Source organism: Nocardia mangyaensis (genome assembly GCF_001886715.1).
In the GTDB taxonomy this organism is placed as follows: Bacteria; Actinomycetota; Actinomycetes; order Mycobacteriales; family Mycobacteriaceae; genus Nocardia; species Nocardia mangyaensis.
The window spans coordinates 346,029-460,431 of sequence record NZ_CP018082.1 but is presented as its reverse complement, the minus strand read 5'-3'; the positions used below and the strand labels follow the sequence as shown (position 1 = coordinate 460,431).

Sequence of the window (114,403 nt, the reverse complement as noted above, 5' to 3'; positions counted from 1 at the left end):
GCCTGCTCGGCGTAGATCACGCCGACCTTGCGGCCGCTGATCCGCACCGTCTCGCCCGCGCGGACCGCGGTGGTGGCGGGTGCGGTGGTGAACGGCGCGCCGGGTTCGTTCAGCGCGGCGGTGAGCACGATGCCCTTGCCGACCTCGGCCAGCACGCGCTCGGAGAGCGCGTCCGACAGCACCGGCAGCAGTGGCAGCACACCGAACCCGAAGGTCGGCAGCGCGGGCACCGCGACGGCATCGGTGGCCAGCTCCATGAGCAGGGCCGACACCTCGAGCAGACCCATGCCGTCGCCGCCGAAGCGCTCGGGCACAGGGACCGCGAGCAAGCCGGAGTCGATCAGACTGGGCCACAATTCCATGTCGCGCGCCTGCTCTCGTTCGAGCAGGCTCACGACCACCTCGGCTACGGCGTCGGCACTTTCGTCGCGGGTGAAGTCCACGGCGTCCTCCCTCATCGAGCTAACTGTCCGCATCGCGCGGCAGGCCGAGAATCCGTTCGGCGGCCACGGTCAACAGGATCTGCTCGGTACCGCCCGCGATGGAGAGACAGCGTGTGAGCAAGAATTCTTTCAGAGCGTCGCCATCCAGAGAACCTTCCGGACCGGTCAGTTCCAAGGCGTATTCCGCCAGGTCCTGGCGATGCCGGACACCGACGAGCTTGCGGACGCTGGCTTGGGCGCCCGCGTCGACTCCGGCCATCGTCGCCACCGCGATCCGCTGTTCGAGCAACGAACCAGCGATCGAGGAGGTGATCAGGGCGCCGAAACGGTCCTCCCGCAGTTCAGTTCCCCATCCGCCGGGCGGGAAACGGTCCAGCAGCGTTTCGAGCGCGCCACCGATTCCACCGCCGCCCATGGCGACCCGCTCGGCCGACAACGTGGTGCGCGCGATCTTCCACCCGTTGTTCAGCGCGCCGACCAGGCAGTCGTCGGGGACGAACACGTCGTCGAGGAAGACCTCGCTGAATCGGTCCTCGCCGGTGATCTGCACCAGCGGACGCACCTGCACGCCCGCGGTGCGCATGTCGACGAGGAAGTAGCTGATCCCGCGATGCTTGGCCACCGCCGGATCGGTGCGGGCCAGACAGATGCCCCAGTTCGCGGTGGAGCCCAGCGAGGTCCACACCTTCTGACCGCGCAGCACCCAGCCACCGTCCACCTTCTCGGCGGTGGTGCGCAGGGCGGCGAGATCGGAACCGGCGCCGGGTTCGCTGAACAGCTGGCACCAGATCACCTCACCGTGCAGCGTCGGGCGGACGAAACGGTCGATCTGGGCCTGGCTGCCGAACCGCAGCAGCGTCGGCACCGCCCAGCCGGCGATGGCCAGGTCGGGGGTCTCCAGACCGGCACGGCGCAGCTGTTCGGCGATCTGCAGGCAGGTCATCGGGTCGGCCGCGCGGCCGTAGGGCGCGGGCCAGTGCGGCATGACCAGACCCGCCCTGACCAGCGCGGCAGGCTGTTCGCCCGCGGGCAGGGCGGCGATGTCGGCGATCTCGGCGGCCACGTCGGCGTCGGCCGTCGCGTCGCCGAGGACACGCTCGGCGCCGGTGGTGCGACGCTGCCCGGCCCTGGTGAGCTCGGCGACCCTGGCCCGCCAGCGTGCCGATCCGCCGAGCAGCTGCCGCAGGGCGCTGGCCCGGCGCAGGTAGAAGTGCGCGTCGTGCTCCCAGGTGAAGCCGATGCCGCCGAGCACCTGGATGGCGTCCTTGGCGGTGTCGACCGCGGCGTCGAGCGCGGTGGCCGCGGCGACGGCGGCGGCGATGGGCAGTTCGGCCCCGCCGGAGTCGATCGCGGCGGCCGCGTCGGCGGCGACGGCGCGGATCAGCTCGGTGCGGCACAGCATCCACGCGCACAGGTGCTTGATCGACTGGAAACTGCCGATCGGCTTGCCGAACTGCTCACGAACCTTGGCGTAGTCGACCGCGGTGCGCAGGCACCAGCCGGCGATCCCGGCCAGCTCCGACACCGCGAGGGTGACGAACAGGTCGGTGACATCGACGCTGGGCGCGAAGCTCGACGCGGCCGCGGCCCCGGTGGCGCTCACCTGCGCCAGCGGCACTGTGTGGTCCGAGTTGGCCAGCGGCGTAATCGTCACCGCCGCAGGCGGAATCAGCAACCAGCGGGTGCCGTCCTCGGTGGTCGCCGGAACCAGGACCTGGGTCTGCTGGTCGGCGCCGTAGACGAAATCCCACGTGCCGGTGACGGTCCAGCCGTCGGCATCCGAACCCACCGCGGTGGCGGTGAATTCCGCGGTCGGCACGGCGACCGCGCACGGCGTGCCGTCGGACACAGTGCCCTCGGTGATCAATCCGGCCAGCGCGGTGGCCAGGACCGGACCGCCGACCAGGTCGGCGGCGGTCTGTTCCAGCAGCACGGCCAGGTCGGCGACGGTGCCGCCGAGGCCACCGTGCTCCTCGTCGAGGGCGACCCCGAACAGGCCGAACTCCGACAACGCGGGCCAATACTCCTGCCAGCTGCCCGCACCGCGGGCCCGCATTGTTGCAATCGGCGCGACCGAACTCGCCCAGCCCCGCAGCGACTCCGCGGCGGCTTTATGCTCGTCAGTGGTGGCGATGGTCACAAGAAAATCCGCCCTTCCGGCGTGGCTCCCACTCCTAGAACATGTTCTAATATCTGGGCCGGGTGTAAGTCAAGAGACCTACACTGACGGATGCTCCAGGCGCACAGTGGCGTGCGGCACCGCCGACGAAAAGAACGCAGCGAAAGGGTTTCCACGATGGACAGTCCTGCCCCCACGCCCACCGTGACGACACTGTCCGAGGACGAGCTGAGTTCTTCCGCACAGCGCGAACGCCGCAAGCGCATTCTCGACGCCACGCTCGCGTTGGCTTCCAAGGGCGGCTACGACGCCGTGCAGATGCGCGCTGTCGCCGAGCGCGCCGATGTCGCCGTCGGCACGCTGTACCGCTATTTCCCGTCCAAGGTCCACCTGCTGGTCTCGGCGCTGGCCAGGGAATTCGAGCAGTTCGAGGGCAAGCGCAGGCCACTACCCGGCGACGGGCCGTCCGAGCGCATGCACGGCCTGCTCACCCAGATCACCCGGATGATGCAGCGCGACCCGCTGCTCACCGAGGCCATGACCCGCGCGTTCATGTTCGCCGACGCCTCCGCGGCCGCCGAGGTGGACCGGGTCGGCAAGGTGATGGACCGTGTCTTCGCCCGCGCCATGAGCGACGGCGAACCCGACGACCGCCAGCTCGCCATCGCCCGCGTCATCTCCGATGTGTGGCTGTCCAACCTTGTCGCGTGGCTCACCCGCCGCGCCTCCGCGACCGATGTCACCGAACGGCTCGAGCTGACCGTCGATCTGTTGCTGGGCGATCGCGGGTAGCACCGCGACACCGCCGATACCGCGGCAACATCGTCACAAATCGCCCACGCCTGTTGACACACGTCGGCTGTGCGCCTTCCAGTGAGAAGATGCATAGCCGACGTCGCATATGCGTAACAGCGCACCTACCAGCTCCGCGCGCCTCGCCGACCGGTCCGCGAGCGCGGTGAGCTCGGCCGACGCCTGCCCGCGCCATCGGCTGGGAGCCCGGAATTAGCCGCGAGATCGCGAGCGAGCGTCGGCCACGCGAGCGCACAACCCGCCGCGCCGTCCGCGCGGCAAAATTGACGCAGTATTGTTTTTCGCGCCCCCTGATCAACTCCTCCCATCACTAGGTTGGATGCGTGAGCGCACAGGATCTGCCCTTGGAAGTCCGCCGTGCACTGGCGTCGGTTGCGCGCGTGCCACGGCTCTTGGTTGCCTCGGACTACGACGGGACTATTGCCCCGATCGTGTCCGACCCCGCGAAAGCGTTTCCCCAACGGGAATCGGTGAGCGCGTTACGCGCGCTGGCGGGGTTGGCGAACACGACGGCCGCGGTGATTTCCGGTCGGGCACTACGTGATCTGGCCGCGCTGTCGCGCCTGCCGGTCGAGGTGCAGCTGATCGGCAGCCACGGCTCGGAGTTCGACGTCGGCTTCGTGCACGCCATCGACAACGATGCCAAGCAGTTGCTCGCCGAGATCCAGACCGCGTTCGCGCGGATCGCGGCCGAGAACCCCGGCGTGACGGTCGAGACCAAACCGGCCAGCGCCGCCCTGCACGTGCGCAATGCCAGCCCCGAGATCGGCAGGCGCGCACTGAATTCGGTTCGCCAGGGCCCCGCCTGCTGGGTGGGCGTGCAGGTGACCGAGGGCAAGGCGGTGATCGAGCTCGCGGTGATCCCCACCGACAAGGGCACCGCCCTGGACACCATCCGGCACCAGGAAAGCGCCTCGGCCGCCGTGTTCTTCGGCGACGACGTCACCGACGAGAAGGCGTTCCGGGTACTCTCGGGCCCCGACGTCGGGATCAAGGTCGGCGAGGGCGAGAGCCTGGCCAAGCTGCGGGTCGAGTCCACCGAGGACGTGGCTCGGGCGCTGGCCTTCCTGGCCGAGGAGCGCCGGACCTGGCTGGCGGGGGCGAGCGCCCCGCGCATCGAGCGGCTGACCATGCTGGCCAGCCCGCGCTCGGTCGCGCTGCTGACCCCCGACGCGACGGTGACCTGGTTCTGTCATCCCGAACCGGATTCGGCGGCGGTCTTCGCGCATCTGCTCGGCGGCAACGCGGCCGGGCACTTCACCGTGGCACCCGAACGCGCCGGACTGCCGCTGTCGCAGCGGTACGTGGACGGCACGATGACGGTCGAAACCCGCTGGGCCAGTTTGGGTGTGGTGGACTACCTGCCGCACGACGTGGCACCCAACCGCACCGACCTGACCCGGGTGATCACCGGCGACGCGAAGGCCGTCGTGACCTTCGCGCCGCGACCGGAGTTCGGGCAGGTCCAGGTGCGGATCGAGGCCGTGCGCAACGGGCTTCGGGTCAGCGGCACCAACGACCCGATGGTGCTGCGCTCTCCCGGTGTCGAGTGGGAGATCGTCTCCGACGGCACCTATGAGCAGGCGCGCGCGGTGGTCGATCCTTCCGTGGAGCCGGTTGTGCTCGAATTGCGTTGCGGTACCGCCGATCTCGCCCCGTCGATGACGCCGGAACGGCAGCGTCGGCAGATCGCCGAGCAGTACTGGTCGCAGTGGGCGGCCGGGTTGCAGCTGCCCCCGCTCAAGCCGGACCTGATGAAGCGCTCGGCACTGACCCTGCGCGGGCTCGTGCACCGCCCGTCGGGCTCGATCCTGGCGGCCGCGACCACTTCGCTGCCCGAGGACATCGGCGGCGTGCGCAACTGGGACTACCGCTACTGCTGGCTGCGCGACGCCTCGCTGACCGCGCAGGCGCTGGTGACGCTCGGCTCGCTGACCGAGGCCGAGGAATTCCTCGAGTGGGTGCACAAGGTGCTCGCCACGCTGCCCGGTCCCGAGCGGCTGCACCCGCTGTACACGATCTACGGCGAGACGCTGCCGCCCGAGGCCGTCATCGACCTGCTGCCCGGCTATGCCGGTTCGCGGCCGGTGCGGGTGGGCAACGCGGCCAACATGCAGGTGCAGCTCGACGTGTTCGGGCCGATCGTCGACCTGATCACCTCGATGGCCCAGGAGCGCGAGCGCCAGGGCGCGACCGAACCGGGCAAGGCGCTGCCCGACGCCGACTGGGAACTGGTGCACGCCATGGTCTCGGCGGTGCAGCGGCGCTGGACCGAGCCCGACCACGGCATCTGGGAGATCCGCGGCAACCCGCGTCATCACGTGTACTCCAAGGTGATGGGCTGGCTGACGATCGATCGCGCGCTGACCCTGGCCGAGCGCTTCGACCGCCCCGCCGCCCCCGAGTGGGTGACCCTGCGCGACACCATCGCCGACGAGGTGAAGGCCAAGGGCTGGAACGACGAGGTGCAGTCCTACACTGCCGCCTACGAAGGCACCGACCTGGACGCGGCCACCCTGCACATCGGCCTGAGCGGCCTGATCGACCCCGCCGACCCGCGCTTCGCGGCGACCGTGGTGGCGACCGAGGCCGAACTGCGCAGCGGCGCGACCGTCTACCGGTACCACCACGACGACGGCCTCCCCGGCGGCGAGGGCGGGTTCCACCTGTGCGCCGCCTGGCTCGTCGAGGCGTACCTGCTGATCGGCCGTCGCTCCGATGCCGAGGCCCTGTTCGCCCAGCTCGTCGCCGCCGCGGGCCCCACCGGCCTGCTCAGCGAGGAGTACGACCCGGTAGCCGAACGCTCCCTCGGCAACCACCCGCAGGCCTACAGCCACCTCGGGCTCCTGCGCTGCGCCCAGTTGCTCAGCCAGCAGATCCGCCTCCCCGTGACTTCTGGCCAGATCTAGGCGCGGGGAGCCTCCAGCCACCGGCCGACGTTCTCGACAGGGAACGTCGGCCGGTGCCCGGCGAGTTACCCATGTGCTCACGAGACCAGCCGCCTCGTTCGCCTGATCAGCAGAGATCCTGCTAATCTAAAACGGTAACGGTTTCCATTATGATCTAGGGCACACGTGCCCTGGATCAGCACTGCCAGGAGCTCCGCGTGAACACTCGATTCGCCCGCATTTGTGCCGGTCTCACGGCAGGAGTGGTGACCGCGGTCGTCCTCACCGCCTGCGGTAGCGGCTCCGACGATCAGGACGGTCTCTCGATCGTCGCCTCGACCAATGTGTGGGGCTCCATCGCCACCGCGGTCGCGGGCCCGGACATCGAGGTGACCTCGATCATCAGCGACCCCGCCGCCGACCCGCACTCGTTCGAGACCACGGCCTCCGACACCGCCAAGATCAGCGATGCCGACCTGGTCGTGTTCAACGGCGGCCACTACGACGAGTTCATCGAGAAGGCCATCTCGGGCAAGGACAAGCGCACCGTCGAAGCCTTCGAGGAGCGCTCGGACAAGAGCGACGAGAACGAGCACGTCTGGTACGACGTCACCACCGTCGCCGCGGTCGCCGACCGGATCGCCGCCGAACTCGGCGAGATCGACGCCACCAACGCGGGCGGCTACACCGACCGCGCGGTCGCTTTCAAGAATCAGCTGATGGGCATCAGCGCCATCACCGGCACCATCGCCACCCAGCACCCGAACGCGCCCGTCGCCCAGTCCGAGCCGCTGGCGCACTACCTGCTGCTGGCCGCGACCGTGCAGGACAAGACACCGCACGAGTTCCAGGAAGCGATCGAGCAGGAGACCGACCCCTCGCCCGCCGCCGTGGCCGCCACCCGCGACCTGATCACCGGCAACCAGGTGAAGGCCGTGATCTACAACACCCAGACCCAGGACAAGATCACCCAGGACCTGCGGGCCGCCGCGGAGAACGCGGGCATCGCGATCGTCGAGCTGACCGAGACCCTGCCCGAGGGCGTCGACTACGTGCAGTGGCAGACCGCCAATGCCGAAGCGCTCGCCGCAGCACTGAACTGACCATGCCGGGGCCGATGACCGAAGGAGCAGCGCTGTCCGAGACCACCACCACGGTCCGCGCGCAGGCCGACACCGCCGACGCGGCGATCCGCCTGCGCGCGGCCACGCTGTCGTTCGGCGAGCGCGTCCTGTGGCGCGACCTCGACCTCGACGTGACACCGGGCGAGTTCATCGCGGTCCTCGGCCCCAACGGCTCCGGCAAGACCTCGCTGCTGCGGGTGCTGCTCGGCAGGCTCGACCTCAGTTCCGGCACAGCCCAGGTCGCGGGCGAGCAGGCCAGCGTCGGCAATTCCGGCATCGGTTACGTACCGCAGCAGAAGACGATCGATGCCGGCGTGCAGATGCGCGGGGTCGATCTGGTCGGCCTCGGGGTCGACGGGCATCGGTGGGGCCTGGGCTGGCGACGCCGCGGCGAACGCGCGCGCAGGGTCGAGGCGGCCATCGACGCGGTCGGGGCGCGGCGCTTCGCGCACGCGCCGCTGGACACCCTCTCCGGCGGTGAGCAGCAGCGGCTGCGGGTCGCCCAGGCGCTGGTCGGTGATCCGTCGGTGCTGCTGTGCGACGAGCCTCTGCTCAGCCTCGATCTGGCCAATCAGCGCCTCGTCGCCGAACTGGTCGACCGGCGGCGCCGGGAACACGACACCGCGGTGCTGTTCGTGACGCACGAGATCAACCCGATCCTGCCGCTGGTCGACCGGGTCCTCTACTTGGTCGACGGCGAGTTCCGGATCGGCACACCCGACGAGGTGATGACCTCGGAGACGCTCTCGGAGCTCTACAACACCGAGGTCGAGGTGCTGCGGGTGCGCGGGCGCCTGGTGGTGGTCGGCACCGGCGACGACATGGACGCGCTCGGCGGGACGGCCTGATGGACAAGCTCACCAGGGTCTTCGGGCAGATGTTCGACTTCGGCATCACCATCGATCTGCTCGGCTACGACTTCGTCCAGCAGGCGCTGCTGGCCAGCGCCCTGCTCGGCCTGCTGGCCGGGCTGATCGGGCCGCTGATCGTGATGCGGCAGATGTCGTTCGCCGTGCACGGCACCAGCGAGTTGTCGCTGACCGGCGCGTCGGCCGCGCTGCTGCTCGGCGTCGGGATCGGGTTCGGCGCGATCGCCGGCTCGGTGGTCGCCGCCGTACTCTTCGGCTGGCTGGGTTCCCGTGCGCGCGAACGTGATTCGGTGATCGCGGTGGTGCTCTCGTTCGGGCTGGGCCTGTCGGTGCTGTTCCTCTGGCTGGCTCCCGACCGCGCGGGGTCGAAGTTCTCGCTGCTCACCGGGCAGGTCGCCAGCGTCGGCTACGACGGGCTCGCGCTGCTGCTCACCTGCACCGCGCTGGTGCTCGCCGTGCTGTCGGTGGTGTATCGGCCGCTGCTGTTCGCCAGCGCCGATCCCGAGGTCGCGATCGCGCGCGGGGTGCCGGTGCGGGCGCTGTCGGTGGTCTTCGCCGTGCTGCTGGGCATCACCGCCGCCTTCGGCGTGCAGATCGTCGGCGCGCTGCTGGTACTCGCGCTGCTGATCACCCCGGCAGCGGCGGCCGCGCAGGTCACCTCGAGCCCGATGCGGGCGACCGTGCTGTCGGTGATCTTCGCCGAGGTGGCCGCGGTGGGCGGGCTGCTGCTCTCGCTCGCACCGGGCGTTCCGGTGTCGACCTTCGTCACCGCGATCTCGTTCACCATCTACCTGGTGTGCCGGGTCGTCGGCCACCGGCAACGCCAACTCGCGCCCGCGCGCTGACCCGACCCGCCCAAACGGCCACGGGCCGCCGGTGGCGCCGCGCACAATGCAACCCATGATCGATTTCTCCGTGCCCGACGATCTCGCGGCGCTGCGCGATCGGGTCCGCCACTTCGTCACCGAGCAGATCGTGCCGTTCGAGCGCGATCCCCGGCTCACCGCACACGGGCCGACCGACGACCTGCGCGCCGAACTCGTCGAACTGGCCCGCGCCGAGAAGTTGCTGACCGTACAGGCACCCGTGGAATACGGCGGTCTCGGGCTCAGCCATCTCGAGCAGGCGCTGGTCTACGAGGCCGCGGGCTGGTCGACGCTGGGGCCGGTCGCGATGAACTGCGCCGCGCCCGACGAAGGCAACATGTTCCTGCTCGGCAAGATCGCCGACCCGGACCAGGTCGATCAGTACCTGATGCCGGTGATCCGTGGCGAACAGCGCTCGGTGTTCGCCATGACCGAACCCGGTGGGGCGGGTTCGGATCCCGGCCAGCTCAGCACCGAAGCCGTGTTCGACGGTGAGAACTTCGTGCTCAACGGACGCAAGTGGCTGATCACCGGTGCCGACGGCGCCAAGACGTGGATCATCATGGCCCTGCTGGCCGAGAACCCGCACCTGCCCGCCGGGCCGACGCTGTTCCTCACCGAGGGTGACGCGGCGGGCATCGTGATCGAGCGGCTCATGAACACGATGGACCGCAACTACGTCGGCGGGCACGCGGTGGTGCGCTTCGACAACCTCACCCTGCCCGCCTCGGCCGTGCTCGGCCGCACCGGGCAGGCCCTGCGCTACGCCCAGCTGCGGCTGGCACCGGCACGGCTCACGCACTGTATGCGCTGGCTCGGTGCCGCCGAACGGGCGCAGAGCATCGCCATCGACTACGCGCGCACGCGCACCGCCTTCGGCAAGCCGATCGGCGAGCACGAGGGCGTGTCGTTCATGCTCGCCGACAACGAGGTGGCGCTGCACCAGTGCCGGCTGACCATCTGGCACAGCTGCTGGCTGATGGACCAGGGGCACCAGGCCAGGCACGAATCGTCGATGGCCAAGTCGTACGTCTCCGAGGAGCTGTTCAAGGTCACCGATCGCTGCGTGCAGGTCCTCGGCGGGATCGGGATCAGCGACGAGACCGTGGTCGAGATGCTGTTCCGGGACATGCGCGCGTTCCGCCTCTACGACGGGCCGACCGAGGTGCACAAGTACGCCATCGGCCGCCATCTGCTCCGCGAATGACCGCTCCACCTCCGAGGCCGACCGGTCGCCGCTAGTACCATTCGGACCCATGAGTTCGGAACTGCTCGTCGACGTCTCCGCCGGAGTCGCCGTGCTGACACTCAACCGTCCCGCCCAGCAGAACGCCGTCACCCCGACGATGGCCGCCGAACTCAGCGCCGCGCTCCGCCGATGCGACGCCGAGGACGCGATCCGCGCCGTCGTCATCACCGGCACCGCGCCCGCGTTCTGCGCGGGCGCCGACCTGTCCGCACGGGCGGGCGAGGTGAGTGCCACCCTCGACCCGCCGCCGTGGCAGGTGCGCAAACCGGTGATCGCCGCCGTCAACGGCCACGCCGTCGGAATCGGCTTGGCGCTGGCCCTGCAGTGCGATCTGCGGTACTTCGCCCGCGACGCGGTGTACGGGCTCAGTCAGGTGCGCCGCGGCGTGCTGGCCGACGGCTACGCGCACTGGACGGTGCCGCGGCTGGCCGGGCTGGCCAATGCCGCCGACATCATGCTCACCGGCCGCACCTTCGACGGTGACGAGGCCAAGTCGATGGGGCTGGCCAATGCCAGCCTGCCCGCCGCCGAGGTACTGACGACCGCGCTGGCCGTGGCCCAGGACATCGCCGGCGGACCCGCGCCGCTGCCGGTCGCGCTCACCAAGCGACTGCTCTGGGAGGGTCTCGGGATGACCCCGGCCGTCGTCGGGCAGCTCGAGTCCGAGCTCAATGCGCACGTCGCCAAGAGTGTCGACGGCGGCGAGGCGATGGCCGCGTTCCGCGAACGCCGTCAGCCGAGCTGGACCGGCAGCATCAGCGCCGAGTGGCCCGCCTGGGACGCGCCCGGCGAGCCACCACGGCTGGACTGACGCTCAGAAGTTCCCGTTGCACGAACCGAGCAGGTACAGCAGGGCCATCAGCAGCATCAGGATGCTGCCGATGATCCCCGCCACATAGCCGATCAGCACCTGCGGCCGACCGCTGAGCCTGCCGTAGGACCCGTCGATATCGTTGAGCGCCCGCTTGCCGAGCGCCCAGGCGATCGGGCCGAGGATCCCGCAGCAGAACGGGCTGATCAACCCGAGCACGAGGATCATGTTGGCTTGCGGGTGCTCGACCGTCTCGCCGATCGGCTGATTGGGAATGGCCACGGCTTCGAATTCTACTGTGTCGGAGGGCACCTGACGCCGTACCGCGCCTACGCAGTATGGCCCAGCTCCACACCCGCGCCCTTCGAGGCCGCCGCGACCCGAGCACGCCAACACTTCCCATCACACCCAACCCCGCACCCGCGACACCGAGGAGCGGCGGCCGACGAAGTCGGCCGGTCGCGCGCCAGCGCTCCAAAAAACACAGCTCAGAGAATACGCCGCTGGCGCGCGATCTCGGCGAGGACGACACCGGCGGCGACCGAGGCATTGAGGGACTCGACCGGACCGGCCATCGGGATGCCGAGGATCGAGTCGCAGTTCTCCCGCACCAGGCGCGAGAGACCCTTGCCCTCGGAGCCGACCACGACCACCGTCGGGACGCTGGCGTCGAACTCGTCGAGGGTGGTGTCGCCGCCCGCGTCGAGGCCGACGATCTGGAAGCCCTGGGCGGCCCAGTCCTTGAGCGTGCGGGTCAGGTTGGTCGCCCTGGCGACGGGCAGCCGCGCGGCCGCACCGGCGCTGGTGCGCCAGGCCACCGCGGTGACGCTGGCACTGCGACGCTGCGGGATCACCACGCCCTGGCCGCCGAACGCGGCGACCGAGCGGATGACGGCGCCGAGGTTGCGCGGGTCGGAGATGTTGTCGAGGGCGACGACGAGGCCGGGTTCGCCCGAGGTCTTCACCTTGTCCATCAGGTCGTCGGGATGGGCGTAGCGGTACGGCGGCACCTGCAGGGCGACGCCCTGGTGCATCCCGTTGGCGCTCAACCGATCCAGATCGGTACGCGGCACCTCGAGGATGGAGATGCCGAGGTCGGCGGCGCGCTGCACGCTCTCGGAAAGCCGGTCGTCGTTCTCGGTGCCGACCGCGACGTAGAGGGCGGTCGCCGGGACCTCGGCGCGCAGACACTCGAGCACCGGGTTGCGGCCGAGCACCAACTCGGGCCCCTCGTCGGACTTGCGCCCCGCACGCGGCACCCCGGACTTACCGGTCGGACGGCCCTGTGCCGCTTTGGCTTTGGCGGCGGCCGCGGCTCGCTTGGCGGCCGGATGCTTGGTGCGCTCCACGGCGGGCGGGGTCGCGCCCCTGCCCTCCAGCCCCCGGCGGCGCTTGCCACCGGTGCCCACGACGGCACCCTTCTTGGTACCGCCCTTCCGAACCGCTCCGCGTCGCTGTGAATTGCCTGCCATCAGTTCGCCTTTCCGCTAGCCGCGCCCAGCGACCATTCCGGCCCCTGCGGGGTATCGGTGACCTCGATACCCGCGGTGATGAGCCGATCCCGTGCGGCATCGGCTTCTGCCCAGTTCTTCTCCGCTCGCGCGCCCGCCCGGCGGTCCAGCTCGGAGCGGACCAGGACGTCGAGCGCGTCGAGCGCCGCCGAGTTGTCGGCGGCGGTGTACCAGTGTTGGTCGAGCGGGTCGACGCCGAGGATGCCGAGCATCGCGCGCACCTGGCCCGCCAGCTCGACCGCGGTCTCGAGCGCACCGGCCTCCAGCGCGCGGTTGCCCTCGTGCACCACGTGGTGGATCTCGGCCAGCGCCTTCGGGACCGCCAGATCGTCGTCGAGCGCGGCGGCGAAGGCGTCGGTCCATTTCCCGATCGGCACCTCACCCGCGCGATCGAGCACCCGGTGCACGAAGGCCTCGACGCGCTGATACGAGGCGACCGCGTCGTCGAGCGCCTTGTCGGAGTATTCGAGCATCGACCGGTAATGCGCGCTGCCCAGATAGAAACGCAATTCCACCGGGCGGACCCGGGTGAGCACATTCGGTACCGAGAGCACATTGCCGAGCGACTTCGACATTTTCTCCCCGCCCATCGTCACCCAGCCGTTGTGCAACCAGTAACGGGCGAAACCGTCACCGGCCGCCTTGGACTGAGCGATCTCGTTCTCGTGGTGCGGGAAAACCAGATCCATTCCACCGCAATGGATATCGAATTCCGGTCCGAGATAGAACTCGGCCATCGCCGAGCATTCCAGGTGCCAGCCGGGGCGGCCGGGGCCCCACGGTGACGGCCAGCTCGGTTCACCCGGTTTGGCCGCTTTCCACAGCGTGAAATCGCGCGGATCGCGTTTTCCGCGGGTGGGCGCTTCGCCCTGGTGCACGTCGTCGAGCCGGTGGCCGGACAGTTCGCCGTAATTCGGCCAGCTGAGCACGTCGAAATAGACGTCACCATCGCAGGCGTAGGCGTGCCCACGCTCGATCAGCCGTTCCATCAGCCCGACCATCTGGGTGATGTGGCCGGTGGCGCGCGGCTCGGCCGAGGGCGGCAGCACACCGAGCGTCGCGTAGGCGGCGTCGAAGGCGCGCTCGTGCGTCGCCGCCCACTCCCACCAGGGCCTACCCGCCTCGGCGGCCTTGATGAGGATCTTGTCGTCGATGTCGGTGACATTGCGGATGAACAGCACGTCGTAATCGTGCGCGAGCAGCCAGCGACGCAGCACGTCGAAGGCGACGCCACTGCGCACATGACCGATATGGGGCTGGCCCTGCACGGTGGCCCCACACAGATACGCCGAGGCACGGCCGGGGACCAGCGGGGTGAATTCCCGCAGGGTCCGCGTGTCGGTGTCAAAAAGGCGCAAGGTCACGGCATTCGATCCTAGTCGGTGGGATGAGAGTGGGGTTGACCGGCTGGTTCATGACTCGCCGCGACGGCGGCGATGGTGTATGAAGCGGCGTGGGGTGCGATGGCGCGGTGGAACGTCGAAGCCCGTTCGGGCTACGAACACGCTGTGAGCAGACAGGTGGCGATGGCCGCGATGCCCTCGCCGCGACCGGTCAGGCCCAGTCCGTCGGTGGTGGTACCCGATACCGAGACGGGCGCGTCGAGCAGTTCGCCGAGCACTTTCTGCGCCTCGGCACGGCGCGGGCCGATCTTCGGGCGATTGCCGATGACCTGCACCGCGGCGTTGACGACGGTGAAACCCTCCTCGGCCAGCAGCCTGCGGACCTCGGTGAGCATGGCCGAACCGGTGACCCCGGCCCACTCGGGACGGCCGACGCCGAAGACGGCGCCGACATCGCCCAGGCCGGCCGCCGAGAGCAGCGCGTCGCACAGGGCGTGGGCGGCGACATCACCGTCGGAGTGCCCGGCGCAGCCATCGGCATCGGGGAACAGCAGACCGGCCATCCAGCAGGGACGGCCCTGCTCGATGGGGTGCACATCGCTGCCGATGCCGACTCTCATCGGGCGACCGCCTGTTCGGATCGGGCGCTCGGTGCCCGCTGGGCGGCATCGTCGGCGAGCAACGCCTCGGCCAGGCGCAGGTCGAGCGGGGTGGTGATCTTGAAGGCCAGCGGGTCGCCGGGGACTGTGCGCACGGCGACGCCGAGGCGTTCGACCAGGCCCGCGTCGTCGGTGGCGCCGACCTCGGTGGTGTAGGCGCGACGCAGCAGCTCGGCGGCGAAGCCCTGGGGTGTCTGGATGGCGCGCAAGTGGGCGCGATCGGGGGTGCCGGTGACGATGCCCGCGTCGTCGACCGCTTTGACGGTGTCGACGACGGGCAGCGCGGGCACGACGGCGCGACCACCCGCGCGCAGCTCGGCGGCCACCCGTGCGATCAGCTCCGGCGGAGTGAGCGCGCGTGCGGCGTCGTGCACGAGATAGGCCTCGGCGTCGGGCGCGGCGGCGATTCCGGCGCGCACCGAATCGGTGCGCTCGGCACCGCCGACAACGACCTGCACCGGCACAGGGGGCATCGAACCGCCGGGCAGTGATGTGGTGGACAGCAGTGCGGTCGCGGCGTCGAGGAGCTCGGCGGGGACGACCACGACGACGCGGTGCACCGCACCGGACGCGATCAGCCCCTCGACAGCCAGCTTGACCATAGGTATGCCGCCGACCGGGACGAACGCCTTCGGGGTGGGTTCACCCAGGCGCACGCCGCGACCGGCGGCAGGGACCAGTGCTACGACAGGTCGCACTCTAGGAAGCCGCGGCGAGGACCTCGTCGAGCAGCGATTCGGCCTTGCCGTCGTCGGTGCCCTCGGCGAGCGCGAGCTCGCCGACGAGGATCTGACGAGCCTTGGCAAGCATCCGCTTCTCACCGGCGGACAGCCCGCGATCCTGCTCACGACGCCACAGATCACGCACGACCTCGGCCACCTTGTTCACATCGCCGGAGGCGAGTTTCTCGAGGTTGGCCTTGTAACGGCGGGACCAGTTGGTCGGCTCCTCCGTGTGTGGCGCGCGCAGCACCTGGAAGACGCGGTCGAGACCTTCTTGGCCGACGACGTCACGGACGCCGACATATTCGGCGTTCTCCGCGGGAACCCGAACGGTCAGGTCGCCTTGCGCAACCTTCAGGACCAGATACTCTTTCTGCACACCCTTGATGGTGCGGGTCTCGATTGCTTCGATCAGCGCCGCTCCGTGGTGGGGGTAAACGACGGTGTCTCCGACCTTAAAAATCATGTGTCCCGTGCCCCTTTCGATGTTCACAGTTTAACATGCGACTCGATAACGGCGCGATCAACTGTGCAGGTCAGGGCCACAACGAGGCCATCGTAGGGGTTGACAAGAAAGAATCGGTGTGCATTGCGTTGCGCCAGAACGGGTTAACGACCAGCACAGGGACCGGATAGCGGGAGCGTACCGCCCGGCACCGATCGGGCAACTCCGCTCCGGACACCGAACTGTTACTTCCGCGCCCGCGCGTCGCGAGCCCCGCCGCCACGCGCGCGAAGCGAACTACTACGCTGCCTAGTTACTACCCTCCGATCCGCCGTGTGGAACGGAGTGAGCCCGGTCGACATGGAGGACAAACCGTGACTGCCCTGAAAGCTGTGACCGCCCCGTCGGCGCGACGTCGCATGGTGACGGTTGCCGCGCTCGCCGCTGCCGCGGGCCTCGCCTTGACCGGCTGCAGCGCCGGTCAGCACACCCAGACCTCGTCGCAGGCGGCCGCCATCAACGGCAACAACGCCGACATCGGCGACATCGCCCTGCGCAACGTGTTCATCGTGTACCCGGAGGCCACCGCCGAGCACGACAAGGGTGGCAAGGCGGTGCTCGCGCTGTCGATCGTCAACAACAGCGAGACGGTCACCGATGAGCTGACCAGCATCAGCACCGATCTGGGTCAGGTCAGCATCACCGGCCCCACGGGTGACACCACGTTCGTGCTCGCTCCGCAGCAGACCGTGGTCGCGGCTCCGGGCACGACCGAGTCGGGAGCTGACGGCGCCACCTCGGCCGCACCGACCACGACCGCCGCACCGACCACGACGACCGACGGTGACACCCCGTCCATCGACCCGGAGGCCGACCCGGCCACCATCGAGATCACCGGCCTGACCGAGGCCATCTCCCCCGGTCTGACCTACAACGTCACCTTCAACTTCAAGGACGCGGGCACCGTGCAGGTGTCGGTCCCGGTCGACGCCGCCGAGGTCGAGCGCATCGAGAACGAGAAGTCCGGTCCCGCGCCCGAGGGCAGCGGCGGCGGGCACTGAGTCAGCCGAATCGAGCAGCCGTCGCGGTCCACCGCGGCGGCTGCTCCTTTTTGTCGGGACGGGTCCGTAGGGTGCGCGTGTGGCCAAGTCCAAAGCAGTCTTCCGTTGCTCCGCGTGCTCGCACGAGGTGTCCAAATGGGTGGGTAAGTGCCCGGATTGCGGTGCCTGGGGCACGGTGAACGAGGCGGCCGTCTCGGCGGCCGCCGCGGCACCGGGACGGCGCGCCATGCTGCCGACCACCGCGGCGGCGCCGCTGTCGCAGATCGACTCCAAGGTCACCCAGGCCAGGTCGACGGGGGTCAGTGAGCTCGATCGGGTGCTCGGCGGCGGTGTGGTGCCCGGCTCGGTGGTGCTGCTCTCGGGTGAACCCGGCGTCGGCAAGTCGACGCTGTTGCTCGAGGTGGCCTTCCGGTGGGCGGCCCAGCGCGAGGCGACCGCGCTGTATGTGACCGCCGAGGAGTCCGCGGGGCAGGTGCGGCTGCGCGCCGACCGAACCGGGGCGGTGCACGACCGGGTGTATCTGGCGGCCGAATCGGATCTGTCGATCGTGCTCGGACATGTGGAACAGGTGCGCCCGACACTGCTGGTGGTCGACTCGGTGCAGACCATGCTGGCGCCCGAGGTGGACGGGGTGATCGGCGGTGTCACCCAGGTGCGCGCGGTGACGGCGGCGTTGACCTCGCTGGCCAAGGCCACCGGGATCGCGGTGCTGCTGGTCGGCCATGTCACCAAGGACGGCAATGTGGCCGGGCCGCGCACGCTCGAGCACCTGGTGGACGTGGTGCTGCAGTTCGAGGGCGACAAGAACTCCTCGCTGCGGATGGTCCGCGGCATCAAGAACCGGTTCGGCAGCGCCGACGAAGTGGGCTGTTTCGAACTGCACGAGGACGGCATCGCCTGTGTCGACGATCCGTCCGGGCTGTTCCTGCACCACCGCACCGATACCGTGCCCGGCACGGCGGTGACGGTGGCGATGGACGGTAAACGCCCGCTCGTCGCCGAGGTGCAGGGGCTGACCGTCAAGACCGAGATCCCGCAGCCGCGTCGGGCGGTGAGCGGTCTTGACTACAACCGCGTGGCGATGGTGCTGGCGGTGCTGCAGAGCCGGGGACGGGTGTTTCTCGGCAAGCACGACGTGTACGCCGCCACGGTCGGCGGGATGCGTCTGCTCGAACCGACCGCCGATCTGGCCATCGCGCTCGCCATCGCCTCCGCCGAGGCCGACATCGCGCTGCCCGCGGGCTGGGTGATCCTCGGCGAGGTGGGTCTGGCCGGTGAGGTTCGCAAGGTCACCGGGCTCACCAGGCGCCTGGCCGAGGCCGAGAGACTGGGTTTCACCACCGCGCTCGTCCCGCCCGGCTCGGAGAAGACCAAGATCGGCTCGATGCGTATCCACGAGGTGAGCGACCTGCGTTCCGCGCTACGCCTGGCCGAACTCCGCAAATCTCGCGCACCCCGCGAACCGGTCGGCGTGGAATAGCCGCGGCAAACCCCGAATTCCGCGCTGTCACGCCATTTCCGCGCCAATAGCCATTGACACCCGGCCCCATCCTGCGAACTCTGCAAATCCACCGAACCTGAACATGTGACCTACGGCGCACCCGGACAATGCGCGCGCACCCGGTCAGCAACCGTCACGAGGTCGGATACCTCGAGTCCGCCATGACCGCACTCCCAGCGCACCCGGCACCACCTGAGTCCGCCATGACCGCACTCCCAGCCCCGCACCCGCGACCCCGAGGAGCGGCGGCCGACGAAGTCGGCCGGTCGCGGCCGGGCCAGGGGCCGCGACTCGAGCGCGCCAGCGCTCCAACTATTCCGCCAGGTTGAAAGGCTCCGCGGCGCTGCGGATGGCGCCGAGTTGAGCGACCACCATGTAGGCGCCCGCGGGGACCGGGAGTCGGTCGCCGGCGCATTCGGGCTGCGAGGTAGTGCCGAACCAGGTGCCCTTGTACGACAGCTGCTCACCGGCGTCGAGCGTCTTCATCTCCGGCGGACCGGCGGGATTGCAGTCCTCGCTCGCCCACAACCGGCGCTGGCCGTCGAGGGTGTAGACGAGGAACTGCGGGCCCGCGCCGAGATCGCGGGCGCAGGGCGTGGCGGAGATGTTGGTGATGACCGTGCCGAAGCTGGGCTGGTCACCCACCCGATAGGTGGGCTGGCCAATGGTCACCTTCAACGCCAGCGACTGATCGGTACACGGCTCTGCCGGTGGTCCGTCGGGATCGGTGGTCGGTGTGGCCGACTCACTCGGTGTCGCCGAGGCACTGGCCTCGCTCGTACTGCTCGACGCCGACGACGTGGTGGCGGTCGTGGACGACGACGTCGTCGCGGCGGCCTCGGGGTCGCCGGAGGAGTCGCCACCGCGCGCGACCAGCGTGACGAGCCAGATCACCAGTGCGAGCGCGACGACGATGACGCCGATGGCGAGTGCCCGGCGACGCCAGTAGATCTCCGGTGGTAGCGGTCCATTCGGTTCCAGCACGCCTCAACGGTAAGCGCAGCGCGGGGACGTGCGCTCGATGACCTCGGCGTGTCGGCGTTGAACCCGACTGGTTCGTCCGGTTCAGACCACCTCGCCGATATTGCCGACCGTCCGGCGCAGGTGCACCCGCCCGTCCGCGAGCTTGTAGGTGACGCTGGCGATGGCGCACTGGCCGGTGGCCACGCGCTGGGAGATGATCATCGACCGCTGCATGAGCAGACGGCTGGTCTCCTCGACGTGGCGTGCCTCGAATTCGTCGATGGTGGTGAGCCCTTCACGGCGACCGATGAGGATCGACGGGGTGACCCGTTCGACCACGCTGCGGATGAAGCCGCCGGGGACCTCGCCGCCGTCGAGCGCATCGATGGTGGCTTTCACAGCGCCGCAGCTGTCGTGGCCGAGCACGACGATCAGCGGAACGTTGAGCACCTCGACGCCGTATTCGATCGAGCCGAGCACCGAGCTGTCGACCACATGACCCGCGGTGCGGACCACGAACATGTCGCCGAGGCCCTGGTCGAAGATCAGCTCGGCGGCGACTCGGGAGTCACCGCAGCCGAACAGGATCGCGTGGGGGTGCTGACCGCTGACGAGCTTGGCTCGGTCGGCGGCGCCCTGGCTAGGATGCAGCAGGGTGTCGTTGACGAAGCGCTCGTTGCCCTCGCGCAGCGACTTCCAGGCGCTTATCGGATTTGAACCAGGCATACCGACCATTGTGCACAGGCCGATGGTTACCAGCGAGTCCGCCGCGTTACGCGTCGGCAAAGAGAGCCTGGCTGAGGCGGAACGGAAACAGTGAGTATCGACGCGGACGTCCTCGTTGACTGGTTCACCGACACAGGGCGCGACCTGCCGTGGCGCGGCCCCGAAGCCAGCGCGTGGCACATCCTGATGAGCGAGATCATGCTGCAGCAGACTCCGGTGGTCCGGGTCGAGCCGATCTGGCGCGAGTGGGTGGCGCGCTGGCCGGTGCCCTCGGCGATGGCGGCCTCCTCGCAGGCCGAGGTGTTGCGCGCGTGGGGCAAGCTCGGCTATCCGCGACGGGCGCTGCGGTTGCACGAGTGCGCGCGGGTGCTGGCCACCGAACACGGCGACGAGGTCCCCACCGATGTCGACGTGCTGCTGAGCCTGCCCGGCATCGGCGCCTACACTGCCCGTGCGGTGGCCTGCTTCGCCTACGGTCAGCGAGTTCCCGTGGTGGACACCAATGTTCGACGGGTGGTCGCGCGGGCGGTGCACGGACGCGAGCCGGGCAATCCTGCCGCGCGCGATCTCGCCGAGACCGAGACGCTCCTGCCCACCGACGTACCGCACGCCGCGAAGTTCTCGGCGGCGTTGATGGAACTGGGCGCCCTGGTCTGCACGGCCCGCAATCCCCGCTGCGCACAGTGCCCACTGCCGAACTGCGCGTGGGTCGACGCGGGTCGTCCGGCAGCCGCGGTGGCCCGCAAGGTGCAGAAGTACGAGGGCACCGACCGCCAGGCGCGCGGACGGCTCCTCGACGTCCTGCGCGCGGCCAGCGGCCCCGTCGAGCAGATCCGCCTTGACCTGGCGTGGACCCGCGACCCCGGCCAACGCGCCCGCGCCCTCGACTCACTCCTCGTCGACGGCCTCATCGAGCAAACCGACGACGGCCTCTTCGCTCTCGCGGGCGAGGGCGGCGCGGATTGACCGAGGGCCGACGCTACGGGAGGACGCGGTTCAGAAAGCAGGTGACGTGCTCGAGGTATGCCTGGGGCTGTTCGTCGTGCACGAGGTGGCCGGCCCCCGCGATGCGCACGTACTCCGCGTCGGGATGGACCTCGGCCATGGTCCGCATCTGCCCCGGCGGGGTGATGGTGTGCTCGCCCTCGATGAGCAGGGCGGGCACCGTGAGCGACTTCCATTCGGTCCAGAAATCGCGGGTGCCCCACTCCTCGGAGATCGCGCGGAACGTGTCGACCGCGCCGTGGAGCCGGTAGCCGTCGGGGGCGCTGGTGAACGCGCGCAGGAAGTAGCGGCCCGCGACCGGGCCGAAGTAGTCGAGCATCGCCTGCTCGTCGGGGAACGGTTGAGGCCAGGAGTGGATGAGCGCGGCCCAGTGCGCGGCGGTGCGGCCGGTGAAATCGGGGGCGATGTCCTCGACGACGAGGGCACGCACCCGATCGGGGTGGGTGGCGGCGAAGACCCAACCGTGCAGCGCGCCCATCGAGTGCCCGACGATCACCATCGGTTCACCGATCTCGGCGGTGAGCTCGGCCAGATCGGCGACAAACGCCTCGGTCGTGAGCTCGGCGGGCGGGACGCGACCATGCCCGGCGGCATCGACGGTGTAGAGGTGCCCGTGCGCGCGCAGCCACGGCAACTGATCGGTCCAGGTGCGCGCGCTGCCCATCAAGCCGTGCAGGAGCAGGATCGGGGCGCCGGTGCCCCCTTCGTCGTACAACACCCTGCCGATTGTGCCGGAGAACGCGTGCTGTCCGGGTTGCTGATCTGCGTGCTCGACGCCTGTCAGGGCCGCGCGCCCCGCGCTCGAACGCGCGCAGATACTGTCGGGTCATGGCTGTTGTGAAGATCAATGCGATCGAGATTCCCGAAGGTGCCGGCCCGGAGCTGGAGAAGCGATTCGCCGCGCGTGCGCACGCGGTGGAGAACTCCCCCGGTTTCCTCGGTTTCCAGCTGCTGCGCCCGGTCGCCGGTGACAACCGGTATTTCGTGGTGACGCAGTGGGATTCCGAGGATTCCTTCGCCGCGTGGCGCGATGGTCCGGCGCGGGCGGCGCACGCCGGCAACGGTGGCGAGGGCGAGCGGCCCAAGCCGGTGTCGACCGGGGCCTCGCTGCTCGAGTTCGAGGTCGTCCTCGACGTCCCAGCCAAGGGCTGATAGCGGCGTTTCCGCTGGACACGCGCGCGGTCGTATTGACCAGACGCAGGGCGACTGTCACAGTTCGAGTGAACATACGCGAGGGTGCGCGGTAATCCGGTGTGAATCCGGAGCGGTCGCGCCACTGTCATCCACGTACCGGGTCCCCGGTGCCGGAGAGCCAGACACCGGCACCCGCGCACCACACTCGACCATGGGACGCGTATCCCTGAGGAGGACCGAATGGCCATCGCGCATTCACCCAGCCGGGACACCGGCCTCGACAACCTGGCAACCGTGCTCGTCACGGTCGGTGTCGTTCTGCTCGCTCTGCTCACGCTGTACCTGGTCGGTTTCGATCAGGGGGCCGTCTCGCGCAGCGGGATGTTCCTGCACGAGCTGATGCACGACGGACGTCATCTGCTGGGCGTCCCGTGCCACTGACCGATTCACTGAAGACCCTGCTGTTGCGCGGCCTGCTGGCCGGTCTGATCGCCGGCCTGCTGGCCGCCTCGGTGGGCTATTTCGTCGGCGAGCCCAGGATCGACGCCGCGATCGCCATCGAAGAGGCCGCCGCTCCGGCAGAGCACGGTCACGGCGAAGAAGAAGCCACCGGGGGGCACTCCCACGGCGACGAGGCGGAGGTCAGCCGGTCCGGGCAGAAGGCGGGCCAGTTCCTCGCGCTCGGTCTGGCCGGGATGGCATTCGGCGCGCTGTTCGCCCTGGCGATCAATCTCGCCCGGCGGTTCAGCACGCTCTCGGGACCACGATTGGTGTTGACCGGCGCGGTGCTCGCGTGGGCGGCGATCGTCGCGGTGCCCTTCTTCAAGTACCCGGCCAACCCACCCGCGGTGGGCGACCCGGACACCATCAACGATCGCACCTGGCTGTGGGTGGCCGCCGTCGTGCTCGGTCTGCTCGCGGTCACGGCCGGTGTCGCGGCCTACCGTGCGCTGGCGAGTCAGCTGGGCACAGTCCGGTTGATCGCGGGGGTGGCGGCGTTCGTGCTGGTCACCACGGTCGGCTACCTCGTGTTGCCCGGTGTGAACGAGGTGGCCGACGATTTTCCGGCGTCGCTGCTGTGGGAGTTCCGGGTGGCCTCGCTCGCGCAGACCGCCACACTGTGGGCGAGTCTGGGGCTGGCGTTCGCCGCGCTCACCGAATTCGCTTCTCGGCGTAGCACTCCGGTAGCAGAGCAGGTCGCTACCGCAGGGTGATCCTGAGGCGTATACGAGAAAGGCAGTGTCGGTGTCATGACCGACACTGCCTCTTCCGTTTCCGCTCCCGCTGTTCGCGCGATCCGCCCCCGCGCGGTGACCCTCGCGTTCGCCGGACTGGTGACCGCGCTCGGCGCCGGTGTCGCCGAGGGCCTGCTGCGCGCGGTGCGTGGCGGCGGCGAGTTCGGCGCCACCGCGACCGGGCTGTTGCCCCGGCTCGCGATCTATCTGGCCGTCGTCGGGGTGGCGCTGTACATGCTCAACGGCAGTCGCGTCGCGCGCGCGGTGCTGACCGTCGGTATCGGTGTGGTCGGCCTGGTCTCGCTGATCATCGAGCCGCTGGCAGTCGTGTTGTCGACCGACGATTTCGGCACGCTGTTCGCCGGGTACACCCCCGAGTCCACCGTGCTGGCGAGCCTGCGGGCCGTGCACGTCCTGGCCGTGGTGATCGCGATCCCGGCCATGTACACCCCGGCCGCCCATCGCTGGTTCACCCAGCGCTGATCGGGCACGCGCGAGACCGCACGCGTGCCCGGCGCCACATCAGATGATCTCGGCGTCCAGTTCCACCTCGGCGACACCGGCGAGCGCCTTGCTCACCGGGCAGCCGTGCTTGGCGGCGGTGGCCGCGGCGTAGAAGCCCTCGGCGCCGATGCCGGACGCGACGGCCCGCACGGTCAGCTTGATCTTGCTGATCCGGAAGCCGCCCTCGGGGTCAGGGCCCAGCGTCACGTCGGCGGTCACGTCCAGGCTCTCCGGCGTGCCGCCCGCGTTGGCGATCTCGGCCGAGAGCGCCATCGAGTAGCACGACGAGTGCGCGGCGGCGATCAGCTCCTCCGGGCTGGTCCCCTCGGCCGTGTCGGCCACGCGGCGCGGGAAGCTCACGTCGAACTTGCCGACGTTGGAGCTGACCAGTTCGACCTGGCCCGAGCCATCCTGCAGCCCGCCTGCCCACGTGGTTCGTGCACTACGAGTAGGCATTCACAATCCTTTCGCTTCGGGTGCGTGCGATCCGGTTACGAAGCTACTCGCGCACGCGCGGTTCATGGGGCGGCACTGGTGACCTCGTCGAGACGTTCCAGCATCTCGGGCCACACCTGCTGATGGAGGTCGCGTACGGCGGCGGTCGGAAATCCGGAGTGGCGCAACCGCAGCCGGATGCCGCGCGGCTGTTTGCGGAACTCCGCGGCGACCACGGTCTCGACGCCGTCGGTGGCGGCGGTGACCCAGGTGAACTCGATCCGGCGGTCCGGTTCCAGCGTCAGGATGCGGCCGTAGTGCGGATTGCGCTTGTCGGCCGAGCCGGTGTCGAAGTACAGCGGTTCGTTCACCACGGGACGCATCAGCACCGATCCGGGGACGGCCAGCCACAGGTCGAGGCCTTGGGTCCAGGCCGCGTAGAGCAGGCCGGGCGAGGCTTTCATCACGCGCTCGACCGTGAGCTCGTGCGGCCGCGTGGACAGGTCCGGGGGGCGAACTGGCTGGTCCATCAGCCGACTCTACCGGCCGTGACCGGGCGATCACCGCATCGGGTGTGCGACAGCGTCACTCGGGATCGGTGACGCGGGCCGACACGATGCCGCCGAGTTGCGCGCCTGCGTCTCGAGGCGACTTCGGCACTACGCGGCGCGGCGGACGGATCGACCGGCGATCGGTGGGCAAACCGGACGCGGTGCGCGGCGGCGGTCGCCGGGACCGGCGGGGCCGATCGGAATTCCGGGCGCAGGCCGACGCGGACGGCTGGTGCACGCAATAGGGTGAGAGAGGTGGGAGCGTCTGCGAAGTGGGAGCGTGGCTCGGTCGTTCAGGACTGGGGCCTGGCAGTGGTCGTCGCGGTGATCCAGGTCGTCGGTAGCGTCGGCGCGAACGAGCATCAGACCGGGGTGCGTTCGCTCGACGCGTTCGCGTACCTGTTGCTGCTCGCGGGTCCGATCGCGCTCGGATTTCGGCGCCTGCTACCCGAGCCGGTCCTGCTGGTGACCTTGCTCGCCGCGGTGACCTATGTGCTCGGCAACTACGGCTACGGCCCGATCCTGCTGTCCTCGGTGATCGCCTTCTTGACCGCGGCCGGTACCGGATCACGCTGGCGCACTTACCCGGTCGTCGCCTTCGGCTTTCTGATGATGGTGTGGCCGATCCCCGCGCTGCTCGGGCGGGAGACCGGGGTCTGGCCGGTGTTCGGGCTACTGGCGTGGACGGGGGTGCTCCTCGGGATCGCCGAGGGGGTGCGGCAGCGACGCGCGGTGGGGCTCGCGCGCAGGCAGCAGACCGAGGCCGCCCAGCGCGACGAGCAGGCGCAACAGGCGCGGGCGGGCGTCGAGGAGCGTCTCGCCGTTGCCCGTGAGCTGCACGATGTTCTCGCGCACAGTCTTTCGCTGATCAATGTGCAGTCCTCGGTCGCGCTCGAGCTCTTCGACCGCAAGCCGCAGCAGGCGGCGGCCGCGCTGGCGACCATCAAGACGACCTCCAAGGAGGCGCTGGCCGAGGTCCACACACTGCTGCACACGATCCGCAGCGGAACAGCGGTGCTGCCCGATCCGCCTGAACCCGTTGGGGTGCGCGAGGATTCGCCTGCTGCCCCGCCGCCGGTCGACCCGCCGCCGCGCCCGGCGCCGCGGATGCCCACACCCACCCTCGAAGATCTCGACACGCTGCTCTCGCGAACCCGCGCGACCGGGCTCACCGTGGACACCAAGATCATCGGCGCCCCGAAGAAGCTGCCGAGCGTGATCGACGTGGCCGCGGCCAGGATCGTCCAGGAATCGCTGGCCAATGTGGTGCGGCACGCGCCCGGCGCCGACGCCACGATCACCCTGCGCTACACCCCCGAATCGGTGGACATCACCATCGACAACACCCGACCCACCAGCACCGCGGGGCGCACCGGCCCGGGTGGGAACGGCATCATCGGCATGCGGGAGCGGGCCCACGCGCTGGGCGGGGCGTTGACCGCCGGGCCGCGGCCCTCCGGCGGGTTCCGGGTGGCGGCCCGGCTGCCCACTCGCCCGGTGAGCACCACACCTGCCGCTCCGCGGGCTGTCCGGACCGAGGCCTCCTCGCCCGTGGAATCCCAGCGGGCCGAGACAGCCTCGCGGGCGGGCTCCGAGCAGAACGAGAGTGCGACCGGATGAGGGATCCGGGACACGCGGCTTGCGCTCTCGGCTGACCATCGCCGATGTCGATTTCGATCCGCTCCGAGGCGAGTCCGGCCCCGACGATCGGCGGCGGTGGCGCACTTCCAGTGGCGGCCGAAAAGCTGGCGTTTGGGTTGGGCGGCTTGGCGTTTCGGTCGGGCGGTGCCCAGGCTGCGATTGTTGTCCCTGGCATGACTACGACCTTGACCGGTGGCGCCGCGGCGCCCGGAGTGGGCCGCCGGGTGTGGCCCGCGTTGCTCACAATGTTTCTCGGCAGCTTCTCGCTGGTGACCGCGGAGTTCCTGCCGCCCGGTGTGCTGACCGTGATCGCGAACGATCTCGGCGTGGCTGAGGGGGTGGTCGGGCTCTCGGTGAGCGCGACCGCGTTGACGGCACTGGCCGCGGCGCTGGGATTGGGGTCGGTGTTTCCGCGACTCGATCGGCGCACCTTGTTGATCGTGTTGACCATCGCGGCGGCGGTGTCGAACCTGGTGGTGGCGGTGGCGCCGAACATCGCGTTGTTGCTGGTGGCGCGGTTGCTGCTCGGTGTCGCCGTCGGCGGGTACTGGTCGATGGCATTGGCGGTCGCGGCACAGTTGGTGCCCGCGGCCCGGCTCGGCAAGGCGATGATGATCGTGAACGCGGGGACCACGGTCGCGACGGTGGCCGGTGTGCCGCTCGGCGTGCTGCTGAGCGCGTACGCGGGGTGGCGGACGGCGTTCGTCGTCGCGGCGGGGCTGGCGGTCGCGGCGGCGGTCGCGGTGCGGCTGATGCTGCCGCCGATCACACCGAGCCAGGGGGTCGGGTTCGGGGCGCTGGGTGGCGCGCTGCGGTCACCGGGGGTGGCGTTGGGCCTGATCGGCGTGGTCGCGGTCATCGGCGGCCATTTCGCCGGATACACCTACGTACGCCCCGCCCTGGACGAGCTGCTCGGTGCCGGTCCCACGGTGATTCCGGTGCTGCTCGCACTGTTCGGCATCGGCGGCCTGATCGGCAATTTCGTCCTCGGCTCACTGGCCGACCGGCACCTCGGCATTCTGCTGGTGGCGGTTCCTTTCACCATCGGCCTGTCCTTGGTCGCGATCATTGCCTCGGGCCCCGTACCCGCCCTCGGCTACTTCGCCGTGGTCCTCTGGGGCACAGCGTTCGGTGGCATCCTGAATCTCGTCCAGGTGTGGGTAGCGCGCGCGCTGCCCGACCGGATGGAAGCCGGCGGCGGACTGGTGGTGGCCGGTTTTCAGACCGCGATCATCCTGGGCTCCGCGGTCGGCGGACGCGGCGTGGACGGCATCGGCCTCGCCCCCACCTACTGGCTCGCCGCGGCGGCCGCGGTGGCCGGCGGCGTGCTGGTCCGGGTTTCGCTGACCCGGGCGCGGCAGTAGCGGCCCCGCACCGCGCACTCTACGAGTTCACACCGGCCACACGCCGCCACTCCGATGGCGTGTGGCCGGTGTGGCGGCGGAAAGCTCGGCCGAACGCCGTTTCGGAGCTGTAGCCCAGGCGGCGGGCCACGTTCGCCACCGAGGCGTCCTTCTCGGCGAGGAAGCGCTGGGCACGATCGAGCCGAAGCCGAGTCAGATAGCGGCCAGGAGTGTGTCCGGTCGCGGCCTGGAATCGGGCGGCGAACCCGGACCGCGACGCCAACGCGATCCTGGCCAGCGCCGCGACCGTCCAGTCCTGGCCTGGGTCGGCGTGCATGGCGGCCACCGCCCGTGCCACGCCCGGTTCGTTCACCCGCAACAGCCACCGCTTCGGCGCGCAGCCGCGGGTGTGCCACGCCTCGACGGCCATGGCGGCGATCAGCGTCGCGACCCGGTCGCCCTGCACGCCGAACGGATCGGGGCACTGTCGAACCAGGTGGCCGAACATCGTCGCGGCGAGCGGTGAATGCCCGACGAACTCGGTGAGCAGCACCCGCTGCGGCAGGGCGGCCATGGCGCTGCCCACGGTGACCGGCACCAGCCGCACGCACAGCACGACCCCGTCCGACATGGCGTTGATCGCGAACCGGTCGCCCCCGGGAACGAACAGGAAATCCCCACTCGCCAGATCCTCGGCCTCCCCCAGCCCCTCGATCCTGATCAGCCCGTCGAGCACGAAGAGCGCACACGGCTCCCCGGCCAAGTGCTGCCACTGCCCCGTCGACAGCACGAATTCGTCGCGCCCCGCGAACCGCCACTGCAATCCGGCGAGCACATCCTCGAGACCGCGCGCATCCGGATCGACCAGCGTCACAGCACACCCCTCACGGCGAACCCACTTCTGAATTCACGGTACCAACCCCGCGATACGAACAAGCCCGCCCCCGGCGTGGTGCCGGAAGCGGGCTTGTCGGTTCAGCTGGTTACTCGCCGGAGGCGGCCTCGGGGGCCGTGCCTTCGGCAGCACCGGTGAGGACGACCTCGGGCTTGTCGTCGGTCGCGGTGGCCTTGGTCAGCTTCGTCTTGCTGGTGAAGGTGAACTTGGCATCCTCGCCGAGACCCTCGCCGTTCCAGTTGTCGACGTCGACCGTGATGGTCTGGCCGGCGCCGATCTCGCCGAAGAGGATCTTCTCCGAGAGCTGGTCCTCGATCTCGCGCTGAATCGTGCGACGCAGCGGACGGGCGCCGAGAACCGGGTCGAAGCCACGCTTGGCGAGCAGGCTCTTGGCCTGATCGGTCAGCTCCATGGCCATGTCCTTGTTCTTCAGCTGCCTGCCGACGCGGGCGATCATCAGGTCCACCATCATCACGATCTGCTCGCTGGTGAGCTGGTGGAACACGATCACGTCGTCGATGCGGTTGAGGAACTCGGGGCGGAAGTGCTTCTTCAGCTCGTCGTTGACCTTGAGCTTCATCCGCTCGTAGTTCGAGCCCTCGGCGTTGGACTGGGTGAAGCCCAGGCCGACCGCCTTGGAGATGTCGGAGGTGCCCAGGTTCGAGGTGAAGATCAGCACGGTGTTCTTGAAGTCGACCGTACGACCCTGACCGTCGGTGAGACGGCCGTCCTCGAGCACCTGCAGGAGGGTGTTGTAGATCTCCTGGTGCGCCTTCTCGATCTCGTCGAACAGCACCACCGAGAACGGCTTGCGCCGCACCTTCTCGGTGAGCTGGCCGCCCTCTTCGTAGCCCACGTACCCGGGAGGGGCACCGAACAGGCGCGAAGCGGTGAAGCGGTCGTGGAACTCGCCCATGTCGATCTGGATGAGCGCGTCGTCGTCGCCGAACAGGAAGTTCGCCAGCGCCTTGGACAGCTCGGTCTTACCGACACCGGACGGGCCGGCGAAGATGAACGAGCCCGAAGGACGCTTGGGATCCTTCAGACCGGCGCGCGTGCGGCGGATCGCCTTGGAGACGGCCTTGACGGCATCCTCCTGGCCGATGATCCGCTTGTGCAGCTCGTCCTCCATGCGGAGCAGACGGGTGGTCTCCTCCTCGGTGAGCTTGAAGACGGGGATACCGGTCCAGTTGGCCAGCACCTCCGCGATCTGCTCGTCGTCGACCTCGGCCACGACGTCCAGATCACCGGAACGCCACTGCTTCTCCCGCTCGGCACGCTTGGCGACGAGCTGCTTCTCCTTGTCGCGCAAGCGCGCGGCCTTCTCGAAGTCCTGCGCGTCGATCGCGCTTTCCTTCTCGCGACGGGCATCGGCGATCTTGTCGTCGAAGTCGCGCAGGTCCGGCGGAGCGGTCATCCGGCGGATGCGCATGCGCGCGCCCGCCTCGTCGATGAGGTCGATCGCCTTGTCCGGCAGGAAGCGGTCGTTGATGTAGCGGTCCGCCAAAGTGGCCGCCGCGACCAGCGCGCTGTCGGTGATCGAGACGCGGTGATGCGCCTCGTACCGGTCGCGCAGGCCCTTGAGGATGTTGATGGTGTGCTCGACGGTCGGCTCGCCCACCTGCACCGGCTGGAAACGGCGTTCCAGGGCGGCATCCTTCTCGATGTACTTGCGGTACTCGTCGAGGGTGGTGGCGCCGATGGTCTGCAGCTCGCCACGGGCCAGCTTCGGCTTCAGGATCGAGGCCGCGTCGATGGCGCCTTCGGCCGCACCCGCTCCGACGAGCGTGTGCAACTCGTCGATGAACAGGATGATGTCGCCGCGGGTGTTGATTTCCTTGAGCACCTTCTTCAGGCGCTCTTCGAAATCACCGCGGTAGCGGCTGCCGGCGACCAGGGAGCCCAGGTCGAGGGTGTAGAGCTGCTTGTCCTTGAGCGTCTCGGGGACCTCACCGTTGACGATGGCCTGAGCGAGACCCTCGACGACCGCGGTCTTACCGACACCGGGCTCGCCGATCAGCACCGGGTTGTTCTTGGTGCGGCGGCTCAGCACCTGCATGACGCGCTCGATTTCCTTCGAGCGGCCGATGACGGGGTCGAGCTTGCCCTCGAGCGCGGCCTGAGTGAGGTTGCGGCCGAACTGGTCGAGCACCAGCGAAGTGGACGGAGTGCCCGCCTCACCGCGCGAACCGGAGCCTTCGACGGGCTCCTTGCCCTGGTACCCGGACAGCAGCTGGATGACCTGCTGGCGGACACGGTTCAGGTCGGCACCGAGCTTGACCAGAACCTGGGCGGCAACGCCCTCACCCTCGCGGATGAGACCGAGCAGGATGTGCTCGGTACCGATGTAGTTGTGGCCGAGCTGCAGCGCCTCGCGCAGGCTCAGCTCCAGCACCTTCTTGGCACGCGGGGTGAAGGGGATGTGCCCGGACGGCGCCTGCTGGCCCTGCCCGATGATCTCCTCGACCTGGCTGCGCACACCCTCCAGCGAGATTCCGAGGGATTCCAGCGACTTCGCCGCCACACCCTCGCCCTCGTGGATCAACCCAAGCAGGATGTGCTCGGTGCCGATGTAGTTGTGGTTGAGCATCCGGGCCTCTTCTTGGGCCAGGACAACGACACGCCTCGCGCGGTCGGTGAACCTCTCGAACATCGCTCCCTCACTCTCCTGCTCCGACATTCTGGCAACAGACGCCGCAGTGTGCTCGGTACAACCTAGGGCGTCGGACCGACAACTGTCGCTGTCAGCCTGCCATGAAGCCCGGGGGTTGCGGCCCCCGCCATCCACTCTAGTTGGCGGGGGATCGTGATGCCGCCGGTCCACCCTATTGATGACCGGCGACAACATGGTCATTCACTCACAACGCGCACGTCGCGGCATTCGTTTCCTCCCCAGTTTTGCCTACAGCGAAACTTCGGGCGGCGGGTCTAACCGGTGAACGGCGGCACGAACACGCAGGGCACCGGGGCCTGACGGGCCGGATCGAGGGCGTTGAGGACGTGACCGGCCGCCCGCGGGCTGCCCGCGATGGCCAGGTGCTCGGAGAAGTCCTGGGCACAGCCGTCCTGGACCACGATCGAGGTGGTGTTCGGTCCCGGCACCAGACCCGAGGTATGGGGTACGACCAGCTCGTCGATCGCGGAGACGATATTGGTGTAGGTGACCTGTGGGCTGTACACACCGTCGGCGTTGAGCGCGGTCATGAACGGCGAGCCGGTGAACATCTGTCCACAGGCCTGGCACAAGGATGTCGCGACGGCGTCGAAGGCCGGTCCGGCCCCGAGTGCCCGGCTGAAGTGCGCGATATCGGCGGCGCCGAGCGCGTTGGTCCCCAGCCAGGGTGGGGCGATCGCGACCAGTTTGCCGACCTTGTCCGCGCCGCCGACCCGCTTGATGTAGTAGTTGCCGACGATATTGCCCTGCGAATGAGCGACGAAGTCGACCTGCGAGGCGCCGGTGCTCGCCAGCACCCGGTCGACGAAGGCCGCCACCTCGGCCGCGCTCTGCTCGATGGGCCGCATCCCGCCGACCGCCGAGACCGGCCACGGCAGGTCGTAGGCGCCGTAGGTGAGCGAGAACACGCAGTAGCCCTCGTTGGCCAGCAGCGGAGCGTACAAGCCCCAATTCGTCTGCGCCCCACCGCCGGTGCCGTGGAGCAGGACCACCGGATTCGGATGATCCGCCGAGGGGACGCACCCCGGATCGTTCGCACCGGGCAGTGACCCACCGGGCGTGCTGAGCTCCGGCGCGATCCCGGCGAAGAAGTTGTAGTCGACCGGATACTGCGCGGCGGCCGTGCCCGCACTCCCCCATGCCAGCAGCGCGACGGCCAGTACCAGCAACGATCTCGAACTACGTCGCATGAAACGACTCCTCACTAGAACGTGTTCCATGCATCATGGAACACGTTCCAGTGATCGCGCGGCGCTATTGGCAGATCGCCATCAGTGGCGGTACGGCGCCTGGACCTGCCCACCCACCACCGAAGCGGCCGATACCTGCGAAACCGGCTGTCCGGCAACCACACCGGCGGCCTCCGAACTCGACTTGCCCTGCTGCACACCGGCAACGAACACGGCACCACACAGCACCAGGAACGCCGCCGTGTGCAGCACCGCGCGCAGAACGTTCCAGCGCACCCAGTCCGCCTCGTACTCGGCACGCACCGCGGCGGTGTCGGCGATCGCCGCCGGATCACCCGCCGCGTCCAGCGCCTCGTTGAGCGGCACATTCAGCGCGATCGTCACCCCGAAGGCGACCACGTTGAGCGCCAAGGCGATTCCCAGCCAGATCAGCGTCGAGCGATGCCCCGACCCGAGATGCAGCACCGCGGCCAGCGCCGTGAACCCGACCGTGCCGAGAAAGCCGATCATGAACCAGGGATTGATGATCACGGTATTGATCTTCTGCATGACATCGATCAACGTGCGATCACCGGTGCGCGCCAACGCGGGCATCACCGAGATCGCGTACGCGTAGAACACCCCGGCGGTCAGCCCCGTACTGACCAGTGCCACGACAATGGCGGCCAACCGAACTTCGAACATGAGAGGTCTCCTGACTCGTGTCCCGAAGCCTCGTTTGCCCGTGCTCCGGCGCTACGTCGAGTCAACCCCTCAGCGCCCACCGCCGACATGGCTCAGGCGCTCGCCGACCTACGCGATCGACTCACAGATCGTGATCGGAGATCATCCCGCTCTGCATGGCCAGCGCCGCCAACCGCGTGCGCTTCTGATTCTGCGGCAGATTCTCGACGCCGAACTTCGCGAACAGCGCCCGCAGGTGCGTCTTGATCGCATCGATCGACAGGAACAGTTCCTCGGCGATCTGCTGATTCGAGGCAGGCGTGGCGAACCCCGTCCCGTGCTTGTAGGGCCGGCACAGCGCGATCAGCACCGCCCGCTGGGTCTCGGTGAGCGACCGCATCGTCGGAATCGTCGTCCCCGACGCCGTATGCGTCGCGTCGTCGACGACTCCACCGAAATCGAAGAAGTGCACCAGCGTGGTCCCCACCCGGATCCGATCCCCCGGACTCAACCGCCGCCGCCCGACCAGCCGCTCCCCGTTGACGAACGTCCCGTTTCGCGACAACCCGTCGTCGACGATCGTCCAGTGCGCGCCCAGATACTCCACCGCCGCGTGCAGCCGAGACACCTCCGCGTCCCACCCGAGCACCAGATCGGCCTGCACATTGCGCCCGATGGTGAACCGCTGCCGCTCCGGCTCCAGCGACAACTCGTGCTGACGCCCGGTGTCATCGGTGTACCGAAGAAAAGACCCCACGAACGCAGTCACTGTGCCGCCTCCCCGAGACTCTGATCCGCCTCTCCGCGATTCCGATCCGCCTCTCCACGATTCTGGCCGGACTCAGGAGGGTCGGCCGTCACGTTGGCGGCCGCGGGGAGGTGCGGGGTGAGTTGGCCCGTGCCCGGCGAGTTACCCATGTGCGCCCGAAATCGGGTCGGGACACCCGACAGCACTGAGTCGAAACACCGTAAGCACGTCAGTCAGTCTAACGCCCCACCCGTCGACTCCTGGGCCGACCAACACGCGTTGACCCCCGCCCCCACGCCAAGCCCCCCGAGACACCAAGATGCCACCCCGCACCCACAAGCTCCGACCCGAGCTCACGAATCACGCAGTGGCTGACAACATTTCACGATCCCACCCAAACCGGACCCGCCCTCCCCGACCTCGAGGAGGGGACGGCCGCGCAGCGGCCGGTTCGCGGCCGTCCCGACGATCAGGCACCGTTGCGTACGCGACGAAGGAGCAAGCAACGGTGCCTGATCGTCGGGACCGGCGGGGCCGCGAACACCGCGGCGCCCGCGCCGCCGATAACTCAGCCCTTGCCGACCTCTTTGTTGTAAGCCTCGGTGATGTCGGCGGAGATACGGCCGCGGGCCGAGACCTTGTGCCCCTTGCGGCGGGCCCATTCACGAATTGCGGCGCTCTGTTCGCGGTCCATGGAAACGCGGCTCTTGCCCTGCGGCACGGGCGCGCCGGCTGCCTTCACCCGGCGACGGCCACTCACGCGGCGCGCGTTGGCGACCCACTCGTCCAGACCTTCGCGCAGGCGCGCCGCATTTGCCTCCGACAGGTCGATCTCGTACGACACCCCATCGATAGCGAACTCGATGGTCTCGTCCGCGATGGACTCACCGTCGACATCGTCGATCAGGCTAACGGTGACCTTCTTTGCCATGAGATGAACGTCCTCTCGAAATCGTCAAGCCTGCCTCCAGGCCGAATACCCGAGGCAAGAATACCCCGAATTGCGAAATTTCCAACACGGGGCCTTCACCCCGCAAATTCACTGGTCAGCGACTAGTCGGCCGCACAATGGGGAACAGGATCGTTTCCCGGATTCCCAAACCCGTGAGTGCCATCAACAAGCGATCGATTCCCATACCGGTTCCGGTGGTCGGCGGCATACCGTGTTCCATCGCGGCGAGGAAGTCTTCGTCGAGCACCATCGCCTCGTCGTCGCCCGCGGCGGCCAGCCTCGCCTGATCGACGAACCGTTCCCGCTGGATCACCGGGTCGACCAACTCCGAATAGCCCGTGGCCAACTCGAAGCCGCGAACATAGAGGTCCCACTTCTCGGTGACGCCGGACTTGCTGCGATGCTGACGGGTCAGCGGAGAAGTCTCGACCGGGAAGTCGCGGACGAAAGTCGGCGCGTACAGCTTGTCGCCATACGCGTGTTCCCACAGTTCTTCGACCAGTTTGCCGTGACCGTAGCCCTTGCCCACCGGAATTTCCAGACCGACCCGTTCGGCGAGCGCCAGCAATTCCTCGACCGTGGTTTCCGGAGTGACCTCCACGCCGATCGACTCCGACAGCGACGGATACATCTCGACCGTCGTCCACTCGCCACCGAGATCATATTCGGTACCGTCGGCGAGGGTCACACGCAGGGTACCGAATGCCTCTCGAGCAACTTCCTGGATCAATTCCCGAGTCATCGTCGCCGAGTCGTCGTAGGTGCCGTATGCCTCGTAGGTTTCCAGCATGGCGAACTCGGGAGAATGCGTCGAGTCGGCGCCTTCGTTGCGGAAGTTCCGGTTGATCTCGAAGACCTTCTCCAGGCCACCGACCACACAGCGCTTGAGGAACAGTTCCGGTGCGATACGCAGGAACAACTCCATGTCGAGCGCATTGGAGTTGGTCACGAACGGACGCGCGGCGGCGCCGCCGTGGATGGTCTGCAGCATCGGTGTCTCGACCTCGAGGAAACCGCGGCGCTCGAGCGCGTTGCGCAGCGCTCGGACCACGTTCACACGGGTACGGGCCATTTCCCTGGCCTCGGGACGCACGATCAGGTCGACATAGCGCTGCCGGACCCGCGACTCCTCGTTCATCTCCTTGTGCGCCACCGGCAGCGGTCGCAGCGACTTGGCGGCCATCGACCAGGTATCGGCCATGACGCTCAATTCGCCGGTGCGCGAGGAGATGACCTCACCGTGTACGAACACGAAGTCGCCGAGGTCCACATCGGACTTCCAGGCGGCCAGCGCGTCGGCGCCGACACCGTTGAGACTGATCATCGCCTGCAGCTTGGTGCCGTCGCCCTCTTGCAGGGTGGCGAAACACAGCTTGCCGGTATTGCGGATGTAAATGACGCGGCCGGCGACACCGACCTGCAGGCCGGTCTGGGTATCGGGCTCCAGATCCGGGTAGGCGGCCCGAATTTCGGCCAGTGTGTGCGTGCGTGGCACCACCACCGGATAGGCCTCCCCGCCACCGGAGAGCAGCCTTTCCCGCTTCTCGCGGCGAATCCGTACCTGCTCGGGGACATCACTGTCCGCAGCGGAACTGGCGGCGCGACCGGGCTCGGCGGGGTTAGGGGTGCTCACATCCGATAACAGTAGCGTGCGCCCGAATTGGATTTGCGCGCCGCCCGCCCTCGACGACGAGGAAACCGGCGTCGCCGGCGATTAAACCCCGCCGCGATGAAGGCTTCGTCACAGCGCGGTGCGCCCGAACCGGACGCACCTGGGGAAAAGCGTTGGGCGTCGGCGACGTTCAGAGCGAAGCCAGGGAGTCCACTTCGCGCGCGAAGTGAGGGACGCCGATACCGACGGTGAGCAGGCCCGCCGACTTCAACGCCTGGTATCCACCGATCAGGTCGGTGGCGCGGCGCAAACCGAGCTGCTGCAGCGAGGCCGCGGCCAAACTCGAGGTGTATCCCTCCGAGCAGAAGATGATCCATTCCACGTCGTGATCGGCGGCCAGCGACAAACGCGCCGAGGAGGTCGGATCGAGGCGCCATTCCAAGACATTGCGTTCGATGACGAGCGCGCCGGGCAACGATCCTTCGCGCACCCGCTGGGCGGCGGGCCGGATGTCGACCAGAATCGCGCCCCTGGCCAAGGCGGCGGGTACGTCGTAGACGTAGAGCCTGCGAAGCTGGGCGCGGGCGTTGTCGAGCATCTGATCAATCGTCAAACGACTCATCACAGGTCACCTTCGGGCTGGTCGGTGAGGACGGTTGTGGTTCGCCGCAGGGTGCCGTGACCGGTCACCTCGTAATACGACATCGCCGACAGGGGCGGGGAATAGGCGTGCACGCTCAGCGTGGGATCGAGCGGACCGACCGATTCCGCGGCGGGCGTGCGCACGACATCGTGCACCCAGCCGATCGGGAACGCGGCCTGATCACCAGCGGCGAGGGTGCGCCTGCACAACTCCGTGCCATTCCAGCGGAATTCCTCGAGCGCGCCGCTGAGCACGGTGAGCGCACCGAGGGAACCGGCGTGATCGTGTAATTCGGTGGATTCTCCCGGGGTCCAGCTGATCAGCCAGACGTCGACCTCGTCGTCATGTGACAGTCGCGTCGCCCAGCGCTGCTCGGCGGGCCAGAGTCCGTCGACCGGGAGTAGGTGGTCGTAGCGACCGGCGAGCACGTCTTCGGCGCCCTCGTCGGTGAGACGCAGCAGGTCGGCGGGACGCAGCCGGGTCGGCAATGCCGAAGCGACGGCACGGTCGCGCGCGGAGGAAAGGGAAAATACAGAGGAACGCATGAGCGCATCTCCAGGAGGTGAGATCGGTCGAGGGAAACGGCAGCCTCGAACGGTCGAGGCAGGTCAGCCTCGACAACACTCCTGGGCGCTCACACGGAAATACACGAGCGTGAGTGTAGCAGACAGCGCGGTCACTTCTTGTTGCGCTCGTAGACGTGACGGAGGCCGGTCAGGGTCAGATGCGGCTCGAGCTGGTCGATGGTCTCCGATTCCGGGACGATCAGCGGCGCACCCGCACCGGTGGCCACCACGGTGACATCGGTACCGGCGAAGGCGTCGAACTCGTCGCGGATGCGGTCGACCAGGCCGTCGACCAGGCCGGCGAAACCGAACACGGCGCCGGACTGGATGCATTCCATGCTGTTCTTGCCCAGCACCGACCGCGGCCGGGCCAGCTCGACCCGCCGCAGCGCGCTGCGCTCGACCAGTGCCTCGGTGGACACCTCCACGCCGGGCGCGATCACGCCGCCGAGGAACTCGCCCTTGGCCGAGACCAGGTCGACACAGGTCGCGGTGCCGAAGTCGACCACGATCGCCGGACCACCGAAGTGGCGGAACGCCGCCAGACAGTTGACGATGCGGTCGGCGCCGACCTCCTTGGGGTTGTCGACCAGCAGCGGAATGCCGGTCCGCACCCCTGGCTCGACCAGCACGTGCGGGACATGGCCCCAGTACCGCACGAGCATGGTGCGCAGTTCGCGCAGCACCGGCGGCACGGTCGACAGCGCCGAGACGCCGACCACCTGGTCGATGTCGGTGCCCACCAGGCCGCGCACCTGCATGGCGAACTCGTCGGCGGTGACCAGCGGGTTGGTGTGGATCCGCCAGTGCCGCACCAGCTTCGCGTGCTCACCGAGGCCGGAGAACAGGCCGAGCTCGATGCCGGTGTTGCGGACGTCGATCGTCAGCAGCATCTCGTCCCCGCCGCGGTCAGGCGAACGACAGCGAGCGCGGGGAGGTGAGGCCGGAGCCCTCGGGCGCGTGCGCCGGGTCGGCGCCGAGCTCCACCGGACGGTTGCGCTCGTCGACGAAGACCACCCTGGGGGCGTAGTCGGGCAGTTCGGCCTCGTCGAGCTGGCCGTAGGCGATCAGGATCACCAGGTCGCCGGGGTGCACGAGATGGGCCGCGGCGCCGTTGATCCCGATCACGCCCGAGCCGCGCTCGCCCGCGATCACGTAGGTCTCGAGGCGGGCGCCGTTGTCGATGTCGACGATGCAGACCTGCTCACCCTCGAGCAGATCGGCGGCGTCGAGCAGATCCTGGTCGACGGTCACCGAGCCCACGTAGTGCAGGTCGGCATGGGTCACCGTGGCGCGGTGGATCTTCGACTTCATCATGGTGCGCAACATCGTCGTCGCCTTTCTACTGCGCCTGCGAGGCAGGCAGGGAGTTCGCGTCGGGGTGTCCGTCGATCTGGGCGCCGAGCACGAGGGGAGCGTTGTCGATCAGGCGGGTCTGGCCGACCCTGGCCGCGACCAGGAGCCGGGCATTGCCCGCGGTAGGGGCGGGGCCGAGGTTGGCATCGCGCAGTTCGAGATATTCCAGGTCGACGCCGTCGACGGTGCCGAGCACCCCGCGGGCGGCCGCGACGACGGCCTCGGGGCCCAGACCGGCGGCATGCCTGCCCGCGGCCAGCGCCGCCGAGAGGGCGAGCGCCGATTCGCGTTCGGACGCGTCGAGGTAACGGTTGCGCGAGGACAGCGCCAGACCGTCGGGTTCGCGGACCGTGGGGTAGGCGACGATCTTCACGTCGAAGTTCAGGTCACGCACCATCTGCCGGATCAGGGTGAGCTGCTGGTAGTCCTTCTCACCGAAGTAGGCCTCGGAGGCGTGGGTGAGCTGCAGCAGCTTCGCCACGACGGTGAGCATGCCGGCGAAATGCGTCGGACGGGTTCCGCCGTCGAGCTCGGCGCCGAGTGGGCCGGGCAGCACGGTGGTGCGCGGGCCCTCGGGGTACATGTCGGACACGCTCGGGGCGAACACCAGCTCGACCCCCTCGGTGCGCAGCAGGTCGAGATCGGCGTCGAGGGTGCGCGGGTAGGCGTCGAGATCCTCGGTGGGGCCGAACTGCAGCGGGTTGACGAAAATCGAGACGATCACGACCTGATTGGTGCGCTTGGCCTGACGGATCAGCTGCAGATGGCCCTCGTGCAGTGCGCCCATGGTCGGCACGAAGCCGACCGTGCGACCCGCGCCGCGCAGCGCCTTGGTCACCGTCGCGACGACCTCCGGGTCGTGGTGCACGGTGAGCGCGCCGGGCTGATAGGCGCCGCTCACCCTGGCGCCGCCCTGGTGGTGACGGACTTCTACGGGTTCCATCAGTGGCCTTCCTCGGCGAGTAGGTCCAGCAGGGCCGGATTGGTCTGGGCGAGTTCGGCGGTGCGCAGTGACATGGCGCGGTAGGCCGCGGCCAGGCGCTCGTCCACCGCATCGAGTGCGGTCAGGTGCGCGGCCACCGCGTCGACGTCACCGCGAGCGACCGGGCCGGTCAGCGCGGCCTTGCCGCGGCGCAGCGCGTTGTCGAGCGCGGCCGAGACCAGCGGTGCCAACAGGCGTTCGGGCAGGCCGCCCGGCTGGTCGTCGACCACCGGCTGACCGAGCAGGCCCGGTCCGGCCAGCGAGGCGCGCAGGGCGGTCACCGCGTCGACGATCAGGGTGACCAGGTGATTGCTGCCGTGGGCCAGCGCGGCGTGGTAGAGCGTGCGGTGTTCCTCCGAGACCCGCACCGGCTCGCCGCCCATCTCGATCACCAGCGCCTGCGCGATGGCATAGCCGACCTCGTCGGCCGCGGTGACGCCGAAGCAGGCATTGGGAAGGCGGTCGATGTCCTCGTCGTGCCCGGTGAAGGTCATCGCGGGATGGACGGCCAGGCCGAGAGCGCCCTGTTCGGTGAGCGGAGCCAGCACACCGACGCCGTTCGCGCCGGAGGTGTGGACGACGATCGTGCCAGGGCGAACCACCTTCGCACTCGCCAGACCACGAACCAGCCCGGCCAATTCGGCATCGGGGACGGCGAGCAGCAGCAGTTCGCTGCGCTGGGCGATCTGTTCGATCGGCAGGATCTGCGATTCGGGCAGCCGCGACTGCGCCCGGTGCACCGAGGCATCCGAGATCGCGGCGACACCGAAGACCACATGGCCCGCACGCTCGAGCGCGACTCCGAGCGCCGAACCCACCCGTCCCGCCGAGACGATTCCCACCGTCAGCCGTGCGGGCGCAGGGTCGACACCGACGTTCGCGCCATCGGAATTGACACTTCTAGAGGTCAACGTTGTCCTCTCGACTTTCGCGTTCCAGTCCTGCCGAGCAGGTACCAGACGTTACGAGTCGAGAGTAGCGGTCGACACACACGCCACGCCACGGGCCACCAGCGTGATCTACATCGCGATGTTCGCCGAAGCCCCCCGTAAACCCCCCTGTGCAGGCAAACCCCGGATCCGCAGCCCACTCATACTGCAGCTCCCGCACTCCTGATGCGCTCAGGAACGAGACTCCGACTGCAGGTTGGCCATGATGTCCGCCACGGACAGGCGAGGCGAGTCCTCGGATTCGGCACGACGACGGCGGCGCGAGCTGGTCCCGACAGCCGGGGCGGGAGCAGGCTTGGCCGGCACCGGTTTGTCGGCGACAGGCTGCTCCGGCTCGGTGACAGCGTTCGCCGCAGGTGCATCAGCGGCCGGCACCGCGGGTGTGTCCCCGGCGGGTGCGCTGGGAGGGTTCGAGGAGGCAGCGGCCGCGGGGACGTTCGCGGCCGTCTCGACCGGAGTCGACGGCTGGGCGGCAGGCTCGGCCGGAGACTCGGTGGGCGAGCCATTCCCCGACGTGCTGCTGGGGTCGACCGGCAGACCCGTATCGCTCACCTGACGGGTGTGCGGGGCGGACAGGCGCGGCGGCGGAGTCTTCGAGGACTTCGCCGGCGCTGGTTCCGGCGCAGGCTCGGACTCCTGGGTCTCGGCGTATTCGTCGAGCTGAACGGCCGAGGTCTCCGCGGTGACCGGGTCGTCGTAGGGGTCGGCGAAATTGGCCGAAACCGGTTGCATGAAGACGGGTTTGAGTGCGCTGGGCGGTTGCTGCCAGGGGCCGAACCAGGCGGCGGTGGCATCCTCGGGGCTATCGTCGAAATCGCGTTCCGGCTCGTCGAAGGCGTCGAAGCCACCGCTGGGCAGCGCGTCGATGCGGAAGGCGTCGGCCTGCAGCGCGGGCCGCTCGTCGGGCAGCGCGCCGTCGAAGAGGACCTGCAAGTTCTGCCGGAGCAAGGTGAGCTCGGCGCGCAGGGCCGCGATCTCGGTGGCGTCGGCGCCGACCTCGGCGCGCACCCGCGCCTCGACGCCCATCTCGTACTCGCGCCGGGCGTTGATCTCGCGCTCGAGCTGCAACTCGTACACCGTCTGCAGATCGCGCACCTTCGCATTGTCGACCGCGGCGTCCTTGCGGTAGCGGGTGGCCGCGAGCGCGCCGAGCACCGCCGCCCACAGTGCCGCTACCAGGCCGATCCTGACGTAGTGCAGGTTGTCGCTGAAGACGAGGAAAACGCTGGCTGTCAGGCCGAGCGCGATGATGAGGCCGACGAAGAGCTTTCCCGCGTCGTCCCGCCGTCGACGGGGCGTTGTGCTACGGGAGGGTGAAACCATGTGGGCCAGGGTAGCCGGAATCGGCTGGTCGGCCCACCAAAGCCCATGGCGATTCCATCTGCAAGTTGCTATGTGGTAGCCGGTTCGTCCGGCGGATCCTCCGGAGCCCGGCAGCAGTACTCGAGCCACAAAGCCGCAGCAACCAGGGCCGAACCGGCGAGTAGACCCACCACCGCGCCCGGCGAATCGGCCGCGGCGGCCCCCACGGTCCCCCGCTGTGGGAATACCCACAGCAGGAAGCCGAGCCACACGCCGGTGGCCAGCGAACCCACCTGCAGCGAGGCCTTGGCCAGCGCGACCGCGCGCGCCACATTGATCGGATGCATCTCGCGCAGCCCGTCACCGATGCGCTCATCGGCGATCCTGGCCTTGATCACGAAGCCGAGCGCCGCCTCGATCGCGGCGACCGGCAGCAGCGAGGCACCGGCGAGCACCGAGATGGACGGGAAGGTCGAGTAGGCGAAGCGAGTGGCGACCCAGGCCACCGCCGCGGCCACCACCACGTTGAGCGCGAGGTCGAGCAGCCGGGTGGGTTTCAGCACGGATGCGCGCTCTCGTCGCGCAGCGCCAGGTCGGTCCGCACCACCCCGGCCCGTTCGCCCGGATCGAGCCCGGCGACCAGGTCGGCGACGGGCACCTCGACGCCATCCACGAGCAGCCGCGCAGCCGGTTCCACGGCCAGCCAGGGCACGAGCACGAAGGCGCGGCGATACGCCTGCGGGTGCGGCAGGATCAGGGTGGGATCGGTATCGCGCGCGATGGGCGCGCCGGTGTCGTCGGTGCACTGGACCACGTCGACATCGAGAGTGCGCGCGCCCCAACGCACCGCACGCACCCGGTTTGCGGCCTGCTCGAGCTCCTGCCCGAAGCGCAGCCAGGCATAGTCATCGAAGCTCGGATCCTCGGCCACGACAACGGCATTCAGGTAGTCGTCCTGGTCGACACCGCCCCACGGCGCGGTCGTGTAGACCGGCGAGACCGCGAGCGCGCGCTTCCCCAGCCCGTCGAGCACGCTGCGCAGGTTGGCCAGCCGGTCGCCGAGATTCGCGCCGATCGAGAGCACCGCCCGACTCATCGGCGCGCCCCCGGCGCCACCGTGCGATACCGGGTGGCGACCACCCGGACGTCGGCGAAGGTGTGCGGGATCGGGGCCGAGGGCTTGTGCACGACCGCCTCCACCGCCTCGATCCGCGGGTCGGCCATCACGTCGTCGGCGATCTCGGAAACCACTGTCTCGATCAGATCGCGCGGTGGACCGGCCACGATCCGCACCGCGCGTTCGGCGAGCGCGCCGTAGTCGACGGTGTCGGCCAGATCGTCGGAGGCGGCGGCCGCGGTGAAATCCACCCACACCGTCAGGTCGACGACGAACTCCTGGCCGTCGCGCCGCTCGAAGTCGAAGACGCCGTGCCTGCCGAACACCCGCAGTCCACGCAGCTCGATCCGCGAGGAGGCGGGCCGGTCGGCGGGCGGGGGCAGCAGCGGTGAGCTCATCGGATGACTCCTCGGGCGGCAGTGGCTCGACGCCACGCGTCGACGACGGCGATCGCGTCCAGCGAGGCACGCACATCATGCACCCGCACCCCCCACGCGCCATGGGTCGCGGCGAGCGCGGACACGGTGGCGGTGGCGGTCTCCCTGCCGTCCGGCGGACGTGGACCGTCGGCATCGGCCAGCAGTGCGCCGAGGAAGCGTTTGCGGGAGGCGCCGACCAGGATCGGTGCGCCGTCGGCGACCAGTTCGGGCAGGGCGGCGAGCAGTTCCCAGTTGTGCTCGGCGTTCTTGGCGAAGCCGAGGCCTGGATCGAGGATCAGCCGCTCGGGCGCGATGCCGGCGGCCACGGCCAGGTCCACCTGGGCGGCCAGCTCGGCGCGCACTTCGGCCACCACATCGTCGTAGTGGTCGGCGGGACCGGTGTGGCGATAGTCGGCCCCGGCGCGCCAGTGCATGAGAATCCACGGCACCCCGGCGGCGGCGACCACCTTCACCATGTTCGGGTCGGCGCGACCACCGGAGACGTCGTTGACCACCGCGACACCGGCTTCGAGCGCGGCCTCGGCCACCTCGGAGCGCATGGTGTCCACGCTGGTCGGCACACCGGCGGCGACCAGCCCGCGGATCACCGGGACCACGCGCCCGATCTCGGCGGCCGGGTCGACCCGGTCGGCACCCGGCCTGGTCGACTCACCGCCCACGTCGACGATGTCGGCGCCCGCCTCGTACAGCGCGATGCCGTGCGCGATCGCGCGCTCGGGATCGAGATAACGACCACCGTCGGAGAAGGAATCCGCGGTCACGTTGACCACGCCCATGACCACACACGAGCGTCCGCCCCGCACGGCCACGAGAGGCTCGCTCATTTGCGCAGGATCAGGTCCAGCGCCTCGGATCGCGAGGCGGCGTTGGTCTGCAGCAGGCCGCGCACCGCCGAGGTGGTGGTGCTCGCACCGGGCTTGCGGATACCGCGCATCGCCATGCACAGATGCTCGGCCTCGACCACCACGATCGCGCCGCGCGGGTCCAGCCTGCGCATCACGGCGTCGGCGATCTGGCTGGTCAGCCGCTCCTGCACCTGCGGACGCTTGGCGTAGAGGTCGACGACGCGGGCCAGCTTCGACAGCCCGGTCACCCGGCCGTGCGTGCCGGGGATGTAGCCGACGTGCGCGACGCCGTGGAACGAGACCAGATGATGCTCACAGGTGGAGTACATCGGGATGTCGCGGACCAGCACGAGTTCCTGGTGCCCCTCGTCGAAGGTGGTGGCCAGCACCGCGTCGGGCTCGGTGTAGAGCCCGGCGAACATCTCCCGGTACGCGCGCGCCACCCGGGCCGGGGTATCGAGGAGGCCGGGGCGATCGGGGTCCTCACCGACTGCGAGCAGCAGTTCACGGACCGCGTTCTCGGCCCGCGCCTGATCGAACGGACGGCCGGTCGCCAACGCCGTCAACTGCGCCGGGCTGGTCGCGCCGAGTTCACCGGCCGGGTCTGCGCCCGACCCATTGCTGGCTGGCTCAGCGACCTTCTTGTTGGCCGACAACTTCTCCGCACCTCCACATGTCGACGCCGGTACTCGTCCGGCATCCGACGATCGAGCGTAGTTGGCCGCCCGTCATTGGCGGCCGTTCGGCCCGTCCCAGTCGTTGTTCTCCGGTTCCGTGCCGGGCGCAGGCTGCTGCGGCGGCGCGGCGGGCGGTTGGCCCCACGGTTGGAACCCCGGGCGAGGCTGCTGTTGTTCCGGCCGTCCCCAGGGATTGCCCTGGCCCTGCGGCGGCTGTTGCGGCTGCTCCTCGCGCGGCGGCCACCCCGGTGCCGACCAGCCGGCCGGGGCACCGTAATCGGGCCGCGAACCCTGGGTGCCGCCTTGGCGCGGGAACGCCTGGGTCGGCGCGGCGGGCAGCGGATAACCGGCGGCGGGCGGCGGGGGCTGACCGTAGGGCTGCTGCGGCGGGTGGCCGTTGGGCTTCTCCAACGACGGTGCGCCGTTGGGCACCGGCTCCGGCACCGGCGGCGGCCACGGCTCGCCCCGCTCGACAGCGAGCTCACCCGGGGTCTTCACCGGCGGCTTGTCGGAGGGGTGCCGGTCACCGAAATCGTTGAAGGCGGTGATCCGCGGGCGCTTCACCACATCGGCCAGGATCAGCTCGAGGTCCTTGCGGTGCAGGGTCTCGCGCTCGAGCAGAGCGGTCGCCAGCGCGTCGAGCGCGTCGCGGTACTCGCTCAGGATCGACCAGGCCTCGGTGTGCGCGGCCTCGATGAGGTTGCGCACCTCCTCGTCGATCTCGCGGGCCACTTCGTGCGAGTAGTCGGCCTGCACGCCCATCGAACGACCGACGAACGGGTCGCCCTGCTCCTGGCCGTAGCGGACCGCGCCGAGGCGGGCACTCATGCCGTACTCGGTGACCATGCCGCGCGCGATTTTGGTCGCCTGATCGATATCGGAGGACGCGCCGGTGGTCGGCTCGTGGAACACCAGTTCCTCGGCCGCGCGGCCACCCATGGCGAACACCAGCCGGGAGATCATCTCCGAGCGGGTCATCAGGCCCTTGTCGTCCTCGGGCACCGTCATGGCATGACCGCCGGTGCGACCGCGAGCCAGGATGGTCACCTTGTAGACCGGCTCGATATCGGGCATCGCCCACGCGGCGAGCGTGTGACCGCCCTCGTGGTAGGCGGTGATCTTCTTCTCGTGCTCGCTGATGATGCGGCTCTTGCGCCGCGGTCCGCCGATGACGCGGTCGACCGACTCCTCGAGCGCCTCGCCGGTGATCAGCGAACCGTTCTCGCGTGCGGTGAGCAGCGCGGCCTCGTTGATGACGTTGGCCAGATCGGCGCCGGACATCCCGACCGTGCGCTTGGCCAGGCCCTCGAGGTCGGCGTCGGGCGCGATCGGCTTGCCCGCGGAGTGCACCCGCAGGATCGCGCGGCGACCCGCGAGGTCGGGATTGCCGACCGGGATCTGCCGGTCGAACCGGCCGGGGCGCAGCAGCGCGGGGTCGAGGATGTCGGGCCGGTTGGTGGCCGCGATCAGGATGATGTTGGTGCGGTCACCGAAGCCGTCCATCTCGACGAGCAACTGGTTGAGGGTCTGCTCGCGTTCGTCGTGACCGCCGCCCATCCCGGCACCACGCTGACGGCCGACCGCGTCGATCTCGTCGACGAAGATGATGCAGGGGCTGTTCTGCTTGGCCTGCTCGAACAGGTCACGCACCCGCGAGGCGCCGACACCGACGAACATCTCGACGAAGTCCGAACCGGAGATGGTGAAGAACGGCACCCCGGCCTCACCGGCGACGGCGCGCGCGAGCAGCGTCTTACCGGTACCGGGCGGGCCGAACAGCAGCACACCCTTGGGGATCTTCGCGCCAAGGGCCTGGTAGCGGGCCGGGTTCTGCAGGAAGTCCTTGATCTCGTAGAGCTCTTCGACCGCTTCGTCGGCGCCCGCCACGTCCTGGAACGTGGTCTTGGGCATGTCCTTGGTCAGCAGCTTGGCCTTGGACTTGCCGAAGCCCATCATGCCGCCGCGACCACCGCCCTGCATGCGCGACATCACGAAGATGAACAGGCCGACCAGCAGCACCATCGGCACGATGAACAGCAGCAGCTGGGACAGCCAGCTCTCCTGCTTGACCACCGTGTCGTACTCGGCGCCGGAGGCCTGGACCGCGTCCAGGATCTTCGCCGAGTTCTCACCGCCACCGGGGTACTTGGTGACGATCTTGGTGTTGTTGTTGGTCGCCTCGTTGCCATTGTTCAGTTCGATGCGGAGCTGCTGCTCCTTGTCATCGATCTGCACCTGCTTGACGTTGGCTTTGTCCTCGAGCTGGCTGAGCGCCACGGAGGTGTCGACACTCTCCCAGCCGCGCGTGTCATCGCCGAGGAAGCTGAACAGCCAGATCATCAGCATGATGCCCGAGATGATCGCCAAAGTGCGAAACACTGTCTTGCGGTTCATAGAGCGTCGGCCGGACGGCCCAGTCCTTTCCGGTTATTTCTCCGGGTGTGCCTAGCGAAGCGTCGAGATCGGCGGGTTTCGGATGCGGACATGCCACGTTACCGCGTACGGTCTAGTCGATACATCGCGCAGTTCGGCTGCTGGTGCAGTTGCACTGGTAAACGGTCGGAGAACGGGAGAGGTTCCCGAAGGCCCCGACCGGGTTGTTGCAAGTGGCCACAATCATGTCATGCCCGCCTTATCGTGGGCGACGACACAACTACAGCGCAGGGGGTATGGACATCGTCGAGCTACGAACACCCACAGCGATTCTGCGCCACGGCCGTGGACGTCTCACCGTCCTGCGACCGGGTACCGATGGCGAACGGGTACTCGATGTGCCCATCGCCGATCTGCTCAAGGTGCGTCTCAACCGTCGCGCCGACGACGCGGTGGTGATCGAGATCTTCCTGCGTTATCCCACCCCCGTGCTCACCGGCGTCCCCGCCGACCGTACGCCGCTGCCCGTCCTGATCGCCGAGCACGACGTGCCTGCGGCGGTCGGCATCGTCGACCGGATCAACGATCAGATCATGGCGACCCAGCGTATCGATGTCGCCGCGCCCGATCTCACCCCGCCCGCACCCGAGTGGGGCAAGTCCGGTCCGGTTCGCGCCGATGTCGAGCGCGCGGTGCGCCGGATGGCGCCGCGCAAGGAGGCCCGCTCGGCGGTCACCGCGCTGCATCGCTACGTCACCCCGGATGAGTACGTGCTGGAAACGGCCATCGCCGTCGCGGCGGCACCCGCTGGTTCGGGCACCGGCCTGCTCGCGGCGACGACCACCCGGCTGCTGTTCATCTCCATCGGCAACGGCGATCGCTACGCCTACGAATTGGCCGTGCCCGCGATTCTCGGTGCCCGGACCGTCGAAGGCGCGCGGTCCGCACCCGGCGAGGTCGACACCAGACACGGCGGTTCCGGCATGGATGTCAGCGACGGCAATCGCACCCTGCATTTCGCCGGGGTCGACCGCGCCGATATCGAACGGGTCACCTGCGCGGTCAATTTCGCCGTGCGCAGGCAGGCCGCCGACGGCGCCGCCGGACCCGCCGATCCCGGTGTGTCCCAGCTCTACGCGGAATGGGAACTGCTGGTCGAGCGGCATTCGCTCGGCATGGTCGACGACACCCAGTTCCAGCGCTACGGCCGCGGCATACTGCGGAGTCTTTGAGCGCTGGCGCGCTCGAGTTCGCGCCCCCGGCGGTCCCGACGATCAGGCACCGTGGCTTGCTCCTTCGTCGCGTACGCCACGGCGCCTGATCGTCGGGACGGGCGCGAACCGCCGACTGCGTCGGCGATCCCTCCTCGAGGTCGGGATGTGCGGGGCTGGTAGTGCGGTCATGGCGGATTTGGGTGTTGTTCGCGGAGCGCCGGCACGTGCGAGTTCGCGGCCTCGCCGGGCCCGTCGTCGTGGTTGAGTTGGGTGGTCAGTTCGGTTCTGATGCTTCGGTTTCGGTCTTCTGTTCCGGTTCGTTCAGTTCGATTCGGCGCCATGGGCTGGTGGGGCGGGTCCATAGGCGTAGGAGTTCCATTCGCCGGTCCACGCCGCCGTTCTTGAGTTCGGCGAGGTCCTCGGTGGCCTGCCAATAGGTCCAGCCCGCCAGGTAGGCGTCGCCGAACTGGCGCCAGTTGCGGTAGCGGCGCTGGGCGGGCGGGAGCGCGCGCATGACGTACTCCCAGGCCATGTCCGCTTCCAGGTACCCGGCGGTGAACGCCATTCTGGCGACGGCGACGACGCGGGCCAGGTCCCAGGCGTGGATGTCGTTGGGCAGCGGGCGGGACAGGTGTTCGGTGAAACCGATCTTGATGGCCTGGGCCCAGATGTCGTAGTCGCGGACCAGCGCTTCGGGATTGTCCATGCCGCGGAACGAGCCGACCTGACGGAGGAAGGCGCGGTGCCGGTCGGCGCGCTCACCGAAACGGTCGCGCTCGCTGGCGTTGACCGAGGCCATGACCAGTGGGTGCACCAGCGCGTAGAGCGGGGCGTGCATGCCTTCGAGCAACTGTTCCATCGAGGCGCGGGCCTCGGTGCCATCAGTGATGCCCCAGGCACCGGTGAGGGTGTCGATGGCGAGTTCGCGACGGTCACCGAGCGGATGTTCGCGTTCGGGGCCGAGCAGCACGGCGTCGTGGAAGGCGTCCCAGCGGGTCGAGTAGAAGGCACCGAGTGCCAGCGCGCGCAGTTCGTCGTCGCTCACACCGGCGCCGGACCAGTGATCTTCCTCGCGCTCGTCCAGTTCCGGGTAGGGAAAAGTGGTCAGCGCTGGTACTCCCCTGGCAGGCATGCGGCCGAGTCTAGTGCCGTTCGGCAGTTCCCTCTTGTCCTGCCGTGATCTGCCACACAGTCTATTGTTCTGTCATGTGTAGAAATATCACCGTCTTGCGTGGTCTGGAGCCTGCCGCCACCGAGCAGGAGATCTACGCTGCCGCCTTGCAATACGTGCGCAAAGTCGGCGGCATCTCCGGGCTGAGCAGCACCACCAAACCCGCGGTCGACAAGGCCGTCGCCGCCATCGCCGCGGCCACGACGACACTGCTCGCCGAACTGCCCGATCGCCGGGTCCCGCCGCCGTCCGAACCGCCGCTGCGGCGGATCGCGGCTCGTGATGCCGAGGTTCAGGAGACTCCGTAGGCCTCGACACAATCGAGCGCGATCTCCAACGCGAGCGCCCGCTCGGCCACCGGGTGTCCGAGCAGTTCCTCCACGCGGTGGATCCGGTAGCGCACCGTGTTCTTGTGCACGCCCAGCCGGCGCGCCGCGTCCTCCGGGCTGCGCTGCGCGCGCAGGTAGGCGTGCAGCGTGGTCCGCAGGCGGACCGCGGCCGGGTCGGTGCCGGTCAGCCCGCGTAGTTCCCGGGCGATCAGCCCGCGCATGGCGGTCGCGTCGACGCCGGCCAGATAGGCGATCTCGACCTCGCGGTAACTGGTGACGGCCCGGTCGCCGTGCTCGGCGACGCGACGCGCGGCCACCGCTTCCCGATGGCTGGCCGCGAATCCGTCGACCTGCGCGCCGGGCGTGCCGAACGCGACCCGCACCGGCTGCGGCACCTCGCACCCCGCGATCCGTTCGGCGATCTCGTCCTCGGCGCCCACCCAGGCCCACAGTCCGCTGGCGCTGGCGGCGACGGTGAGCAGTCCACTCGCGCCGAGGGTCGACGCGATCTTGGTGGCGGCCCGGTCCAGCAGCAGGGCCGAGTCGTCGCCCGCCTCGCCGGTCCACAGCACGAAGGCGAGGTGCCGCCTGGCCAGCCGGTAGCCGAGGGCGATCGAGGCCTGGTCGACGTCGACTTCGGTTCCGGCGAGCAACGCGTGCACCAGCTCGGTGCGGGTGTTGAGCGCGTCGCGCAGCACCCGTTCGCGTTCGGCCATGAAGGTGCCGGTCAGCGCCTCCACCGACAGGCCCATCCAGGTGGTGGACCGTTCGAACATGCGCATCAGCACCGCTCGCTCGAGTTCGGGCGGCACCTGCCCCTGCGCGACGGTCTCGGTCATCACCGCGAACACTTCGGTCAGACCGGTCCGGTAGACGCGCAGCAGCACGCGCACGTCGAGGCCGCGTCGGGCGATGGTCCTGGCCAGTGTGTGGGCTTCTTCGGGCAGCACCAGCTCGATGGTGTCGCTGGCCAGTCCGCTGAGCACCACCCTGGCGTGCGCGCGGGTGCTGGCGGCCAGGTCGCGGCGCATGTCGGGATCGTCGAGCTCGGGGACGCCGGCCAGCACGGCCGCGTCGAGCCGGGCGACGATGCCCTCCATCGTCTGCGCGCGCAGCAGCTCGAAGACGAACTCCGCGAACCAGCCGCGCAGCTTTTCCCGATTTTGTTCTCCAGGCACTACAACATCCGATTTCGTTGACGTGAACGGCCAAGAATCCGCGCTCTCATTGTGCCAGGCTGATAGATGGTGAACTGATTCACACAACGCAGTGGGGAGCACGAAGTGACCGAACTCGACCAGAGCGCCGCGACCATCGAGGTACGCAATCCGGCGACCGGCGATCGCAGCGGATCCGTCCCGATCACCACGCCCGACGAGGTGGCGGCGGCGGTCCGCGAACTGCGCCTCTACCAGCCAGAGTGGGAGGCGATCGGCCCCGAGGGACGCAAGCAGTGGCTGTTGAAGCTGCAGGACTGGCTGATCGACAACACCGAGCATCTGGCCGACGTGTTGCAGTCCGAGACGGCCAAGCCGCGCGCGGACGCGCTCATCGACCCGGCCTTCGCCGTCGACCTGCTCGGCTACTACGCGCGCAGGGCGGCGAAGTTCCTCGGCGACGAGCATCCCTCCCCGCACACCCCGCTGGGTCGGCTGAAGACCCTGACCGTGGCCTACCGTCCGTACCAGGTGGTCGGGGTCATCACGCCATGGAACTTCCCGCTCGCGATGCCCGCGATCGATGTGTTCCCCGCGCTGGCCGCCGGTGCCGCCGTGATCCTCAAACCCTCGGAGGTGACCCCGCTCTCAGCGGTGGAGCTGGCGCGCGGCTGGGCCGAGATCGGCGCGCCGCCGGTGTTCAAGGTGGTGACCGGTGCGGGTGAGACCGGTGGCGCCGTGGTCGACAACGCCGACTACGTCCAGTTCACCGGCTCCACCGCGACCGGCCGCAAGATCGCGGCCGCCTGCGCGGAGCGGATGGTGCCCTACAGCCTCGAACTCGGCGGCAAGGACCCGGCAATCGTGCTGGCCGACGCCGATATCGACCGGGCCGCGCACGGCATCGCCTTCGGCGGCATGTTCAACGCCGGGCAGGTCTGCATCTCGGTGGAGCGGGTCTATGTCGAGGCGCCGGTGTACGACGAGTTCGTCGCCACACTGACCGCGGCGGTCGCGGCCTTGCGCCAAGGCGCCGACGGGCGCGAGTCGAAGAATGACGTGGGCGCGCTGGCCAACGAGAACCAGGTTCGGATCGTGCAGCGTCATGTCGACGAGGCCGTCGCCGCTGGCGCGCGGGTGACCACCGGCGGCAAGCGCACCGGGGTCGGCACCTTCTTCGAGCCGACCGTGCTCGTCGATGTCGACCATTCGATGTCGTGTGTCGCCGAGGAGACCTTCGGGCCGACCCTGCCGGTGATGAAGGTGGCCGACGAGGCCGAGGCGATCCGGCTCGCCAACGATTCGATCTACGGGCTTTCGGCGTCGGTGTGGACCGGTGACAAGGCGCGTGGCGAGCAGGTCGCCAGGCAGCTGAACGCGGGCGCGGTGAACATCAACGACGTGTTCTCCAACCTGTTCAACTTCGCCATGCCGATGGGCGGCTGGGGACAGTCCGGGGTCGGCGCGCGCTGGGGTGGTGCGGCCGGCATTCGGAAGTACTGCCGCGCGCAGGCGATCACGCGGCCGAGGCTGCCGACGATGGCCAAGGAACTGTTCTGGTATCCGTACGACATGAACAAGCTGCTCGTCATGCTCGGTGCGATGCGGGCTGCGGGCGCACGTGGTCTCCGTCGCGTCGATCTGCCCGCGATACTGCGGCTCAAAGACGGCAGATAGGCCAGTTCCGGGTCGCGGCGACCAGCTCGTGGCGGCCCGAAACCGGGTGCCCCGAAACCCGTTTGTGATCAACTTCACTGCTCGCAGGGCGAGCAGAGGTCAGTGGCCGGTTCCGCACACCCGGTGATGCGCCACACCGCACCGGACCAGGTGTGAATCCGACCGCATTTGCGCTGGTCAACCGCCCAGCTGCGCTACTTCCACAGCGCGGCACCCGCTCTCGGCGAGCAAATGACGCCTCGATGATGCAGCACACCATGCCAGGCCATATGCTGTGCAATACCAACCTGGTGACTGTTTTGATCCACCTACGCGAACTTCCTTGCCCGTTTTGGCTGGATTTTCCCGACCGATTCTGATAGCAAGGTGCTATGGACCCGCATTTGCGCGATCTGCGGTATTTCGTCGCCGTCGCTGAGGAACTGCATTTCACCAACGCCGCCCAGCGGCTGCACATCGCTCAGCCGACGTTGTCACGCCAGATCCGCCAGCTCGAACGCCAGCTCGACGTGGTCCTGTTCGACCGCAACCAGCGCAGTGTCGCCCTCACCGTCGCCGGTAAGGAACTGCTCGAAGGGGCTCGCAAGATCCTCGAACTGTGGGAGGTCACCAACGTCTCCCTGCAGGAAGCGGGTGAGGTGCTGCGCGTCGGCATCCAGTCCGCGCTCGGTCGCGGTCTGCTCAACGACCTGGAGAGCGCCAGCGGACACCGCCTGGCCCTGCACGCCGCCTCCTGGAACGACCCGTCCAGCGGCCTGGCCGGTCGCCAGGCCGACCTGGCGCTGGTGTGGCTGCCGCTGCCCGACCCCAACCGCTACCGCTGGCAGGTGCTGCGCACCGAGCCCCGCTGGGTGCTCCTGCCGGAGAACCACGCGCTGGCCGAGCAGGAGAGCATCGACTTCGCCGATCTCCTCGACGAACCCTTCATCGCCCTGCCCACCGAGGCGGGCGCGGTGCGTGACTTCTGGCTCGGCAACGACGCCCGTGGCGGCCGGGCCGCCAAGATCGGCGCCGAGGCCGCCACCCCCGAGGACAAGCTCGAGGCCGTGAGCCTCGGTCTCGGCGTGTGCCTGCTCGCGGAGAACAACGTCCCGATGTACCGCTGGCCGGGACTCACCGCGCGACCGGTCGCCGGGCTCACCCCGTGTGAGCTGGCGGTGGCCTGGCGTGCCGACGACACCCGTCCGACCATCCTGGAGTTCGCCGGCCGCGCTGTCGACGGCGGCTTCTCCGAGCCGCAGATCCAGCCGCAGCCGGTCGCGGTCTAGTTCGACAGTTCCAATTGGGCGGCGAGGCCGAGCAGGCTGGCCTCGCTTCCCGGTGGTCCGGCCAGTTGCGCGGCCAGCGGGGTGTGCGCCTCCGGGTGCACCCCCATCGGCACCGAGGCGGCGGGCCAGCCGATCAGATTCCACAGGCCGGTGAACGGTGCGTAGCGCACCGAGGAGATGACATTGGCGGCCCAGCCGCGTCTGCTCCACTGCCGGGCCTTGGGCGGCGGTGCCGCGAGCGTGGGGGTGATCACCACATCGAAGTCTTCGAAGAATTCCAGCATTCTGGCCTCGGTCCGGTCGACCTGATCGGGTCGGACCAGCCGCAGGCGCCGGATGAGCCGGCCCAACGCCAAATGACGCCGGGTGCGTGGCTGGAGCAGATCCGGGTTCGGTAGCCGGGCCGCGTCGGCCAGACCGGCGGTCGGCCAGCGCAGCAGCATCGCCAGCGCCGCGTCGCCGTAGGGCAATTCGACCGGTTCCACCTGGTGTCCGGCCGCCGCCGCGCGCGCACCCGCGGTGCGCGCCGCCGCCGTCCAGTGCCGATCCATGCGGACCAGCCGCGACGGCGGAGCCACGGCCAGTCCGATGCGTAGTCGCTGTGGCGCGCGTAGCTCGGCCAGGTCCGAGCGGCCCGCCAGCACCGACAGCGCGAGCGCCGCGTCGGAGACCGTGGTAGCGAGCACCCCGTTCTCGGCCAGGCCCGCCCAGGAATCGGCGCCGATCGCCGAGGGCACCACCTGCCGACCCGGCTTGATCCCGAAGACACCGCACGCCGCGGCGGGCACCCGGATCGAGCCCAGACCGTCGTTGCCGTGCGCGATCGGCACGAGCCCGGCGGCCACCGCGGCTGCCGCACCGCCCGATGACCCACCCGCGCTGCGACCGACATCGCGCGGATTACGAGTGACACGTCCGTCCTCGTCGGTACTGCCCCAGATCCCGAGTTCGGGCATCGCCGTCAACCCGACGACGATCGCGCCCGCGGCCCGCAACCGCGCGACCACCGGGTGATCGACGCTCTCGTCGCTGGTGGAGGTGGCCGCCGAACCCGCGCGGGTCGGCTCCCCCGCGACCGCGATGTTCTGCTTCACCGCGACCGGCACCCCGGCCAGCGGCAGCTCATCGAGGTCGTCACGGGCGGCCAGTTCCCGCGCCTCGGCGCGGGCCCGGTCGGCGCGCACGACGGTGAAGGCGTTGATCTTGCGATTCTCCGAGGAGATCCGGGCCAGTGCCTCGGTCACCACGTCGGCGGGCGTGATCGTGCCAGCGCGTACCCGCGCGGCGAGTGCCGCCGCGGGACCGCCGATGGGGTATTCGCCGGGACCCATGGTCACCTCAGCGTCCGTCACGCCGTCGTCGTCGACGGACTCCCATGCTACCGCTGTGAGGTCATCGTGCATCTGCGGATTCGCCCCCGTCGCATGGTCGTCGAATTCGGGTGATCTGCTCTAGAGGCGCAAGTTATCATTTCGAGTACGGCTCGGGGCATGATGACGTCGGGTGTGGCGGAAGGAATTTCGAACCGATCCGCGCGAACCTTGAGGTCCGATGATGAGCGATAGCACCGGAAGCGGTGAACGACCCGACTCGAGCGCCGGTCGGGCCACGAATGTGCGCGTCGACATGATCGAGGCGTTCGCCGCCGCGTGGACTTCGGCGACCGAGCAACCGCCCGAGATCGCCGAGTTCCTGCCCGACGCGCGCACCCTGCGCAGGCACGCGCTGCACGAGTTGATCCGGGTCGATCTGCGGCACCGGTGGTTGCATCACGCGGGCGAGGCCGTCACGCGCAAGCGGCTGATCCACTACTGCGCGGAGTTCCCCGAACTCGAGGTGGCTACCCTGCCGCCGGGGCTGGTGTTCGAGGAGTTCGTCATCCGCAGGCACAGCGGCGAGCGGGTCGACCCACGCGATTGCCTCCGCGAGTACCCCGATCAGGCCGCGAGTCTGCGTGCACTGCTCAACAGCGACGAGCTCGAGCAGAGCACCCACCGCGCCGACGACCTCGACGCGACGGTGAACCATCCCCCCGACTCGGTTCGTAGTACCGAGATGACCAGCCCGCAGCTCGATCTCACCGCCACCGCGGCGGCCACCGCGGCCGACTCGATGGCCGCTGCGTTCGAGCCACTGGACCGGATCGAGATCGGCCAGCAAATCGGCGACTTCGACCTGCTGACCGGGCTCGGTGCCGGTGCGTTCGCGCGGGTCTTCCTGGCCAGGCAGCGCTCGATGCAGCGGCTGGTCGCGGTGAAGATCTCCGCCGACCGCGGCACCGAACCACAGACCCTGGCCCAGCTCGACCACGACTACATCGTGCGCGTGTTCGACCAGCAGCTCCTCGACACCGGCTCGACGCCCTCCGGGTCACGCCGGTTGCGCCTGCTCTACATGCAATTCCTGCCCGGCGGCACGCTGCTCGGCCTGCTGCGCTGGGTGCGCGCGACCCCGCCCGCGGGCCGCAGCGGCAAGCTGCTGCTCGACGCGGTGGACGCGGCGATGGAGGAGAAGGGCGAGATCCGCCCCACCGACTCCAGCGTGCGCGCCGAACTGGCCGCGCTGAGCTGGCCCGAGACCGTGGCCTGGCTGGGCCGCCGACTGGCCGAGGCATTGGACTACGCGGCCGCCCACGGGGTGCTGCACCGCGACGTGAAGCCGGCGAACGTCCTGCTCACCGCCGAGGGCGTGCCCAAGCTCGCCGACTTCAACATCAGCTTCAGCCGCGAGGTCGCCGGCACCAGCCCCGTCGCCTACTTCGGCGGATCACTGTCCTACATGTCGCCCGAGCAGCTGGAAGCCTGCCATTCCGGCCTGCCCCGCACCGCCGCCGACCTCGACACCCGCGCCGACATCTACTCCCTCGGCGTGGTGCTGTGGGAACTGCTGACCGGCGCGAAGCCCTTCGACGACAGCACCGCCGAGGCCGAGGGCAAGGGCGACGAGACCACGCTCGAGGCGATGCTCGAACGCCGCACCGGCGGGGTCGATCCGGTCGCGATGGGCCGGGTGCCCGACAACTGTCCGTCCGCGCTGCGCCGGGTCCTGCTGACCTGCCTGGAAACGGATCGCGCGCGGCGCTGGAGCGAGGGCGCGGTACTGGCCAAGCAGTTCGACCTGTGCCTGGACGCGAGGGCACGCGATCTGGTCGATCCGCCGCCACGCAGCTGGCGGCTGCAGTTGCGCCGGTGGCCGCTGCTGGTGCTGGTGCTGGCGATCGGTATTCCGAACGCGTTGGCATCGTGGTACAATATCCAGCACAATCAGTCGCTGGTGGTGAGCCGCCTCGGGGAATCGGCACAGAGCACCTTCATCATCATCACCGCCGGCGTGAACCTGGTCTTCTTCCCAGCGGGCGCCGCGCTATTGATCTACCTGTCCAGATTCGTGCTCGGGGTCCCACGCGGTCTACGCCATGGCCGCCGCTACGACCCCGCCACGCTGCGCCGCGCCCGCCACGACACCCTGCGGTTCGGTGACCGGGCGGTTGTCGTCGCGTTCTCGCTGTGGGCGCTCGCCGGGCTGACCTTCCCGATAGCGTTGCAGCTGGCCAGCGGTGACGTTCCTGGCCGCGCGGTCGTCCACTTCCTCGCCTCGCTGCTGGTGTGTGGTGCGGTCGCGGTCGCCTACCCGTTCTTCCTCGTGTCGTTCTATCTGGTCCGCTGTGTCTACCCGGTCTTCCTGCGACACGGCGAGATCAGCGAGGACGACGGTACGTGGTTGCGCGGACTGAGCCGTCGCTCTACCTGGTACCTGGCCGTGGCGGCCTCGGTCCCCTTGCTGGCCGTCGCGGGCCTGACCTTCCTGCCCGCGGGCGACATCCCTTCGGTGATCCTCGCCGTCCGCGTCCTCTGCGTAGGCGGCATCATCGCCTTCGTCGGCTCGTACCTGCTGTTCCGAGCACTGGAAGCCGATCTGCAGGCGCTGGAACGCGTCGTCAGCTGACCAGCCACAGTTCACAGGTCGCGGTGTTGACTCGAAGTCGATCTGCGAACCGCGACGGCCGGGCCCTCCCAACCCCGCACCCGAGACCTCGAGGAGCGGCGGCCGACGCAGTCGGCCGGTTCGCGGCCCCTCGGGGCCGCGAACTCGAGCGCGCCAGCGCTCCAGGATTACGAATAGACCTTCGGGTTGAGCGTGCCGATGTAGGGCAGGTCGCGGTAGCGCTCGGCGTAGTCGAGGCCGTAGCCGACGACGAACTCGTTGGGGATGTCGAAGCCCACGTGGGCGACGTCGACCGGCGTGCGCAGCGCGTCGGGCTTGCGCAGCAGGGTCACCACTTCCAGCGAGGCCGGGTTGCGGGTGGACAAGTTGCGCTTGAGCCACGACAGCGTGAGACCGGAGTCGATGATGTCCTCGACGATCAGCACATTGCGGCCCGCGATGTCCTTGTCCAGGTCCTTCATGATGCGCACGACGCCCGAGGACGACGTGGACGAACCATAGGACGACACGGCCATGAATTCGAGCTGGGTGGGGATGGGCAGCGCTCTGGCGAAGTCGGTCATGAAGAAGATCGCGCCCTTGAGGACACCGATCAGCAGGAGGTCACCCTCGGGGGAATCCGGCGGGTAACGCTTGGCGATGATCTCGGCCAGTTCCTCGGTCTTGGCCTTGATCTCCGCTTCGGTGATCAGTACCGAAGCGATGTCGTCTCCGTACACGGAAGTTGGTGTCCCTTCGTGGTGTCGATCCCGGCCCGGGCCGATCCATCATGTGGCAACTGTGCGCGGCTGTACCCGCACCGTCAGCGTGCCATGCTCGCGCGTCACGACCAACCGGTGGGCCCCACCCCCACCACCCACCGCCACCCCACCTTGCCCGCGCCAGTTGCTCACCAGCTCGTCGATCGCCAGCAAATGTGCGTTCACGAGCCCGGTGATCCCCTGCCCGACCAGCCAGGTCCGCACGGCTCGGCGACGCAATGCGGCGGGCGCAGTGGCCAGGATCTCGATCGAGAGGACCGGCCGATCGGTGTCACCGTCGCCACTGCCGAGCACAGCGAGCTCCGCGTCGGCCCCCGCCTCCCCCTCGGGCGCACCGGCACCAGAGCCTGGTGAGACACCGCCGCTCTCCGCCGGCACGGGACCAGCGTCCGGTGATACCGGTCTGCCCTCCGAATCGACAACGGCGGCTGGCCGCGCGACGCTGCCGCCTGCCGACGGCACGGAATCAGCGACAACCGACCGGTCATCCCCGGCCACGGTCGTGCGCGCGGCACGCAGCAATTCGTCCGCGGCGGCATCGAGCACCGCGCCGTCCTCTCGCAACTGGTCGGCGGTGCGCGCCAGCGCCTGCGCCACCCCACCGCCGAGCACGCCCTCGAGCAGTGGCAGCACCTCATTGCGCACTCGCACCCTCGTGTAGCGGGGGTCGGTGTTGTGCGGGTCGTCCCAGGTTCGCAGACCCAGGTCGGCGCACATCCGCACGGTCTGCGCCCGCCGAACCCCCAGCAACGGTCGTCCCCACGGCGGATTCCATGCCGCCATCCCCTGAATCGACCGCCCGCCGGACCCGCGAGCCAGCCCGAGCAACACCGTCTCGGCCTGATCGTCGAGCGTGTGTCCGAGCAGCACCGGCCGCCCGTCCCGCACCGATTCCAGCGCCGCGTACCGCGCCACCCGCGCCGCCGCCTCCACTCCCCCATCTCGCCCGACCTCGACCGGCAAGACCAGCGCCGCCACACACCCCAACGCCCTCGCCTGCGCCGCCGCCCGCTGTGCCACCGCGGCCGAGCCGTCCTGCAACCCGTGATCCACCACCACCGCCGTCACCGCACCGGCCTCCACCACCGCCGCCGCGACCAACGCCAGCGAATCCGCCCCGCCGGACAGCCCGACCACCACCGGCACCCGCCCACCGTGCGCCATCACCCACGCCCGCACCCCCCGCCGCACCGCGAGCACCGCCGCGGTCTCCGGAAGCCGCCTGCTGTACGCCGTCACCACCGGATTCCAGCCACCACGCGACTACCCGCCTGTCCCATGCCTGCAGGCTACCGAGCTCGAGCGAGGAGCCGACACCACCAGCTCCTGGTGATCAACGGTTCAGTCACTAGGCGAGGACGCGGCGGATCCAGCGGTCGGGGTCGTCGATCTCGTCGAGGCGGGGCAGCGTTTCCCCGCTCGTCCAGATCGTGTTGAACTCCGGCACGCCCACCCGCTCGACGACCGCGTCGACGAACTTCTTCCCGCGCACGTATTGCGCGACCTTCGCGTCCACCCCGAGCAGCGCCCGCAGCAGCCGCTGGACCGGGTTGGTCGGCTTCTTCCTGCGCTGGTCGAACGCGGCGCGGATCTGGGCAACGGTCGGCACGACAGCGGGTCCGACAGCGTCCATCACGTGGTCGGCGTGGCCTTCGAGCAGGGTACCGAGCATGAGCAGCCGGTCGAGCGCCTCGCGCTGCGGTGGGGCCTGGGCGGCGCGCAGCAGCCCGACGATCCCCTTGCTGTTGGGGTCGTCGGCGGTGGACCCATCACGGCGGGCCTTCACCTCGCCGACCAGCCGGGCGAGCAGTTCGCTCATCGGTTCCTCGCCGACCGCGCTGAGCGTGTCGACATTGGTACGCATGTAGTCGCCCAGCCAGGGCGCGGAGGAGAACTGCACCCGGTGGGTCACCTCGTGCAGGCAGACCCACAGCCGGAAGTCGGACGGATTCACCCGCAGCGCCCGTTCGACGCCGAGGATGTTGGGCGCGACGAGCAGCAACGTGCCGTCCTCGCCGGTGAACGGGTCGTACTGACCGAGGATCGCGGTGGACAGGAACGCCAGCATGGTCCCGGCCTGGATTCCGGCGGGCTTGCCGACGAGCTTGCCGCTCTCGGTGGTCTCGATGCCGGTGAGCACCGACATGGAGTCGGCCGCGGCGGCGATCCAACCGGGCCGGTCGACGATCCTGGCCTCGGGCACCGGCCGGTCGTCGAGCAGCCCGCTGACCTCCCGCACCGGCCCCTCGGCCCGCATCGACGCGTCGGCCAGCTCCACGACGATCTGCTCAGCGCTCTGCCGTGAGGTTCGCGGGCCCGAGGGCGCGAGCAGGGCCCCCGTGCGCGCGGCCAACCGCCAGTCGACGGCTCCGCTGAACCCGGAGTTCTTGGACTTGCCCTCGGTCATAGCCACCCGCTCTCAGGAACATCCGCAGTTGCGCAGCGCGCCCGCCACCGTGTCGAGCGCGGGCCTGCTGACCTCCGGCAAGCGATCGTTGGACATGAGCGCGAAGGTCAGCACCCGGCCGTCACGGTCGAGCACATACCCGACCAACGCGCTGGCCACGCTCAGAGTTCCGGTCTTCGCGCGCACCCACCCGGCCCCGTGCCGGTTCTGCACGACGAAGCGCGGCGCGAGGGTGCCGGTACCGCCCGCGACCGGCAGATCGTCCAGCAGCGGCGCGAGAGCCGCTGCGCGCGGGTCGTTTTCGGGTCTGGCCTGGGTTCCGACCGGCACCACGGCCGCATCGCCGGTAGGCTTGGCCGCGGTCGCGATGATGGTGTCGAGCAGGCGCGCGGGCACCCGATCGTCGACCGAGAGGCCACTGTTGTCGGCCAGATGCAGTCCGGTGACATCGAATCCGGCCGCCGTCAGCGCCGCCGTGGTCGCCGCGACGGCACCGGCGAAGGAAGGTTCGTGCCCGGTCGCCAGCGCGAGTTCCCGTCCGACAGCCTCGGCGAGCACATTGTCGGAGCGGATCATCATGTCGTGCAGGCGAGTTCGCAGGGGCGCCGATTGGACCTTCGCGAGCTCGGCGCCGGTGCGCGCGGCCTGCCCGACCCGCACCGCCGCGGGATCGACGCCGAGCGCGGTCGCGAGCGCGCGACCGGCGTCGAGGGCCGGGGTGGCCGAGCGCGGGGAGTAGTCGGCCGACGGATCGAAACGGCCGCCGTCGAGCATGATCGCTTCGATCGGGGCGATCGAACCCTCGGGGATGTCGATCGGGTCCCAGCCCGCGGCCATGGTCGGACCCGTGAAACCGGAGATGTCGACGACGATCGCGGTGACCTGCGTGCCCGCCGCCCTGACCTGCGCGGCCAGATCCGCGATCCGCGCGCCGTCGGTGTAGTAACCGCCCGTCTCGACGGTGGTCAGCGTCGGATCACCACCGGCGAGCAGCACCAGCTCGCCCGGCGCACCGGCGACCACCCTGGTGGTGAGCCGCTGGTCGTCGGGCAGGGTGAGCAGCGCGGCCGCGGCCAGCATGATCTTCGCGGTCGAGGAGGGGATCATCGCCTTGGTCGGATCCTGGCTCCACAGCACAGCGCCGCTGCTCGGGTCACTGACCTGACCGGCGAAGGCGCCCAGATCGGGATTGCCGATCACGGGCGCGAGCGCCGCGCCGATCCCTTCCACGGTCGGCGCGGGCGCGTCCGACCTGGCCGCGGTGATCTCCGCCTGCGGTGGCGCGCTGTTCGGCGGCGGTGCCACGGTCAATCCGCCGTGCCGGAATTCCGGGGTCCATGGCTGCGCGATGGCGGCGAAACCGCCCGCGATCAGCAATACCGCCACGACCACCGCCGACAGCCAGATCCAGCCACGGCCACGCCGCGCCGGTGATCCCGGATTTTCCTCGCCTCGACCGATCACGACCGTCGTCTCTCCCTAGGGCGCCGTCCGACACGCTTCGACTGCGCGCTGGGCCGCCTGCCGCACCGGTGTTCCAGCACACCACACTATCCTCGTTGCGCAACGGTTCCCCAGAACGATCTGGCGATTCGGCTACGACAAGCATCGAACGAGCAAGGAGATGGCGTGGAGTTCGACGTCACCATCGAGATTCCCAAGGGTTCTCGGAACAAGTACGAGGTCGATCACGAGAGCGGCCGGGTCAAGCTCGACCGGTACCTGTACACCTCCATGGGCTACCCGGCCGACTACGGCTTCATCGAGAACACTCTCGGCGAGGACGGCGATCCGCTGGACGCGCTGGTGCTGCTGCCCGAATCGGTGTTCCCCGGTGTGATCGTCGAGGCCCGTCCGGTCGGCGTGTACCGGATGACCGACGAGGCAGGCGGCGACGACAAGGTGCTGTGCGTGCCCGCGGGCGACCCGCGCTGGGACCACATCCAGGACCTGGGCGATGTCTCGGAGTTCGAACTGTCGGCGATCAAGCACTTCTTCGAGCGCTACAAGGATCTCGAGCCCGGCAAGTTCGTGCAGGGTTCGGAGTGGCTCAACCGCGCCGAGGCCGAGAAGATCATCGACGAGTCCTTCACCCGGCTGAAGGAATCCGGCCACTGAGCCGACCACCCACGAGAAACGGGAAGTCCGAGAGCTTTCGGACTTCCCGTTTTCGTTACCCGGCAGTGCCGCCGACCCCCCGGCGACGACGCGGGTCCGGGTACACAACCCAATCTATCGCGCGAACAACACTGTTCGCTACCGCACCGCTACCCGCGGACCCGCGCGATGATCTCGCTATGACGCCGCGATGACGCGCCGCGCGCGCAGTGCCGCAAGATGGTCGTGCAGCAGCACCATGATCGGCGCTTCGAGTTCGGCGTCGAGTCGCTCGTGGGTCAGGTGCGGGTCCTGCATCGACTCGAAAGCCTGCGCCGCCGCGCCGAAACAGTCCTCGGCCTGCTGGGCCTTGCCCTGCGCGCTCTCGATCAACCCCTGCAGCACCATCACCCTGGCCCTGATGAGCGGGCCGATGGCTCGGGTGAGTACCTGGATCGCCTCGTGGACGACGGGTTCGGCGTCCCGCGCGCGCCCCGCCATCAGCAGTACGTGCGCCAGCCTCGACAGCGCCCAGCCCAGGCGCAGCTCGTTCCCGCCGACCCGGCCCAGCGCCACCGCGCCCTCGCAGACCCGCACCCCCTCGGCCGTGCGCCCCTGATAGACCAGGGTGACCCCGAGTTCGTGGGTCGCCATCACCTCGAGCGAACGATTGCCCAGCTCGACGGCCATCCGCTGGGCGAGAACCGCCCGTTCACGCGCGGCCGCGAAGTCACCCGCGTCCGAGAGCGTCTTCGCCTCGTGCACCAGACAGGCGCATTCGACCGCGCGGTCACCGACTCGGCGCGCCAACCGGATCGCCCTGGCCGAATGGGCAAGCGGTGCAGCGGTTTCGGAGCCGCACCGGGTCGAGGACGCCAACAGTTGGGCGGCGAAGGCGGTGAGCCTGGCATCGCTGATGGTGCCGCGATCGAGCGACAGCGCGATCCGCTGGTGATCGCGCCCCTGGCGCAAGGCCCCCAGCGAATACGCGAACAGCGCACCGAGCGCGACCCGCACCCGGCACTCCACCGAGCGGTCACCGGTCCGCAGCGCGGCATCGAGCAGTTCCTCCAGCGCTCGCGCCACCTCGAGACAGTTCGCACCGCCGTCGATGAGTTCTGCGGTGGCCCAGGCGATATCGGCGGCTGGGGCGAGTACGGGCCCGCCGACCTCCGCGCACTGGCGATAGAGGGAGACCAGGTTGTGCCGCTCCCCGGCCAGCCAGACCTGCGCGGCGTACTCGTCGGCGAAGCGCAATCCCGCCGACATGGTCGGTCGCAGGTGCTCAGGTAGCCTGGTACCCGGATTACACACGGCAACAACGTTTTTCATGGTCGCTAGATAGAAGTCGAGCAGCCTGCGCAGCGCGGTGAGCGGCGGGTCGGCGCTGCCGGTGGACGGCAGCTCTCTGGCGAACAGGCGCAGCAGATCGTGATAGGTGTAGCGGCCGGGAGCGGTGGTCTCGAGCAGATTCAGATCGACGAGTTCCTCGCACACCTGCTCGGCCCGCGCGGCGTCGATGCCGAGCATCGCGGCCGCGCCCTCGGTGCGGATCTCGTCGACCTCGGGCACCGCGAGCATCCGGAACGCGCGGGCATGGGCGGCGTCGAGTTGGTCGTAGCTGATCCGGAAGGCCACCGCCACCGCCAGTTCCCCGGTGCGCAGCACACTGAGTCGCCCGGCGGTGTCGCGTAATCGCTCGGCCACGCTGTGCACGGTCCAGGCCGGCCGCGCGGCCAACCGGGCCCCCACGATCCGCACCGCCAGCGGCAGCCCACCGCAGGCGTCCAGCACCGCGGCGACGGCCTCGGGTTCAGCCTCGATCCTGGCCGCCCCGGCGATCCCGGCCAGCAGCCTGCGCGCCTCGGCCTCGGTGAGCACCTCGAGCCGGACCGCGGTGGTCCCCGGCAATTCGGGCAGCGCCGAACGGCTGGTCACCAGGACCGCCGAACCGGAAGTGCCGGGAATCAGTGGCGTGATCTGGTCCACCGAGCGGGCGTTGTCGAGCACGACGAGCACGCGTTTGCCGTCGAGGCGGCTGCGGAACTGGGCCGCCCGTTCCGCGGCGCTCGCGGCCAGCTCACCTTCCGGCACACCCAGCGCGCGCAAGAAGTCACCGAGCGTGTCGGGCGCGGTGGCGCCACCGCCTGCCCGGTCGACGGCGAAACCGTGCAGGTCGACATGCAGCTGCCCGTCGGGAAACCGCCCGCGCACCCGATGCGCCACGTGCACCGCCAGCGCGCTCTTACCGATCCCGCCCATGCCACCGATCGCGCACACCGGCACCCCCGGCCCGTCGGCGGTGAGCCGGTCCGCGATCAGCTCGACCACCTCCGCGCGGCCGGTGAAGTCGACGACATCGGCGGGCAGCTGCGCCACCCGCTGCACCGCCCGCTGCCGCTCGGGCGCCACGGCCTCGCGCGGCGCGGCGAGCTCCCCGGCCAGGATGCGACGGTGCAGTTCGACGAGGTCGCTGCCGGGTTCGATGCCGAGCTGTTCGACGAGTTCGCGCCGCGTATCGGCGTAGACGGCGAGCGCCTCGGCCTGCCGGCCGGAGTGATTCAGCGCGGTCATCAGCAGCCCGCGCGGACGTTCGCGCAGTGGATGTTGCGCGCACAGCGCGGTGAGTTCGGCGATCACCTGGCCGTAGTTCCCGCGACGCAGGTCGAGTTCACCGCGCTGTTCGAGCAGCGCGAGCCGCCGGTCGGTGAGGTGCGCGCGACGGTGTTCGGCGAAGGGGCCGGGCAGTCCGGCCAGCGGAGTGCCGTTCCAGTGGGACAGGGCCGTGTCGAGGATGCCGCGCGCGGTGTCGGGGTCGGGTTCCGGGTCGGCGCGCAGGGTGTCGAGCAGCTCGTCGACCTGCTCGATGTCGACCCGGCCCGCGGGCAAGCGCAGCGCGTACCCGCCGCCGAGGCCGACCAGCACGCGGGCGGGCTCTCCCGGGGCGCGATCGGGTTCGAGCACCCGGCGCAGCTGCAGGATGTGGTTGCGCAACGCCCCGACGGCACTGGTGGTGGGATTCTCGCCCCAGACGCCGTCGATGAGTTCGTCCACCGTCGCCGACCGGCCGCCGCGCAACAGCAGTACGGCCAGTACGGCCCGCTGCTGTCGCGACCCGAGCTCGAGTTCGGCCTCGCCCCGCCAGGCGCGGACCTCACCGAGCACGGCGAACTTCAGCATCCTGGCAAATCCCTACTCACGACAACTCCGAACCCGACAATCCGGCCCCAGGCTCGAGAACTGCCGACCGAGCGCGAGGGGACCAGTGCCGCAGCCGGGATCGTACCGAGCGGTCGGCTCGTCGACCAGGGAACGTCAGCGGCGGCGGGCGCGTGACGCACCCGCCGCCGATCCGGCGATCAGCCCGGAGGCGCCCCAGACCTCGTGCGACGGCCTGCTTTCGCACCGTCGTGCGGGTCCGCGGCAGGCGCACTCGACTGCGCGATCGTTTCGGCCAGCGCACCGGCCCCCTCGGCGGCCTTGGCGTCGCCGGCCGCCTCGATGCCACCCGTCGTGCGCAGCGGCACTTCCTTCCAGAACAGCACGAGCAGCAGCGCCAGCAGCGCGACACCGGCGGCGGCCAGGAACACCGTCGACATCGAGTCGGCGAAACCCACCTGGAACGGCTTGGCCAGTTCTGGATTCAGCTGCTGGATGATCGAGCTGTCCTGCAGTACCTGCCCGGCCGCCGACGTGTCGTTGGCCAGCAGGCCCTTGGCCAGCGCGGCGTCGGCCGGATTCGCGCTCTGCGCACCCTGGACGATGGCCTGCCGATAGGCGGGGTCGTTGGCCGAGGATTGCAACTGCTCGGTGATGTTCGGGGTGAGCAGCGAGAACAGGATCGACAGGAAGACCGCGGCGCCGAGGGTGCCGCCGATCTGCCGGAAGAACGTCGCCGAGGCGGTCGAGACACCCATGTCCTTGGGCGGCAGCGCGTTCTGCAGGGCCAGCGTCAGCGGCTGCATCAGGTTGCCGAGGCCGAAGCCCGCGCAGGCCATGAAGATCATCGCCAGCCACAGCGGGCTGTCGGCGTCGAGCAGGTGCAGCAGGAACAGGCCGAGGGTCAGCATGGTCGCGCCGATCACCGGGAAGGCCCGGTAGCGACCGGTTTTCGAGATCAGCCGACCCGACACGATCGAGCCGATCATCAACCCGAGCACCATCGGCAGCATCTGCAGACCCGCCTCGGTCGGCCCGGCGCCCCGCACCACCTGCAGGTACTGCGGCAGCAGCAGCATGCCGCCGAACATGGCGGCGCCGACGACGAACGAGATCACCACACCGAGGGCGAAGGTGACATTGCCGAAGATCCGCAGCGGGATCAGCGCGGCGTCACCCATGTACTTCTCCACCGCCACGAACCCGAGGACGCCCAGTGTGCCGATGACATAGCAAGCCACCGAAGCGGTGCTGCTCCAACCCCATTCGCGGCCCTGTTCGGCCACGATCAGCAGCGGCACCAGACCCACCGCGAGCACCAGCGCGCCGCCGAAGTCGATGCGGTGGGTGGCGTGCGGGGTGCGCGGCAGGTGCAGCACCCGGGTCACCACCACCAGGGCCAGCAGGCCCAGCGGCACGTTCACCAGGAACACCCAGCGCCAGCCGGTGATGCCGAGAATGGTGTCCTGGCCGGCGAGCAGGCCGCCGAGCACCGGCCCGAGCACGCTCGAGATGCCGAACGTCGCGAGGAAATAGCCCTGGTAGCGGGCCCGTTCGCGGGGCCCGACCATATCGCCCATGATGGCCAGCGACAGCGACATCAGGCCACCGGCGCCCAGCCCCTGAAAGGCCCGGAACGCGGCCAATTGGTACATCGACCCGGCCAGCGTGCACAGCAGCGAGCCGATGATGAACAGCCCGATCGCGGTGAGGTAGAACGGCTTGCGGCCGAACATGTCCGAGAGCTTGCCGTAGAGCGGGGTACTGATCGTCGCGGTGATCAGGTAGGCCGTGGTGGCCCAGGCTTGCAGCGAGTAGCCGCCCAGGTCGTCGGCGATGGTGCGAATCGACGTCGACACGATCGTCTGATCGAGCGAGGCCAACAGCATGCCGAGCATCAGCCCGGACAGCACGGTCAGGATCTGGCGATGGGTGAAGCCGGCGGGTGATTGCACCGGCGCCGCGGTGGTGGTCACGAATGGTCCTCCGTCCCGGTAGTCAGGGCGGGTTGGACCGCGTTCAGCAGCGGGCGCGCGCGGTCGTAGTCGGTGACGAAGCGCGTCAACAGCGCGGCGAAACTCGCGCGGTCCTCGGCCGACCACTGCTCGGTGACGATGGCGACGCTCTCCTGCCTGCGCACGCGGATGCGCGCGGCGACCTCGCGGCCGCGTTCGGTCACCTCGAGCACGGTCGCGCGCCCGTCGACGGGATCGGCGGTGCGCACCACCAGCCCCCGGTCGACCAGTTGCGCGACCTGCCTGCTGACCGTCGACGCGTCCGAGTGCACCGCCTCGGCCAACGCGCCCGAGCGCATCGGCCCGTCGCACACCAGCCGGAACAGCACGACGAAGCCCGCCGGGTCGATCCCGGAGCGGTCCTTCACCTGGGCCAGCGCGCGATCACGCAGGCGGTGCAGCCGCACGAGCTGGGTCGCGATGGTGTCGATCGACGGCTCGATCTCGCTCATGCCTCACCCTTACTTGCATCAAACAATTAGTTGTGTGATGCAAGTATGTAGACAGAACGGTCACCGGGGCAACCGTTTGAACCGTTTTTACTCGCCCTTGAACTCCGGGGCGCGCTTCTGGAACACCGCCGTGATGGCCTCGGTGAGGTCCTTGGACGGCAGGAACGCCGCGTTCCAGGTCGACACGTAGCGCAGCCCCTCGGCGACCGCCGGGCTGGTCCGCTGCTCGAGCACGTCCTTGATGCCCTGCACCACCAGCGGCGGGTTCTCGGCGATCTCGCGCGCCATCGCGTGCGCGGCCGCGACCACCGCCTCCTGATCGTCGAACACCTCGTTGACCAGGCCGATCCGCTCGGCGCGCACGGCGTCGATGTCCTTGGCCGTGTAGGCCAGCTCGCGCAGGTTGCCCTCGCCGATGATGCCCGGCAGGCGCTGCAGCGAACCGATGTCGGCCACGATGGCCACCTTCGCCTCCCGGAGGCTGAACTTGGCGTCGGCGCTGGCCAGCCGGATGTCGGCGGCGGCGATCAGGTCGAGGCCACCGCCGATGCACCAGCCGGACACAGCCGCGATCACCGGCTTGGCGCACTCGGCCACCGAGGTCACCGAGTCCTGCATGCTGCGGATCACCTTGAGGAACTCGGTGCGCGGCGCCGCCTTGGCGTCGTCGGCCAGCACCGGCGCGAGCATACCGCCCATCGCCGCCAGGTCGAGCCCGAACGAGAAGTGCTTCCCGGAGCCGGTGAGCACCACCGCCCGCACCTGCGGATCGGCGTCGAGCGCGCGGAAGATCTCCGGCAGCTCACGCCAGAAATCGGGTCCCATCGCATTGCCCTTACCCGGCCCGATCAGGGTGACCTGAGCAACGTGGTCGGCGATCTCGACGGTAAAAGCCTGCCAATCAGTCATGGGGTGATTATCGCTGGTGCCGGGTCCGCGCCGGTTCCCCACCCTGACCCACGAGTAAGAACCGCGGCCCGGCGTACCTTGGGCAACCCGAAATACGTACTCCCCCGCCATATTCGCCGTTGTCGACCTACTCTGGATTCATGCGCAGGTCGTCTTTACCGGCGGTCGCATGCCGCGTCGCCGACACGCTCATCGCCCGCGGGCATCACGGCGTCCTCGTCTCGCCCGAAACACCCACCGCCACCGCGGCCGACGCCGCCCGCGCCCTGGGCATCCACCCGACCGCGATCATCACCTCCCAGGTCTTCCTCCTCGACGACGACCCCGTCCTGCTCCTGGTCGCCTGCCACCACCGCGTCGACCTCGCCCGCACCGGCAACCGCCTCGAAGGCACCCTCACCCCCGCCCCCACCGCCCTGATCGAACGCATCACCGGCCAACCCATCGACGGCACGGCCCCCGTTGGCCACCCCACCAACCTCCCCACCTGGGTCGACACCGCCCTCGCCGACCACCGCGAAGTCTGGGCCGCGGGCGGTCACCCGAACACGGTGTTCCGCACCAACTTCCGCGAACTGGTCCGCATCACCGCGGGGTTGCCGATCGAGGTCGACTGAATCAGCCGCGGTCCTGGTAAGGGTCGACCAACGCGGTGGGAGTCCGCGCGATCTCGAGCATCGCTTCGGGAAAACGCTCACCAGCGACGTAATACCGAGCCCTGGTACGACCGACCGGCGACAACACACCCCGTTGCACCAGTTCGCGAAGGTCACGCTGTGCTTGTTGGGTGCTCAGTCCCTCTGCCTGTTCATAGCGCGTGCGACTCATAGCGCGTGCGACGAACACGGCCTGCCATCGCCACGTCGTGCAGCGCGGAAACGATCCGTTCCTCAGAACCGGTATCGCGCAGGTAGTCCGACGCCGCATCCCACACGCGGCGTGAACTTTCGACTCGGATCCGAACGGCCTGCGCCTGCTGGTGATACGCGGTCAGATTGAACCGGAGCCATTCACCGACATCCTGGTCTGGTCGGAATTCGCTACCCCGGCGATTCAGAACTTGGTAGTACTCCCGAGTGTTCCCAGGCTCACCCAACCATGCCTCGATCGATGAGAACTCCGGTGCGAGCACACCCTCTCGCGCAATCATCAGCGTTTGCAGCGACCGCGACATCCGCCCATTGCCATCAGCCCATGGGTGGATGGAGGCCAGGTGCAAATGCGCCATCGCTGCACGCACCAAAGGATGGGACGACGAAGGCTCGTTGAGCCAGTCGACCAGCTCTGCCATGAGCGCGGGAACCTGCTCGACGGGCGGCGCGGTGTACGCAGCGATCTGCGGATTGCGGGCACTGGTCACGTAGACCGGTCCGTGCCGCCACTGCCCAGCCGGCTTGCGCATCGTGTGCCGATGCCCTTGCAACATCCAGTGCAGTGCATTGAGAAAACCCGCGCTGTAGGCGAAGTCGTCAACATCGTGCAACGTCTGGATGTAGGTCATCATCCGCGCGAACGCGGACGTCTCCGCCCGATTCTCCTCCGAAACGTCGATATCCCGTTCACCCGCGATCAGGTCTTGCACATCGACCGTCGAGACCCTGAATCCTTCGATCCAGTTCGCGCCGACACCGCATCGGCGGTCAAAAACCTCTGCAGTCCGCCCGCTCAGACCGCGGGCACGCCCTGCAGCTCGTACGACAGCGCTTCGCGCATCAGATCGACCTCAGCCAGCACCGACTCGTCGGCGGCCGACAGGACGGGCATGAGATACAACACCTCGCAACGATGCATTGACGTAATCATTACGTCCATGTCCGGCTCGCACGATCCAGCGCCCGCCGAGTGATCTGGATCTACCCGACAGCGCGGACGCTGGGAAACCGATGGAGCCCGGGCGTAGTTTGGGGCGGTGGGTGATGTGCGACGTTCTCCGGACGAACTGGTGGTTCCCGACGATCTGAGCCCGATCACGGCCGAGCAGTATCGAGGTTCGATGCGGCACTATCCGGCCGGGGTCACCGTGGTGACGATCGGGTCGGCGGCCGGACCGGTGGGTTTCACCGCGACCTCGTTCGCCTCGCTGTCGCTGGAACCGCCGCTGGTGTCGTTCAACATCGCGCACACCTCGTCGAGCATCGAGGCGCTGCGGGCCGCCGATTCGGTGGTCATCCACTTCCTCGGCGAACACCAGCACCACCTCGCCCACCGCTTCTCCCGCACCGCCGCCGACCGCTTCACCGACCGAGCCCTCTGGACCACCCTCGACACCGGCGAACCCGTCCTGCACGGCACCCCGATCTGGCTGCGCACCACCATCCACAACCTCATCGACATCGGCGACCACACCCTCGCTGTCGGCCTGGTCACCCGGGTCCACGACGACACCGACGTCTCCCCCTCCGCCGCCCCCCTCCTCTACTACAACGGCAAATACCACCGCCCCACCGCCCTCGACACCTGATCAGGCCGTCAGCCAGCGCGCTACAGCTAGTGTTGGTCCGTTGGTCTCCGAGGTTCCTTTCAACTTCCGCCGTCCCGATGCCATCGTGTACCGCTGCATCGAGGACCCGCGCGACAAGTGGAAGGCGAAACCGACGGCGGCAGACACCCTCCTCGTTGCCGAAGTGGTGTCACCAGCGACGATCACCGCCGATTGTGTGGACAAGCGGGCGGAATACGCGCGCCTGGGTATCGAGCAGTACTGGATCGTCCGCATGGAGAACAACGACGGCCGCGTGAAGTCCATCGAAATCCTCCGCCTCAACACCGCAGGCGCCTACATCTCCACCGAAACCCGCTTCCGCTCCCACAGTCCCACCGCGATCGAGATCACCGACCCACTCACCGTCATCATCACCTGGGACACACTCGACGCGGACCTCGACTGAGCCGAACCACCCGACTGCGCTCGACACCCGAGCCCCGATAGTCGTACAATATTTCGTACGACTACCAGTGAGGCTCGCATGACTGCACTACCGATTTCCACCGCCCGCCAGAACCTCTTCAAGCTGGTTCAGCAGGTCAACGACGACCACGACACCGTGACCGTCGTCACCAAGTCGGGCGAGAACGCCGTGCTCGTTGCCGAGTCGGATTGGAACTCCATCCAGGAGACCCTCTACGTCCTCGCAACCCATGGCGGAGTCCGACTCCTTGAGTCTGCCCGCGATGCCCGCGATGGCAAGTTCGAGGCTCACGAGCTGATCGATCCCGATGCCTGAGCGCAAGCTTGCGTTCAGCGCGTACGGGTGGGAGACGTACACATCCTGGCTCGCCAGGGATCGAACTGTCCTCGAGGCAGCCAACAAATTGATCGCCGCCGTCATGACCGACCCTTTCGCCGGTATCGGAAAGCCCGAGCCCTTGAAGCACCAACTGGCAGGGAATTGGTCGCGCCGCATCACCAGAGAACATCGATTGATCTACTACGTCACAGATTCCGAGGTCGTCGTCATCGCCGTCGGTGGACACTACGACGAATAGGCACGACCAGGAACGGCGCACGCCCTATTCGCAGGCGATCCCGTCATTGTCGCGGTCGAGGCCGGAGCGGTAGCCGGGGTCACCCACGTACAGGGGTGCGGCTCCGGCGGCGCGGGCCGCGGCACAGTCCTTGTAGTAGACGGTGGGGGCGGGTGGCGGTTCTTGGGTGGGGACGGTCGCGACGCGTGGAGCGGAGACTTCGACTGTCGGCGGCGGCGGTGGCACCTCGATGGCGGTCGGCGGGGCCGGTGCGATCGGCGCCACCGGGACTTCTTCGGCCGTGGTCTCGACTGCGCCGGTTTCGACGGTGGTCGGGGCCGGGGTGACAGTGACCGTTTCGACCACTCGGATCGTCGTGGTGTGCGCGACCGAGGACGGTTCGTCCCCGACGCCGACACCAACGAGGAGACCGACCGCACCCGCGGCGCCGATGCCGGCAACCACCGGCCAGCGTCGTTTCTTGTTCGACGTCCGCTGCGGGCGAGCCCACTGGTCGGGTGGTTGCGGCGACACAAAGAAATTCGCCTCCGAGCCGCGCGCGAGCGCGCCCTCAGCCGATCAGGCAGGCAGCAGCACCCACCGGTGCATCCGCGGTGAGCGGACGGGTTTCGGGAGTGGGGCTCCACAGCCCGTCGGTGACGGTGTACTCCCAGGACGTCCCGGACTCGACGAAAGTGGCGACGGCACCGATCAGCCGGTCCACATCAGCGGAGGTGGTGCCGAGGCCGACGCTGGCGCGCAGGGCGGAGTCGAGGCCGAGCCTCGCGAGCAGGGGGTGGGCGCAGAAGCGACCGTCGCGAACGCCGATGGCGTGTTCGGCGGAGAGGTAGGCGGCGACCTTGCCTGGCGCGTGGTCGGCGACGGTGAAGGCGACGATCCCGACGGAATCGGCGCTGTCGGACCAGATGTTGACCAGCGAGACTCCCGGAATCGCGGTCAGTCCGCCGCGCAGCCGATCGGCCAGGAACCGTTCGTGCGCAATGAGTTCGGCGGGATCGAACGCGGCAAGCGCCTCGCAGGCGGCGGCGATGGCGGCCGCGCCGAGCACATTCGGCGACCCACCCTCGTGACGCTGCGGCGAGGACGCCCATTCGACCCGCGCCACACCGACCTCGCGCACCGCACCGCCACCGGCCAGATGCGGCTCACCCGCATCCAGCCAGTCCCGTCGACCGACGAGTACACCGGCACCGAACGGCGCGTACAGCTTGTGCCCGGAGCAGGCCAGGTAGTCGATTCCGCTCTCACGCAGGGAGATTCGTCGATGCGGTGCCAGCTGCGCGGCGTCGACGAGAATGCGCGCACCACACAGGTGGGCAATGTCGGCCAAGCGTTCCAGCGGCAGCACCTCACCGGTGACATTGGACGCCCCGGTGATCGCGAGCAGCGCGGCGGGCTTGCTGCACAGTTCGGCGACGACCCGTCGAATCGTCTCCTCGACGGTGTCGGCGGCTTCGACCACCCGCCGCCCGCGCGCGGTCCACGGCAGGAAGTTGGCATGGTGCTCGATGTCGAGGACCACGGTCTCCCCCGGCACGCACCCGGCCAGCAGGTTCAGCGAGTCGGTGGTGTTGCGGGTGAACACCACCGCTTGGTCGTCGGCGGCGTCGAGGAACCGGGCGACGGTGCCGCGCGAGGCCTCGTAGCACTCGGTGGAGATCCGCGAGGCGTAGCCGGCGCCACGGTGCACGCTGGCGTAGTACGGCAATAGTTGCGAGATCCGGTCGGTGACCTGCGTCAACGCGGGCGCGCTTGCGGCGTGGTCGAAGTTGGCGTACGCGCTGGTGCCGCCCTGCACGAGCGGTACCTGCAGGTCGGCGCCGGACACCGAGGCGAGAGCGCATGCTGGGTCGATTCTCGGCCGCCTTGATTCTGGACTGACCGGAGGGTGCGACGAAGGAGTGCCCGCAGGAAGGGAAGAATCGAGGCTTCCAGGCCGAGAATCCGCGGCACCAGCCGCCAAAAGTACAGTCATCACGAAAATCCCGTCGGCTCAGGGACTCGTTCCCGAAAGGGTGAGGCGAGTCCGCGCTTGCCGCGCCCACTGCGGGCGGCGGCCTGGTCGTCACCCGGATTGCCACCGAATTGCCCCTCAGTCGCCGTCGGTGAAACCATCGGGGCAACCCATGATGGACAGTCCAAATGATTGACCTACTCCACTATTTGCTAAGGTGACCGGCATGTCCACGAACTCGAACTCCGTCCGCGGCCTGCCGCGCTACCCGGTGTACGCGCTCGGACGGCTCACCAAGGCGCTGCACACCGAGATCGGCATCCCGCTGCGCGATCACTGGGTGCTGACCTTCATCGCGGAGAACGCCGACCTCACCCAGAAGAAGGTCGGCGACGCACTCGGCATCGACCGCAGCGAAGTGGTCCGCCTGATCGACGCACTCGAGCGCGCCGACCTGGTCGAACGCACCCGCGACGGCAAGGACCGCCGCAAGTACCGGCTGCGGATCACCGAGGCCGGGCGCAAGCAGTGCAAGCGCACCGACAAGATCATCGCCGAGGCCACGGCCCGCGTTCTGGCACCGCTGGACGCCGACGAGCAGGCCGCCCTGCACCGGCTGGTCCGCACCGCGCTCGACGAACCACCACCCGCGGCGTCGTGATCCAGCGATGACGCCCGCTCGCGGCTGCCGCGAGCCACACCATCCGGCGGGTACCGTTGGCATCCGGTGACCATCCCGTTTGCCCCCTGGTAACCCGGCCGTGAAACAACAGACACCACCGATGGGGGTCAACCGATGAGAGGTGGACTGAGCGCCATGCTCGAGCCACACGCTGAGGCCGCGGCGGGACTGCTGCGCGATCCGCTGCTGCGCGCCGACCTCGCCGCGCCGCCGCGCACCCTGGTCGACATCCTGACCAGCACCGCGCTCACCCATCCCGACGCACCGGCCATCGACGACGGCGCGGTCGTGCTCAGCTACCTGGAACTGATCACCGCGATCGAGGCCAGGATGACCGAGCTGACCGCGGCGGGCGTGCGCCCCGGCGACCGGGTCGGCGTGCGGATGCCCTCGGGCAGCGCCGCGCTCTACGTGACCATCCTGGCCGTCCTCTACTGCGGCGCCGCCTACGTCCCCGTCGACGCCGACGACCCGGAGGAACGGGCCAAACTGGTCTTCGGCGAGGCAAGGGTGAGCGCGATCGCCACCGGTGACGGCATCGAGTCGGCCACCGCCGCCGCGGGCCACACCGACTTCTCCGACTGGAACACCCTGCCCACCCCCGCCGACGACGCCTGGGTCATCTTCACCTCCGGCTCCACCGGCACCCCGAAGGGCGTCGCGGTCACCCATCGCAACGCCGCCGCCTTCGTCGACGCCGAGGCGCGACTGTTCCTGCAGCGCGCTCCGATCGGCCCCGGCGACCGCGTGCTCGCCGGCCTCTCGGTGGCCTTCGACGCCTCGTGCGAGGAGATGTGGCTGGCTTGGCGCCACGGCGCCTGCCTGGTCCCCGCCCCGCGCGACCTGGTCCGCACCGGCGCCGACCTGGGCCCCTGGCTGATGCGCCGCGAGATCAGCATCGTCTCCACTGTGCCGACGCTGGCCGCGACCTGGCCCGCCGAGGCGCTGGAGTCGGTGCGGCTGTTGATCTTCGGCGGCGAAGCGGTGCCGCCGGAACTGGCCGAACGCCTCGCGGGCGGAGTCGAGCGCGAGGTGTGGAACACCTACGGCCCCACCGAGGCCACCGTCGTGGCGTGTGCCGCACTGCTCGACGGTGGGATGCCGATCCGTATCGGCCTGCCGCTGGACGGCTGGGACCTCACCGTCGTCGACCCGCAGGGCAACCCCGTCGCCGAGGGCGAATCGGGCGAACTCGTGATCGGCGGCGTCGGCCTGGCCCGCTACCTCGATCCCGCCAAGGACGCCGAGAAGTACGCGCCCCTGCCCTCGCTGGGCTGGGAACGTGCCTACCGCAGTGGCGATCTGGTGCGCAACGACCGCGAGGGCCTGATCTTCCTCGGCCGCGCCGACGACCAGATCAAGATCGGCGGCCGCCGCATCGAACTCGGCGAACTCGACAACGCCCTGCAACACCTGCCCGGGATCAGCGGCGCGGCCGCCGCGATCCGAACAACCAAGGCGGGCAACAAGATCCTGGTCGGCTACCTCACCGGCGCCGGACCCGACTTCGACGTGAAGAAGGCCAGAGAGATGCTGGCCGAACAACTCCCAGCTCCGCTGGTCCCGCGCCTGGCGATCGTGGCCGACCTGCCGACGCGCACCTCGGGCAAGGTCGACCGCGACGCACTGCCCTGGCCGCTGCCCAGCACCGAGGAGGCGCCCGAGGCCGGTCTCGGCGGTACCGCGGCCTGGGTGGCCGGGCTCTGGGACGCCATCCTCGGTGCCGAGGCCACCGATCTGAGCGCCGACTTCTTCGACCTGGGCGGTGGTTCGCTGGCCGCGGCCCAGCTGGTCGGCGCGCTGCGCGAGCGATTCCCGCACGTCACCGTCGCCGATCTCTACGACCACCCCCGGCTCGGCTCGCTGGTCGAACTGCTCGACGGCAGCGCGCCGGTCGCGGCCGTCGACACCCGCGTCGTCGCCCCGACCCCCCGGCGCGCCCAGCTCACCCAGGTCCTGGCCACGATCCCGCTGACCACTCTCACCGGTCTGCAATGGGTCACCTGGCTGACCGTCGTGTCGGGCATCGCCGCCTGGTCGGGCTCGCTGCCGTGGCTGCCGCGCCTGTCGTGGTGGTGGATCGTGCTGGCGTTCGTGCTGTTCATCTCGCCGATCGGCCGGATGACACTGTGCGTGGCGGGCGCGCGAGTCCTGCTGGCCGGACTGCGGCCGGGCTCCTATCCCCGCGGCTCCTGGGTCCACCTGCGGCTGTGGGCGGCGGTCCGCCTGTCCGAGGCCAGCGGCGCCGAAAGCCTGTCCGGCGCACCACTGATGGTCCCGTTCGCCCGCGCGCTCGGTGCCAAGATCGGTAAGGGCGTCGACCTGCACACCCTGCCCCCGGTGACCGGCATGCTCGAACTCGGCGACGGCGCCAGCGTGGAACCCGAGGTCGACCTGTCCGGCTACTGGGTCGACGGCGACGTCGTGCACATCGGCGGCATCATCATCGGTGAGGGCGCGGTGATCGGCGCCCGCTCGATCCTGCTGCCCGGCACCAAGATCGGCAAGAAGGCCGAGATCGCCCCCGGCTCGGCCGTCTCGGGCAAGGTCAAGGGCGAACAGGGCTGGGCGGGCTCCCCCGCCGCGAAGACCGGCAAGGCGCCACGCCGCTGGCCCGACCACACCCCCGAACGCGCCAGGCACTGGCTGCTGGTCTTCGGCATCTCGTCGATGGCGCTGGCCGCCATGCCCGTACTCGGCCTCGCCGTCGGCGGCACCTTCATCGCCTGGTGGGTCCGCGAGGAGACCACGATCGGCGCCGCCGCCCTGCGCGGCTTCGCCATCCTGCCGGTCGCGACCCTGCTCAGCCTCGGCGTGTACGCCGCCGCCACCGTGCTCGCGGTCCGCCTGCTCGGCATCGGCCTGCGCGAGGGCTACCACCCGGTCCGCAGCCGCACCGGCTGGCAGGTGTGGGCCACCGAACGTCTGCTCGACTCCGCGCGCACCTTCCTGTTCCCGCTCTACGCCAGCCTGCTCACCCCGCTGTGGCTGCGCTTGCTCGGCGCCCGGATCGGCAAGAACGTCGAGGCCTCGACGGTGCTGCTGCTGCCCAAGTTCACCGTGGTCGCCGACGGTGCCTTCCTCGCCGACGACACCATGATCGGCAGCTACGAACTCGGCGGCGGCTGGCTGCGCATCGGCGAGGCCAAGGTCGGCAAGCGCGCCTTCCTCGGCAACTCCGGCATGACCGCGCCCGGCAGGCGAGTGCCCAAGAACGGTCTCGTCGCGGTGCTCTCGGCCGCGCCGAGCAAGGCCAAGGCGGGCTCGTCGTGGCTGGGCAGCCCGCCGGTGCGCCTGCGCCGCGACACCGACTCCTCCGATACCGCACGCACTTTCGATCCGCCACTGCGGTTGAAGCTGGCCCGCGCCGTCGTCGAGACCTGCCGGCTGATCCCGGTGATGATCACCTTCGCCATCGGCCTCGGCGTGCTGTTCGTGCTCGCCCTGATCGCCCAGCACACCGATTATCTTGTCGCCGCGCTGGTTTCGGGCCTGGTGCTGATGGCGGCCGGTGCGGTCGCCGGGGCGATCGCGGTCGCGGCGAAGTGGTTGATCGTCGGGCGAATCCGGGCCGTCGAGCACCCGCTGTGGAGCTCGTTCGTCTGGCGCAACGAGGTCTCCGACGCCTTCGTCGAGACCGTCGCGGCGCCCTGGTTCGCCCGCGCAGCCACGGGTACTCCGGTGATGAACCTGTGGCTTCGCGGACTCGGTGCCAAGATCGGCCGCGGGGTATGGTGCGAGTCCTATTGGCTACCGGAGGCGGACCTGGTGACACTCGGTGACGGCGCGACCGTGGAACGCGGCTGCGTGGTGCAGACCCACCTCTTCCACGACCGGATCATGTCCATGGACACCGTGATCCTCGAGGCAGGCGCCACCCTCGGCCCGCACTGCGTCGCCCTGCCCGCCGCCCACATCGGCGCGGGCGCCACCATCGGACCCGCGTCCCTGGTGATGCGCGGCGATGTGGTGCCGCCGTCGACGCGCTGGTGGGGCAACCCGATCTCGCCGTGGACCGAGCCCGTCTCGACGCTGGAGTCGAGGCAGCGCGGGGCCGCCTGATGCGGAGCAAGTTCTACGAGGACCCGATCGACGCCTACCTACCGCAGAACGGCAATCGCGGCTACCGGGTCTCGCGCTACGAGCTCGAACTGAGCTACAAGCCGGCCAGCAACCGGCTCTCCGGTCGCACGGTCGTCATCGCGGTCACCACCGCGGTGCGCCCCTGGTTCACCCTGGACATGTCGCAGGCGCTGACCGTGTCGAAGGTGTTCGTCAACGGGTCGAAGGCCGCCAAGTTCGCGCATCAGCAGGGCAAGCTCGCGGTGACCCCGCAGCAGAAGATCCCCGCGGGTGGCGTCCTCGAGATCATCGTCCACTACGCGGGCACCCCCAAACCGGTGCGCGGGCCGTGGGGCGAGGTCGGCTGGGAGGAACTCACCGAGGGCTCGCTGGTGGCCAGTCAGCCCAATGGCGCCGCCTCCTGGTTCCCCTGCGACGACCATCCGAGTTCCAAAGCGTCCTACCGCATCTCGATCACCACCGACAGCCCGTTCTACGCCCTCGCCAACGGCACCCTGGTCCGCAAACAGGCCAAGGCCAGCCAGACCACCTGGGTCTACGAGGCGCCCGAACCGATGGCGAGCTATCTGGCGACCATCCAGATCGGCAGCTACCGCAAATACCGCGTCGGCGCGGCCGGCGAGCCGGTGCCGATGCAGGCGGTGGTTCCGCCGCGGCTGCGCACCAACTTCGACCACGATTTCGCCCGTCAGCCCGAGATGATGGCGCTGTTCAGCGAGAGGTTCGGGCCGTACCCGTTCGAGAGCTACACCGTGGTCGTCACCGACGACGAGCTCGACATCCCGATCGAGGCGCAGGGCATCTCGGTGTTCGGCGCCAACCACTGCGACGGCAAGCGCGGCTCGGAGCGGTTGGTCGCCCACGAACTGGCCCACCAGTGGTTCGGCAACAGCCTGACTCTGAAGCAGTGGCGCGACATCTGGCTGCACGAGGGCTTCGCCTGTTATGCCGAGTGGATCTGGGCGGAGGCCGCGGGCGGGCCGAGCGCCGACCAGCTGGCTCGCGCGGCCAGGGCCAATCTGGCCAGGCACCCGCAGGACATCGTCGTCGGCGATCCCGGCCCGAAGGACATGTTCGACGACCGCGTCTACAAGCGCGGCGCGCTGGCCCTGCACGCCCTGCGGCTGGAACTGCGCGACCACCTGTTCTTCGAGCTGATCAGGGAGTGGACCGCGCGCTACCGCCATTCCTCGGTGACCACCGAGGAATTCGTCGATCTGGCAGGCCATTACAGCGTCGCGCCGCTGCGCGGGCTGTTCGCGATCTGGCTCGGCACCAAACCGTTGCCGCAGCTACCGCCGCTGGGCGGGCAGGGGCATCAGAACACCAGATAGCGCTGGGCCAGTTCCTCGATGAGCGGATCGTCGGCGGGCACCATCTCCAGCGCCTCGAGATCGTCGGACACCGAGATGCCGCGGGTGTCGTCGCGCTCGGGGTCGGGGCCGTCCTCGGCGAGCTGGCGCTGCAACTTCTGCCGGACTCGATCCTTCAGTGAATCGCGCATGGTTCGAGCTTGCCCGCTGACCGGCGCGGTTTCCAGTCTCAGACCGGGGTGAGCCAGGTTCCCCACGGCGTGTTGCGCAACACGGTATAGACGGCGAGCAGGCCGACGAACGACCAGACCGTCACCGCGCTGAATCGCGGCAGCCGCCACTGTTGGCCGCGGAAGGCACGGATCGCCCAGTACACGACGAACACCGCGAACGCGAGTACCAGCGGCAACACCATCACATTGCTGTGCAGCGAGTCGAGGACCCGGCCGTCGGTCAGATTGTGCATCGCCCGCATACCACCGCAGCCAGGGCAGTACACCCCGGTCAACACGTACACCGGACACAATCCATAGGAACCCTCGACGTGCGGATCGCGGAAGTGCAGCAGCACCATCGTGCCGATGCCGACACCCGCGGCCATCAGCGGAGGCGCCATCCGACGCCAGACCGGAACGGGTTCCTGGCTCGAATCGGCGCCGGAGAATGCGGCCGTGACTGGCGTGCTGTCCACGTCTATACGGTACTGGCGGCCCCGCGACGCCGCCAGTACACCCATGGACCGCCTCGGTTCGCCGTACTTTTCCGTCGATTCCAGGCGATCTCACAGTGTCGGTGTGTCAGCGAACTACCTCGACAACAAATGAGACACTCTGACCCGCTAACACTAGCTAGCACCCCAGCACGCACTGTACGGTGGCCTACGACACAAAGGAGTGCCGACATGCTTGCGAAGTCGATGATGACGTTCGCGGCAGCGCGATCCATGGTCTCTCACCTCGAGACCGGCGCACTGACCGCCCAGTTCCGTGCCGCGCTGCGGACCCGCAGCTTCGCCACCGCGAAGCTCAACGCTCCCACCGCCGAGCATCGGGTCGTCCCGGTGACCACCGCCGACGGCGCCGACCTCCGGGTCCACGTCTACGGTCCCGACACCGCCCCCGCCCTGGTTCTCATCCACGGCTGGGCGTGCAGCATCGAGTACTGGAACCCGCAGATCAACGCCTTCGCCGGCGAGTACCGGGTGGTCAGCTACGACCAGCGCGGGCACGGCGAGTCCACCCTCGGCACCGTCGCACCCAGCGAGCACACCCTGGCCGACGATCTCGCCACCGTCCTGGACGCGACGCTGCGTCCGGGCGAGCGGGCCGTGCTGGCCGGGCACAGCATGGGCGGGCTCACCATCCAGGCCTGGGCCAAGCACCATCCCGAGCAGGTGAGCGAGCGCGCGGCCGCGGTGCTGCTGGCCAACACCGCCAACGGCGAGATCCGCGGGGAAACCGACCTGCTGCCGCTGCTGAACAAGCAGCTGACCATCGCGACACATCCGGTCACCGTGCTCGGCGCGCCGGTGCGCATGCCGCAGCCGGTCAGCGAGTCGCTGCTGTTCGCCCCGCTGCCGATCCCCGGCGGCTGGGTCACCGAGCAGGTCTTCCGCAACCGCATCCTCACACCGGAGGCCAGCGACGAAGAGGTTGACTTCGCGATCGGCATCATCCGCTCCTGCCGTCCGCTCGCCCGTGGCCGTCATGCCGCGGCGATGGCCGATATGGATCTGTCCGAGGGCACGGCCAACCTGACGGTACCGACCACCGTGGTCGCCGGCGCCAAGGACCGTCTGCTCCCGCAGCGCATGTCCCGCCCGCTGGTCGAGATCCTGCGCCGCACCGGTCATCTGGCCGATTTCCACGTCCTGCCGCACGGCCACCTCAGCAATATCGAAGACACTGATGCCTTCGACCGCGTGCTGCGGCAGATCCTGCGCTCCACCCAGAACTCTCGGGCCACCCGCCGCAACGTCGCCGCCCGCTGACCCGAGTCAGGTCTCCCGAGTCCGGTCAACGGCGATCGGCTCAGGAGTCACACAGAAGGCCCCACGACCTCGGTCGGGGGCCTTCTCGGCGTTTCAGGGCAGAAGCAGCCCCCAAGGCAGGGTGCGGCCGAAAACCAAAGGACCGAACGAGGTCGAGCGGGCGGCCGCGATGTGCCTAGCCCGGGCCGCGATACTGACACGGCTCCGCGCCACTGCTACTGGCCAACGTACAAATCTGGTTCTGGATGAAGTTGCTCAGGAGGAAAAGGGGGATCCCGACCACGCTGCCGAGGTCATCTGAATCACTGGAGGCGGACGGGCTCGCGACCGTGTCGCGGTCAGCAGGTTCCGCCGAGGCCACGCCGCCGGTAGCGATCAATGACACCATTGCCAATACGATGGCTGCGATTGTTGAGCGTATCAACTGTGTTCCTCATCTCCGCCGATATCAACGTGTCGGCCGCGCAAGTATGAAACACAAGCAAGTCACATTGCGGGAAAACGACGGCCTCAGTTTTCGGGGCATCCTCCGAGGCAGTTCAGAAGCGGTCGAAGCGCCACCTCGATGACCTCGTGTCCGACCGATCCTCCTGCACGATCTGCGCCACTCGTGCGCAAGCCCGCTGTCCGCTCGGGGTGTCCTCACGGCGACTGTGCGGCGGACCTCGCGGCACAGCTCGATCACCACCACCGGCATCTACACGGATGTGTTCGAACGAGTCCAGCGTGAGGCCGTCGCGGGCATGGACAGCCGCTTCGGCGAGATACGGAGGAGCCGTCGTCAGGAACCACAAAGGCCCTCCCCGGCGAACCGGAAAGGACCTTTGGCCTTGGAGCCGCCTGGGGGAATCGAACCCCCGACCTTTTCATTACGAGTGAAGCGCTCTACCGACTGAGCTAAGGCGGCGTGCCTTTCGGCGACGAGAGTCTATCGCGGGAGCGGGCAGAACGCGAAAACGGGTGGTCAAGTGGAGCGGGCGGCGATGAGGGTGGCGACCATGGCGGCTACGGCGAAGCGGGGTTTGACGTTGAGGTCGAGGGCTTCTCGGCAGGCGAGGACGGCGTCGATGCTGCGGAGGAGGCCCTCGGGGCGGACATTGGTGGCGAGGTCGGTGATCTCGGCGGCCATGTCAGGGTGGGTGAGGGTGATGGTGGCGCCGCGGCCGGCGAAACGCATGGCCAGGGCGTCGCGGTACATGCCCGCGACGTCGATGAGGGCGCGGTCGAGGGCATCGCGGCCGGTGCGGGTGGCGCGGGACTTCTGGCGGCGTTCCAGTTCCTTGAGGATGCCCGCCGAGCCTCGGGTGGCCGAGGCGGCGCCCTTGCCGGTGCCGCCCGCGCCGAGGGCGGTGGCGAGTTCGTCGCGTTCGCGGTCGTCGCGGTCGGAGCTCATCAGTTTGGCTTCGTCGTCGGCCGACTTCACCAGTGCGTCGGCGGCGGCGTAGGCGGCGCCGGGTCGCTCGGTCGCGCCGACCAGGGCGAGGGCGCGCTGACGGCGTGTGCGCGCGTCCTCGTCGGTGGCCAGTCGTCGGGCCCGGCCGACGTGGCCGCCACTCACCGCGGCCGCCCAATCGGCGGTCTTCGCGTCCAGTTGGTCCCGTTCCCGCAGCACCTGCGCGATGGCAGGGACCGACGGTGTCACCAGATGCACATGCCTGCAGCGTGAGCGCAGGGTGACGGAGATGTCCTCGGGGTCGACGGTGGGCGCGCACAGCAGGAACACCGTGCGGTCCGGCGGCTCCTCGACCACCTTCAGCAGCGCGTTGGCCGCGCCCTCGGTGAGCCGGTCGGCGTCCTCGACGACCACGACCTGCCAGCGCCCGGTGCTCGGACGGCGCGCGGCGATCTGCACGATCGCGCGCATCTCCTTGGTGCTGATGCTCAGCCCCTCGGGGATGATGCGCCGGACGTCACCGTGCGTCCCCGCCATCGTCGTGGTGCACGCGTGGCAGTGCCCGCAGCCGACGATGTCCGGGTCGGTGCACTGCAGAGCCGCGGCGAAACACAGCGCCGCCACCGAACGCCCCGAGCCGGGCGGCCCGGTGAACAGCCACGAATGCGTCATCGCCCCACTGACGACCCCGGCCCGCGCCGCCGTCGCGGCGGCGGTCAGTTCCGCCTCGACCACGTCCTGGCCGACCAGTCGATCGAAGACACCTGCCACGGCACACACCCTAGTCGCGCCCTACGACACCCTCAGCGGACGGTCGATGCGATCACCTGGACCGGCCCGTCAGTACGACGTCGAGCACGATCCCTCGATACTGGACCGTTGATCACCAGGCGCTCAGGTAGGCATCGGCCGAGAAGCACCACCATGAGTGCCTGGTGATCACAGGTTCAGTTCGACGTGGACCGTTCACAATCGACGCCGAGCTGCGTCGCTCAGCCGCACGCGAACGGCGGACGTCGGCGGTATCAATCCAGCTTGGATGCGCTGTCGGGCTCAGTCCTCTTCTGCCGCGACAGTTTTGGCTCCAGCCTTCTTCGCCGGGGCCTTCTTGGCGGTCGTCTTCTTCGCGGCGGTCTTCTTGGCCGCGGTCTTGGTGGCCGTCTTGGTCGCGGCCGACTTCGCCGCCACCTTCTTGGCGGGCGCCTTCTTCGCGGCGGTCTTCTTCGCCGCTTTCTTCACCGGACCACGCGCGCGGCGATCCGCCAGCAGCTCGGAGGCGCGCTCGTCGGTGATCGACTCGACCTCGTCGCCCTTGCGCAAGCTGGCGTTGGTCTCGCCGTCGGTGACGTACGGACCGAACCGACCGTCCTTGATCACCATCGGTTTGTCCGTGGCCGAGTCCTTGCCCAGTTCGCGCAGAGGGGCCGCGCTGGCCGCCTGCCGACCACGCCGCTTGGGCTCGGCGTAGAGCTTCAACGCCTCGTCCAAGGTGACGGAGAACAGCTGGTCCTCGGTCGCCAGCGAACGCGAGTCGGTGCCCTTCTTCAGGTACGGACCGTAGCGGCCGTTCTGCGCGGTGATCTCCTCGCCCGAGGCGGGATCGGCGCCGACAACGCGCGGCAGCGACAGCAGCTTGAGCGCGTCGTCGAGGGTGATCGTCGCCAGGTCCATCGACTTGAACAGCGAACCGGTGCGCGGCTTGACCTCGGCGGCCTTCTTGGTGGTCTTCTTGGCCGGCGCCGCGGCCGGGTCCGGCGCGGGCGGTTCCGGCAGCACCTCGGTGACGTACGGACCGAAACGCCCTTCCTTGGCGACGATTTCGTGCCCCGATACCGGGTCCACGCCGAGCGAACGACCCTCCTGCGGTGTCGAGAACAGCTTTTCGGCGACCTCGGGCGTCAGCTCGTCCGGCGGCAAATCGTCGGGCAGGTTCGCCCGCTGCGAGATCGGATCACCGTCCGGGTCATCGGGATTGACGACCATCCGCTCCAGATACGGTCCGAACCGACCGACGCGGACCACGACATCGCGGTCCTCTTCGTCGCGAAACATCTTGATGGAGTTGACTTCTCGCGCGTCGATGTCGTCGAGCTGCTCGCCGACCATCTTCTTGAGTCCGCCCGAGCGCGCGACCGAACCCTCGGCACCGTGATCGCCGCCGAAGTAGAAGCTGGACAACCAGTTTCCGCGCTGCTCACGGCCACCGGCGATCGCGTCGAGATCGTCCTCCATGGCCGCGGTGAAGTCGAAGTCGACGAGCCGGCCGAAGTACGCCTCGAGCAGCCCGACCACCGCGAAGGCCACCCACGACGGCACCAGCGCGCTGCCGCGCTTGTACACATAGCCACGATCGAGAATCGTCTTGATGATCGAGGAGTAGGTCGAGGGCCTGCCGATGCCGAGCTCTTCGAGGGTCTTGATCAGCGACGCTTCGGTGTAGCGGGCGGGCGGGTTGGTGCTGTGGCCGTCGGGGGTGAGCTCGACGGCGGTGACGCCCTGGCCCTCTTCCAGCGCGGGCAGGCGCGATTCGGCGTCGTCGGACTGGCCGCCCGCCTCTTCGTCGACACTCTCTACATAGGCCTTGAGGAAGCCGGCGAAGGTGATCGTGCGGCCCGAGGACGAGAACACACACTGTTCGCCGGTCCGCGCGGTGCCGGTGATGCGCAGGGTGAGCGTGGTGCCGCGCGCGTCGGCCATCTGCGAGGCGACGGTGCGCTGCCAGATCAGCTCGTAGAGTTTGAACTCGTCCTGGTCGACCTTGGATGCCAGCTGACCGGGGGTCACGAAGGTGTCGCCGGACGGACGGATCGCCTCGTGCGCTTCCTGCGCGTTCTTGACCTTGCGGGTGTACTGACGCGGCGTCGGCGAGACGTACTCGGCGCCGTAGAGCTGCGTGGCCTGCGACCGCGCCGCCGCGATGGCCGACTCCGACAGCGTCGTGGAGTCGGTACGCATGTAGGTGATGTAGCCGTTTTCATACAGCCGCTGGGCCACCCGCATCGTGCGCTCGGAGGTGAAGCGCAGCTTGCGGCCCGCCTCCTGCTGCAGTGTCGAGGTCATGAACGGCGGATATGGCTTGCGGCTGTACGGCTTGGCCTCGGCGGAGGACACGACCAGGTCGGCGCCGTCGAGCGCCTCGGCCAGCCTGCGCGCGTACGCCTCGTCCAGCACGACGACCCCGGAGGCCGACTTGAGCTGACCGTCGGAACCGAAATCACGGCCGGTGGCGACCCGATCGCCCTCGACCTGGACCAGGCGCGCGCCGAAGGTACGCGGGTTGGTCGAATCGGAGGACTCGTCGACCCCGGCATCGAGCTTGGCGGCGATGTCCCAGTACTCGGCGGAGCGGAACGCCATGCGCTCACGCTCACGCCGCACGATGACCCGGGTGGCGACGGACTGCACGCGACCGGCCGAGAGCCGGGGCATGACCTTCTTCCACAGGACCGGGCTGACCTCGTAGCCGTAGAGACGGTCGAGGATGCGACGGGTCTCCTGAGCGTCGACCAGATCGTTGTCGAGTTCGCGCGTGTCGGCGGCGGCCGCGAGGATGGCCGGCTCGGTGATCTCGTGGAAGACCATCCGGCGGACCGGGACCTTCGGCTTGAGAGTCTCGAGCAGGTGCCAGGCGATGGCCTCGCCCTCACGGTCGGGGTCGGTGGCCAGATAGAGCTCGTCGGCGTCGGCCAGCAGGCTCTTGAGTTCGGAGACCTTGGCCTTCTTGTCCGGGCTGACGACATAGATCGGCTCGAAGTCGTGGTCGACATCGACGCCGAGGCGCGCCCAGGACTGCCCCTTGTATTTGGCGGGCACGTCGGCAGCGCCGCGCGGCAGGTCACGGATGTGGCCCACCGATGCCTCGACCGTGTAGTTGCGGCCGAGATAGGGCGCGATCTTGCGGGCCTTCGTCGGGGACTCGACGATCACGAGACGACGCAGGGGACGGCCCTGGTCGGCTGAACTGCGGTCTCGTGTTGCCACCGGCGAACACCTTCCTTCTAGATCCGCGCGTCGGGAGGTCCGCTCGGTGCGCGGCTGGGGCAGTCGGCGCGATGATCGACATCGCCACCAGTGACGTTTATACCCTGCGCACCTGGGTAGCCGTGTCGTCGGCGGCTGGCACCGCGGGTTCTCGGCCTGTTCCCTCGATCTCCCCTCCCGCCGGGTACGCCTTCGTCGTGCCCTCTGGTCAGTCCAGATCGAGGCGGCCGAGAACGAGAGAAATACGCGTCGTGCCGGGCCACTCTACCCGGAAACGGCTCGTCCCCCACCTCCGCGAACGGAGGTGGGGGACGGGTGTGTATTCGATTCGCAGCTCAGGAGAGCGCGCGAACGCCGGTGGCCTGGGGGCCCTTGGTGCCCTGGCCGACCTCGAACTCGACCTTCTGGTTTTCCTCGAGGGTACGGAAGCCCGTGCCCTGGATCTCCGAGTAGTGGACGAAGACGTCAGCGGAGCCGTCCTCCGGCGCGATGAAGCCGAACCCCTTCTCCGCGTTGAACCACTTCACAGTTCCCTGTGCCATTCTGTTCCTTCTCTTTCTTACCGGAACGGCGGACAACTGGGTTCGTCCACCGGGTCCGTTCCGACCGCTGTACCGTTGGTCCCCCTGCAAGGAAAGCCTGAGCACGGCGTTCGCAACATCGATCCTGCTGATGGTTGGACTTTGGATCCGTCCCTCGAACACAGAAGCTTGCGACCGAGACCCAGTGAACCATGTCTGCAACCAATTCAACAGTCGAGTTACCGACAATTTGCAAAATTCTTGATCTTGCGAATGTGCAGGTAAGGGAGAGATTGGGTGAATCCGTACTTCCAGTCTGTTTGCTTCATGATAACCGGGTGAGCTTCCAGCAAACTTGCTGTGACCCAGGTCGCTATTGGGTTACGAAATCGCAGGTCGCGGTTGCAACACACACACGTTTCACACTTCCGGCGTGGCGCGAGAGGGCCGAACGATGAATCCGACCGACCGGACCGAGGTCCGCAAGCCACGATCGAACGAAAGCTACGGTCGATCGTTGCTGAATCGTGTCCTCGTCGACGCGGCCTCGGGCGGCCACCCGTTGACCCATGTTGCCGAACTGCCCGCGCGGCGCGCCCGCACCACCGAGTGGCCGCGCTGGGTGCCATCGGAGCTGGTCACCGCGCTCGAAGCGGGCGGAATCGAACGGCCGTGGACCCATCAGACCCGAACGGCGGAGCTGGCGGTGGCGGGAAATCATGTCGTCGTGAGTACGGGGACGGCTTCCGGGAAATCACTGGGCTACCAACTGCCGGTCCTCACCGCCCTGCACGAAGACCCGCGCGCCACCGCGCTGTACCTGTCCCCCACCAAAGCGCTCGGCGCCGATCAGTTGCGGACCGTCGGCAGCCTCATCCATGACAACGCCCTGCGTGAGGCGCATCCAGCGAGCTACGACGGCGACACTCCCGCCGAGATCAGGCAGTGGGTACGGGCCAACGCGCGGTGGGTCTTCACCAATCCCGACATGCTGCACGTGGGCATACTGCGCTCCCCGCAGCGGTGGGCGCGGGTGCTGCGCAATCTTCGCTATGTCGTCGTGGACGAATGCCACGCCTACCGGGGCGTGTTCGGTTCGCATGTCGCACTGGTGCTGCGCAGGCTGCGCAGGCTCGCCCGGTTCTACGGCGCCGACCCGGTGTTCATCCTGTGCTCGGCCACCAGCGCCGACCCAGCCGCCTCGGCGGGCAAGCTGATCGGCGCGCCGGTCACCGCCGTCACCGAGGACGGCTCACCCCGGGGCGCGCGCACCGTCGCACTGTGGGAACCGCCCTTGAGCACGGCGCTGACCGGGGAGAACGGCGCGCCGGTGCGGCGCACCGCGACCGGCGAGGCCGCCAAGATCATGGCGAGCCTGGTCGCCGAGGGCGCGCGAACACTCACCTTCGTCCGGTCCCGGCGCGGCGCCGAACTGATCGCGCTCGACGCCCGGCGCATCCTCGCCGAAACCGCGCCCGAGCTGCAGGAACGGGTGGCCGCCTATCGCGCCGGCTACCTGGCCGAGGACCGGCGCGAGCTCGAACGATCGCTGTCGCAGGGCACGCTGCTCGGTGCGGCGAGCACCAACGCGCTCGAACTCGGCGTGGACATCGCCGGCCTCGATGCCGTGGTCATCGCCGGTTTTCCGGGCACGGTCGCCTCCTTCTGGCAACAGGCCGGCCGCGCGGGCAGACGGCTGCAGGGCTCACTCGTGGTGCTGGTCGCCACCGACGATCCGCTCGACACCTACCTGGCGCACCACCCCGAAGCACTGCTCGATCGGCCGATCGAGGCCACCATCACCGACCCGTACAACCCCTACGTCCTCGGCCCCCAGCTGCTGTGTGCCGCGCTGGAACTCCCGCTCACCGACGACGAGGTGACCGAGCTACGCGCCACGGAAGTGCTGGTCGACCTGGCCGAACAGGGCCTGATCCGACGCCGTCCCGGTATCCGCGGCCAGTCCGCACGCTGGCATGTCACCGCCCGAACCCACCCGCACGACGCAGTCGATGTGCGCGGCGGGCTCGGCACACCGATCGCCGTCGTCGACAACCAGACCGGCCGACTGCTCGGCACCGCCGACGCGGGCCGTGCACCCGCGACCCTGCACGAAGGTGCCGTGCACCTGCACCAGGGCGAGACCTACCTGGTCGACGAACTCGACCTCGACGGTGGCGTCGCATTCGTCGACCAGGTCGATCCCGGGTTCACCACCAGCGCCCGCCAGATCACCTCGATCAGCATCGAAGCGGTGATCGAAGAACGGGTATTCGGGTCGTTGACGACGGCATCCGCGCAGGTCGCGGTCACCAACCAGGTAGTCGGGTACCTGCGCACACTGGTGAGCGGCGAGGTACTCGATCAGGTGGAACTCGACCTGCCCGCGCACACCCTGCGCACCAAGGCCGTTCTCTATACCGTCACGCCCCGGCTGCTCGCGGCCGCCGGGATCACCGATGAACAGCTCCCCGGCGCCCTGCACGCCGCGGAGCACGCCGCGATCGGGATGCTGCCCCTGGTGGCGGGCTGCGACCGCTGGGACATCGGTGGCGTGTCCATCGCCGAGCATCCCGACACCGGCGCGCCGACGGTGTTCGTCTACGACGGACACCCCGGTGGGGCGGGCTTCGCCGAGCGCGGATTCGCCCAGCTCGCGCACTGGCTGGCCGCGACGCTCAGCGTCATCCACAGCTGTGGATGCCAGGAGGGGTGCCCGTCGTGCGTGCAGTCACCCAAGTGCGGCAACGGCAACAATCCCCTGGACAAGGACGCCGCAGCACGCTTGCTGGGTGCCGTTCTGCGCGAGCTGGGAGCCCCGTCCGAACCGTGATGCCATCGCTGCGCTGGCGTGACCGCTGCCATACCTCGCTCCACGGTTACTGGTCACTTGTCCGAAGTTGTGCTGACCAGCGTGGACCCGCCCACAACCGACCACTTCACGAATAAAGAGGACGACTCTTCTGTTAACTGACCCATAGCCAACGGCTAGTAGTCGAGTCGGTGGGCCATTGTTTTCATACTTTTCTCGCCTGTATCAAACAATGCGCATGAAATGGCTTTAGGGGTATTCCAGTAAATGGCGGATTAGTTCGATGCGGAACAACCACTGGCCAGTGATAACACTTCCCGGTCACGCAGTGTCGTCCACCGGTCCCGCCCGTGCAGCCACGCCAACCGTGCGATTGCCGAATATCCCGAGCGTCACTGTGACCTCTACCGTCACTTCCACATCCCAGTGCTCGACCACACACCGCGCCACCCGCGCACCCATCCGCCGCGCAAGCTCCGTTGCCCGCGCACAGCCCGCCTCAGGCCCCTCCACCAGCACGCCGGCCGCCGCAAGCGCGCCGAGGTCCGCCGCCGCCTGCGCGCGGTGTCGCGCGACGACAGCCACACCTACCTGGCCGATCAACAGCGTCAGAGCGATCAGTGCCGCAAGCGCGATACACGCGAAGGCCGTGGCACCGCCCGCGTCACTGGTCAGGCCGCCCGCGTGAGCCGTCGCACCGGCGCTGTCCGCGTGCGCACCGCCGGTGTCCCCGTTCGCACCTCGGCCCGCTGTCCACACCCCGCTTCGCCATCCACACGTGCCGTGCGTCGCAGCCGCTGCCCGACTCCCGGTTCCCTGACCGCGACGACCTCGGCCTTCCGTCGCGGTCACCGCCCCACTCCGGGTTCGATGACCGCGACGGCCTGGGCGCTCAACCGCAGGCCCGGGAGCAGCGGAGTGCTCGCGGTGATGGCGGCGATGACCCGGTCGCCTTCGGTACGGAGTTCGACCGTCGCGCCGGAGGGCGCGACGCCCCTGCCGGCGGCGATCGCCCGCGCGGTGTCGCCGCGAGCCGCGAGGCGGGCGGTCGCGCGGGCCGCGTCCACACAGCGCACCTGGGTCGATGCCGCGAGCAGGGCGCCGACGCACAGCGCCACCGTGGACACCAGCGCGGCGAGGGCGATGGCGGCCTCGACCGTCACCGCACCCACATCTCCAGCGAGCGTTTTTGCACTACAAGGCTTTACACGCTCGTACCGAGCGCCTTGTCGATGATCTGGGTCAACGCGTTGACGATGCTGTCCCCGGTCACTACCCCGTAGAGCACCGCGCCGAACGCCGCGGCCGCGATCGTGCCGATGGCATATTCTGCCGTGCTCATCCCGTCGTCGTCGATCAGCAGGCGCGTGAATCTGGCGCGTGCCCCCGTGTACGCGGTGCGGACGAAAGTCATCGTGATCCCCTCTCTTGTCCCACCGCGCGGCTGGTCCGCGCGGTGACGATTCGCCGACCTCGTCGAGGCCGGTCACAACAGGCCACCTCCGCCGAGTACTCGGTCCGCCAAGCCGATCACGACCGGAACGATGCCGAGGCAGACGAAGGCGGGGAGGAAGCACAGCCCGAGCGGGCCGCCGATCAGGACGCCCGCGCGTTCGGCACGGGCCACGGCAGCGTCCTCCACCGCTTCGCGGCGCTGTGTCGCCAGTTCGCCGACCGCCGCCGCGAGCGAGGCGCCCGAGCGCGCCGAGCGGCGGGCCATCCTCGCCAGCGACTCCACCTCGTCGGCACCCGCGGATCCCGCCGCATCCGCGGCGGCACGCTCCCACGCCGAGGCCGCATCGGCACCGAGCGCGAGCAGATCGGCTGCCCTGAGCAGGGCGGCACGCAGTACTGGCGGGGCGGTTGGCGCACTCGCCCGCGCCGCCGCGGCCATCGGCAATCCCGCACGAAGACAGGCCGCCAGCAGATCGAACGCCGATGCCGATCCCAGCGGATCAGCCTTCGCCGCCGGTGGCGGCTCCGCGTTTCCCTGCGTCGGCGGCCCGAGCACACGCGCCCGCCGACGCACTGCCACCCGACTCGGCATCAACACCACCGCGATCGCGGCGATCAGCATCGCCGCCGGTGCAGGCGCCCCGGCCAAGTTCCACACAGCAATCCCTCCCTCGATATCGGATAGTCCCCACCTGTCCACAGCGGCCGCTCCTCGCATCGCCGAGACCCGGCCGACCGCCTGCCGTGGTTCCCCGGCCTTGCCGAGGACAACCTCGCTATCGCTGCCCATCCACCCACCGCCTCGACCAGACACAGCGCTGCGCAGTTGTGCACAGCCTCCGCACGCCTCGGCCGACTCGACGCCACGCGGTACGACAGGCTCGACGCCGCTGACCTACCCCTGCTCATGGTCGAACGTGTTGCCAGGGAGTGAGGTTCACGCTGCGCCCTTGCGGGTGATCACATCTGTCCACAGCAATCCACAGCAGGCGAGGGCTGCGCCCAGGGGTAGTAGGAGGTTGCCTGCCGGGGAGCCGAAGAGGACCGATAGAGGGGCGGCGCCCATCAGTTGGCCGAGGCCGATGCCCACCAGGGGAAGACCGGCCAGGACGGTGGCGGAGGCTCGAGCTCCAGCCAGGGCGGCTTCGGTGCGGGCGCGGAAGCGGATGCGGCCGAGCAGGTCGGTTCTGGCGGCGGTGAGTGGCTCGGCCAGCGCGAGGCCGTACTCCTCGGCGACGCGCCAGGCAGCGGCGATCCGCGAGAGTTCTTCGGCCACCACCGAATCCGAATGCACCCAGCCCTCGGCGCCGGAGCCGCCGAGTCTGCTGCGACCCGCGCTGATCGCCAGAACACGTGCCGCTTCGCCTCGCGATTCCCCCGCCGCGGATTCGGCCGCAGCGCTCGGGTGCGCGCCCACTCGCAGTTCACCGACGACGGCCTCGAGCCCAGCGAGTAGATAGGAGCACTCGAGCCGTCGCTCCCGCTCGGCTCCCGCACGCCGATTCCGCACCACGGCAGTGACTCCGAGCATGAGTGCCGCCAGCCCCACACCGGTCCCGAGACCGAAAGCCATGCACCCCATCGCGATTCCCACACACCACTCCACAGGGACGCGCCTGCGTGCGCTCCCGCGCGGCGACCCGAACAACCGCGCGAACCGCCGTTGTCCACCCGCCAACGGGAACACCAACACCGCGACCGCACAGCAGAACAGCCCGACCTCCACCAGTTCCTCCTCCCCCGTCGACCCACAGCACGAACAAACCGACCTGTCCACACCTGTCCACACCGCGTCAACAGTCGCGTCGTCACCCGACTCGCACCACGAGCGTTCACCGCACTTCGACCGTCCCGGACCCGCGCTGACCACCCGCTCCCGAGCCGAGCACGCACAGCGCTCATCCGATGCGCCTTTCGATGAGCCGGGCCAGCTCGGGGGCGCCGGGGGCGGGGAGGTCGTCGGAGCGCCAGGCGGGGGTGATGTGGATGCCTTCGAGGGTGCGCTCGAGGACACCGATTTCGCGGAGCCCGCGGGTGCCGTCGGCGCGGCGGTGGACGTGCAGGATGACCTGCACGGCGGCGGCCAGTTGGCTGTGCAGGGCGGCGCGGTCCATGCCGCCGAGGGCGGCCAGGGCTTCCAGGCGGGCGGGGACTTCCTGGGGTGAGTTGGCGTGGACCGTGCCCGCGCCGCCGTCGTGGCCGGTGTTGAGGGCGGTCAGGAGATCGACGACTTCCGCGCCGCGAACCTCGCCGACGACGATGCGGTCGGGGCGCATGCGCAAGGCCTGGCGGACGAGGTCGCGCACGGTGACCGCGCCTACCCCCTCGACATTGGCGGTGCGGGCCACCAACCGGACGACGTGGGGATGGACCGGGGCGAGCTCGGCGGCGTCCTCGACGCAGATGATTCGCTCCGCGGGGTCGACCGCGGCAAGCAGCGCGGACAGGAGGGTGGTCTTGCCGGCGCCGGTGCCGCCGACGACGAGGAAGGCCAGGCGCGCTCGGACGATGTCGGCCAGTAGTCGACGGGCTTCCGGTGGTACGGAACCGGCGGCGGCCAGCGCGTCGAGGCCCTGGGTCGCCGGGCGGAGCACCCGCAGCGACAGGCAGGTGCCATCGTGGGCGACGGGGGCGAGAACGGCGTGCAGCCGGACGCCGAACGCGTCGCCGAGGATGGCCTCGGTGCCTGCGAGTTTGCCGTCGACCCAGGGTTGCGCGTCATCGAGCCGGCGACCGGCGGCGAGAGCGAGGCGCTGGGCGAGGCGGCGGACGGCGGCTTCGTCGGCGAAGCGGACATCGGTGTGTTCGAGACCGCGGCCGCGGTCGATCCAGACCGAGTCCGGCGCGGTGACGAGCACGTCGGCGACTCGCGGATCGTGCAGCAGTGGCTCGAGCAGCCCGGCGCCGGTCATCTCGGTTTGCAGCAGGCGCAGGGCGCGCAGCAGGTCGGTGTCGGCCAGCACGCCGCCGGCTTCGGTGCGGATGGCGGCGGCCAGTTGGGCCGCGTCGGGGACGCCGGTGTGTTCGGCGAGGCGTTCGCGGACGCGTTCGAGCAGGTCGGCGGTGACGAAGGTGGTCATCGCGGATCGGCTCCGACCACGGCGAGTACCGCGTCGGCCGCGTCACGCAGCGGACCGCGCCTACGCACGCTGAGCCCGCCGCGTTCGAGCCGGGACGCCAGCCCGGCCTGCCCGCGCACCGCGGCCAGCAGCGGCAGCCCGAGCAGCTCGGCCACCTCGGCGCCACGCAACCCGCCGGGCGCTGGGCCACGAACAATCAAGCCCCGATTGGGATTTCGCTCTTCCAGATGAGCCGAGACCAGCTCGGCGGCGGCGATCGAACGTAGCCGCGCGGGGACGACGAGCACCACCAGATCGGCGGCATCGAGCATCGCGTCTGCCGCCGCCCCACGCTCACCGGAGACATCGCAGACAACCAGATCCCCTGCGGCCCTGCCGGATTCGATGACCGCGCGCACCGCGGCCGGGGTCAACTCGGTCGGCGAGCGACCGGCGGAACCACTGCCGGACGCGGGCCGCGACCGTCCACAGGAGAGCACGGCCAACCCCGGCCCCGCGGCGGGCAGGGCGTTGTGCAGCGCCGCCGCGGACACCCGCCCGTCCTCGATCACCAGATCCGGCCAGCGCAGCCCGGCGACGTTCTCCATCCCGAGCACCAGGTCGATCCCGCCGTCGAGCGGCGCTCCGTCGATCAGCACCGTGTCGCGCCGCAGGCCACGCGCCGCCCCACGCAGCGCGGTGGCGGCAGCCAGGGTCGTGGCCCCCGCGCCACCGCCGGCACCAGCCACCGCGACGACCACCCCGTCGCCGCTGCGCGCCTCGGCGTGCTCGGCGAACTGCTCGACCAGCGCCACAGCACCCGCGGGTAGCGGAACCACCCGTTCGGCGCCGACCGCGGTGGCGGCCTGCCAATCGGGCACCGCGGGTTCCCCTTCGGTGACGAGCACGATCCCCGCTCTTCGCGGACAGCCCGCTGCCACGGCGGCCGCCGCCGCAGCGGTGTCGAGGATGACCAAACCTGCCCCCGACCACGCGTGTCTGCCGACCGGCAAGGCCCGTTCGTCGGTCGTCCGTTCGGCAGCCGCGGCGACCCGGCGTACTTCGGCGCGCAGTCGGTGGTCACGCACGAGGACCAGTGCGGGGGCGAGCGAGGGTGCGGGGGCGGTGCGCGGAGCGGCTTGGTTCATGCAGCTCAGCGTGGCGCAGCCCGGACATCTCGAACAGTCACCGAAGGCCGATTGTGGATAACTCGGGGGTGTGGAGAACTTTCGAGAACCGTCCCGGAAATAGAGGACGGCCCCAGCCGGGGGGGAGGAGGCTGGGGCCGTCGGGTTCAGCCCCGGGGGGTCGGGCTGAACGCGCCTGGAACGATGTCCAGGTGCCAGCAATACTACACCCATCCCCCGGCGGGGGCGCAAGTAGCGTTCGCCGACATTCTCCGGCGATTCGCGGCGTCCGGCGTCCCCGGGGCAAACCCTTTCGGGCACACCTGGACGGTCGCTCACCCATCGTGTGCGGCGCGTGCCTATTCTGTTGACGTGACGGCCGAACGTGACCAGACATCGCCTCCGGACACAAGACTCGACCACAGCGGCCGAGCGCCGGTGCCGGGCGGGCGCGTCGCCGCCTTCTTCGATCTCGACAAAACGGTGATCGCGAAGTCGAGCGCGTTCGTGTTCAGCAAACCGTTCTACGCACAGGGTCTGATCAACCGCCGGGCGGTGCTGGAGAGCAGCTACGCGCACTTTTTGTACTTACTCTCCGGTGCCGATCACGACCAGATGGAACGAATGCGGGCAAACCTGGCCAACATGTGCGCGGGCTGGGATGTGGAACAGGTGAAATCCATTGTGGCCGAGACATTGCACGATCTCGTCGACCCGCTGATCTATGCCGAGGCCGCCGATCTGATCGCCGATCACAAGATCCGTGGACACGATGTGGTGATCGTCTCGGCCTCCGGCGAGGAGATGGTCGGCCCGATCGCCGAGGTGCTCGGCGCCTCACACACCGCGGCGACCCGGATGGTGGTCGAGAACGGCAAGTACACCGGTGACATCGAGTTCTACTGCTACGGCGAGGGCAAAGTGGCCGCGATCGAAAGACTGGCCGCCACTGAGGGTTACGACCTGTCCCGGTGCTACGCCTACTCCGATTCGATGACCGATCTGCCGATGTTGAGCGCGGTGGGCCACCCGACCGCGGTGAACCCCGATCGCGCGCTGCGCAAGGAGGCCGCCGCGCGCGGCTGGCCGGTGCTCACGTTCTCCAATCCGGTGTCGCTGTGGTCGCGATTCGGAGCGCCGTCGAGCACCACCGTGGCCGCCACCGCGGCCGTCGGGCTCAGCGCGATCATCGCGGGCGCGATCAGCTACCGACTGCTGCGCAAGCGACGCTGACCTGCGACGTAGCCGCGACGCACACAGCACGGATCGCCCGGCGACACGCCGATTTCACGGGCATCCGGTCATGCTTTCGAAACACTTGATGTGAGTGCCATCACAGTGTAAGAATGGAGGCACGGAAGGACGGAAGGCCAAGACGGAGCCGGAAGAGAAGGTTTCGCCTCCCATCCCACCCTTCCCAGCACGGACGCCAGGCACCCACGCGGAGCGCGCCGCGACAAGGGCAGCAGAGTTGTGGGCCTGCGAAATTCGAGCGGTCGTCGGCGAAGGCCTCGCACAGGTTGCGGGGATGAACCGGCGGGGTTCGGGTGATCGCCGAGGCCACCGAACACAACCCACCTCAGCACGCTTGGTAACCGGGTGTTCCGTGCTAGCGGGCGGTGCGGTCGAGTAGTCGGCTACGCCGCCCGTTTCGATGTGCAGGGAGACCTAGCCCGCGGCGGCGGCGTCGGCGATCGAGTTCGCCTCGCGGGCTCCGTCTTCCAGCGCGCCCGCGCAGAACAGCACCCAGCCGCCGACTCCCTCCGCCGTGCCGGCGCCGAACCCGGCCGCTGCGTCGAGGTAGGCCTGTTGGCGTCGCAGCCAGAACACTTCCGGCACGCCGAGGCTGTGCGGATCCAGCCCGCTCGCCACCGCGACCAGCCGCGAGGCACCGCGCGCGACGACGCCGTCGGCGGTACCGAAGGGGCGAAGCGTCAACAGCTCGCCGTGCACGATCGCGGCGATCACCGGGGCGGGGGCCTTGCTGGTCTGTACGGTCTGGGCGAGCAGGTCGAGGCGCTCGGCCACACCCGGCGACGAGCGCGGGCGACCGAGTTCCTGCTGATCGGCGACCAGGTCGGCGGCGGCGAGCAGGTGCAGCCGGGCCAATGCCTGCAGGGGGGCTCGGCGCCAGGTGCCGACGAGGTTGTTGAGGGCGTCACCGTCGAGCGCCTGGCCGACACGCAGAGCACCCGCGAGCACCGGATCGCTGACCTGACCGTCGGCGGGCAGATCGGTGCTCGCGCCCTCGATGGCGGCAGAGGACCGCGCGGCGCGCACAGCCGCCTCGGCAGCCGTGGTCGCCCAGCCGCGCCGGTTCGACTTGTGCCGGTGCACCGCGGCGAGCGCATCGCGGGCCTTGTCGGCGGCCTCGCGCACGCCGGGCAGGTCGACCAGGGGCTGGAGCGGATCAGTCACGAAGTACGAGGCTACCGGCCGCCTACCCCGAAGCCGACGGCCACATGCAACCCGCGCACTCGCGGCCAGGTCCGATCCGGCCACAACATCTCGGCGAGTCGCTTCGCCGCGGGCGTGTGCGCCCGGCGCCGCCGCGATTCCAGTTCGGCCGCCCGCTCCGCATCGATCCGATCCATCGACGTCCCCTCCCCGCGATACCTGCCGCACGACTTCGCACCACTCAACGATACGCCCGCGACCAGCGATTCCAGTGCGAAGCGGCCACCCCGCGAAACCTCACCGAGACAACAGCCACGAGGCCCAGCGGTGTTGACTACTGTCGAAGACGCGGGGCTGCGCCCGCGCGACCGACCCGACCGCACCAGGCATGTGAGGCTGAATCGACATGACCGAAACCGCTGCAGGACATCAGGACTCGTATCCGCCGAGCACGGAGTTCGCCGCCGCCGCCAATGCGGGCGCCGCCCTCTACGACCGCGGCGAGACCGACCGGGGCGGCTTCTGGGCCGAGCAGGCCAACCGCCTGCACTGGCACAAACCCTTCTCCGAGGTACTGGACTGGTCGGCGGCCCCGGTCGCGCGCTGGTTCGGCGACGGCGAGCTCAATGTCGCCTACAACTGCGTGGATCGCCACGTCATCGATGGGCACGGCGACCAGATCGCCCTCCACTGGGAAGGCGAGCCCGGCGATTCGCGCGCGATCACCTATCGCGAACTGCTCGAAGAGGTCTCCCGCGCGGCGAACTATCTGACCGAACTCGGGCTCGAGGCGCGCGACCGGGTCGCCATCTACATGCCGATGGTGCCCGAGGCCGTCGTGGCGATGCTGGCCTGTGCACGGCTCGGGCTGACACACTCGGTGGTGTTCGCCGGTTTCTCGCCGAGCGCGCTGCGCCAGCGGGTCGACGACGCGCAGGCCCGCCTGATCATCACCACCGACGGCCAGTGGCGGCGCGGCAAGCCCGCACCGCTCAAGGAGGCCGTGGACGAGGCGCTCGCCGCCAAGGGTGATGTGCCGTCGTCGGTGGAGCACGTGCTGGTGGTGCGCCGGGTCGATACCGAGGTGCCGTGGACCGACGGGCGTGACCTGTGGTGGCACGAAACCGTCTCCCTCGCTTCGCCTTCCCACGAAGCACAACCCTTCCCCGCCGAGCATCCCTTGTTCATCCTCTACACCTCCGGCACCACCGGAAAACCCAAGGGAATCCTGCACACCACCGGCGGCTACCTCACCCAAACCGCCTACACCCACCACAACGTCTTCGACCACAAACCAGGCCAAGACATCTACTGGTGCACCGCCGACATCGGCTGGGTCACCGGACACAGCTACATCGTCTACGGACCACTCGCCAACCGCACCACCCAAGTCGTCTACGAAGGCACCCCCAACTCACCCAACGAACACCGCCACTTCGAGATCATCGAAAAATACGGCGTCACCATCTACTACACCGCACCCACCCTGATCCGCACCTTCATGAAATGGGGACGCGACATCCCCGACACCCACAACCTGAGCTCACTACGCCTACTCGGATCCGTCGGCGAACCCATCAACCCCGAAGCCTGGCGCTGGTACCGCGACGTCATCGGAGCCAACCAGACCCCCATCGTGGACACCTGGTGGCAGACCGAAACCGGCGCCATCATGATCTCGCCGCTGCCCGGCGTCACCGCGGCCAAGCCAGGCGCGGCCATGCGCCCGCTGCCCGGGATCTCGGCGAAGGTCGTCGACGACGAGGGCAAACCGGTGCAGCTCGGCGAGACCGAGGCCAACGGCTATCTGGTGCTGGACAAGCCGTGGCCGTCGATGCTGCGCGGGATCTGGGGCGACATGGACCGCTACCGGACCACCTACTGGGAGCGCTACGCCGAGCAGGGCTGGTACTTCGCCGGTGACGGCGCCAAGCTCGACGCCGACGGCGATCTCTGGGTGCTCGGTCGCGTCGACGACGTCATGAACATCTCCGGGCACCGCATCTCCACCGCCGAGGTCGAATCCGCCCTCGTCGGACATCCGGCCGTGGCCGAGGCGGCGGTGGTCGGCGCGACCGACGACACCACCGGTCAGGCCATCGCCGCGTTCGTGATCCTCACCGGCGAGGCGGCGCCGAACGCGGGACCGGGTCTGGTCGACGAACTGAAGGCCGAGGTCTCCAAGCAGATCAGTCCGATCGCCAAGCCGCGAGAGATCCACATCGTGCCGGAGCTGCCCAAGACACGCAGCGGCAAGATCATGCGCAGGCTGCTGCGTGACGTCGCCGAAGGGCGCGAGCTCGGCGACACTTCCACGCTGGTCGATCCGGGAGTCTTCGAGGCGATCCGTAGCGCGAACAACTGAGTCGCGGGCACGGGGATGACCGGTGATCCCGGCCGTCCCCGCTAGAGTCGACCTCGGTGTGCCGGGAAGTCTGGTCGACATGCGAGCGTGAACCCGCTGGTCGGGCCATGCTCACGGCGTTGTCGACCCCTGCCGAGAGGCCTGCCTTTTGATCACCCGTGTTCGCTCCGAACTCACCCGATATCTCCGTACCGAGACCGTCGGCGGCGCGCTGCTGCTCATCGCCGCCGCGGTCGCCCTGATCTGGGTGAACTCGCCGTGGGGCGCGAGCTATCAGACGATGGTCGACACCCAGCTGAGTATCCCCGCCCTGCACCTGGATCTCACGCTGGCCGACTGGACCAAGGACGGGCTGCTCGCGGTCTTCTTCTTCGTCGCCGGGCTCGAGCTCAAACGCGAGTTCGCCGTCGGCGAGCTCGCCGATCCGAAGCGGGCCGCGCTGCCGGTCATCGCGGCGGTCGGGGGCGTCATCGTCCCGGCGCTGATCGCGTTCACGATCGGCTACGGCGTGCCCGGCATGGACCGGGGCTGGGCCATCCCCGTCGCCACCGATATCGCCTTCGCACTCGCGGTGCTCGCCATGACCGGTTCGCGGATTCCGCCCAGCGCCCGGGTGTTCCTGTTGAGTCTGGCCGTGGTCGACGATCTGCTCGCCATCGTCGTGATCGCGGTGCTGTTCACCGCCACGCTGTCGATGCTGTGGCTGGGCGTGGCACTGGCCTGCTGCGCGGCCTGGGCGCTGGCACAGCGGCGACGTCTGCACACGCCGCTGTTCTACCTCCCGGTCGCGCTGGTGTGCTGGTACGCGCTGCACGAGGCGGGCATTCATCCGACGCTGGCCGGTGTCGCGCTCGGTCTGCTCACCAGGGTGCGCACCGATCCGGGCGAGCGAACCGCCCCCGCCACCCACCTCGAGCATGTCGTACAGCCGATCTCGGCCGGGTTCTGTGTACCGCTGTTCGCGCTGTTCGCCTCCGGCGTACCGCTCAACAGCGCGGTCTTCGGTTCGCTGTTCACCGACCGGTTGTCGCTGGCGATCATCTGCGGACTGCTGTTCGGCAAGGTGATCGGAATCTTCGGAGTCAGTTGGTTGATGATCCGGCTCGGCTGGGTGAAACGCCCCGCCGGACTCGGGAATCGCGACATGTTCGCCCTGTCGGTACTCGGCGCGATCGGGTTCACCGTTAGCCTGCTTGTGGCGGAACTCGCGCTGACCGAGGTCGGTACCGACGCCATGGATCTGGCGAAGGCCGCGGTCCTGGTGACCTCCATGGCTGCGTCGCTGATCGGATCGGCGCTACTGTTGCGCCGAGGACGTGTGCACCAGGCGCGCCGCGATGCGGACGAGCACAAACGGACAGAGAAGGGTCGACGAAGTTGAGTTACACCCAAGGCGGAAATGACGGTCGCACGGTCACTTCCATCCCGTTGACCGACGCGAATCCGCCCGGATCCGCCAGCGTCGGCAGCCTCGTCCGCGACGCGACCGAGCAGATGTCGACGCTGGTGCGCGCCGAGGTGGCACTGGCCAAGGCCGAGGTCACCGGCGAGATCCGCAAGGGTCTCACCGGCAGTGTGTTCTTCGTTCTGGCCCTGACGGTGCTGCTGTTCAGCTCGTTCTTCTTTTTCTTCTTCCTCGCCGAACTGATCGCCGTGTGGCTCGACCGCTGGGCCGCGTTCCTGATCGTGTTCGCGCTGATGGTGCTGACAACCGCGCTGCTCGCCTTCCTCGGGTACCGCAAGGTCAAGAAGGTCCGCGCGCCGGAGAAGACGATCGACTCGCTCAAACAGACCGCGGAGGTGCTGCCGCAGGCGCTGGCCCATCGCGAGCACACGCCGTCGCTGGAGAAGTCGAGCAGTCGATGACGCGCCGGGTGGGCCCGGTCGCCACGGCCGGTCCCGCCCACTAGGCTCGATCGGCGTGTCGTCCAACTCATTCCCGGATCCCTCCAGCGTCCGCTACGGCGGACCGTGGACCCACCGGGATGTGCACGCCAACGGGATCCGTTTCCACGTCGTCGAAGCCGACACGCCGGAGCGCTCCGACGCGCCACTGGTGCTGCTGCTGCACGGTTTCGCCGACTTCTGGTGGTCGTGGCGGCACCAGCTGACCGGGCTGGCCGACCACGGCTATCGCACCGTCGCCGTGGACCTGCGCGGCTACGGCGATTCCGACAAGCCGCCGCGCGGCTACGACGGCTGGACCCTCGCCGGTGACATCGCCGGCCTCATCCGCGCCCTCGGCCACACCGAGGCCACCCTGGTCGGCCATGCCGACGGCGGACTGGTCTGCTGGGCGACCGCGGTGCTGCATCCCCGGCTGGTCCGTTCGATCGCCCTGGTGAGCTCGCCCCATCCGGCCGCGCTCAAACGCGCCGTCCTGCGCGACTCCGCCCAGCGCGCCACCTGGCTCCCCGATTTCCTGCGCTACCAGCTGCCGCGCTACCCCGAGAACCTGCTCACCCGCGACAACGGCGCCGAAGTGGAGCGGCTACTGCGCGCCCGTGTCGGCAAATCCTGGTCACGTAGCGCCGAATTCACCGAGACCGCGGCCAGGATGCGCGAGGCCATCCGCATCCCCGGCGCCGCCCACAGCGCCCTCGAATACCAGCGCTGGGCTTTCCGCAGCCAGTGGCGCCCCGACGGCAAACGCTTCATGGCCACCATGCGCACCCCCATCGACATCCCCGTGCTGGCCCTGCGCGGCGAGCAGGACCCCTACCTCCTGCCCGCCACCGTCCGCCGCGGCGCCCGCCTGTCCCCCCACCGCACCCTGGTGACCATCCCCGACGCAGGCCACTACGCCCACCAGGAAAACCCCATCCGGGTCAACGAAGTCCTCACCACCCGCTGGCGCGAACAGAACGGCGTCAACGGCTCCCCGAAAGACGACCTCGTCTCCCCCTGAGCCAGCAACCACCTCCCGCGCTCCCAGCCACATCAACACTCGAGAACCGCCCACGCAGTCCCGAACCACACACCAACGCCTAAACCCGCCACCGACCACGCACTACCAGGCAGAACGAGAGCGAACCAGCGAAAGCGGAACTCAGCTCAGAACGCACGCACCCGTATCCACCGGCGTACTCACACCAGGCGCCGACGCCAGCTCACCACCGACCTCATCGAGCGTCAGCACATACCCCGTGTCGTCATCGGTCACCGCCGCGCCGAACACCACACCGAGCAACTGCCCCTCGGTGTCGACGAGCGGTCCACCGGAATTACCCGCCCGAACCTGACCGCGCACCGTGTACACCTCACGCTCGACAGTGCCGTCACGATGGATGGTCGGCCCGGTGAGATCCAGCGTCTCGCGTACCCGCGCCGCACTGGCCGTGTACGGCCCGCCACCCGGATAGCCGAGCACGATCGCGCTCTCCCCCGAACCGGCGGGCTGCGGCGCCCGCGGGATGACGGGCGCCGTCAGACCCGGCACCGCGAGCACCGCGATGTCCTTGGATGGGTCGAACAGCACCACGCTCGCCTCGAGCGCGCCGCGCGCCGTATCGACCGACACGCTCTGGGTCCCCGCGACGACGTGCGCGTTGGTCATCACGCGCTCGGGCGCGACGACGAAGCCCGAGCCCTCCAGCGCCCGCTGGCAACTGGGGGCGGTACCGCGGATGCGCAGCACACTCTGTTGCAGTGAGACCGCGACGGGGCTGGCGAGCACGCTCGGGTCGGGCGGTTCCACCGCGGCGATCGGCGCCCGGCCGAACGGCCCGATGACATCCGGCAGCCCGGAGGTGTTGAGCAGCTTGGAGAACTCGTTGGGCAGCTTGCGCAGCCAGCTCGGCGCCACCGCGTTGACGTCGGCGAGTACCCGCGACCCGTTGATGGCGGCCGCGACACCCGGCTGCGACGCGGTGGCCAGCGGCAACGCCAGCAGCCAGGCCGCGACCAGCACGGTCGCCGCCTGCAGCACCGCGCCCACCACACTGTCGACCCCACGCGCCACGGGATGGCGCATGCCCGACCGCGCGGCCCGGCCGAGCACCATGCCCGCGACCTCGCCGATGATCACCAGCAGCACGATCAGCAGGATGCCGCCCAGTACCCGGCTGCGGCCCTCACTGAGGTGCTGGAGGATGTGCGGCGCGATCAGAATGCCGGCGACCGCGCCGAGCGCGACCCCGAAGAACGCCAGCGCCGAGGCCACCGCGCCCTGGCGCCAGCCGGTGGACGCCGCGACCAGCGCGATCAGCACCACCGCGATATCGAGCCATGCCGACGCGCTCATCCTTGCGCCTCGCCGGCGCTCGGCTCCAGTATGACCGCGATGGCGGCTGTGTCGATTTGCCGCTCGCTACGCTCGCTCACAGGGTCATTCCGACCGCAGCCAGCGAACTCTCCAAGTCACGCACGTCGCCCCGATCCCAGTCTCGTTCCCACCCAGCTGTTTTGATGATGCCGGCGAGGATACCGCCGGTGAGTCCCCACACCAGCATGCCGTCGACCTGGAACGCGGGGCTCTGGTAGCCGAGACTGCCACGCACCATGAATCTGTGTGCCGGATCGAGCAATTCGGTCAGCGGTACACAGACGACACGTTCGGTCTCGCCCAGGTCGACCACGCGGACCGCGCTCGGCTCCCGCCAATAGCCGAGGATCGGGGTCACGTCGAACTTCGACGGCGGCACGAACAGCTTCGGCAGCGCCGCGAAAGGTTGGACGCCGGCGGGGTCGAGGCCGGTCTCCTCGACGGCCTCACGCAGCGCGGTACCGACCGGGCCGTCGTCGCCGGGGTCCTCGGCGCCGCCGGGGAAGGCGATCTGGCCGCCGTGCTGACGCATCGTCGATGCCCGTTGGGTCAGCAGCACCTCGGCGTCGGCGGGTAGGCCACCCGGCGCGCCGGGGTCGGGTTCGGGTGAACCACCGAACAGCACGAGGACGGCGGCCTGGCGCGGCTTCCCGGTGATCGACATGGCCCGGCGCAGCGCGCGGGAGGTGGCGAGGGTGTCGGCGGCGTCGGGGCCGCCGGTTCTGATCGCGGGACGCAACCAGGACGGCAGGCCGGAATCGTCCAGTCCCGCTACACCACGCACATCCGCACCCTTCGTCATACCGCGATCCGAACTCCGAGCTTGTCCGCCACCGTGTCGGCGATGTCGGCCACGTCGGTGAAGGTACGCACTTCGACGCTCGCGATCGAACCGTCGGCCCGCACCAGCACCGAGATCGGCAGCACCGCGGGGGCGCCGACCGCGGTACGCACGCTCGCCTGCGGGTCAGAGACACCGGGCAGGGTGATGTCGAGACCACTCAGCCGCGCCAGCGCCTTCGCCTCGTCGGGATCGCTGTGTACGGTCAACACGGTGAGTTCCGAGCCGGCGTGCTGAGCGAATTCCTGCAGGTGCGGCAGTTCCACGGCACAGGGGCCACACCAGTAGGCCCACAGATTGAGCAGCGCGGGTTTGCCCGCCAGGGCGGCGGCGAGATCGCCGGACGACCCGTCGGCCAGGCAGTCGAGGGTCAGCCCGGCCAGCGGACCGGCACCTTGGACATCGGGCGCCGGGACGGGACACGGGTCCAGTCCGGCCGCCGCGCGTTCCTGCGCCGACACGCCCGTGGGCTGAGATGAGGGCGGCGTCATCGGCGCGGCGGTGTCGGAACCGCCACGCGGCCACAGCGCCACCGCGGCGGCTGTGACGAGAATCAGCGCGGCGAGCGCCCAGCGCAGTGCGGGCCGCCGCAGCGGCGATGGGGCAGGTTCGCTCACAGGCCGACCATGTCCAGCAGATGCTCGCGCTCAGGACCCTTCACCAGCGTGGCCGCGACGGCAGGATCGGTCGGGCCGGTACCGAAGGACGGGCAATCATTGGCGAGCACGCAGGCACCGCATGCCGGTTTGCGCGCATGACACACCCGGCGACCATGAAAGATCACCCGATGCGAGAGCATCGTCCACTCCTTGCGCTCGATCAGCTCGCCGACCGCGTGTTCGACCTTGACCGGATCCTCTTCCCCGGTCCACTTCCAGCGGCGCACCAGGCGGCCGAAGTGCGTGTCGACCGTGATACCCGGCACATCGAAGGCATTCCCGAGGATGACATTCGCAGTCTTGCGTCCGATGCCGGGAAGCTTGACCAATTCCGCCATCGTGTGAGGCAACTCACCGTCGTACTGCGTCTCGAGAGCCTGACCGAGCCCGATCAGCGAACTGGTCTTGTTCCGGTAGAACCCGGTGGGCCTGATGTATTCCTCCAGCTCGGCACGGTTGGCCTCGGCGTAGGCGCGCGCGCTGGGATACCTGGCGAACAACGCGGGAGTGGTGAGGTTCACGCGGACGTCGGTGCACTGGGCGGACAGGATCGTCGCGACGGCCAACTCGAGCGGCGTTGTGAAGTCGAGCTCGCAGTGCGCGCCGGGGAAGGCTTCGCCGAGCGTGCGGTTCATCCGGCGCGCCCTGCGGACCAGTCCGATCCGCGTTTCCGCCGCTAGCGCGCGGTTCTTGCGCTTGCGCGCGGCGGAGATTCCGGTGGGCCGTGCGGGCGTTTCCGCGGCCGAATCGGCATCGCCGGTGGCTGCGGTAGCGGGAGAAACGGGCACCTGTCCACCATACGGAACCGCCCCGACAAGCTTGGCCGGTCAGTTTGCCCGCTGTGTTCCATCTGAGACCTGGACCGTGTTTACTGCCTGTCATGCAAGGACTCGCTGTGGTGCTCTTCCCAGTGCTGTTGATGCTGTTCGCGCTGGGGATGGAGCGGGTCGAGAATCGGCTCCGTAAGCTTCTCGAACCCGACGAAGAGGTTCAGCAGTACCTGGACAACGCCAGCAACGCCGAAGTGAAAGAGCTGACGAAGCTCGGCCTGCCCGCCGCGGTGGCGCGGGTGCGCAAGCGCCGCTCACGCGCCGACGACCTGGACGTGGCGCGGGCCAGCTGACCAACATTTCGCCTCGGGCGCACCGCCCGTTCACAGTGTGCGCAGATCGCGCAATCCACTCTTTACGTGGTGTCTGTCACTGTGCCGCCGAGATGCCGCGTAGACTGCGCTGTTGGTCGATTCGCTCGGCCGGTTCGCAAGCCATATCCCCATAAGGAGCACATTCGTGGACGAGGCCCTCGCCAGAGCAGGCATCTTCCAAGGCGTCGAGCCCACCGCGGTGGCCGCGCTCGCCAAGCAGCTGCAGCCCGTAGATTTTCCGCGCGGCCACGTCATCTTCAACGAGGGCGAACCCGGCGATCGGCTGTACATCATCACGACGGGCAAGGTGAAGATCGGTCGTCGCTCACCCGACGGCCGGGAAAACCTGCTGACCATCATGGGTCCGTCCGACATGTTCGGTGAACTGTCGATCTTCGACCCCGGCCCGCGTACCTCGACCGCCACCACGGTCACCGAGGTCCGCGCGGTGACGATGGACCGCGACGCACTCAAGTCGTGGATCGATCAGCGGCCCGAGATCGCCGAGCAGCTGCTGCGCGTACTGGCCCGACGCCTTCGCCGCACCAACAACAACCTCGCCGACCTGATCTTCACCGACGTGCCGGGTCGCGTCGCCAAGGCGCTGCTGCAGCTCGCACAGCGTTTCGGCACCCAGGAAGCGGGCGCGCTGCGCGTGACCCACGACCTGACCCAGGAGGAGATCGCCCAGCTGGTCGGCGCTTCCCGGGAAACCGTCAACAAGGCGCTCGCCGATTTCGCCCATCGCGGGTGGCTGCGTCTCGAGGGCAAGAGCGTGCTGATCTCGGACTCCGAGCGTCTGGCCCGCCGCGCTCGTTGATCGCGTAGTACGTACGTCGACGTCTCGGCACGCCGGGACCACCGGTGCGGCTCCGTAGGAGAGGGCCTCGTCCGCACCAGGGTGGTTCCGGCGTGCCGTCGTCGTACCAGAAGCTGGTCATGACGCAGCTGGGCGACCTCCGTGCACACCGCACGGAGGTCGCCCAGCTGATGCTCAGGCCCCTACTCGGCCCGCAGGTACTCCAGCTGTGCCTGCACCGAACTGCGCGCCGCGGGCCACAACCGCTTGTCCACATCGGCGTACACCTTGCGGACCACCGCGAAAGCCCCGGCGTCGGGGCCCAATTCGACCAGCGCGGCCCGCACCTGGTCGAGCCGCTCCCGGCGGTGCGCCAGGTAGTACTCGGCGACCGGCGCGAGGTCGGGGTGATCGGGACCGTGCGCGGGCAGCAGTGCCTTGCCCGCACCGAGCTCACGCAGCGTTTCCAAGGACGCGAGGAACGCGGCCAGCGCGCCGGGCGCCGATTCGAGCACCGTGGTGCCGACGCCGAGCACCGTGTCACCGGTGAGCACCGCGTCGTCGAGCAGGAAGCTCACCGAATCGGTGGTGTGGCCGGGGGTGGCCAGCACCGTGATCGGCACACCCGCCGCCTCGATGACCTCGCCGTCGACCAGCGGGGTCACCTCGCCGCGCAGGTAGGCCGGATCGACCGACCGCACCGGCGTCCCGGTGGCCTTCACCAGGTGATCGATACCGCCGGTGTGATCGTGATGGTGGTGGGTGATCAGCGTCAGCGCGATCCGCCCGCCGGTCGCCGCGACGATCGCGGCGACGTGCTTCTTGTCCTTCGGACCCGGATCGACCACGACGTAGGAGTCGCTGCCGGGATCGCGCAACAGCCAGGTGTTGGTGCCGTCCAGCGTCATCTGCGACGGATTGTCGGCCAGTAGCACCGCCGCCGTCGCCGTGACCTGCCTGACCTGGCCGTACGCGGGATGTTCCAGTGCCATGACGGCTGCCTATCCGACTGCTTGGTCCAATTCGACGATCAATTCCACCTCGACGGGCGTGTTCTTCGGCAGCTCCGAGACACCCACCGCCGAGCGCGCGTGGACGCCCGCCTCGCCGAACACCTCGCCCAGGAATTCCGATGCGCCGTTGATCACAATCGGCTGATCGGAGAATCCCGGCGCGGAGGCGACGAACCCGACGACCTTCACGACCCGGACCACCTGGTCGAGTCCGACCAGGTCGTGCACCGCGGCCAGCGCGTTGAGCGCGCATAGCCGCGCGGCCTCCTTGGCCGTGTCCAGGTCGACCTCCGCGCCGACCTTGCCGACCGCCGACAACTCACCATCGACGAAGGGCAGCTGACCGGAGGTATACACCAGCGAACCGGTCCGCGCGGCCGGAATATAGGCCGCGACCGGGGCGGCGACCGGCGGCAAGGTGACGCCCAACCGGTCGAGCGCGTCCTTCCACGCGGTGGCCACGGCTACTTCTGCCGCTTCAGGTAGGCGACGTGCTGCTCGCCGGTCGGACCGGGCAGCACCGTGACCAGCTCCCAGCCGTCGGCGCCCCACTGATCGAGGATCTGCTTAGTCGCGTGCGTCAACAGCGGCACGGTCGCGTACTCCCACAGGGTGACTTCACTCATGGGGTGAGTTTAGGGCGCACCCCGAACATCGGAGCGAAACGGGTTATAGGCTCGGCCACGTGGGAGCACCAACAGCAGAGCCGGTTTCGTCGGTTCCGGAACCGTCGACCGGATGGCCACAGCGCGCGGCCAAGGCCCGCTTGCACTACGTGACCGGCAAGGGAGGCACCGGAAAGTCGACCGTTTCGGCGGCGCTGGCCCTCTCGCTCGCCGCGGGTGGTCGCAAGGTGCTGCTGGTCGAAGTGGAGAGCCGCCAGTCCATCGCGCAGTTGTTCGACCGGCCGCCGCTGCCACCCACCGAGACGCGCATCGCGACCGCCGACGGCGGCGGCGAGGTGATGGCGCTGGCCCTCGACATCGAGCACGCCTTCCTGGAATACCTCGACATGTTCTACAACCTCGGCTTCGCGGGCCGGGCGATGCGCCGGATGGGCGCCATCGAGTTCGTCACCACCATCGCGCCGGGCCTGCGGGATGTGATCCTCACCGGCAAGATCAAGGAATGCGTGGTGCGCGCCGGCAAGGACGGCAAGCCCGCCTTCGACGACATCGTCGTCGACGCGCCGCCGACCGGCCGGATCGCCGGCTTCCTCGACGTCACCCAGGCCATGGCCGAGATCGCCAAGGGCGGCCCGATCGCCTCGCAGGCCGAGGGCGTGTCCAAGCTGCTGCACTCGGATCAGACGATGATCCACCTGGTGACGCTGCTCGAGGCGCTGCCGGTGCAGGAGACCGCGGACGCGATCGCCGAGCTCACCGCCAACGATCTGCGGATCGGCACGGTGATCGTCAACCGGGCGGCCATCGGGCAACTCACCCCTGAAGATCGCGCGGCGGCCGTGGCCGGTGACCTCGACACCACCGCCATCGCCGCGAGCCTGGCCGAGGCCGGGATCACCCTGCCCGACCCGGACTTCGACGGCCTGATCGCCGAGGCTGTCGACCACGCCACTGCGCTGACCGCCCAGGACGCCAGCGCCGCCGAACTGGCGCGCATCGATGTCCCCCAGTTGTCGTTGCCCGCGCTCAACGAGGGCATGGACCTCGGCGGCCTGTACGAACTGGCCGAACAGCTATCCGCGCAGGGAGTGCGATGAGCGAGCAAGTGACCACCCCGCCGGCGCTGGATGTTTCGCAGATCATCGCCGACCCGTTGGCCAGGGTCATCGTCTGCTGCGGTTCGGGCGGTGTCGGCAAGACCACCACCGCGGCCTCGATCGCGCTACGGGCCGCCGAAGCGGGTCGCAAGGTGGTCGTGCTGACCATCGACCCGGCCCGCAGGCTGGCCCAGTCGCTGGGTGTCGCCGATCTGGACAACACTCCGCAGCGGGTGGAACTGGGTCCCGAGGTCCCCGGCGAGCTGCACGCCATGATGCTGAACATGCGCCGCACCTTCGACGACATGGTGCTCGAACACACCACTCCCGACAAGGCCGAGCAGATCTTCGCCAACCCGATCTATCAGACGGTGGCGTCCTCGTTCGGCGGCACGCAGGAGTACATGGCGATGGAGAAGCTCGGCCAGCTGGCCGCGCGCAAGGAGTGGGACCTGATCGTCGTCGACACGCCCCCCTCGCGCAACGCGCTGGACTTCCTCGACGCCCCCAAACGCCTCGGCACCTTCCTCAACGGCAAGATGATCCGGCTGATCATGGCGCCCGGTCGCGGTGTCGGACGGTTCGTGACCGGCGCGATGAGCCTGGCGATGCGTGGCGTCTCGACCATCGTCGGCGGGCAGATGCTCAAGGACGCCTCGACCTTCCTGCAGTCGCTGGAGTCGCTGTTCGGCGGATTCCAGGATCGCGCCGAACGCACCTTCGCGATGCTGTCCAAGCCGGGCACCCATTTCTTCGTCGTCGCCGCGCCCGAACCGGACGCGCTGCGGGAGGCCTCGTTCTTCGTCGACCGGCTCTCCACCGAGCAGATGCCGCT

At 69.1% G+C, this 114,403-nt stretch carries 110 protein-coding genes, 1 tRNA gene, 1 pseudogene and 1 riboswitch (2 of these 113 only partly in view); of the genes and pseudogenes, 43 read left to right on the top strand and 69 right to left on the bottom strand.

Annotation, left to right across the window (positions count from 1 at the left end; genetic code table 11):
• Together BOX37_RS02085 and BOX37_RS02080 are read right to left on the bottom strand one after the other, a co-directional pair.
• Positions 1-458, bottom strand: partial view of an acyl-CoA dehydrogenase family protein gene (locus BOX37_RS02085; RefSeq protein WP_206045754.1) — the 5' portion only. Its footprint begins 622 nt before the window's first position; the window shows 458 of its 1,080 coding nt (coding positions 1-458); it begins with the start codon at positions 456-458; its stop codon lies off the left edge, out of view.
• Positions 459-462: 4 nt separating this feature from the next.
• Positions 463-2,583, bottom strand: coding sequence for an acyl-CoA dehydrogenase family protein (locus BOX37_RS02080; RefSeq protein ID WP_071925969.1), 2,121 nt, complete (start codon positions 2,581-2,583; stop codon positions 463-465).
• A 156-nt stretch (positions 2,584-2,739) separates the two neighbouring features.
• Between BOX37_RS02080 and kstR the strand changes: the two genes are divergently transcribed.
• The 7 genes from kstR (at position 2,740) to BOX37_RS02045 (ending at position 11,182) form a co-directional block, all read left to right on the top strand.
• Entirely contained in the window at positions 2,740-3,354 is a 615-nt protein-coding gene (kstR, locus tag BOX37_RS02075; protein WP_071925968.1) for a cholesterol catabolism transcriptional regulator KstR, read from the top strand.
• Between the two features lie 344 nt (positions 3,355-3,698).
• A complete protein-coding gene (otsB, locus tag BOX37_RS02070; protein ID WP_071925967.1) occupies positions 3,699-6,284 on the top strand; it encodes a trehalose-phosphatase in 2,586 nt (861 codons plus the stop codon).
• A gap of 197 nt (positions 6,285-6,481) precedes the next feature.
• Complete coding sequence (locus tag BOX37_RS02065) at positions 6,482-7,366, top strand: metal ABC transporter solute-binding protein, Zn/Mn family (protein ID WP_071925966.1); 885 nt, start codon at positions 6,482-6,484, stop codon at positions 7,364-7,366.
• Positions 7,363-8,235, top strand: a complete 873-nt coding sequence (locus tag BOX37_RS02060) for a metal ABC transporter ATP-binding protein (protein ID WP_420811602.1) — start codon at positions 7,363-7,365, stop codon at positions 8,233-8,235. Before BOX37_RS02065 ends, BOX37_RS02060 begins: the two co-directional genes overlap by 4 nt.
• On the top strand, positions 8,235-9,101 hold the full coding sequence (locus tag BOX37_RS02055) for a metal ABC transporter permease (protein ID WP_156910234.1): 867 nt from the start codon (positions 8,235-8,237) through the stop codon (positions 9,099-9,101). The genes BOX37_RS02060 and BOX37_RS02055 overlap by 1 nt, the downstream gene beginning before the upstream one ends.
• Before the next feature lie 55 nt (positions 9,102-9,156).
• Positions 9,157-10,329: an acyl-CoA dehydrogenase family protein gene (locus BOX37_RS02050; RefSeq protein WP_071925965.1), complete on the top strand. Its 1,173-nt coding sequence runs from the start codon at positions 9,157-9,159 to the stop codon at positions 10,327-10,329.
• A 49-nt stretch (positions 10,330-10,378) separates the two neighbouring features.
• The gene (locus BOX37_RS02045; protein WP_071925964.1) at positions 10,379-11,182 is read left to right on the top strand and encodes an enoyl-CoA hydratase/isomerase family protein; all 804 of its coding nucleotides are present in this window, start codon (positions 10,379-10,381) and stop codon (positions 11,180-11,182) included.
• Positions 11,183-11,185: 3 nt separating this feature from the next.
• Here the strand turns inward: BOX37_RS02045 and BOX37_RS02040 are convergent, their stop codons facing one another.
• The 6 genes from BOX37_RS02040 to carD form a co-directional block, all read right to left on the bottom strand.
• Positions 11,186-11,464: a DUF4190 domain-containing protein gene (locus tag BOX37_RS02040; protein WP_071925963.1), complete on the bottom strand. Its 279-nt coding sequence runs from the start codon at positions 11,462-11,464 to the stop codon at positions 11,186-11,188.
• Positions 11,465-11,670: 206 nt separating this feature from the next.
• On the bottom strand, positions 11,671-12,654 hold the full coding sequence (rlmB, locus tag BOX37_RS02035) for a 23S rRNA (guanosine(2251)-2'-O)-methyltransferase RlmB (RefSeq protein ID WP_071925962.1): 984 nt from the start codon (positions 12,652-12,654) through the stop codon (positions 11,671-11,673).
• A complete protein-coding gene (gene cysS / locus BOX37_RS02030) occupies positions 12,654-14,057 on the bottom strand; it encodes a cysteine--tRNA ligase (RefSeq protein WP_071925961.1) in 1,404 nt (467 codons plus the stop codon). The genes rlmB and cysS overlap by 1 nt, the downstream gene beginning before the upstream one ends.
• Positions 14,058-14,188: 131 nt before the next feature.
• Positions 14,189-14,656 (bottom strand): 2-C-methyl-D-erythritol 2,4-cyclodiphosphate synthase, encoded by a 468-nt coding sequence (gene ispF / locus BOX37_RS02025; RefSeq protein WP_071925960.1) that lies wholly within the window; start codon positions 14,654-14,656, stop codon positions 14,189-14,191.
• Complete coding sequence (gene ispD / locus BOX37_RS02020; protein WP_071925959.1) at positions 14,653-15,393, bottom strand: 2-C-methyl-D-erythritol 4-phosphate cytidylyltransferase; 741 nt, start codon at positions 15,391-15,393, stop codon at positions 14,653-14,655. Before ispD ends, ispF begins: the two co-directional genes overlap by 4 nt.
• Position 15,394: 1 nt before the next feature.
• Complete coding sequence (gene carD, locus BOX37_RS02015) at positions 15,395-15,883, bottom strand: RNA polymerase-binding transcription factor CarD (protein WP_019044685.1); 489 nt, start codon at positions 15,881-15,883, stop codon at positions 15,395-15,397.
• Between the two features lie 353 nt (positions 15,884-16,236).
• Here carD and BOX37_RS02010 point away from each other — a divergent pair, with 353 nt between their 5' ends.
• Entirely contained in the window at positions 16,237-16,923 is a 687-nt protein-coding gene (locus tag BOX37_RS02010) for a copper chaperone PCu(A)C domain-containing protein (RefSeq protein ID WP_338039839.1), read from the top strand.
• 79 nt (positions 16,924-17,002) lie between these two features.
• Positions 17,003-18,403: a DNA repair protein RadA gene (radA, locus tag BOX37_RS02005; RefSeq protein WP_071925958.1), complete on the top strand. Its 1,401-nt coding sequence runs from the start codon at positions 17,003-17,005 to the stop codon at positions 18,401-18,403.
• A gap of 333 nt (positions 18,404-18,736) precedes the next feature.
• On the opposite strand, the gene BOX37_RS02000 is transcribed toward radA, so the two are convergent.
• Positions 18,737-19,408: a hypothetical protein gene (locus BOX37_RS02000; protein ID WP_071925957.1), complete on the bottom strand. Its 672-nt coding sequence runs from the start codon at positions 19,406-19,408 to the stop codon at positions 18,737-18,739.
• Between the two features lie 81 nt (positions 19,409-19,489).
• Positions 19,490-20,113 (bottom strand): carbonic anhydrase, encoded by a 624-nt coding sequence (locus BOX37_RS01995; RefSeq protein WP_071931111.1) that lies wholly within the window; start codon positions 20,111-20,113, stop codon positions 19,490-19,492.
• Between the two features lie 90 nt (positions 20,114-20,203).
• On the opposite strand from BOX37_RS01995, the gene BOX37_RS01990 reads away from it, so the two are divergent.
• Complete coding sequence (locus BOX37_RS01990) at positions 20,204-21,079, top strand: HhH-GPD family protein (protein ID WP_071925956.1); 876 nt, start codon at positions 20,204-20,206, stop codon at positions 21,077-21,079.
• Between the two features lie 13 nt (positions 21,080-21,092).
• On the opposite strand, the gene BOX37_RS01985 is transcribed toward BOX37_RS01990, so the two are convergent.
• A complete protein-coding gene (locus BOX37_RS01985) occupies positions 21,093-21,836 on the bottom strand; it encodes an alpha/beta fold hydrolase (protein WP_071925955.1) in 744 nt (247 codons plus the stop codon).
• Between the two features lie 110 nt (positions 21,837-21,946).
• Between BOX37_RS01985 and BOX37_RS01980 the strand changes: the two genes are divergently transcribed.
• From BOX37_RS01980 to BOX37_RS01965, 4 genes are all read left to right on the top strand, one after another.
• Positions 21,947-22,270 carry an antibiotic biosynthesis monooxygenase family protein gene (locus tag BOX37_RS01980; RefSeq protein ID WP_071925954.1) on the top strand — a complete coding sequence of 108 codons (324 nt, stop codon included), beginning with the start codon at positions 21,947-21,949 and terminating at the stop codon, positions 22,268-22,270.
• Positions 22,271-22,307: 37 nt separating this feature from the next.
• Positions 22,308-22,460: riboswitch (cobalamin riboswitch) on the top strand.
• A 32-nt stretch (positions 22,461-22,492) separates the two neighbouring features.
• Positions 22,493-22,693 (top strand): CbtB domain-containing protein, encoded by a 201-nt coding sequence (locus BOX37_RS01975; RefSeq protein ID WP_071925953.1) that lies wholly within the window; start codon positions 22,493-22,495, stop codon positions 22,691-22,693.
• Positions 22,684-23,466 (top strand): CbtA family protein, encoded by a 783-nt coding sequence (locus BOX37_RS01970; protein WP_071925952.1) that lies wholly within the window; start codon positions 22,684-22,686, stop codon positions 23,464-23,466. The genes BOX37_RS01975 and BOX37_RS01970 overlap by 10 nt, the downstream gene beginning before the upstream one ends.
• Before the next feature lie 36 nt (positions 23,467-23,502).
• Positions 23,503-23,970, top strand: a complete 468-nt coding sequence (locus tag BOX37_RS01965) for a hypothetical protein (RefSeq protein WP_071925951.1) — start codon at positions 23,503-23,505, stop codon at positions 23,968-23,970.
• 39 nt (positions 23,971-24,009) lie between these two features.
• Here BOX37_RS01965 and BOX37_RS01960 read toward each other — a convergent pair whose 3' ends face one another.
• Positions 24,010-24,447 carry an OsmC family peroxiredoxin gene (locus BOX37_RS01960; RefSeq protein WP_071925950.1) on the bottom strand — a complete coding sequence of 146 codons (438 nt, stop codon included), beginning with the start codon at positions 24,445-24,447 and terminating at the stop codon, positions 24,010-24,012.
• 62 nt (positions 24,448-24,509) lie between these two features.
• Positions 24,510-24,956, bottom strand: a complete 447-nt coding sequence (locus BOX37_RS01955) for an SRPBCC family protein (RefSeq protein WP_071925949.1) — start codon at positions 24,954-24,956, stop codon at positions 24,510-24,512.
• A 276-nt stretch (positions 24,957-25,232) separates the two neighbouring features.
• Here BOX37_RS01955 and BOX37_RS01950 point away from each other — a divergent pair, with 276 nt between their 5' ends.
• A complete protein-coding gene (locus BOX37_RS01950; RefSeq protein ID WP_240505169.1) occupies positions 25,233-26,597 on the top strand; it encodes a sensor histidine kinase in 1,365 nt (454 codons plus the stop codon).
• Positions 26,598-26,791: 194 nt separating this feature from the next.
• On the top strand, positions 26,792-27,982 hold the full coding sequence (locus BOX37_RS01945) for an MFS transporter (RefSeq protein WP_071925947.1): 1,191 nt from the start codon (positions 26,792-26,794) through the stop codon (positions 27,980-27,982).
• A 19-nt stretch (positions 27,983-28,001) separates the two neighbouring features.
• Here the strand turns inward: BOX37_RS01945 and BOX37_RS01940 are convergent, their stop codons facing one another.
• The 20 genes from BOX37_RS01940 to ftsH form a co-directional block, all read right to left on the bottom strand.
• A complete protein-coding gene (locus tag BOX37_RS01940; protein WP_071925946.1) occupies positions 28,002-28,835 on the bottom strand; it encodes a helix-turn-helix domain-containing protein in 834 nt (277 codons plus the stop codon).
• 109 nt (positions 28,836-28,944) lie between these two features.
• Complete coding sequence (locus BOX37_RS01935) at positions 28,945-31,509, bottom strand: ATP-dependent Clp protease ATP-binding subunit (RefSeq protein ID WP_071931110.1); 2,565 nt, start codon at positions 31,507-31,509, stop codon at positions 28,945-28,947.
• A gap of 275 nt (positions 31,510-31,784) precedes the next feature.
• Positions 31,785-32,720 carry an esterase/lipase family protein gene (locus BOX37_RS01930; RefSeq protein ID WP_071925945.1) on the bottom strand — a complete coding sequence of 312 codons (936 nt, stop codon included), beginning with the start codon at positions 32,718-32,720 and terminating at the stop codon, positions 31,785-31,787.
• Between the two features lie 81 nt (positions 32,721-32,801).
• The gene (locus tag BOX37_RS01925; protein ID WP_071925944.1) at positions 32,802-33,404 is read right to left on the bottom strand and encodes an anthrone oxygenase family protein; all 603 of its coding nucleotides are present in this window, start codon (positions 33,402-33,404) and stop codon (positions 32,802-32,804) included.
• Positions 33,405-33,525: 121 nt separating this feature from the next.
• Positions 33,526-34,152 (bottom strand): FHA domain-containing protein, encoded by a 627-nt coding sequence (locus BOX37_RS01920; protein ID WP_071925943.1) that lies wholly within the window; start codon positions 34,150-34,152, stop codon positions 33,526-33,528.
• Positions 34,153-34,699: 547 nt separating this feature from the next.
• Positions 34,700-35,062, bottom strand: a complete 363-nt coding sequence (locus BOX37_RS01915; protein WP_071925942.1) for a histone-like nucleoid-structuring protein Lsr2 — start codon at positions 35,060-35,062, stop codon at positions 34,700-34,702.
• A gap of 115 nt (positions 35,063-35,177) precedes the next feature.
• Positions 35,178-36,716 carry a lysine--tRNA ligase gene (lysS, locus tag BOX37_RS01910; RefSeq protein WP_071925941.1) on the bottom strand — a complete coding sequence of 513 codons (1,539 nt, stop codon included), beginning with the start codon at positions 36,714-36,716 and terminating at the stop codon, positions 35,178-35,180.
• Between the two features lie 169 nt (positions 36,717-36,885).
• Entirely contained in the window at positions 36,886-37,308 is a 423-nt protein-coding gene (locus BOX37_RS01905) for a rhodanese-like domain-containing protein (RefSeq protein WP_071931109.1), read from the bottom strand.
• 8 nt (positions 37,309-37,316) lie between these two features.
• The gene (locus BOX37_RS01900; RefSeq protein WP_071925940.1) at positions 37,317-37,883 is read right to left on the bottom strand and encodes a cysteine dioxygenase; all 567 of its coding nucleotides are present in this window, start codon (positions 37,881-37,883) and stop codon (positions 37,317-37,319) included.
• 131 nt (positions 37,884-38,014) lie between these two features.
• Positions 38,015-38,797, bottom strand: coding sequence for a type III pantothenate kinase (locus BOX37_RS01895; RefSeq protein ID WP_071925939.1), 783 nt, complete (start codon positions 38,795-38,797; stop codon positions 38,015-38,017).
• 16 nt (positions 38,798-38,813) lie between these two features.
• Complete coding sequence (gene panD / locus BOX37_RS01890) at positions 38,814-39,233, bottom strand: aspartate 1-decarboxylase (protein WP_071925938.1); 420 nt, start codon at positions 39,231-39,233, stop codon at positions 38,814-38,816.
• Positions 39,234-39,246: 13 nt separating this feature from the next.
• The gene (gene panC, locus BOX37_RS01885; protein ID WP_071925937.1) at positions 39,247-40,203 is read right to left on the bottom strand and encodes a pantoate--beta-alanine ligase; all 957 of its coding nucleotides are present in this window, start codon (positions 40,201-40,203) and stop codon (positions 39,247-39,249) included.
• Positions 40,203-41,153: a Rossmann-like and DUF2520 domain-containing protein gene (locus BOX37_RS01880; protein ID WP_071925936.1), complete on the bottom strand. Its 951-nt coding sequence runs from the start codon at positions 41,151-41,153 to the stop codon at positions 40,203-40,205. Before BOX37_RS01880 ends, panC begins: the two co-directional genes overlap by 1 nt.
• A 210-nt stretch (positions 41,154-41,363) precedes the next feature.
• Positions 41,364-42,515: a DUF6779 domain-containing protein gene (locus BOX37_RS01875; RefSeq protein ID WP_071925935.1), complete on the bottom strand. Its 1,152-nt coding sequence runs from the start codon at positions 42,513-42,515 to the stop codon at positions 41,364-41,366.
• 68 nt (positions 42,516-42,583) lie between these two features.
• Positions 42,584-43,057: a DUF3180 domain-containing protein gene (locus BOX37_RS01870; protein WP_071925934.1), complete on the bottom strand. Its 474-nt coding sequence runs from the start codon at positions 43,055-43,057 to the stop codon at positions 42,584-42,586.
• Positions 43,051-43,590: a 2-amino-4-hydroxy-6-hydroxymethyldihydropteridine diphosphokinase gene (gene folK, locus BOX37_RS01865; RefSeq protein WP_071925933.1), complete on the bottom strand. Its 540-nt coding sequence runs from the start codon at positions 43,588-43,590 to the stop codon at positions 43,051-43,053. Before folK ends, BOX37_RS01870 begins: the two co-directional genes overlap by 7 nt.
• Positions 43,587-44,009: a dihydroneopterin aldolase gene (folB, locus tag BOX37_RS01860; protein WP_071925932.1), complete on the bottom strand. Its 423-nt coding sequence runs from the start codon at positions 44,007-44,009 to the stop codon at positions 43,587-43,589. Before folB ends, folK begins: the two co-directional genes overlap by 4 nt.
• Positions 44,006-44,875: a dihydropteroate synthase gene (gene folP, locus BOX37_RS01855; RefSeq protein WP_071925931.1), complete on the bottom strand. Its 870-nt coding sequence runs from the start codon at positions 44,873-44,875 to the stop codon at positions 44,006-44,008. The genes folB and folP overlap by 4 nt, the downstream gene beginning before the upstream one ends.
• Positions 44,872-45,462 carry a GTP cyclohydrolase I FolE gene (gene folE, locus BOX37_RS01850; protein ID WP_084760574.1) on the bottom strand — a complete coding sequence of 197 codons (591 nt, stop codon included), beginning with the start codon at positions 45,460-45,462 and terminating at the stop codon, positions 44,872-44,874. Before folE ends, folP begins: the two co-directional genes overlap by 4 nt.
• Before the next feature lie 162 nt (positions 45,463-45,624).
• Positions 45,625-47,967 carry an ATP-dependent zinc metalloprotease FtsH gene (ftsH, locus tag BOX37_RS01845; protein WP_071925929.1) on the bottom strand — a complete coding sequence of 781 codons (2,343 nt, stop codon included), beginning with the start codon at positions 47,965-47,967 and terminating at the stop codon, positions 45,625-45,627.
• Positions 47,968-48,242: 275 nt separating this feature from the next.
• On the opposite strand from ftsH, the gene BOX37_RS01840 reads away from it, so the two are divergent.
• Positions 48,243-49,178, top strand: a complete 936-nt coding sequence (locus tag BOX37_RS01840; RefSeq protein WP_071925928.1) for a hypothetical protein — start codon at positions 48,243-48,245, stop codon at positions 49,176-49,178.
• 256 nt (positions 49,179-49,434) lie between these two features.
• Here BOX37_RS01840 and BOX37_RS01835 read toward each other — a convergent pair whose 3' ends face one another.
• Entirely contained in the window at positions 49,435-50,292 is an 858-nt protein-coding gene (locus BOX37_RS01835; RefSeq protein WP_071925927.1) for a DUF1266 domain-containing protein, read from the bottom strand.
• Positions 50,293-50,366: 74 nt separating this feature from the next.
• Between BOX37_RS01835 and BOX37_RS01830 the strand changes: the two genes are divergently transcribed.
• Positions 50,367-50,639, top strand: coding sequence for a DUF2277 domain-containing protein (locus BOX37_RS01830; protein ID WP_071925926.1), 273 nt, complete (start codon positions 50,367-50,369; stop codon positions 50,637-50,639).
• Here the strand turns inward: BOX37_RS01830 and BOX37_RS01825 are convergent.
• On the bottom strand, positions 50,624-51,838 hold the full coding sequence (locus BOX37_RS01825) for a PucR family transcriptional regulator (protein WP_240505168.1): 1,215 nt from the start codon (positions 51,836-51,838) through the stop codon (positions 50,624-50,626). The two genes, BOX37_RS01830 and BOX37_RS01825, sit on opposite strands and share 16 nt — an antisense overlap.
• A gap of 105 nt (positions 51,839-51,943) precedes the next feature.
• Between BOX37_RS01825 and BOX37_RS01820 the strand changes: the two genes are divergently transcribed.
• Together BOX37_RS01820 and BOX37_RS01815 are read left to right on the top strand one after the other, a co-directional pair.
• Positions 51,944-53,494, top strand: coding sequence for an aldehyde dehydrogenase family protein (locus tag BOX37_RS01820; RefSeq protein ID WP_071925925.1), 1,551 nt, complete (start codon positions 51,944-51,946; stop codon positions 53,492-53,494).
• Between the two features lie 371 nt (positions 53,495-53,865).
• On the top strand, positions 53,866-54,762 hold the full coding sequence (locus BOX37_RS01815) for a LysR family transcriptional regulator (protein WP_071925924.1): 897 nt from the start codon (positions 53,866-53,868) through the stop codon (positions 54,760-54,762).
• On the opposite strand, the gene BOX37_RS01810 is transcribed toward BOX37_RS01815, so the two are convergent.
• Positions 54,759-56,093, bottom strand: coding sequence for an amidase (locus BOX37_RS01810; protein WP_071931107.1), 1,335 nt, complete (start codon positions 56,091-56,093; stop codon positions 54,759-54,761). The genes BOX37_RS01815 and BOX37_RS01810 overlap by 4 nt on opposite strands.
• Before the next feature lie 295 nt (positions 56,094-56,388).
• On the opposite strand from BOX37_RS01810, the gene BOX37_RS01805 reads away from it, so the two are divergent.
• A complete protein-coding gene (locus tag BOX37_RS01805) occupies positions 56,389-58,707 on the top strand; it encodes a protein kinase domain-containing protein (RefSeq protein WP_071931106.1) in 2,319 nt (772 codons plus the stop codon).
• A 167-nt stretch (positions 58,708-58,874) separates the two neighbouring features.
• On the opposite strand, the gene hpt is transcribed toward BOX37_RS01805, so the two are convergent.
• The 4 genes from hpt to BOX37_RS01785 form a co-directional block, all read right to left on the bottom strand.
• The gene (hpt, locus tag BOX37_RS01800) at positions 58,875-59,426 is read right to left on the bottom strand and encodes a hypoxanthine phosphoribosyltransferase (RefSeq protein ID WP_071925923.1); all 552 of its coding nucleotides are present in this window, start codon (positions 59,424-59,426) and stop codon (positions 58,875-58,877) included.
• Positions 59,427-59,474: 48 nt separating this feature from the next.
• Positions 59,475-60,632 carry a tRNA lysidine(34) synthetase TilS gene (tilS, locus tag BOX37_RS35895; protein ID WP_084760565.1) on the bottom strand — a complete coding sequence of 386 codons (1,158 nt, stop codon included), beginning with the start codon at positions 60,630-60,632 and terminating at the stop codon, positions 59,475-59,477.
• 184 nt (positions 60,633-60,816) lie between these two features.
• Positions 60,817-61,875 (bottom strand): zinc-dependent metalloprotease, encoded by a 1,059-nt coding sequence (locus tag BOX37_RS01790; RefSeq protein WP_071925922.1) that lies wholly within the window; start codon positions 61,873-61,875, stop codon positions 60,817-60,819.
• 12 nt (positions 61,876-61,887) lie between these two features.
• Positions 61,888-63,339 carry a D-alanyl-D-alanine carboxypeptidase/D-alanyl-D-alanine-endopeptidase gene (locus tag BOX37_RS01785; protein ID WP_071925921.1) on the bottom strand — a complete coding sequence of 484 codons (1,452 nt, stop codon included), beginning with the start codon at positions 63,337-63,339 and terminating at the stop codon, positions 61,888-61,890.
• Positions 63,340-63,504: 165 nt separating this feature from the next.
• Here BOX37_RS01785 and BOX37_RS01780 point away from each other — a divergent pair, with 165 nt between their 5' ends.
• A complete protein-coding gene (locus BOX37_RS01780) occupies positions 63,505-63,993 on the top strand; it encodes an inorganic diphosphatase (RefSeq protein WP_071925920.1) in 489 nt (162 codons plus the stop codon).
• 177 nt (positions 63,994-64,170) lie between these two features.
• Here BOX37_RS01780 and BOX37_RS01775 read toward each other — a convergent pair whose 3' ends face one another.
• From BOX37_RS01775 to BOX37_RS01760, 4 genes are all read right to left on the bottom strand, one after another.
• Positions 64,171-67,152 carry an AfsR/SARP family transcriptional regulator gene (locus BOX37_RS01775; RefSeq protein ID WP_071925919.1) on the bottom strand — a complete coding sequence of 994 codons (2,982 nt, stop codon included), beginning with the start codon at positions 67,150-67,152 and terminating at the stop codon, positions 64,171-64,173.
• Positions 67,153-67,331: 179 nt separating this feature from the next.
• Positions 67,332-69,107, bottom strand: a complete 1,776-nt coding sequence (locus BOX37_RS01770; RefSeq protein ID WP_071925918.1) for an MDR family MFS transporter — start codon at positions 69,105-69,107, stop codon at positions 67,332-67,334.
• Complete coding sequence (locus BOX37_RS01765) at positions 69,104-69,598, bottom strand: MarR family winged helix-turn-helix transcriptional regulator (protein ID WP_071925917.1); 495 nt, start codon at positions 69,596-69,598, stop codon at positions 69,104-69,106. The genes BOX37_RS01770 and BOX37_RS01765 overlap by 4 nt, the downstream gene beginning before the upstream one ends.
• An 87-nt stretch (positions 69,599-69,685) precedes the next feature.
• Positions 69,686-70,507, bottom strand: coding sequence for a crotonase/enoyl-CoA hydratase family protein (locus BOX37_RS01760; RefSeq protein WP_071925916.1), 822 nt, complete (start codon positions 70,505-70,507; stop codon positions 69,686-69,688).
• A 140-nt stretch (positions 70,508-70,647) separates the two neighbouring features.
• Here BOX37_RS01760 and BOX37_RS01755 point away from each other — a divergent pair, with 140 nt between their 5' ends.
• The gene (locus BOX37_RS01755) at positions 70,648-71,124 is read left to right on the top strand and encodes a YbaK/EbsC family protein (RefSeq protein ID WP_071925915.1); all 477 of its coding nucleotides are present in this window, start codon (positions 70,648-70,650) and stop codon (positions 71,122-71,124) included.
• Positions 71,125-71,315: 191 nt separating this feature from the next.
• Here BOX37_RS01755 and BOX37_RS01750 read toward each other — a convergent pair whose 3' ends face one another.
• Positions 71,316-72,089, bottom strand: a complete 774-nt coding sequence (locus tag BOX37_RS01750) for a Fic family protein (protein ID WP_206045753.1) — start codon at positions 72,087-72,089, stop codon at positions 71,316-71,318.
• A 411-nt stretch (positions 72,090-72,500) separates the two neighbouring features.
• Between BOX37_RS01750 and BOX37_RS01745 the strand changes: the two genes are divergently transcribed.
• The 4 genes from BOX37_RS01745 (at position 72,501) to BOX37_RS01730 (ending at position 73,993) form a co-directional block, all read left to right on the top strand.
• Positions 72,501-72,968, top strand: coding sequence for a flavin reductase family protein (locus tag BOX37_RS01745; RefSeq protein WP_240505369.1), 468 nt, complete (start codon positions 72,501-72,503; stop codon positions 72,966-72,968).
• Positions 72,969-73,008: 40 nt separating this feature from the next.
• On the top strand, positions 73,009-73,395 hold the full coding sequence (locus BOX37_RS01740) for a Uma2 family endonuclease (protein WP_071925913.1): 387 nt from the start codon (positions 73,009-73,011) through the stop codon (positions 73,393-73,395).
• A gap of 78 nt (positions 73,396-73,473) precedes the next feature.
• A complete protein-coding gene (locus BOX37_RS01735) occupies positions 73,474-73,731 on the top strand; it encodes a type II toxin-antitoxin system Phd/YefM family antitoxin (protein WP_071925912.1) in 258 nt (85 codons plus the stop codon).
• On the top strand, positions 73,724-73,993 hold the full coding sequence (locus BOX37_RS01730; RefSeq protein ID WP_071925911.1) for a Txe/YoeB family addiction module toxin: 270 nt from the start codon (positions 73,724-73,726) through the stop codon (positions 73,991-73,993). The genes BOX37_RS01735 and BOX37_RS01730 overlap by 8 nt, the downstream gene beginning before the upstream one ends.
• Before the next feature lie 24 nt (positions 73,994-74,017).
• On the opposite strand, the gene BOX37_RS01725 is transcribed toward BOX37_RS01730, so the two are convergent.
• Together BOX37_RS01725 and BOX37_RS01720 are read right to left on the bottom strand one after the other, a co-directional pair.
• Positions 74,018-74,437 carry an excalibur calcium-binding domain-containing protein gene (locus BOX37_RS01725; protein WP_084759375.1) on the bottom strand — a complete coding sequence of 140 codons (420 nt, stop codon included), beginning with the start codon at positions 74,435-74,437 and terminating at the stop codon, positions 74,018-74,020.
• 106 nt (positions 74,438-74,543) lie between these two features.
• Positions 74,544-75,968, bottom strand: a complete 1,425-nt coding sequence (locus tag BOX37_RS01720; RefSeq protein ID WP_084759374.1) for an aminotransferase class V-fold PLP-dependent enzyme — start codon at positions 75,966-75,968, stop codon at positions 74,544-74,546.
• A 205-nt stretch (positions 75,969-76,173) separates the two neighbouring features.
• Between BOX37_RS01720 and BOX37_RS01715 the strand changes: the two genes are divergently transcribed.
• The 3 genes from BOX37_RS01715 (at position 76,174) to BOX37_RS01705 (ending at position 82,046) form a co-directional block, all read left to right on the top strand.
• Complete coding sequence (locus BOX37_RS01715) at positions 76,174-76,608, top strand: MarR family winged helix-turn-helix transcriptional regulator (RefSeq protein WP_071931103.1); 435 nt, start codon at positions 76,174-76,176, stop codon at positions 76,606-76,608.
• 156 nt (positions 76,609-76,764) lie between these two features.
• Positions 76,765-80,691: a Pls/PosA family non-ribosomal peptide synthetase gene (locus BOX37_RS01710; RefSeq protein WP_071925909.1), complete on the top strand. Its 3,927-nt coding sequence runs from the start codon at positions 76,765-76,767 to the stop codon at positions 80,689-80,691.
• Positions 80,691-82,046 (top strand): M1 family metallopeptidase, encoded by a 1,356-nt coding sequence (locus tag BOX37_RS01705; protein ID WP_071931102.1) that lies wholly within the window; start codon positions 80,691-80,693, stop codon positions 82,044-82,046. The genes BOX37_RS01710 and BOX37_RS01705 overlap by 1 nt, the downstream gene beginning before the upstream one ends.
• Here BOX37_RS01705 and BOX37_RS01700 read toward each other — a convergent pair.
• Both BOX37_RS01700 and BOX37_RS01695 read right to left on the bottom strand, forming a co-directional pair.
• Positions 82,031-82,216, bottom strand: a complete 186-nt coding sequence (locus tag BOX37_RS01700) for a hypothetical protein (protein ID WP_071925908.1) — start codon at positions 82,214-82,216, stop codon at positions 82,031-82,033. The two genes, BOX37_RS01705 and BOX37_RS01700, sit on opposite strands and share 16 nt — an antisense overlap.
• A 38-nt stretch (positions 82,217-82,254) precedes the next feature.
• Positions 82,255-82,716, bottom strand: coding sequence for a DUF2752 domain-containing protein (locus tag BOX37_RS01695; protein ID WP_084760557.1), 462 nt, complete (start codon positions 82,714-82,716; stop codon positions 82,255-82,257).
• A gap of 210 nt (positions 82,717-82,926) precedes the next feature.
• Here BOX37_RS01695 and BOX37_RS01690 point away from each other — a divergent pair, with 210 nt between their 5' ends.
• The 3 genes and pseudogenes from BOX37_RS01690 to BOX37_RS36020 form a co-directional block, all read left to right on the top strand.
• Positions 82,927-84,015: an alpha/beta fold hydrolase gene (locus BOX37_RS01690; protein WP_071925907.1), complete on the top strand. Its 1,089-nt coding sequence runs from the start codon at positions 82,927-82,929 to the stop codon at positions 84,013-84,015.
• A gap of 245 nt (positions 84,016-84,260) precedes the next feature.
• Entirely contained in the window at positions 84,261-84,584 is a 324-nt protein-coding gene (locus tag BOX37_RS33620; RefSeq protein WP_156910232.1) for a hypothetical protein, read from the top strand.
• Between the two features lie 15 nt (positions 84,585-84,599).
• Positions 84,600-84,716, top strand: a pseudogene (locus BOX37_RS36020) (hypothetical protein); the annotation flags it as partial.
• Positions 84,717-84,846: 130 nt separating this feature from the next.
• On the opposite strand, the gene BOX37_RS01675 reads toward BOX37_RS36020, so the two are convergent.
• The 4 genes from BOX37_RS01675 to BOX37_RS01660 form a co-directional block, all read right to left on the bottom strand.
• Positions 84,847-84,922: transfer RNA gene (locus tag BOX37_RS01675), tRNA-Thr, on the bottom strand.
• 57 nt (positions 84,923-84,979) lie between these two features.
• Positions 84,980-86,179: a DNA polymerase III subunit delta' gene (locus tag BOX37_RS01670; RefSeq protein WP_071931100.1), complete on the bottom strand. Its 1,200-nt coding sequence runs from the start codon at positions 86,177-86,179 to the stop codon at positions 84,980-84,982.
• 282 nt (positions 86,180-86,461) lie between these two features.
• On the bottom strand, positions 86,462-89,389 hold the full coding sequence (gene topA / locus BOX37_RS01665; protein WP_071925905.1) for a type I DNA topoisomerase: 2,928 nt from the start codon (positions 89,387-89,389) through the stop codon (positions 86,462-86,464).
• 335 nt (positions 89,390-89,724) lie between these two features.
• On the bottom strand, positions 89,725-89,931 hold the full coding sequence (locus BOX37_RS01660; protein ID WP_019044597.1) for a cold-shock protein: 207 nt from the start codon (positions 89,929-89,931) through the stop codon (positions 89,725-89,727).
• Between the two features lie 433 nt (positions 89,932-90,364).
• Between BOX37_RS01660 and BOX37_RS01655 the strand changes: the two genes are divergently transcribed.
• Positions 90,365-92,743, top strand: a complete 2,379-nt coding sequence (locus BOX37_RS01655; RefSeq protein ID WP_071925904.1) for a DEAD/DEAH box helicase — start codon at positions 90,365-90,367, stop codon at positions 92,741-92,743.
• Positions 92,744-93,043: 300 nt separating this feature from the next.
• Here BOX37_RS01655 and BOX37_RS01650 read toward each other — a convergent pair whose 3' ends face one another.
• The 7 genes from BOX37_RS01650 to ssd all read right to left on the bottom strand — a co-directional run bounded on the left by BOX37_RS01650 (position 93,044) and on the right by ssd (position 98,384).
• Positions 93,044-93,397, bottom strand: coding sequence for an Rv3654c family TadE-like protein (locus BOX37_RS01650; RefSeq protein ID WP_071931099.1), 354 nt, complete (start codon positions 93,395-93,397; stop codon positions 93,044-93,046).
• A gap of 173 nt (positions 93,398-93,570) precedes the next feature.
• Entirely contained in the window at positions 93,571-93,885 is a 315-nt protein-coding gene (locus tag BOX37_RS01645) for a TadE family type IV pilus minor pilin (protein ID WP_084760554.1), read from the bottom strand.
• A 41-nt stretch (positions 93,886-93,926) separates the two neighbouring features.
• Positions 93,927-94,136, bottom strand: coding sequence for a DUF4244 domain-containing protein (locus tag BOX37_RS01640; RefSeq protein WP_206045752.1), 210 nt, complete (start codon positions 94,134-94,136; stop codon positions 93,927-93,929).
• A 72-nt stretch (positions 94,137-94,208) separates the two neighbouring features.
• Positions 94,209-94,967, bottom strand: coding sequence for a type II secretion system F family protein (locus BOX37_RS01635; protein WP_476703560.1), 759 nt, complete (start codon positions 94,965-94,967; stop codon positions 94,209-94,211).
• Positions 94,968-95,114: 147 nt separating this feature from the next.
• Positions 95,115-95,750: a type II secretion system F family protein gene (locus BOX37_RS01630; RefSeq protein ID WP_167659885.1), complete on the bottom strand. Its 636-nt coding sequence runs from the start codon at positions 95,748-95,750 to the stop codon at positions 95,115-95,117.
• A 325-nt stretch (positions 95,751-96,075) separates the two neighbouring features.
• Positions 96,076-97,257 (bottom strand): TadA family conjugal transfer-associated ATPase, encoded by a 1,182-nt coding sequence (locus BOX37_RS01625; protein ID WP_071925901.1) that lies wholly within the window; start codon positions 97,255-97,257, stop codon positions 96,076-96,078.
• Complete coding sequence (gene ssd, locus BOX37_RS01620; RefSeq protein WP_071925900.1) at positions 97,254-98,384, bottom strand: septum site-determining protein Ssd; 1,131 nt, start codon at positions 98,382-98,384, stop codon at positions 97,254-97,256. The genes BOX37_RS01625 and ssd overlap by 4 nt, the downstream gene beginning before the upstream one ends.
• A gap of 417 nt (positions 98,385-98,801) precedes the next feature.
• On the opposite strand from ssd, the gene BOX37_RS01615 reads away from it, so the two are divergent.
• Complete coding sequence (locus BOX37_RS01615) at positions 98,802-99,596, top strand: HAD family hydrolase (protein ID WP_071925899.1); 795 nt, start codon at positions 98,802-98,804, stop codon at positions 99,594-99,596.
• Between the two features lie 435 nt (positions 99,597-100,031).
• Here the strand turns inward: BOX37_RS01615 and BOX37_RS01610 are convergent, their stop codons facing one another.
• Together BOX37_RS01610 and BOX37_RS33615 are read right to left on the bottom strand one after the other, a co-directional pair.
• Entirely contained in the window at positions 100,032-100,781 is a 750-nt protein-coding gene (locus tag BOX37_RS01610; protein WP_071925898.1) for a Fic family protein, read from the bottom strand.
• Between the two features lie 11 nt (positions 100,782-100,792).
• Positions 100,793-100,957: a hypothetical protein gene (locus BOX37_RS33615; RefSeq protein ID WP_156910231.1), complete on the bottom strand. Its 165-nt coding sequence runs from the start codon at positions 100,955-100,957 to the stop codon at positions 100,793-100,795.
• Between the two features lie 209 nt (positions 100,958-101,166).
• On the opposite strand from BOX37_RS33615, the gene acs reads away from it, so the two are divergent.
• The 4 genes from acs to BOX37_RS01590 all read left to right on the top strand — a co-directional run bounded on the left by acs (position 101,167) and on the right by BOX37_RS01590 (position 106,033).
• Complete coding sequence (acs, locus tag BOX37_RS01605; protein WP_071925897.1) at positions 101,167-103,125, top strand: acetate--CoA ligase; 1,959 nt, start codon at positions 101,167-101,169, stop codon at positions 103,123-103,125.
• A gap of 148 nt (positions 103,126-103,273) precedes the next feature.
• Positions 103,274-104,506 (top strand): Na+/H+ antiporter NhaA, encoded by a 1,233-nt coding sequence (gene nhaA / locus BOX37_RS01600; RefSeq protein WP_071925896.1) that lies wholly within the window; start codon positions 103,274-103,276, stop codon positions 104,504-104,506.
• Positions 104,503-104,991 (top strand): phage holin family protein, encoded by a 489-nt coding sequence (locus BOX37_RS01595; RefSeq protein WP_071925895.1) that lies wholly within the window; start codon positions 104,503-104,505, stop codon positions 104,989-104,991. Before nhaA ends, BOX37_RS01595 begins: the two co-directional genes overlap by 4 nt.
• A 55-nt stretch (positions 104,992-105,046) precedes the next feature.
• On the top strand, positions 105,047-106,033 hold the full coding sequence (locus BOX37_RS01590; protein WP_071925894.1) for an alpha/beta fold hydrolase: 987 nt from the start codon (positions 105,047-105,049) through the stop codon (positions 106,031-106,033).
• Between the two features lie 141 nt (positions 106,034-106,174).
• On the opposite strand, the gene BOX37_RS01585 is transcribed toward BOX37_RS01590, so the two are convergent.
• The 4 genes from BOX37_RS01585 to nth all read right to left on the bottom strand — a co-directional run bounded on the left by BOX37_RS01585 (position 106,175) and on the right by nth (position 109,602).
• Positions 106,175-107,368, bottom strand: coding sequence for a MarP family serine protease (locus tag BOX37_RS01585; protein WP_071925893.1), 1,194 nt, complete (start codon positions 107,366-107,368; stop codon positions 106,175-106,177).
• A gap of 76 nt (positions 107,369-107,444) precedes the next feature.
• Positions 107,445-108,191 carry an NUDIX hydrolase gene (locus tag BOX37_RS01580; protein ID WP_071925892.1) on the bottom strand — a complete coding sequence of 249 codons (747 nt, stop codon included), beginning with the start codon at positions 108,189-108,191 and terminating at the stop codon, positions 107,445-107,447.
• Positions 108,188-108,847 carry a TlpA family protein disulfide reductase gene (locus tag BOX37_RS01575; RefSeq protein WP_156910230.1) on the bottom strand — a complete coding sequence of 220 codons (660 nt, stop codon included), beginning with the start codon at positions 108,845-108,847 and terminating at the stop codon, positions 108,188-108,190. Before BOX37_RS01575 ends, BOX37_RS01580 begins: the two co-directional genes overlap by 4 nt.
• Positions 108,844-109,602 carry an endonuclease III gene (gene nth / locus BOX37_RS01570; protein ID WP_071931095.1) on the bottom strand — a complete coding sequence of 253 codons (759 nt, stop codon included), beginning with the start codon at positions 109,600-109,602 and terminating at the stop codon, positions 108,844-108,846. Before nth ends, BOX37_RS01575 begins: the two co-directional genes overlap by 4 nt.
• A 182-nt stretch (positions 109,603-109,784) precedes the next feature.
• Between nth and BOX37_RS01565 the strand changes: the two genes are divergently transcribed.
• Both BOX37_RS01565 and BOX37_RS01560 read left to right on the top strand, forming a co-directional pair.
• Positions 109,785-110,012: a hypothetical protein gene (locus tag BOX37_RS01565; protein ID WP_084760551.1), complete on the top strand. Its 228-nt coding sequence runs from the start codon at positions 109,785-109,787 to the stop codon at positions 110,010-110,012.
• 166 nt (positions 110,013-110,178) lie between these two features.
• Positions 110,179-110,853: a Crp/Fnr family transcriptional regulator gene (locus BOX37_RS01560; RefSeq protein WP_040703546.1), complete on the top strand. Its 675-nt coding sequence runs from the start codon at positions 110,179-110,181 to the stop codon at positions 110,851-110,853.
• A gap of 182 nt (positions 110,854-111,035) precedes the next feature.
• Here BOX37_RS01560 and BOX37_RS01555 read toward each other — a convergent pair whose 3' ends face one another.
• From BOX37_RS01555 to BOX37_RS33610, 3 genes are read right to left on the bottom strand one after another with little or no spacing between them, the layout of a single operon-like run.
• Positions 111,036-111,824, bottom strand: a complete 789-nt coding sequence (locus BOX37_RS01555; protein ID WP_071925890.1) for an MBL fold metallo-hydrolase — start codon at positions 111,822-111,824, stop codon at positions 111,036-111,038.
• Between the two features lie 9 nt (positions 111,825-111,833).
• Positions 111,834-112,307, bottom strand: coding sequence for a RidA family protein (locus BOX37_RS01550; RefSeq protein ID WP_071925889.1), 474 nt, complete (start codon positions 112,305-112,307; stop codon positions 111,834-111,836).
• A 2-nt stretch (positions 112,308-112,309) separates the two neighbouring features.
• Complete coding sequence (locus BOX37_RS33610; RefSeq protein ID WP_019044568.1) at positions 112,310-112,471, bottom strand: Sp36 family protein; 162 nt, start codon at positions 112,469-112,471, stop codon at positions 112,310-112,312.
• A 59-nt stretch (positions 112,472-112,530) separates the two neighbouring features.
• Between BOX37_RS33610 and bagA the strand changes: the two genes are divergently transcribed.
• Both bagA and bagB read left to right on the top strand, forming a co-directional pair.
• Positions 112,531-113,568: an ATPase BagA gene (bagA, locus tag BOX37_RS01540; protein WP_071925888.1), complete on the top strand. Its 1,038-nt coding sequence runs from the start codon at positions 112,531-112,533 to the stop codon at positions 113,566-113,568.
• Positions 113,565-114,403, top strand: the 5' portion of a protein-coding gene (gene bagB / locus BOX37_RS01535; protein ID WP_071925887.1) for an ATPase BagB. It continues 298 nt past the right edge of the window; the window shows 839 of its 1,137 coding nt (coding positions 1-839); it begins with the start codon at positions 113,565-113,567; its stop codon lies off the right edge, out of view. Before bagA ends, bagB begins: the two co-directional genes overlap by 4 nt.

What these genes read in the sequence shown, in the direction of transcription:
- kstR (WP_071925968.1), top strand. Translation starts at nt 2,740, where the DNA reads ATGGACAGTCCTGCCCCCACGCCCACCGTGACGACACTGTCCGAGGAC.
- BOX37_RS02055 (WP_156910234.1), top strand. Translation starts at nt 8,235, where the DNA reads ATGGACAAGCTCACCAGGGTCTTCGGGCAGATGTTCGACTTCGGCATC.
- BOX37_RS02050 (WP_071925965.1), top strand. Translation starts at nt 9,157, where the DNA reads ATGATCGATTTCTCCGTGCCCGACGATCTCGCGGCGCTGCGCGATCGG.
- BOX37_RS02045 (WP_071925964.1), top strand. Translation starts at nt 10,379, where the DNA reads ATGAGTTCGGAACTGCTCGTCGACGTCTCCGCCGGAGTCGCCGTGCTG.
- rlmB (WP_071925962.1), bottom strand. Translation starts at nt 12,654, where the DNA reads ATGGCAGGCAATTCACAGCGACGCGGAGCGGTTCGGAAGGGCGGTACC.
- ispF (WP_071925960.1), bottom strand. Translation starts at nt 14,656, where the DNA reads ATGAGAGTCGGCATCGGCAGCGATGTGCACCCCATCGAGCAGGGCCGT.
- carD (WP_019044685.1), bottom strand. Translation starts at nt 15,883, where the DNA reads ATGATTTTTAAGGTCGGAGACACCGTCGTTTACCCCCACCACGGAGCG.
- BOX37_RS01995 (WP_071931111.1), bottom strand. Translation starts at nt 20,113, where the DNA reads ATGCCTGGTTCAAATCCGATAAGCGCCTGGAAGTCGCTGCGCGAGGGC.
- BOX37_RS01980 (WP_071925954.1), top strand. Translation starts at nt 21,947, where the DNA reads ATGGCTGTTGTGAAGATCAATGCGATCGAGATTCCCGAAGGTGCCGGC.
- BOX37_RS01975 (WP_071925953.1), top strand. Translation starts at nt 22,493, where the DNA reads ATGGCCATCGCGCATTCACCCAGCCGGGACACCGGCCTCGACAACCTG.
- BOX37_RS01965 (WP_071925951.1), top strand. Translation starts at nt 23,503, where the DNA reads ATGACCGACACTGCCTCTTCCGTTTCCGCTCCCGCTGTTCGCGCGATC.
- BOX37_RS01960 (WP_071925950.1), bottom strand. Translation starts at nt 24,447, where the DNA reads ATGCCTACTCGTAGTGCACGAACCACGTGGGCAGGCGGGCTGCAGGAT.
- BOX37_RS01955 (WP_071925949.1), bottom strand. Translation starts at nt 24,956, where the DNA reads ATGGACCAGCCAGTTCGCCCCCCGGACCTGTCCACGCGGCCGCACGAG.
- BOX37_RS01945 (WP_071925947.1), top strand. Translation starts at nt 26,792, where the DNA reads ATGACTACGACCTTGACCGGTGGCGCCGCGGCGCCCGGAGTGGGCCGC.
- BOX37_RS01935 (WP_071931110.1), bottom strand. Translation starts at nt 31,509, where the DNA reads ATGTTCGAGAGGTTCACCGACCGCGCGAGGCGTGTCGTTGTCCTGGCC.
- BOX37_RS01930 (WP_071925945.1), bottom strand. Translation starts at nt 32,720, where the DNA reads ATGCGACGTAGTTCGAGATCGTTGCTGGTACTGGCCGTCGCGCTGCTG.
- BOX37_RS01925 (WP_071925944.1), bottom strand. Translation starts at nt 33,404, where the DNA reads ATGTTCGAAGTTCGGTTGGCCGCCATTGTCGTGGCACTGGTCAGTACG.
- BOX37_RS01915 (WP_071925942.1), bottom strand. Translation starts at nt 35,062, where the DNA reads ATGGCAAAGAAGGTCACCGTTAGCCTGATCGACGATGTCGACGGTGAG.
- BOX37_RS01900 (WP_071925940.1), bottom strand. Translation starts at nt 37,883, where the DNA reads ATGCGTTCCTCTGTATTTTCCCTTTCCTCCGCGCGCGACCGTGCCGTC.
- BOX37_RS01895 (WP_071925939.1), bottom strand. Translation starts at nt 38,797, where the DNA reads ATGCTGCTGACGATCGACGTCCGCAACACCGGCATCGAGCTCGGCCTG.
- panD (WP_071925938.1), bottom strand. Translation starts at nt 39,233, where the DNA reads ATGTTGCGCACCATGATGAAGTCGAAGATCCACCGCGCCACGGTGACC.
- panC (WP_071925937.1), bottom strand. Translation starts at nt 40,203, where the DNA reads ATGGAACCCGTAGAAGTCCGTCACCACCAGGGCGGCGCCAGGGTGAGC.
- BOX37_RS01875 (WP_071925935.1), bottom strand. Translation starts at nt 42,515, where the DNA reads ATGGTTTCACCCTCCCGTAGCACAACGCCCCGTCGACGGCGGGACGAC.
- folK (WP_071925933.1), bottom strand. Translation starts at nt 43,590, where the DNA reads ATGAGTCGGGCGGTGCTCTCGATCGGCGCGAATCTCGGCGACCGGCTG.
- folB (WP_071925932.1), bottom strand. Translation starts at nt 44,009, where the DNA reads ATGAGCTCACCGCTGCTGCCCCCGCCCGCCGACCGGCCCGCCTCCTCG.
- folP (WP_071925931.1), bottom strand. Translation starts at nt 44,875, where the DNA reads ATGAGCGAGCCTCTCGTGGCCGTGCGGGGCGGACGCTCGTGTGTGGTC.
- ftsH (WP_071925929.1), bottom strand. Translation starts at nt 47,967, where the DNA reads ATGAACCGCAAGACAGTGTTTCGCACTTTGGCGATCATCTCGGGCATC.
- BOX37_RS01840 (WP_071925928.1), top strand. Translation starts at nt 48,243, where the DNA reads ATGGACATCGTCGAGCTACGAACACCCACAGCGATTCTGCGCCACGGC.
- BOX37_RS01835 (WP_071925927.1), bottom strand. Translation starts at nt 50,292, where the DNA reads ATGCCTGCCAGGGGAGTACCAGCGCTGACCACTTTTCCCTACCCGGAA.
- BOX37_RS01830 (WP_071925926.1), top strand. Translation starts at nt 50,367, where the DNA reads ATGTGTAGAAATATCACCGTCTTGCGTGGTCTGGAGCCTGCCGCCACC.
- BOX37_RS01815 (WP_071925924.1), top strand. Translation starts at nt 53,866, where the DNA reads ATGGACCCGCATTTGCGCGATCTGCGGTATTTCGTCGCCGTCGCTGAG.
- BOX37_RS01810 (WP_071931107.1), bottom strand. Translation starts at nt 56,093, where the DNA reads ATGGGTCCCGGCGAATACCCCATCGGCGGTCCCGCGGCGGCACTCGCC.
- BOX37_RS01805 (WP_071931106.1), top strand. Translation starts at nt 56,389, where the DNA reads ATGATCGAGGCGTTCGCCGCCGCGTGGACTTCGGCGACCGAGCAACCG.
- tilS (WP_084760565.1), bottom strand. Translation starts at nt 60,632, where the DNA reads ATGGCGCACGGTGGGCGGGTGCCGGTGGTGGTCGGGCTGTCCGGCGGG.
- BOX37_RS01790 (WP_071925922.1), bottom strand. Translation starts at nt 61,875, where the DNA reads ATGACCGAGGGCAAGTCCAAGAACTCCGGGTTCAGCGGAGCCGTCGAC.
- BOX37_RS01775 (WP_071925919.1), bottom strand. Translation starts at nt 67,152, where the DNA reads ATGCTGAAGTTCGCCGTGCTCGGTGAGGTCCGCGCCTGGCGGGGCGAG.
- BOX37_RS01765 (WP_071925917.1), bottom strand. Translation starts at nt 69,598, where the DNA reads ATGAGCGAGATCGAGCCGTCGATCGACACCATCGCGACCCAGCTCGTG.
- BOX37_RS01760 (WP_071925916.1), bottom strand. Translation starts at nt 70,507, where the DNA reads ATGACTGATTGGCAGGCTTTTACCGTCGAGATCGCCGACCACGTTGCT.
- BOX37_RS01755 (WP_071925915.1), top strand. Translation starts at nt 70,648, where the DNA reads ATGCGCAGGTCGTCTTTACCGGCGGTCGCATGCCGCGTCGCCGACACG.
- BOX37_RS01745 (WP_240505369.1), top strand. Translation starts at nt 72,501, where the DNA reads ATGCGGCACTATCCGGCCGGGGTCACCGTGGTGACGATCGGGTCGGCG.
- BOX37_RS01735 (WP_071925912.1), top strand. Translation starts at nt 73,474, where the DNA reads ATGACTGCACTACCGATTTCCACCGCCCGCCAGAACCTCTTCAAGCTG.
- BOX37_RS01730 (WP_071925911.1), top strand. Translation starts at nt 73,724, where the DNA reads ATGCCTGAGCGCAAGCTTGCGTTCAGCGCGTACGGGTGGGAGACGTAC.
- BOX37_RS01720 (WP_084759374.1), bottom strand. Translation starts at nt 75,968, where the DNA reads ATGACTGTACTTTTGGCGGCTGGTGCCGCGGATTCTCGGCCTGGAAGC.
- BOX37_RS01715 (WP_071931103.1), top strand. Translation starts at nt 76,174, where the DNA reads ATGTCCACGAACTCGAACTCCGTCCGCGGCCTGCCGCGCTACCCGGTG.
- BOX37_RS01710 (WP_071925909.1), top strand. Translation starts at nt 76,765, where the DNA reads ATGCTCGAGCCACACGCTGAGGCCGCGGCGGGACTGCTGCGCGATCCG.
- BOX37_RS01705 (WP_071931102.1), top strand. Translation starts at nt 80,691, where the DNA reads ATGCGGAGCAAGTTCTACGAGGACCCGATCGACGCCTACCTACCGCAG.
- BOX37_RS01700 (WP_071925908.1), bottom strand. Translation starts at nt 82,216, where the DNA reads ATGCGCGATTCACTGAAGGATCGAGTCCGGCAGAAGTTGCAGCGCCAG.
- BOX37_RS01690 (WP_071925907.1), top strand. Translation starts at nt 82,927, where the DNA reads ATGCTTGCGAAGTCGATGATGACGTTCGCGGCAGCGCGATCCATGGTC.
- BOX37_RS33620 (WP_156910232.1), top strand. Translation starts at nt 84,261, where the DNA reads ATGAAGTTGCTCAGGAGGAAAAGGGGGATCCCGACCACGCTGCCGAGG.
- BOX37_RS01660 (WP_019044597.1), bottom strand. Translation starts at nt 89,931, where the DNA reads ATGGCACAGGGAACTGTGAAGTGGTTCAACGCGGAGAAGGGGTTCGGC.
- BOX37_RS01655 (WP_071925904.1), top strand. Translation starts at nt 90,365, where the DNA reads ATGAATCCGACCGACCGGACCGAGGTCCGCAAGCCACGATCGAACGAA.
- BOX37_RS01640 (WP_206045752.1), bottom strand. Translation starts at nt 94,136, where the DNA reads ATGACTTTCGTCCGCACCGCGTACACGGGGGCACGCGCCAGATTCACG.
- BOX37_RS01635 (WP_476703560.1), bottom strand. Translation starts at nt 94,967, where the DNA reads ATGGGCAGCGATAGCGAGGTTGTCCTCGGCAAGGCCGGGGAACCACGG.
- BOX37_RS01630 (WP_167659885.1), bottom strand. Translation starts at nt 95,750, where the DNA reads ATGGCTTTCGGTCTCGGGACCGGTGTGGGGCTGGCGGCACTCATGCTC.
- BOX37_RS01625 (WP_071925901.1), bottom strand. Translation starts at nt 97,257, where the DNA reads ATGACCACCTTCGTCACCGCCGACCTGCTCGAACGCGTCCGCGAACGC.
- ssd (WP_071925900.1), bottom strand. Translation starts at nt 98,384, where the DNA reads ATGAACCAAGCCGCTCCGCGCACCGCCCCCGCACCCTCGCTCGCCCCC.
- BOX37_RS33615 (WP_156910231.1), bottom strand. Translation starts at nt 100,957, where the DNA reads ATGGATCGGATCGATGCGGAGCGGGCGGCCGAACTGGAATCGCGGCGG.
- acs (WP_071925897.1), top strand. Translation starts at nt 101,167, where the DNA reads ATGACCGAAACCGCTGCAGGACATCAGGACTCGTATCCGCCGAGCACG.
- BOX37_RS01585 (WP_071925893.1), bottom strand. Translation starts at nt 107,368, where the DNA reads ATGAGCGCGTCGGCATGGCTCGATATCGCGGTGGTGCTGATCGCGCTG.
- BOX37_RS01580 (WP_071925892.1), bottom strand. Translation starts at nt 108,191, where the DNA reads ATGACGAAGGGTGCGGATGTGCGTGGTGTAGCGGGACTGGACGATTCC.
- BOX37_RS01555 (WP_071925890.1), bottom strand. Translation starts at nt 111,824, where the DNA reads ATGGCACTGGAACATCCCGCGTACGGCCAGGTCAGGCAGGTCACGGCG.
- BOX37_RS33610 (WP_019044568.1), bottom strand. Translation starts at nt 112,471, where the DNA reads ATGAGTGAAGTCACCCTGTGGGAGTACGCGACCGTGCCGCTGTTGACG.